Annotated in this window: 103 protein-coding genes, 1 pseudogene and 2 riboswitches (1 of these 106 running past the window's edge); of the genes and pseudogenes, 45 read left to right on the top strand and 59 right to left on the bottom strand. The window is 59.0% G+C overall.

Features of this window, described 5'->3' with window-relative positions; genetic code table 11:
• Both ACX80D_RS06320 and ACX80D_RS06315 read right to left on the bottom strand, forming a co-directional pair.
• Positions 1–271, bottom strand: the beginning of a protein-coding gene (locus ACX80D_RS06320) for a M23 family metallopeptidase (RefSeq protein WP_459321793.1). 539 nt of this gene lie to the left of the window's left edge; the window shows 271 of its 810 coding nt (coding positions 1–271); its start codon is at positions 269–271; the stop codon falls past the left edge of the window.
• Positions 272–281: 10 nt separating this feature from the next.
• Positions 282–530, bottom strand: a riboswitch (cyclic di-AMP (ydaO/yuaA leader).
• 113 nt (positions 531–643) lie between these two features.
• Positions 644–1339 (bottom strand): metal-dependent transcriptional regulator, encoded by a 696-nt coding sequence (locus ACX80D_RS06315; protein ID WP_459321792.1) that lies wholly within the window; start codon positions 1337–1339, stop codon positions 644–646.
• Positions 1340–1617: 278 nt separating this feature from the next.
• Between ACX80D_RS06315 and serC the strand changes: the two genes are divergently transcribed.
• Positions 1618–2745, top strand: coding sequence for a phosphoserine transaminase (gene serC / locus ACX80D_RS06310; RefSeq protein WP_459321791.1), 1128 nt, complete (start codon positions 1618–1620; stop codon positions 2743–2745).
• Positions 2746–2890: 145 nt separating this feature from the next.
• Here the strand turns inward: serC and ACX80D_RS06305 are convergent, their stop codons facing one another.
• Positions 2891–3475, bottom strand: a complete 585-nt coding sequence (locus tag ACX80D_RS06305; RefSeq protein ID WP_459321790.1) for a DUF3027 domain-containing protein — start codon at positions 3473–3475, stop codon at positions 2891–2893.
• 11 nt (positions 3476–3486) lie between these two features.
• Positions 3487–3867 carry a cold-shock protein gene (locus ACX80D_RS06300; protein ID WP_459321789.1) on the bottom strand — a complete coding sequence of 127 codons (381 nt, stop codon included), beginning with the start codon at positions 3865–3867 and terminating at the stop codon, positions 3487–3489.
• Positions 3868–4064: 197 nt separating this feature from the next.
• On the opposite strand from ACX80D_RS06300, the gene ACX80D_RS06295 reads away from it, so the two are divergent.
• From ACX80D_RS06295 to ACX80D_RS06280, 4 genes are all read left to right on the top strand, one after another.
• Positions 4065–4304, top strand: a complete 240-nt coding sequence (locus ACX80D_RS06295; RefSeq protein WP_459321788.1) for a hypothetical protein — start codon at positions 4065–4067, stop codon at positions 4302–4304.
• A gap of 34 nt (positions 4305–4338) precedes the next feature.
• The gene (locus ACX80D_RS06290) at positions 4339–6240 is read left to right on the top strand and encodes a helicase-associated domain-containing protein (RefSeq protein WP_459321787.1); all 1902 of its coding nucleotides are present in this window, start codon (positions 4339–4341) and stop codon (positions 6238–6240) included.
• The gene (locus ACX80D_RS06285; RefSeq protein ID WP_459321786.1) at positions 6233–7918 is read left to right on the top strand and encodes a DNA repair helicase XPB; all 1686 of its coding nucleotides are present in this window, start codon (positions 6233–6235) and stop codon (positions 7916–7918) included. Before ACX80D_RS06290 ends, ACX80D_RS06285 begins: the two co-directional genes overlap by 8 nt.
• Before the next feature lie 307 nt (positions 7919–8225).
• Positions 8226–9017, top strand: coding sequence for a class I SAM-dependent methyltransferase (locus ACX80D_RS06280; RefSeq protein WP_459321785.1), 792 nt, complete (start codon positions 8226–8228; stop codon positions 9015–9017).
• Between the two features lie 188 nt (positions 9018–9205).
• On the opposite strand, the gene ACX80D_RS06275 is transcribed toward ACX80D_RS06280, so the two are convergent.
• The gene (locus ACX80D_RS06275) at positions 9206–10168 is read right to left on the bottom strand and encodes a sugar phosphate isomerase/epimerase family protein (protein WP_459321784.1); all 963 of its coding nucleotides are present in this window, start codon (positions 10166–10168) and stop codon (positions 9206–9208) included.
• A gap of 221 nt (positions 10169–10389) precedes the next feature.
• Here ACX80D_RS06275 and ACX80D_RS06270 point away from each other — a divergent pair, with 221 nt between their 5' ends.
• The 4 genes from ACX80D_RS06270 (at position 10390) to ACX80D_RS06255 (ending at position 15014) form a co-directional block, all read left to right on the top strand.
• Positions 10390–11100, top strand: coding sequence for a response regulator transcription factor (locus tag ACX80D_RS06270; protein ID WP_062294031.1), 711 nt, complete (start codon positions 10390–10392; stop codon positions 11098–11100).
• A gap of 15 nt (positions 11101–11115) precedes the next feature.
• On the top strand, positions 11116–12648 hold the full coding sequence (locus tag ACX80D_RS06265; protein ID WP_459321783.1) for a sensor histidine kinase: 1533 nt from the start codon (positions 11116–11118) through the stop codon (positions 12646–12648).
• 150 nt (positions 12649–12798) lie between these two features.
• Positions 12799–13092, top strand: coding sequence for a WXG100 family type VII secretion target (locus ACX80D_RS06260; RefSeq protein ID WP_363837619.1), 294 nt, complete (start codon positions 12799–12801; stop codon positions 13090–13092).
• Between the two features lie 236 nt (positions 13093–13328).
• Complete coding sequence (locus ACX80D_RS06255) at positions 13329–15014, top strand: HNH endonuclease signature motif containing protein (protein ID WP_459321782.1); 1686 nt, start codon at positions 13329–13331, stop codon at positions 15012–15014.
• Between the two features lie 69 nt (positions 15015–15083).
• On the opposite strand, the gene ACX80D_RS06250 is transcribed toward ACX80D_RS06255, so the two are convergent.
• The 4 genes from ACX80D_RS06250 to ACX80D_RS06235 all read right to left on the bottom strand — a co-directional run bounded on the left by ACX80D_RS06250 (position 15084) and on the right by ACX80D_RS06235 (position 19065).
• Positions 15084–16103 (bottom strand): RNase H family protein, encoded by a 1020-nt coding sequence (locus ACX80D_RS06250; RefSeq protein ID WP_459321781.1) that lies wholly within the window; start codon positions 16101–16103, stop codon positions 15084–15086.
• A 128-nt stretch (positions 16104–16231) separates the two neighbouring features.
• A complete protein-coding gene (groL, locus tag ACX80D_RS06245; RefSeq protein WP_459321780.1) occupies positions 16232–17860 on the bottom strand; it encodes a chaperonin GroEL in 1629 nt (542 codons plus the stop codon).
• A 263-nt stretch (positions 17861–18123) separates the two neighbouring features.
• Positions 18124–18726 (bottom strand): LytR C-terminal domain-containing protein, encoded by a 603-nt coding sequence (locus tag ACX80D_RS06240; RefSeq protein WP_459321779.1) that lies wholly within the window; start codon positions 18724–18726, stop codon positions 18124–18126.
• Positions 18727–18795: 69 nt separating this feature from the next.
• Positions 18796–19065, bottom strand: coding sequence for a DUF3263 domain-containing protein (locus ACX80D_RS06235; RefSeq protein WP_459321850.1), 270 nt, complete (start codon positions 19063–19065; stop codon positions 18796–18798).
• 281 nt (positions 19066–19346) lie between these two features.
• Between ACX80D_RS06235 and ACX80D_RS06230 the strand changes: the two genes are divergently transcribed.
• Together ACX80D_RS06230 and ACX80D_RS06225 are read left to right on the top strand one after the other, a co-directional pair.
• Entirely contained in the window at positions 19347–20102 is a 756-nt protein-coding gene (locus ACX80D_RS06230) for a uracil-DNA glycosylase (RefSeq protein WP_459321778.1), read from the top strand.
• Positions 20103–20181: 79 nt separating this feature from the next.
• Complete coding sequence (locus ACX80D_RS06225) at positions 20182–21036, top strand: siderophore-interacting protein (protein ID WP_459321849.1); 855 nt, start codon at positions 20182–20184, stop codon at positions 21034–21036.
• Between the two features lie 192 nt (positions 21037–21228).
• On the opposite strand, the gene ACX80D_RS06220 is transcribed toward ACX80D_RS06225, so the two are convergent.
• The 7 genes from ACX80D_RS06220 to ACX80D_RS06190 all read right to left on the bottom strand — a co-directional run bounded on the left by ACX80D_RS06220 (position 21229) and on the right by ACX80D_RS06190 (position 30251).
• A complete protein-coding gene (locus ACX80D_RS06220) occupies positions 21229–22563 on the bottom strand; it encodes a threonine/serine exporter family protein (RefSeq protein WP_459321777.1) in 1335 nt (444 codons plus the stop codon).
• Positions 22564–22758: 195 nt separating this feature from the next.
• Entirely contained in the window at positions 22759–23832 is a 1074-nt protein-coding gene (locus ACX80D_RS06215) for a lipid II:glycine glycyltransferase FemX (RefSeq protein ID WP_459321776.1), read from the bottom strand.
• A 261-nt stretch (positions 23833–24093) separates the two neighbouring features.
• Positions 24094–25746, bottom strand: coding sequence for an MDR family MFS transporter (locus tag ACX80D_RS06210; RefSeq protein WP_459321775.1), 1653 nt, complete (start codon positions 25744–25746; stop codon positions 24094–24096).
• Entirely contained in the window at positions 25743–26402 is a 660-nt protein-coding gene (locus ACX80D_RS06205; RefSeq protein ID WP_459321774.1) for a TetR/AcrR family transcriptional regulator, read from the bottom strand. The genes ACX80D_RS06210 and ACX80D_RS06205 overlap by 4 nt, the downstream gene beginning before the upstream one ends.
• A gap of 226 nt (positions 26403–26628) precedes the next feature.
• The gene (locus ACX80D_RS06200; RefSeq protein WP_459321773.1) at positions 26629–27441 is read right to left on the bottom strand and encodes an enoyl-CoA hydratase/isomerase family protein; all 813 of its coding nucleotides are present in this window, start codon (positions 27439–27441) and stop codon (positions 26629–26631) included.
• Entirely contained in the window at positions 27434–28705 is a 1272-nt protein-coding gene (locus ACX80D_RS06195) for a CaiB/BaiF CoA transferase family protein (protein WP_459321772.1), read from the bottom strand. The genes ACX80D_RS06200 and ACX80D_RS06195 overlap by 8 nt, the downstream gene beginning before the upstream one ends.
• Complete coding sequence (locus tag ACX80D_RS06190) at positions 28689–30251, bottom strand: aldehyde dehydrogenase family protein (RefSeq protein WP_459321771.1); 1563 nt, start codon at positions 30249–30251, stop codon at positions 28689–28691. The genes ACX80D_RS06195 and ACX80D_RS06190 overlap by 17 nt, the downstream gene beginning before the upstream one ends.
• Positions 30252–30416: 165 nt before the next feature.
• Here ACX80D_RS06190 and ACX80D_RS06185 point away from each other — a divergent pair, with 165 nt between their 5' ends.
• Positions 30417–32102 (top strand): CAP domain-containing protein, encoded by a 1686-nt coding sequence (locus ACX80D_RS06185; RefSeq protein ID WP_459321770.1) that lies wholly within the window; start codon positions 30417–30419, stop codon positions 32100–32102.
• Positions 32103–32150: 48 nt separating this feature from the next.
• Here ACX80D_RS06185 and ACX80D_RS06180 read toward each other — a convergent pair whose 3' ends face one another.
• Together ACX80D_RS06180 and ACX80D_RS06175 are read right to left on the bottom strand one after the other, a co-directional pair.
• Positions 32151–32885 (bottom strand): SRPBCC family protein, encoded by a 735-nt coding sequence (locus ACX80D_RS06180; protein ID WP_459321769.1) that lies wholly within the window; start codon positions 32883–32885, stop codon positions 32151–32153.
• A gap of 51 nt (positions 32886–32936) precedes the next feature.
• Complete coding sequence (locus ACX80D_RS06175; RefSeq protein ID WP_459321768.1) at positions 32937–34664, bottom strand: FAD-dependent oxidoreductase; 1728 nt, start codon at positions 34662–34664, stop codon at positions 32937–32939.
• 310 nt (positions 34665–34974) lie between these two features.
• On the opposite strand from ACX80D_RS06175, the gene ACX80D_RS06170 reads away from it, so the two are divergent.
• Together ACX80D_RS06170 and ACX80D_RS06165 are read left to right on the top strand one after the other, a co-directional pair.
• A complete protein-coding gene (locus ACX80D_RS06170) occupies positions 34975–35235 on the top strand; it encodes a metal-sensitive transcriptional regulator (RefSeq protein ID WP_459321767.1) in 261 nt (86 codons plus the stop codon).
• Between the two features lie 79 nt (positions 35236–35314).
• Complete coding sequence (locus tag ACX80D_RS06165) at positions 35315–36169, top strand: HAD-IIB family hydrolase (RefSeq protein ID WP_459321766.1); 855 nt, start codon at positions 35315–35317, stop codon at positions 36167–36169.
• Positions 36170–36463: 294 nt separating this feature from the next.
• Here the strand turns inward: ACX80D_RS06165 and ACX80D_RS06160 are convergent, their stop codons facing one another.
• Positions 36464–38752: an MMPL family transporter gene (locus ACX80D_RS06160; protein ID WP_459321765.1), complete on the bottom strand. Its 2289-nt coding sequence runs from the start codon at positions 38750–38752 to the stop codon at positions 36464–36466.
• Between the two features lie 108 nt (positions 38753–38860).
• Here ACX80D_RS06160 and ACX80D_RS06155 point away from each other — a divergent pair, with 108 nt between their 5' ends.
• Entirely contained in the window at positions 38861–39445 is a 585-nt protein-coding gene (locus ACX80D_RS06155) for a MarR family winged helix-turn-helix transcriptional regulator (RefSeq protein WP_459321764.1), read from the top strand.
• Positions 39446–39537: 92 nt separating this feature from the next.
• Here the strand turns inward: ACX80D_RS06155 and ACX80D_RS06150 are convergent, their stop codons facing one another.
• A complete protein-coding gene (locus tag ACX80D_RS06150) occupies positions 39538–40575 on the bottom strand; it encodes a LacI family DNA-binding transcriptional regulator (protein ID WP_459321763.1) in 1038 nt (345 codons plus the stop codon).
• A gap of 182 nt (positions 40576–40757) precedes the next feature.
• On the opposite strand from ACX80D_RS06150, the gene ACX80D_RS06145 reads away from it, so the two are divergent.
• The 6 genes from ACX80D_RS06145 to ACX80D_RS06120 are packed head-to-tail and all read left to right on the top strand — an operon-like array spanning position 40758 to position 46975.
• Positions 40758–42083, top strand: coding sequence for an extracellular solute-binding protein (locus ACX80D_RS06145; RefSeq protein ID WP_459321762.1), 1326 nt, complete (start codon positions 40758–40760; stop codon positions 42081–42083).
• 53 nt (positions 42084–42136) lie between these two features.
• Entirely contained in the window at positions 42137–43027 is an 891-nt protein-coding gene (locus ACX80D_RS06140; RefSeq protein ID WP_459321848.1) for a carbohydrate ABC transporter permease, read from the top strand.
• A 1-nt stretch (position 43028) separates the two neighbouring features.
• Positions 43029–43925, top strand: a complete 897-nt coding sequence (locus ACX80D_RS06135) for a carbohydrate ABC transporter permease (RefSeq protein ID WP_459321761.1) — start codon at positions 43029–43031, stop codon at positions 43923–43925.
• A 49-nt stretch (positions 43926–43974) separates the two neighbouring features.
• A complete protein-coding gene (locus ACX80D_RS06130; protein ID WP_459321760.1) occupies positions 43975–45177 on the top strand; it encodes a Gfo/Idh/MocA family protein in 1203 nt (400 codons plus the stop codon).
• A complete protein-coding gene (locus tag ACX80D_RS06125) occupies positions 45174–45869 on the top strand; it encodes a ThuA domain-containing protein (protein ID WP_459321759.1) in 696 nt (231 codons plus the stop codon). The genes ACX80D_RS06130 and ACX80D_RS06125 overlap by 4 nt, the downstream gene beginning before the upstream one ends.
• The gene (locus tag ACX80D_RS06120; protein ID WP_459321758.1) at positions 45854–46975 is read left to right on the top strand and encodes a Gfo/Idh/MocA family protein; all 1122 of its coding nucleotides are present in this window, start codon (positions 45854–45856) and stop codon (positions 46973–46975) included. Before ACX80D_RS06125 ends, ACX80D_RS06120 begins: the two co-directional genes overlap by 16 nt.
• 562 nt (positions 46976–47537) lie before the next feature.
• Here ACX80D_RS06120 and ACX80D_RS06115 read toward each other — a convergent pair.
• Positions 47538–48854: a D-arabinono-1,4-lactone oxidase gene (locus ACX80D_RS06115; protein ID WP_459321757.1), complete on the bottom strand. Its 1317-nt coding sequence runs from the start codon at positions 48852–48854 to the stop codon at positions 47538–47540.
• A 237-nt stretch (positions 48855–49091) separates the two neighbouring features.
• Positions 49092–50540, bottom strand: coding sequence for an MFS transporter (locus ACX80D_RS06110; protein WP_459321756.1), 1449 nt, complete (start codon positions 50538–50540; stop codon positions 49092–49094).
• 116 nt (positions 50541–50656) lie between these two features.
• On the opposite strand from ACX80D_RS06110, the gene ACX80D_RS06105 reads away from it, so the two are divergent.
• Positions 50657–51118, top strand: a complete 462-nt coding sequence (locus ACX80D_RS06105; protein ID WP_459321755.1) for a MarR family winged helix-turn-helix transcriptional regulator — start codon at positions 50657–50659, stop codon at positions 51116–51118.
• 140 nt (positions 51119–51258) lie between these two features.
• Here ACX80D_RS06105 and ACX80D_RS06100 read toward each other — a convergent pair whose 3' ends face one another.
• The 5 genes from ACX80D_RS06100 to ACX80D_RS06080 form a co-directional block, all read right to left on the bottom strand.
• Positions 51259–52923, bottom strand: coding sequence for an alpha-amylase family glycosyl hydrolase (locus ACX80D_RS06100; RefSeq protein WP_459321754.1), 1665 nt, complete (start codon positions 52921–52923; stop codon positions 51259–51261).
• Positions 52920–53840, bottom strand: coding sequence for a carbohydrate ABC transporter permease (locus tag ACX80D_RS06095; protein ID WP_459321753.1), 921 nt, complete (start codon positions 53838–53840; stop codon positions 52920–52922). The genes ACX80D_RS06100 and ACX80D_RS06095 overlap by 4 nt, the downstream gene beginning before the upstream one ends.
• Positions 53837–54892 (bottom strand): carbohydrate ABC transporter permease, encoded by a 1056-nt coding sequence (locus tag ACX80D_RS06090; protein ID WP_459321752.1) that lies wholly within the window; start codon positions 54890–54892, stop codon positions 53837–53839. Before ACX80D_RS06090 ends, ACX80D_RS06095 begins: the two co-directional genes overlap by 4 nt.
• A 109-nt stretch (positions 54893–55001) precedes the next feature.
• On the bottom strand, positions 55002–56321 hold the full coding sequence (locus ACX80D_RS06085; RefSeq protein ID WP_459321751.1) for an ABC transporter substrate-binding protein: 1320 nt from the start codon (positions 56319–56321) through the stop codon (positions 55002–55004).
• Positions 56322–56463: 142 nt separating this feature from the next.
• Positions 56464–57477 (bottom strand): LacI family DNA-binding transcriptional regulator, encoded by a 1014-nt coding sequence (locus ACX80D_RS06080; protein ID WP_459321750.1) that lies wholly within the window; start codon positions 57475–57477, stop codon positions 56464–56466.
• A gap of 548 nt (positions 57478–58025) precedes the next feature.
• On the opposite strand from ACX80D_RS06080, the gene ACX80D_RS06075 reads away from it, so the two are divergent.
• The 3 genes from ACX80D_RS06075 to ACX80D_RS06065 all read left to right on the top strand — a co-directional run bounded on the left by ACX80D_RS06075 (position 58026) and on the right by ACX80D_RS06065 (position 59590).
• Entirely contained in the window at positions 58026–58616 is a 591-nt protein-coding gene (locus tag ACX80D_RS06075; RefSeq protein WP_459321749.1) for a helix-turn-helix domain-containing protein, read from the top strand.
• Positions 58613–59089, top strand: coding sequence for a hypothetical protein (locus ACX80D_RS06070; RefSeq protein ID WP_459321748.1), 477 nt, complete (start codon positions 58613–58615; stop codon positions 59087–59089). The genes ACX80D_RS06075 and ACX80D_RS06070 overlap by 4 nt, the downstream gene beginning before the upstream one ends.
• A gap of 87 nt (positions 59090–59176) precedes the next feature.
• The gene (locus ACX80D_RS06065) at positions 59177–59590 is read left to right on the top strand and encodes a VOC family protein (RefSeq protein ID WP_459321747.1); all 414 of its coding nucleotides are present in this window, start codon (positions 59177–59179) and stop codon (positions 59588–59590) included.
• A 48-nt stretch (positions 59591–59638) separates the two neighbouring features.
• On the opposite strand, the gene ACX80D_RS06060 is transcribed toward ACX80D_RS06065, so the two are convergent.
• Complete coding sequence (locus ACX80D_RS06060; protein ID WP_459321746.1) at positions 59639–60025, bottom strand: VOC family protein; 387 nt, start codon at positions 60023–60025, stop codon at positions 59639–59641.
• A gap of 287 nt (positions 60026–60312) precedes the next feature.
• Between ACX80D_RS06060 and ACX80D_RS06055 the strand changes: the two genes are divergently transcribed.
• The 4 genes from ACX80D_RS06055 (at position 60313) to ACX80D_RS06040 (ending at position 63883) form a co-directional block, all read left to right on the top strand.
• Positions 60313–61299: an App1 family protein gene (locus tag ACX80D_RS06055; RefSeq protein ID WP_459321847.1), complete on the top strand. Its 987-nt coding sequence runs from the start codon at positions 60313–60315 to the stop codon at positions 61297–61299.
• Between the two features lie 70 nt (positions 61300–61369).
• Positions 61370–62302, top strand: a complete 933-nt coding sequence (locus ACX80D_RS06050) for a diacylglycerol/lipid kinase family protein (protein WP_459321745.1) — start codon at positions 61370–61372, stop codon at positions 62300–62302.
• Between the two features lie 31 nt (positions 62303–62333).
• A complete protein-coding gene (locus ACX80D_RS06045) occupies positions 62334–63077 on the top strand; it encodes a phosphatase PAP2 family protein (protein WP_459321744.1) in 744 nt (247 codons plus the stop codon).
• The gene (locus ACX80D_RS06040) at positions 63074–63883 is read left to right on the top strand and encodes a DUF1206 domain-containing protein (protein ID WP_459321743.1); all 810 of its coding nucleotides are present in this window, start codon (positions 63074–63076) and stop codon (positions 63881–63883) included. The genes ACX80D_RS06045 and ACX80D_RS06040 overlap by 4 nt, the downstream gene beginning before the upstream one ends.
• A gap of 88 nt (positions 63884–63971) precedes the next feature.
• Here ACX80D_RS06040 and bioD read toward each other — a convergent pair whose 3' ends face one another.
• The 5 genes from bioD to bioB form a co-directional block, all read right to left on the bottom strand.
• Positions 63972–64694: a dethiobiotin synthase gene (gene bioD / locus ACX80D_RS06035; RefSeq protein WP_459321742.1), complete on the bottom strand. Its 723-nt coding sequence runs from the start codon at positions 64692–64694 to the stop codon at positions 63972–63974.
• Positions 64691–65815, bottom strand: coding sequence for a cytochrome P450 (locus ACX80D_RS06030; RefSeq protein ID WP_459321741.1), 1125 nt, complete (start codon positions 65813–65815; stop codon positions 64691–64693). The genes bioD and ACX80D_RS06030 overlap by 4 nt, the downstream gene beginning before the upstream one ends.
• The gene (locus ACX80D_RS06025) at positions 65796–67178 is read right to left on the bottom strand and encodes an 8-amino-7-oxononanoate synthase (RefSeq protein ID WP_459321740.1); all 1383 of its coding nucleotides are present in this window, start codon (positions 67176–67178) and stop codon (positions 65796–65798) included. Before ACX80D_RS06025 ends, ACX80D_RS06030 begins: the two co-directional genes overlap by 20 nt.
• On the bottom strand, positions 67178–68491 hold the full coding sequence (gene bioA, locus ACX80D_RS06020) for an adenosylmethionine--8-amino-7-oxononanoate transaminase (protein WP_459321846.1): 1314 nt from the start codon (positions 68489–68491) through the stop codon (positions 67178–67180). Before bioA ends, ACX80D_RS06025 begins: the two co-directional genes overlap by 1 nt.
• Positions 68492–68591: 100 nt before the next feature.
• Positions 68592–69719 carry a biotin synthase BioB gene (gene bioB, locus ACX80D_RS06015; protein ID WP_459321739.1) on the bottom strand — a complete coding sequence of 376 codons (1128 nt, stop codon included), beginning with the start codon at positions 69717–69719 and terminating at the stop codon, positions 68592–68594.
• A gap of 109 nt (positions 69720–69828) precedes the next feature.
• Here bioB and ACX80D_RS06010 point away from each other — a divergent pair, with 109 nt between their 5' ends.
• The 3 genes from ACX80D_RS06010 (at position 69829) to ACX80D_RS06000 (ending at position 72701) form a co-directional block, all read left to right on the top strand.
• On the top strand, positions 69829–70362 hold the full coding sequence (locus tag ACX80D_RS06010) for a TetR family transcriptional regulator (protein ID WP_459321738.1): 534 nt from the start codon (positions 69829–69831) through the stop codon (positions 70360–70362).
• 69 nt (positions 70363–70431) lie between these two features.
• Positions 70432–70525: riboswitch (TPP riboswitch) on the top strand.
• A 73-nt stretch (positions 70526–70598) separates the two neighbouring features.
• Positions 70599–71363: a 3-oxoacyl-ACP reductase gene (locus tag ACX80D_RS06005; protein ID WP_459321737.1), complete on the top strand. Its 765-nt coding sequence runs from the start codon at positions 70599–70601 to the stop codon at positions 71361–71363.
• A 27-nt stretch (positions 71364–71390) separates the two neighbouring features.
• On the top strand, positions 71391–72701 hold the full coding sequence (locus tag ACX80D_RS06000; RefSeq protein ID WP_459321736.1) for an LLM class flavin-dependent oxidoreductase: 1311 nt from the start codon (positions 71391–71393) through the stop codon (positions 72699–72701).
• An 89-nt stretch (positions 72702–72790) separates the two neighbouring features.
• On the opposite strand, the gene ACX80D_RS05995 is transcribed toward ACX80D_RS06000, so the two are convergent.
• Complete coding sequence (locus ACX80D_RS05995) at positions 72791–72958, bottom strand: hypothetical protein (protein WP_459321735.1); 168 nt, start codon at positions 72956–72958, stop codon at positions 72791–72793.
• A 445-nt stretch (positions 72959–73403) separates the two neighbouring features.
• Between ACX80D_RS05995 and ACX80D_RS05990 the strand changes: the two genes are divergently transcribed.
• The gene (locus ACX80D_RS05990; RefSeq protein ID WP_459321734.1) at positions 73404–74084 is read left to right on the top strand and encodes a hypothetical protein; all 681 of its coding nucleotides are present in this window, start codon (positions 73404–73406) and stop codon (positions 74082–74084) included.
• Positions 74085–74259: 175 nt separating this feature from the next.
• Here the strand turns inward: ACX80D_RS05990 and ACX80D_RS05985 are convergent, their stop codons facing one another.
• From ACX80D_RS05985 to ACX80D_RS05970, 4 genes are all read right to left on the bottom strand, one after another.
• Complete coding sequence (locus tag ACX80D_RS05985) at positions 74260–75027, bottom strand: amino acid ABC transporter ATP-binding protein (protein ID WP_459321733.1); 768 nt, start codon at positions 75025–75027, stop codon at positions 74260–74262.
• Positions 75024–76016, bottom strand: coding sequence for an amino acid ABC transporter permease (locus ACX80D_RS05980; RefSeq protein WP_459321732.1), 993 nt, complete (start codon positions 76014–76016; stop codon positions 75024–75026). The genes ACX80D_RS05985 and ACX80D_RS05980 overlap by 4 nt, the downstream gene beginning before the upstream one ends.
• A 9-nt stretch (positions 76017–76025) precedes the next feature.
• Positions 76026–77012, bottom strand: a complete 987-nt coding sequence (locus ACX80D_RS05975) for an ABC transporter substrate-binding protein (protein WP_459321731.1) — start codon at positions 77010–77012, stop codon at positions 76026–76028.
• 140 nt (positions 77013–77152) lie between these two features.
• On the bottom strand, positions 77153–78772 hold the full coding sequence (locus ACX80D_RS05970) for an amidohydrolase (RefSeq protein ID WP_459321730.1): 1620 nt from the start codon (positions 78770–78772) through the stop codon (positions 77153–77155).
• Positions 78773–78929: 157 nt separating this feature from the next.
• Between ACX80D_RS05970 and ACX80D_RS05965 the strand changes: the two genes are divergently transcribed.
• On the top strand, positions 78930–79838 hold the full coding sequence (locus ACX80D_RS05965) for a LysR family transcriptional regulator (protein WP_459321729.1): 909 nt from the start codon (positions 78930–78932) through the stop codon (positions 79836–79838).
• Between the two features lie 149 nt (positions 79839–79987).
• Here the strand turns inward: ACX80D_RS05965 and ACX80D_RS05960 are convergent, their stop codons facing one another.
• The 6 genes from ACX80D_RS05960 to ACX80D_RS05935 form a co-directional block, all read right to left on the bottom strand.
• The gene (locus tag ACX80D_RS05960; protein ID WP_459321728.1) at positions 79988–80764 is read right to left on the bottom strand and encodes a type 1 glutamine amidotransferase domain-containing protein; all 777 of its coding nucleotides are present in this window, start codon (positions 80762–80764) and stop codon (positions 79988–79990) included.
• A 1050-nt stretch (positions 80765–81814) separates the two neighbouring features.
• Entirely contained in the window at positions 81815–82027 is a 213-nt protein-coding gene (locus ACX80D_RS05955; protein ID WP_459321727.1) for a helix-turn-helix domain-containing protein, read from the bottom strand.
• A gap of 110 nt (positions 82028–82137) precedes the next feature.
• Positions 82138–82611 (bottom strand): hypothetical protein, encoded by a 474-nt coding sequence (locus ACX80D_RS05950; RefSeq protein WP_459321726.1) that lies wholly within the window; start codon positions 82609–82611, stop codon positions 82138–82140.
• On the bottom strand, positions 82604–83140 hold the full coding sequence (locus tag ACX80D_RS05945; protein WP_459321725.1) for a hypothetical protein: 537 nt from the start codon (positions 83138–83140) through the stop codon (positions 82604–82606). Before ACX80D_RS05945 ends, ACX80D_RS05950 begins: the two co-directional genes overlap by 8 nt.
• A 104-nt stretch (positions 83141–83244) precedes the next feature.
• Complete coding sequence (locus ACX80D_RS05940) at positions 83245–83547, bottom strand: hypothetical protein (protein WP_459321724.1); 303 nt, start codon at positions 83545–83547, stop codon at positions 83245–83247.
• Complete coding sequence (locus ACX80D_RS05935) at positions 83544–83825, bottom strand: hypothetical protein (protein ID WP_459321723.1); 282 nt, start codon at positions 83823–83825, stop codon at positions 83544–83546. Before ACX80D_RS05935 ends, ACX80D_RS05940 begins: the two co-directional genes overlap by 4 nt.
• A 181-nt stretch (positions 83826–84006) precedes the next feature.
• Between ACX80D_RS05935 and ACX80D_RS05930 the strand changes: the two genes are divergently transcribed.
• The gene (locus ACX80D_RS05930) at positions 84007–84516 is read left to right on the top strand and encodes a hypothetical protein (RefSeq protein WP_459321722.1); all 510 of its coding nucleotides are present in this window, start codon (positions 84007–84009) and stop codon (positions 84514–84516) included.
• Positions 84517–84524: 8 nt separating this feature from the next.
• On the opposite strand, the gene ACX80D_RS05925 is transcribed toward ACX80D_RS05930, so the two are convergent.
• The 3 genes from ACX80D_RS05925 to ACX80D_RS05915 all read right to left on the bottom strand — a co-directional run bounded on the left by ACX80D_RS05925 (position 84525) and on the right by ACX80D_RS05915 (position 89674).
• Positions 84525–84842 carry a hypothetical protein gene (locus ACX80D_RS05925; RefSeq protein ID WP_459321721.1) on the bottom strand — a complete coding sequence of 106 codons (318 nt, stop codon included), beginning with the start codon at positions 84840–84842 and terminating at the stop codon, positions 84525–84527.
• Between the two features lie 268 nt (positions 84843–85110).
• Positions 85111–86214 carry a LacI family DNA-binding transcriptional regulator gene (locus ACX80D_RS05920; protein ID WP_459321720.1) on the bottom strand — a complete coding sequence of 368 codons (1104 nt, stop codon included), beginning with the start codon at positions 86212–86214 and terminating at the stop codon, positions 85111–85113.
• A gap of 112 nt (positions 86215–86326) precedes the next feature.
• The gene (locus ACX80D_RS05915) at positions 86327–89674 is read right to left on the bottom strand and encodes a glycoside hydrolase family 9 protein (RefSeq protein WP_459321719.1); all 3348 of its coding nucleotides are present in this window, start codon (positions 89672–89674) and stop codon (positions 86327–86329) included.
• A gap of 471 nt (positions 89675–90145) precedes the next feature.
• On the opposite strand from ACX80D_RS05915, the gene ACX80D_RS05910 reads away from it, so the two are divergent.
• The 7 genes from ACX80D_RS05910 (at position 90146) to ppgK (ending at position 98279) form a co-directional block, all read left to right on the top strand.
• Positions 90146–91126: a glycoside hydrolase family 6 protein gene (locus ACX80D_RS05910; RefSeq protein WP_459321718.1), complete on the top strand. Its 981-nt coding sequence runs from the start codon at positions 90146–90148 to the stop codon at positions 91124–91126.
• A gap of 310 nt (positions 91127–91436) precedes the next feature.
• A complete protein-coding gene (locus ACX80D_RS05905; RefSeq protein WP_459321717.1) occupies positions 91437–92741 on the top strand; it encodes an ABC transporter substrate-binding protein in 1305 nt (434 codons plus the stop codon).
• A 118-nt stretch (positions 92742–92859) separates the two neighbouring features.
• Complete coding sequence (locus ACX80D_RS05900; RefSeq protein WP_459321716.1) at positions 92860–93882, top strand: carbohydrate ABC transporter permease; 1023 nt, start codon at positions 92860–92862, stop codon at positions 93880–93882.
• Positions 93879–94790: a carbohydrate ABC transporter permease gene (locus ACX80D_RS05895; RefSeq protein ID WP_459321715.1), complete on the top strand. Its 912-nt coding sequence runs from the start codon at positions 93879–93881 to the stop codon at positions 94788–94790. The genes ACX80D_RS05900 and ACX80D_RS05895 overlap by 4 nt, the downstream gene beginning before the upstream one ends.
• Complete coding sequence (locus ACX80D_RS05890; protein ID WP_459321714.1) at positions 94787–96289, top strand: GH1 family beta-glucosidase; 1503 nt, start codon at positions 94787–94789, stop codon at positions 96287–96289. The genes ACX80D_RS05895 and ACX80D_RS05890 overlap by 4 nt, the downstream gene beginning before the upstream one ends.
• Positions 96290–96293: 4 nt before the next feature.
• The gene (locus ACX80D_RS05885) at positions 96294–97349 is read left to right on the top strand and encodes a LacI family DNA-binding transcriptional regulator (protein WP_459321713.1); all 1056 of its coding nucleotides are present in this window, start codon (positions 96294–96296) and stop codon (positions 97347–97349) included.
• Between the two features lie 72 nt (positions 97350–97421).
• Positions 97422–98279, top strand: a complete 858-nt coding sequence (gene ppgK, locus ACX80D_RS05880; protein ID WP_459321712.1) for a polyphosphate--glucose phosphotransferase — start codon at positions 97422–97424, stop codon at positions 98277–98279.
• Between the two features lie 36 nt (positions 98280–98315).
• On the opposite strand, the pseudogene ACX80D_RS05875 reads toward ppgK, so the two are convergent.
• The 3 genes and pseudogenes from ACX80D_RS05875 to ACX80D_RS05865 all read right to left on the bottom strand — a co-directional run.
• Positions 98316–98519: pseudogene (locus tag ACX80D_RS05875) on the bottom strand (hypothetical protein); the annotation flags it as partial.
• Positions 98520–98537: 18 nt separating this feature from the next.
• Complete coding sequence (locus ACX80D_RS05870) at positions 98538–98888, bottom strand: IS3 family transposase (RefSeq protein WP_459321711.1); 351 nt, start codon at positions 98886–98888, stop codon at positions 98538–98540.
• Positions 98889–99472: 584 nt separating this feature from the next.
• Positions 99473–99886: a winged helix-turn-helix transcriptional regulator gene (locus ACX80D_RS05865; RefSeq protein WP_459321710.1), complete on the bottom strand. Its 414-nt coding sequence runs from the start codon at positions 99884–99886 to the stop codon at positions 99473–99475.
• 128 nt (positions 99887–100014) lie between these two features.
• On the opposite strand from ACX80D_RS05865, the gene ACX80D_RS05860 reads away from it, so the two are divergent.
• Positions 100015–100632, top strand: coding sequence for an NADP-dependent oxidoreductase (locus ACX80D_RS05860; protein WP_459321709.1), 618 nt, complete (start codon positions 100015–100017; stop codon positions 100630–100632).
• A gap of 114 nt (positions 100633–100746) precedes the next feature.
• Here ACX80D_RS05860 and ACX80D_RS05855 read toward each other — a convergent pair whose 3' ends face one another.
• From ACX80D_RS05855 to ACX80D_RS05815, 9 genes are all read right to left on the bottom strand, one after another.
• The gene (locus tag ACX80D_RS05855) at positions 100747–101835 is read right to left on the bottom strand and encodes an IS110 family RNA-guided transposase (RefSeq protein WP_459321708.1); all 1089 of its coding nucleotides are present in this window, start codon (positions 101833–101835) and stop codon (positions 100747–100749) included.
• A gap of 226 nt (positions 101836–102061) precedes the next feature.
• On the bottom strand, positions 102062–102478 hold the full coding sequence (locus ACX80D_RS05850) for a PfkB family carbohydrate kinase (RefSeq protein WP_459321707.1): 417 nt from the start codon (positions 102476–102478) through the stop codon (positions 102062–102064).
• A 59-nt stretch (positions 102479–102537) separates the two neighbouring features.
• Positions 102538–104097 carry a glycoside hydrolase family 32 protein gene (locus ACX80D_RS05845; protein WP_459321706.1) on the bottom strand — a complete coding sequence of 520 codons (1560 nt, stop codon included), beginning with the start codon at positions 104095–104097 and terminating at the stop codon, positions 102538–102540.
• Between the two features lie 82 nt (positions 104098–104179).
• Positions 104180–105649 carry a glycoside hydrolase family 32 protein gene (locus ACX80D_RS05840; RefSeq protein ID WP_459321705.1) on the bottom strand — a complete coding sequence of 490 codons (1470 nt, stop codon included), beginning with the start codon at positions 105647–105649 and terminating at the stop codon, positions 104180–104182.
• Between the two features lie 10 nt (positions 105650–105659).
• Positions 105660–106679: a LacI family DNA-binding transcriptional regulator gene (locus tag ACX80D_RS05835; protein ID WP_459321704.1), complete on the bottom strand. Its 1020-nt coding sequence runs from the start codon at positions 106677–106679 to the stop codon at positions 105660–105662.
• Entirely contained in the window at positions 106676–107584 is a 909-nt protein-coding gene (locus tag ACX80D_RS05830; RefSeq protein ID WP_459321703.1) for a carbohydrate ABC transporter permease, read from the bottom strand. The genes ACX80D_RS05835 and ACX80D_RS05830 overlap by 4 nt, the downstream gene beginning before the upstream one ends.
• Positions 107581–108462 carry a carbohydrate ABC transporter permease gene (locus ACX80D_RS05825; protein ID WP_459321845.1) on the bottom strand — a complete coding sequence of 294 codons (882 nt, stop codon included), beginning with the start codon at positions 108460–108462 and terminating at the stop codon, positions 107581–107583. Before ACX80D_RS05825 ends, ACX80D_RS05830 begins: the two co-directional genes overlap by 4 nt.
• Positions 108463–108547: 85 nt before the next feature.
• Positions 108548–109900, bottom strand: a complete 1353-nt coding sequence (locus ACX80D_RS05820; protein WP_459321702.1) for an ABC transporter substrate-binding protein — start codon at positions 109898–109900, stop codon at positions 108548–108550.
• A gap of 46 nt (positions 109901–109946) precedes the next feature.
• Entirely contained in the window at positions 109947–111416 is a 1470-nt protein-coding gene (locus ACX80D_RS05815; protein WP_459321701.1) for a family 43 glycosylhydrolase, read from the bottom strand.
• 997 nt (positions 111417–112413) lie between these two features.
• Here ACX80D_RS05815 and ACX80D_RS05810 point away from each other — a divergent pair.
• Both ACX80D_RS05810 and ACX80D_RS05805 read left to right on the top strand, forming a co-directional pair.
• Positions 112414–114261 (top strand): DUF262 domain-containing protein, encoded by a 1848-nt coding sequence (locus ACX80D_RS05810; RefSeq protein ID WP_459321700.1) that lies wholly within the window; start codon positions 112414–112416, stop codon positions 114259–114261.
• Positions 114262–114400: 139 nt separating this feature from the next.
• Positions 114401–115024 (top strand): hypothetical protein, encoded by a 624-nt coding sequence (locus tag ACX80D_RS05805; RefSeq protein WP_459321699.1) that lies wholly within the window; start codon positions 114401–114403, stop codon positions 115022–115024.
• The last annotated feature ends 319 nt before the right edge of the window (positions 115025–115343 follow it).

The following is a 115343-nucleotide window of genomic DNA, read 5'->3' as shown; positions in this document are numbered from 1 at the left end:
CTACTGCAGTATCCATGTGGAGGTCTTCAGAAACCTGCGTGGAAGGAAGCGTAACAGCCAGGACTAGACCCGTGGCTGCCATGGCTACGCCCATTTTTTGTCCGGCGCCGCTGGCGGCTCCGGCACGCAGCATCTGGGCTACTGCACTGCTGGTGGGGGCAGTTGCCCGTTCTGCAGCAATTGCTTCCCGGCGACTACCGGGCACTGACAACAGCTCATGTGTTGCCAACGACGACGCACGACGGCGTCCCCGCACTTTGACCTCTGACACTAAAAACCTCTCTATATAAAGCACCTGCGAAGTTAGCTGTCGGATTCGGATCAGAGAGTGTAACTTTTGATCCGGCCCACGCTCTTTGGACACAGGCATAGCCAAGGCGCAGTCAGCGTTAGGGCTGCGTCATAGGTAGTGCCAGTGTTGCGTTTCGAGTGTGAGCTTCACCCCAAGACGGACCATTGGCCCGTCGAAAGTGGTTCCCCCGCCCTTGCCTAAATGATTACTGTCCATGCTGCGAAGGCAAGGTTCGGTGTCGCAGTACGGTAACGCTTTGATTACGGCGTCAGATATTTACTATACGGCACAAGCGGTAAACGTAATAATTCCGTTACCTTATTCATCAATAGTGGAGTGTCAAAAAGACGGTCAGCTCATGGACACGAAAACGTGCGATGCGACCTCGGGCGGGAGTTCCAAGGCACCCTCAATTCCAGGCACCCGCACGGAGATGTACTCCCCCACTTGTTCCAAGGAAATCCGGGCCCCTGGGCGTAATCCACCCTCGTCCAATTGGAGCAGAAGTTCGGGCTCCACTTGTATCCTTTCGGACAGTCTGTGAATAATGACTTCCTGGCCCGCCGAGTAGCTAGTCATAGCCTCTACTAATGTGACCAAGCCCGCAGCAAAAACGGGAGCTACCTCACCTCCCAGCTCTTCCAAGCCCGGGATGGGGTTTCCGTACGGTGATTCATTAGGGCGTCCCAGCAGATCAAAAAGACGCTGCTCCACCCTCTCGCTCATGACATGTTCCCAACGGCAGGCTTCTTCGTGCACAAAAGCCCAGTCCAGCCCAATCACATCTGAGAGCAACCGCTCCGCGAGGCGATGCTTGCGCATGACCCGCGTTGCTTTGTCGCGGCCTTCAGCTGTCAGTTCAAGGTGCCGATCACCGGAGACGATGACTAGGCCATCGCGTTCCATGCGTCCAATGGTCTGCGAAACGGTAGGGCCCGAGTGGTGCAGACGCTCGGCAATACGCGCCCGCAAGGCAACAATGTTCTCTTCTTCCAACTCCAGGATGGTACGCAAGTACATTTCAGTTGTGTCGATCAGATCTGCCACGGCAACGACCTCCTGTTATTGGGCAAGGATTAAGACATAAAGCATCCTCTCTACGTTAGCCTGCTTGCGCCCCTGCGGGGAAACTGTCCCGGCGGCACCAAACATGAACAGCGGGCCGAAACGGACGGTGGGATCGGGGCAGAGATAGTGCAGTTGTATTAAAACCCATATTGCGGAACTGTTGGCTCTATTTTTCTTCTGCGCGCACTTCTACGGCAGAATTGGCAACAGCCCTTGGCTCAAAACACCACTTCCATCGCTTAATTTTGGAGCAACTCGTGAGCGAATCCACGCCCCTCACCATCCCTGCACACCTGCGCCCGGCCGATGGCCGCTTCGGCGCCGGGCCCTCCAAGGTTCGCCCCGAGCAGGTAGCGGCACTCTCCGTGGCCGGCGCATCCTTGCTTGGCACCTCCCATCGCCAAGCCCCGGTCAAGAATCTCGTAGGCGATGTCCGCAGCGGTTTGAAGCAGTTCTTCAACGCACCCGACGGTTACGAAGTAATCCTCGGCGTTGGCGGCTCGACAGCTTTCTGGGACGTGGCAACCTTTGGCCTCGTAGAGAACAAGGCCCAGCACCTTTCCTTCGGCGAGTTCGGCTCCAAGTTTGCCGCGGCCACCGATAAGGCTCCGTTCCTGGCTGCTTCCTCCATCATCAAGGCTGAGCCCGGGACCCGCCCGGTGGCCGTAGCTGAAGCCGGGGTGGACGCCTACGCCTGGCCCCAGAATGAAACCTCCACCGGAGTTGCAGCCCCTGTAAAGCGTGTTGCTGGGGCCGACGAGGGCTCGCTGGTCCTCATCGATGCGACGTCCGCAGCAGGAGGCTTGGCCGTGGATGTGAGCGAAAGCGATGTCTACTACTTTGCACCGCAAAAGAACTTCGCGTCCGACGGCGGCATTTGGCTCGGCCTGTTCTCCCCCGCAGCGCTCGAGCGTGCCGCACGCATTGCCGCTTCCGACCGCTGGGTTCCGGACTTCTTGAACCTCAAGACCGCCATTGACAATTCACTGCTGAACCAGACGTACAACACCCCTGCACTCTCCACTCTTGTCACTCTAAACAACCAGGTTCAGTGGCTCAACAGCAACGGTGGGATTGATTTCGCTTCGGCACGCACCGCTGATTCCGCAGGCCGCTTGTACACCTGGGCCGAAGAATCCGCCGTGGCCACCCCGTACGTGGTGAACCCGGCAGACCGCTCCAACGTCATCGTCACCATTGACTTCGACGAGTCTGTGGACGCGGCCGCCGTGGCCAAGGTGCTGCGCGCCAACGGCATCGTGGACACCGAGCCCTACCGCAAGCTGGGCCGCAACCAGCTGCGCATCGCCACCTTCGTGGCCATTGATCCCGATGACATCACCGCACTGACCAAGTGCATTGACTACGTCATTGAGAACATCTAGTTCCAAAGAACCACAAGATAAGGCCGCTACCCATCTCGGGAAGCGGCCTTATCTTTTACCTACAATTTTTGACTACCGTTTCCTGACCACTGTCTTCGGGCTACCGTCTTCAGGCACCCCGAGCACACTCACGCCAAGACGTGTTTTAGTGAGTCTCGGCTTCGTCGTGACTCTCGTCCGCGTCGTCCGCGTCCTCACCGTCAGCATCAGCACCGTCGGCGTCAGCCTCAAAGCCTTCGTCGCTATCAGTAGCCCCGGCATCGTCTCCGTGGTCATCGGTGGCGGCGTCAGCTTCGGCGTCGTCCGCTTCTGAATGAGTCTCAACAGCGGCGGGCTCATCATCTTGCTGGTCCTCTGGCCGGACACGCTCTGCCCACGGCACCCAGGCGGGCGCCAGCACGGAGTCCTCGGTAGGCAACATGCCCACCTCGTTCACCGTGGATTCCTTGCTGCGCGATACCCGGCTCAGCGAGGCGAACCAGACCCAACCGGAATAGCCGGGCTGACGGGACTCAAAGAGGTGAGTCACGCACCGAACGCCTTCGCTGCGTGCGCCGAGGTGCTTACCGATAGCCCAGTCACTGGCGATGCTCGCCACCGCTGCACGCGCCGTGTCCACGTCAGCGGCCAAGAAAGCGTCAGGTTTGCCCACCCGCCACACCGGAACACCGGGAAGTGCTGTGGGATCGGTTGGCGCTTGCTCGTCTGAGGTACTGGAAATTTCGGTCATGGTGGGCACCGTTACGCGTCGAAGTTGTCGGCAACCTTGCGCAGCGCAGCAGCAATCTTGCTTGCGTCACCGTCAGGATATTTGCCGTTGTTGAGGGAGCCAATGGAGTGCTCAAGCAGCGAGACCAGGTCCTGAACAATTGGGGCCAGGTCACGGGCGGGCATGCGCTTAGCCTTGGCCACGGAGGCGCTGCGGTCAAGAATCTTCGCGGCCATGGCCTGGGCGCCCTTGCGTCCGTCGGCCACACCAAATTCCATGCGCATGCCGGGCTTGATGTCGCCGGCGTCGGCGGGCAGGGCGTTGGCTCGCAGGAAAACTTCACGACCGTCGTCGGCCGCGATGATGCCAAAACCCTTTTCGTTGTCGTACCACTTCACTTTGCCGATAGGCACTTGCTTACCCCTTATAAGTTGAATGTCGCGAACTGCTTGCCATGCTGTGCGGTTGCTCTACGCCGTTCCCGATCCCGGGAATCTGGCGGGCGGTGCCTGCAACAGCAGGTTACGCAGTTCTACTGGGTACTAGGTTACCGTGTCGGGGAAACACGCGTGGCTTTGTGCCTCACCTGTCCGCTGTTAGCGTTATGTTCATGAGCCCCCATTTTTCCGCCCCACAACGCCTTAATCGCGGTTGGCAGCTGTTCAATTACACCGCTATGGCGTTGGCCCTTGCCGCCCTGATTGCCCTGATCGTGGTTTTGGTCAGCAAATGGGTGGGCGGCGCCCCCTGGCCAGGCTTCAATTGGATCGCCATGATCGCCCTCCCCGCAGCATTTTTGATGATGGGCACCAGCGTCCTGTACGCCGTGGCCGCCCGCCGCCGACTCTGAGCCGCCCGCCCCTTCCATGGGCACTTTAGAATCCATGGGCTCTTTGCAGGACTTTGCGGCGAGCTTGGCTGACCGCAGCGACTCTGAACTGCTCCGCCTCTTTTCCCTGCGCCCGGACGCGATCACTCCCCCGGTGGCCAACTTCGCCGACCTCGCCAGCAGACTCTCCACCACCGCCAGCATCAACCTCGCGCTCGATCAGCTCAATCTCGCGCAGCTGCGCGCCCTGAGCAATGTTGTTCGCGGCGGTGACAGTTCTCACGGTGCTCACGGTGCCGAGCTGTATTCGCTCCATGAGTTAGCTTTGGTCCTCCGGACTGATTCTCTTCTTCCTTCCCTGTTTCCTTCCCTGAAGCACGACGCCGGCACGCTCCTTGTTGCGCCCCTCGCCGCCGTGGCACTCGCGTTGGCCAGCGAGGACTCGCTTCTTGGGAGCACGCTGCCTGATTTTGCTCAGGCACCTCAACCACGGCTGACCCCTGTCTCTCCCTCGATGCGCGACAACGCTGTAGGCAGCGCAGCCGAAACGCTCTTACGCACCATGAACGAACTGTTGGAGCTGGTGGGTGGTGCTGGTGCCGGGGGCTCAGGACTTGGCGTTCTGCGAGATGGCACCCTCGGTGTCCGCCCGGTGCGTGAACTCTCGAAAGCCCTGGGCCTAGACACCCAAAGCGTGAACTTTCATCTGGAGCTGGCCGGCGCCGCACACCTCTTAACCTTTGATGAATCCGCGCGCTGCTGGCGCGCCAATGCCCCGCACAGCCACGCCGCGAAGTGGAGCACTCTGGAAAGAACCGAACAATGGCTGGTTCTCGCTCGGGCATGGCTAAACAGTGCCCGACCGCCCTCGGCTCTCCTCAAACCACTGGCCCCTTACCACCCTCCCCGTCACGCGCGCCGATGGCGCCGCCAGCTAGTTTCGGTCACGGCGTCTCTCTCGGCTGGCGCCTCGGCAACGAATTCGGCGGCACCAGTTTCGGCCGCACCCGATCTGGACTCGGTGCTCGCTGCCATGGCTTGGCAGCATCCGCGGCAGACCGCTGCCCTGAGCCATCAACTCCCAGCTCTGTTGCACGAGTTGGAATGGTTGGGGATCACAGGTGCTGGCGCACTCAGCTCCCCGGGCCAAGCAGCCGCACGCGGCGACGCTGCTCTCGCAACCGCCGCCATGCACGCCTTGCTGCCCGCCCCAGTGGAGAACTTTGTGCTGCAGGGCGATCTCACCGCTATCGCACCGGGCTTCCTGGACCCTGCTATTGCCTCAACGCTCAAGCTTATGGCGGTACCCGAGGGGCGCGGAGCTGCCGGAATCTTCCGATTCAGTCAACGCTCATTAGAGTTTGCCGCCGCGTCTGGCATGAGCCGTACCGACGTGCTCGATTTCCTTCAGCAACATTCAAGCACTGCTGTGCCACAATCCTTGGAGTTTCTCATTGTCGAGGTATTCCGGAACCATCCTCAGGCAATTTCGACACCCCCGCCAACAACCCCGCCGTCCCCACCAGCAGCCCGGCGACAGGTGGCGCAACAGCCTGAGCCGGGCAACGGCGTCGTCCATGAGGAAGCACAGGCTTTGGCACTGGCACAGCTCAAAGGACTGCGCAGTCAACCCATCTGGGCGAACGACGGTGTGGGCGAATCCGGTCCGGCACTGGTTATGGAAGAGTTGCGGCGGGCGCTGGGACGCGCGGATCTCCTCAGGGTACGTGTGGTGGATGGCGCTGGAGAGATTGAGGAGTTACTCCTGTGGCCGGTGTCGTTGGTGGCGGGGACGCTGCGGGCGAGCCTGCCGGACACAACCCGGGAGCGGCGCCTGAGCATTCACCGAATCATCTCGGCCGCGCCGGAACGGCTGGAAGCTGACCGCGCAAGCGCAGCTTCAACCAGCGCAACTACAACCAACACATCTACAACCAGAAAGGAGCGTCATGGCTGACGGGCCGTTGATCGTCCAGAGCGATAAAACCATCCTGCTGGAAGTGGCGCATCCGGAGGCCGAGGATGCGCGGCATGCCATTGCGTCGTTCGCCGATTTGGAACGTGCGCCGGAGCATATGCACAGCTACCGGATTACGCCTTTAGGGCTGTGGAATGCGCGGGCCGCGGGGCACGACGCCGAACATGTCGTGGATACGCTGTTGCGTTACTCGCGTTACCCCGTGCCGCATCCCTTGCTGCTGGACATTGTGGAAATCATGGCGCGGTATGGCCGGCTGCGGCTGGAAAAGGATCCCATTCACGGACTGGTTCTGCGCAGCGACGACGAACTGATTCTGAGCGAAGTGGCGCACGGGAAGAAAGTGGCGGCGCTGCTCGGCGCCCGCATCGATCCGCTGACGGCAGTGGTCCATGGCTCGGCACGCGGTGAGCTCAAGGCTTTGCTATTGCAGGCGGGGTGGCCTGCGGAGGATCTTGCCGGTTACGTCGACGGCACCGCGCACCTCATTGCGCTGACGGATGACGGCGGTGTCAACATCCCCAAAGCTGACGCGGCCGTAGACTCCCCAGCCCCGTGGACGTTGCGGCCCTATCAGCGCCAGGCTGTGGAGAATTTTTGGGCGGGCGGATCCGGCGTCGTGGTGCTGCCCTGCGGTGCTGGCAAAACCATTGTGGGCGCTGCCGCCATGGCAGCCTCGGGGACTACCGTCCTGATTCTGGTCACCAATACCGTGTCCGCCCGGCAGTGGAAGGCTGAATTACTCAAACGGACTACCTTGTCTGAGCACGAGATTGGCGAGTATTCCGGTGCTGTTAAGGAGCTGCGACCGGTCACCATCGCCACTTATCAGGTGCTCACCACCCGCCGCAACGGCATGTACACGCACCTGGATCTGCTCAACGATCACGATTGGGGCCTGCTTATTTACGACGAAGTCCATATACTCCCAGCCCCCATTTTCCGCATGACCGCCGATCTTCAGGCCCGCAGGCGGCTGGGACTGACGGCCACCTTGGTGCGTGAAGACGGCCGCGAAGGCGAAGTCTTTGCCCTCATTGGGCCTAAACGCTACGACGCGCCCTGGAAAGATATCGAGGCGCAAGGCCATATCGCACCGGCCGATTGCGTTGAGGTTCGCGTGGATCTAAGCCGTGCCGAGCGCCTGGCTTATGCCACCACGGACGACGCCGGACGGTACCGCATGTGCGCCACCTCCCCCGCTAAGTCTGTGGTTGCAAAAGCGCTGGTGGCATCTCATCCGGATGAACAGATCTTGGTGATTGGGCAGTATTTAGATCAGCTGGATGAGTTGGCTGCGGCGCTCCAGGCTCCGCTGATCACTGGCAGCACCAGCGTCAAGGAACGGCTTCGGCTCTTTGAAGAATTCCGGCAGGGCCAGATTTCAGTTCTGGTGGTCTCCAAAGTGGCGAACTTTTCATTGGACTTACCGGAGGCGTCTGTGGCGATTCAAGTTTCCGGTGCTTTCGGTTCCCGGCAGGAAGAGGCACAGCGGCTGGGCCGGCTCATGCGTCCCAAGGCCGACGGCCGCACAGCACGTTTTTACACCGTTGTAGCTCGCGATACCGTGGACGCCGACTTCGCCGCCAAGCGTCAGCGCTTCCTCGCCGAGCAAGGCTACGCCTACCGGATCGTAGACGGCAAAGACATCCTATAGCCCCGTGGCCGGCAGACGGACAGACAGGCAGGCCAGCCGTCGAACAGACGGACGGACGGACAGCCTAGCCGTCAGACAGACAGGCAGACAGGCAGGCTAGCCGTCGGACAGACGGACGCTAGCGCACCAATGGTGCGCTTAGCGGCATCGCTATCCCACATGGACCCAATCAATTCACTCCCCTCTGCGCAGAGGATTCGCGCCCGCCAAATCTAGCTGCATGAACTCTGCCCGCGGCACCTGCGCAGGAGTAGGATCAAAAAATGCGGGGAATCTCCGCAGCTCGCGTGCACCGTTTGGAGACGCCATGAACACCGAGGAGACAGTTGCCGCCCACTACGGACGCAGCAACGTGGAAGACCAATTATTGGGGATCATCAAGGCTGCCGGAGGAAACCCGGAGAGCTTCGCCCCAGCTGATCTACAGGGCGCGGACCAACTCCACATTGGCGGTGCAGCCGCAACAACCCGCGTTGCCAACCGCGCTGGCATCAATGGTGGCAGCCGTGTGGTGGATTTGGGTTCAGGCACGGGCGGAGTGGCCCGCCATGTGGCGCACGATTTCGGTGCCACGGTCCACGGCGTGGACCTGACACTAGGATTCGTGGACGCCGCCCGCTCACTCACTCAACGCACTGGACTATCCAGCCAAGTCGAGTTCAGCCAAGGAAGCATTTTGTCCCTACCCTTTGACGCGGGCTCGTTCGATATCGCATTGATGATCCACGTGGGCATGAACATCCGAGATAAGGACAAAGTCTTTGCTGAGGCTGCCCGAGTCCTCCGTCCCGGCGGCATTTTCGCCGTGTACGACATCATGCTCCTCGGCGGTGACATGGAGCCCTACCCTCTGCCATGGGCGCTCACGCCGGACACATCGTTTGTGCAACCGCCCTTGGCCTACAGCGACGCGCTGGCTCAAGCCGGTTTTGAGGTTGATCAAGAAGCCAAGACGCTGACTGAAGGAATAGCATTCCTGGAGAAAGCTCTGGCTTCCGGAGGTCCGGTTGGAGTTGAGGCCGGAGCTATGGCCAACCTCCTCACGGCTTTCAAATCCGGGCTGCTGGCTCCGGTGGAGATTTACTCCCATCTCTCCTGATAATCCACCAGTTCCTGCCTGAACCAGCTGCGTTAGCTCACGTTCGACGGCGGATCCCTCACCCCTCGCTGTGGAAAGGCCCGGCCCTGTCGGCATCACGAAGCACACGTTACGAAGCAGGCTCAGGCTGAACATCTATTCTTGGGAACCTAACAAGTTGCCAGAGTCACCCTGAGCGGCTCCGCCCGTTATTCCAGAACTCTTTTCAGCGACGCCAACGCCTCCGCCACTGGCGGCAGTTCCGGGTGCCAGGCCCGTTCCCATTCAAGGGAAATCCACGGATCGCGGGTCCCATGAGCCGCCGAAATCTCAGCCACCAGATCCCGCATTTCCACTAGTGGCAACTCACCCTCGCCCGGCAGCGTGAGCGATACAGTGTTGGTGCCCGGATTTCGCACACCGTCCTTATATTGCGCGTATGCCAACCGGTCCGCCAGCAATTCAGCGGTACGGACGGGCGCCTCGTCATAGCGCCAGGGATGCATCAGATCCCAAATAACCTTGACCGGCGCATCGTCATCGACATGGGCCAAAATACGCATGATGTCGGAGGCCCGCGGGTGCGAATCGTGCGTTTCTAGCAGCATTCTCACCCCTAGTTCCCGGGCTCTGGCAGCCGCAGCATTGAGCCTGCTCGCGCCCAACCGGTCAGCCGCCGCCATCTCCGCAGAAGGCGCGGTCCCTTCTGAACACGGCTCTAACCCGGCACCGGGAAACACTCGCAACTGCGCGCAGACAAGGGGAGTACCGATGATAGGAGAGCCAGTCTTCGCGTTTCGTGCCGATAAATCTGCGGCAAGTTCGACGGCGGCCAGCAAGTCCGCGAGGACCGGATCGTTCGCGCTGGGCGCACCTTGGGAATCGTCGGCACCCATGGTGAGGGGCCCGCCGTCGTACTTCCCTAGGCCCTCCCCACCAGCATTGTGCGGCTTGCACACTTTGACGTAACTGGCCAAAGTGAGCACCGTCAGCCCAGCATCACCGAGCTGCCGGGCAATGTCGGCACGCGCGTCGGCGTCCATGCCGGGGTAGGCGAACTCGCCGTCGGCCACCCGGATCTCCACACCGGTAGCCCCCACCGCACGGGCAATGTCGATGACCTGGGTCAGGGAATCGCCCGGACAGCCCAGGGTGGAAAATGCTAAGGGCATGGAGGTTCTCATTTCTCTCGCGACGATGAACTCTCCCCCAGCGTAGCGATACGGCCCCAGATGTGCATTGAGCGCGGTCGTGACGGACGCCGCCCTCCGAAACGTAAAAGGAGATTTCTCGCACTACCCACTAGCAGCTGGGAACTCTCTGGGCGTAAGCTGACAGTACTTACCCACGGAATATCCAGCATATTCCCAGCGAATAGTCGGAGACTGAAATGGTGAAAAAGACTGGACCTGAAGCCAAGCTGCTTGTTGTAGACGACGAGCCCAATATTCGTGAGCTCCTTTCAACTTCCCTGCGTTTTGCCGGGTTTGAGGTCATCGCCGCCGCCAATGGCCGCGACGCATTGGCCGCCGCCGAGGAGCACAACCCCGATCTTGCTGTCCTGGATGTAATGCTCCCGGACATGGACGGATTCACCGTGACCCGCCGCCTGCGCGCGGCCGGACGGCACTTCCCTGTGCTGTTCCTGACGGCACGCGATGACACCGAAGACAAGGTCACGGGCCTGACCGTGGGCGGGGACGACTACGTCACCAAGCCGTTCAGCCTTGATGAGGTGGTGGCCCGCATCCGCGCCGTGCTGCGCCGCACTCAGCCCACCGAGGACGACGACGCCGTACTGCGCGTTGCCGATCTAGAGCTCGACGACGACGCCCACGAGGTGCGCCGCGCCGGCAAGACGGTGGAACTCTCCCCCACCGAATTCAAGCTGCTGCGGTACTTGATGCTCAACCCCAACCGCGTGCTCTCCAAGGCCCAAATCCTTGACCATGTGTGGGAATACGATTTCAACGGCGACGCTTCGATCGTGGAATCCTACATTTCCTACCTGCGCCGCAAGGTGGACATTGATGCGTCCCTGCCTGCCCTGATCCAGACCAAGCGCGGCGTGGGCTACGTGCTGCGGACGGCTGATAAGCGCTAGCGCTGCACCAATACATTGATTACGTTGTGGAAAAACGCCTCCCTGCGCTCCCAGCTGGTGGCCATCATCAGCGCCCTGTTGAGCGTGTCCTTGCTGGCCCTGGGAGCCACAACGTTCCTTTTGCTGCACTCCTTTCTGGAAGATCAGATGGACACACAGCTCACCACGTTCCAGCGCTCCATTGTGGGCATCGGGACGGTAGATTCGCAGAACACCGGGCAAACGCCCTTTGCCTTTGACTACTACGTGGGGTTTCATTTTTCCAATGGTTCGCTAGCTGATCAGAACCGTTCGGGCCAAGACAAACCCGTCTATTCCAACTACTCCGCGGATGAAGCACAGGCACTGAGTGGCAAGACGTTCACCGTCCCTAGTAGCGACGGCGGCGCCCCCTGGAGGGTGACGATCGTCGCCCCACAGAAGTTCAGCTTTGGAACGGGCGGACTGAACCCGGGTAGCACTTCCTATGTTGGCTATGTTGTGGTGGGGCTGCCGTATGAAAACCTCAACATGACCATGGAGCGTTTAGCTGTGGTCATTGCCGGGGTCGCTATTTTGGCGGTCACCTTGGGCACCATGATTGCCTACTGGACCGTCACCCGCTCCTTCAGACCCTTGGGCCGCGTGGAGAAAACAGCAGCAGCCATTGCTGCCGGTGATCTCTCCCGCCGCGTAGATATTGAGAACCCTGCCACGGAAGTGGGCCGTTTGTCCGGCTCACTCAACGCCATGCTGGCCCACATTGAGCATGCCTTCGCCGCCAGAACAGCTTCCGAAAAGAAGATGCGGCGCTTTGTTGCCGATGCCTCTCACGAACTGCGCACCCCGCTGGTGACCATCCGCGGCTTCTCAGAGCTCTACCGTCATGGAGCCCTTCAAACGCCCGAAGACGTGGGCACGGCCATGGGGCGGATCGAGAGCGAAGCCAAACGGATGGGCGAACTGGTCGAGGACTTGCTGGTGCTGGCCCGCATCGACGAGCAGCGCCCGTTGCAGCTCAAGCCCGTAGACCTGCTGATCTTGGGCCACGATGCGGTTCTCGACGCCAGGGCCACCGCCCGGGATAGGACCTTCACCGTTATAGGGCTCGACGGCGGACCCGGCACCCCAGCGCCGACCGTCGGAGACGAGGCGAAGCTGCGTCAGGTCGTGGCAAACCTTATGGGCAACGCACTGCGCTACACACCTGAGGGCTCCCCCATAGAAATCATGGTCGGCACCCGCGCAGACGGGGCCGACGGTGGCGACGGGGCCGACGGGGCCACACACTATTCCGTCATCAAGATTCGTGACCATGGGCCAGGCATCTCAGCCGAGGAAGCACCACGCGTCTTCGAGCGCTTCTACCGGGCGGACTCCTCCCGTGATAGGAACACTGGTGGCAGCGGACTGGGGCTGGCTATCGTATCGGCCATTGTGGCCTCCCACGAAGGAACTGTCAGGCTGGAAGACACGCCCGACGGCGGCGCAACCATGGTCATAGAGCTGCCCTACAAGGCTGAGGACCATGAGATTGACCAACGCGGAGGCGAGGAAGACGTGGTGTAGGGCCGCGGGTTCGATTCCTCCACAGACGCAGTGGTGAGCACTACTTCCCACGCTTCCACGAACTAGGGTTTCACTGCCTGCGGGCGACTTCTATGCTGGGCCTACCAGTGACATTCACTGGGCCCCAGCAACGAAGGCAAGGTAATTCCCATGGCACAGTTCAACGTCAACAGTGACGATCTCGCCCTGAAAAGCACGGCCGTTAAGGGATCAGTAGAAAGAATCCGGGCCGAAGTAGACGCCATGAAGCGGAACCTGTTGGACCTGCAATCGTCCTGGACAGGAACCGCGGCGACTAACTTTCAATCACTCATGGTGGAGTGGCATTCCACCGAACTCAAAGTCGAAGCGTCCCTAGAGAGCATCAACTCTGCCTTGTCCATGGCCGCAACCCAATACGCACAGGCTGAGGCCGCCAACACCCGCATGTTTACGGCCCGCTGACCGCCCCCATTTTCTGGATTCTCGGATTTTCGGCTTCTCGGATTCTGGATTCTCGGCTTCTCGGCTTCTTGGCCGGTCTGACTTCCCGTGTTCCCGACTTCCCGGCTGGTACTCACCTCGAGTTGTGGCCCCGGCCGGGAAGCCGAGCCCCATCAATAAGCACTCAACTTGCATCAATTCAAATATTTGTTCGAGTAAACTCTAGTGTATCGAACTCTACTAGGATAAAATGAACTATGGGCAAGGCGAATTGGCCCGGATCTTCAGAGGAATCCAACCTTTCCGGACCGTCAGTTTCAGGATCGAATCCCGAGCAACCACTCGAGAGTCAATCGGCTGCGAACTTCGAGACACCTCAGGAATCTCCTTCCACCGCTCGCCCGCAAATGCCGAACAAACTAAGTGCAGATCCTGAGTGGATTCACCGAAATGTCTTGCGTTTTGCCGAACCCCTGACCATGCCCCGTCCCATCATGGAACCTGTTTACGGTGGGCCCAAACGAGTCCAACGGCTTTTGCCTCCCATGACGGCCGAGGAACAAGCAAACTACATTGAATGGACGCCACAACGCGGAGCGGCTGCTCTTGCTGAGTTGGATCCCAACGACCTCGACGATGAGGAACTGCTCAACTACATTCAGGCCTCTGAACGGCAGGCATCTTGGGCTATGGCCCGGCAAGCTGCCGCAATTGATGTGTTCGCCACACGGCGTCCACCGGTTCTTGGCGAAGAACCCCCTGCAAAACATCCTGACCGCTCCCGCTATGCTGCCGCAGAACTCATGGCCCTATTTGCCATTGGCAGCGGGGCTGCAGAGCATCTCATCTCCGATGCAGAGCTCTTAGTCCAGCATCTGCCCGATACATTCGCCCTATTCGACGACGGTTGCCTGGATGTTCGCCGTGTGCGGGCGGTAATTCGTGGATGTGAGAACACTCCCCCACAAATTCTGCATCAGCTCGAGCCCAAGTTCCTCGATTTCGCGATGAGTTGCAATCCGAACGCGCTGACCCGGAAAGTTCGCGGAATCGCCGAACGGCACAATCCCGAGCCCATTGAGCAGCGCCACCGCAGAGCCCGGACTAGCCGCGACGTTTGGATCACTCCCCTACCGGATGGCATGGCGTACTTAGGCGCCCGCCTACCAGCCACCGACGCCGCGCTACTCTTCAATTCGTTGGAGGACTGGGCAAAGGCAGCCAAGAGCAATGGTGAGGACAGCCACGGCATCACGCCGACAGGGCGGCCGTCACGGTCACTGGGCGAATACCGAGCCGATGTGCTGATCGATTTGATGCACCAAATGCTGTTGCACAACTCTTCCGGCTCTGCCCACGAGGAATCCAACCCAGCACACAACAATTCCACTCAGCAATGCGGTCCCTACTTCAAGAACCGCATTCCGGCAGTTCTGAATATCACCGTTTCAGCCGACAGGCTCCTAGGTAAGTCCTCCGACCCAGCCACACTCGAAGGTTTTGGGGCTATTCCCATAGATGACGAACAGGAATTGGCCGCTACCGCAAAATTCTGGCGAAGATTCCTGACCGACCCCGATTCTGGTCGCATTGTGAGCGTTGGAAGAAAGACCCGAAAACCTCCCAAGGCAATGGCTCGTGAAGTACGCTTTCGAGACCCTGTCTGTACCGGTATTGGTTGTGATCGTCCCGCTCGATCTTGCGAACTCGACCACACCACGCCTTACAACAGATTTACTTACACCGATGATGGCGTAATCCTGCCACTGGGCGAAACTAGCATCGAGAACCTACGCCCCAGATGCCCGTATTGCCACCACCTCAAGGATGATCCGCATACCGGCTGGACTGTGGAAAATGTCAGCCCGGGTGTCACTCGAACCGTCACACCCACCGGTCGTGTCTATATCCAAACGCAAGGTGACGTTGCACCACCGTTCTGAAAACGACGCAACACTTCTGCAAGATCGGTTACTGGAGCTGGTCGCCGGCGTTGGTTAGAGCTCTAGGAGCTACGCTTCGAGAGTTCCTTGATGGAAGCGCAGGCGCCACTGGCCGTTGTCGAGGTTCCACAGTGAACTTCGCAGAACAGTTCGACCAGGTGAACTACTCCGGTATGTCAACAGTGCCGTGCAGGCATCAAGCTGAGCAAGCCCCATGAGCTCCATCTCGACGGTAACTGACTCTTCGTCGCTCAGCATTTGAAGAATTTCGGCCCGCGTCCAACTGCGACCGCTGCTGCCGATCTCCTCAAAATCCGGGTGCAGTAATTCTGCAACACGGAAAGGATCCGCGCGCACGGCAGGGTCCAGCAGTTCCCGCTCCAGTTCGATAACTGCGTCGATGCCCGTGACTCGGCCCGGAGCGAAGGAAGGATCCGGCTCATCGTCCATGACGGAGAAGAGGTCCGGCTGGTCTTGATCACCAAAGAGCGCAGATTCACCTAAGGCTGCAGGTGTCAGTTCACTAAAGGCTGCAGGTGCCAGGCCCAGGACCGGGGTAGCTGCGCTTAGAGGCTGACTGGACGGCCCGGCGTCGTTCTCCTTCGAGTCGGTCGAAGATTGGGCGCCGGGGAAACCAGGCCCTGCATTTGGCTGGCGCTTGGCCTGATAAGCAGTGGCGGCGTCGCGAGCACGGACATCGGCAGCTTCGTTGAGATCGTGGCCAGCGTGCCCCTTGACCCATTCAAAGGTGTATTTGCGACCCACGAGCGCCGCGTCAATTTCCTTCAGCAGTTCAAGGTTGAGTACCGGCTTTCCGTCCGATTTGCGCCAGCCCTTTCGCTTCCAACCCGGCATCCACTTGGTGACGCTGTTGATGACGTACTGACTGTCGCACAAGATGTGAAGCGGCTCTTGCGGCAGGTGTGCAGTCGAATTGAAAAGATCCAAGACCGCCATAAGCTCGCCCATGTTGTTGGTGCCGTGAGGCCAGCCCCCTGCCCGCCAGCAGCTGTCGTCGACGTACCAGGCCCAGCCAGCAGGACCAGGATTTCCCAAAGCCGAACCATCGGCGGCAGCAATAATTGTCATAAGTTACATACTTTCAGACTCCACCGACACTGCGACACAAAGGGGCGCCAGCAGCCCACCACCGGAGCAAGAAAAACACCCCTGCCCGAGGGCAGAGGTGTTTTTCTTGCTAGAGAAAAGCGGAGGGGTTAGAAACCGCCCATGCCGCCCATGTCGTCTCCGCCGCCGCCAGCCGGAGCAGCCTTTTCAGGCTTATCAGCAATAACGGCTTCGGTGGTGAGGAACAATGCAGCAATGGAAGCCGCGTTCTGCAGTGCAGAGCGGGTCACCTTTACCGGGTCGTTGACGCCGGCTGCCAGCAGGTCTTCGTACTCGCCGGTTGCAGCGTTCAAGCCGTGGCCGGTGGGCAGTGAGCGGACCTTGTCCACAACAACGCCGGGCTCGAGCCCTGCATTGATGGCAATCTGCTTCAACGGAGCGTCAATGGCAACACGCACAATGTTGGCGCCTGTTGCTTCGTCGCCGGTCAGGTTCAGGGAATCGAATGCTGTGACGCCAGCCTGGATCAGAGCAACGCCACCGCCGGGGACGATGCCTTCTTCAACAGCAGCCTTGGCGTTACGCACGGCATCTTCAATGCGGTGCTTGCGTTCCTTGAGCTCAACTTCGGTTGCGGCACCGGCCTTGATAACTGCAACGCCGCCGGCCAGCTTGGCCAGACGTTCCTGCAGCTTCTCGCGGTCGTAGTCGGAATCGGAGTTTTCGATCTCGGCACGGATCTGTGCAACGCGACCTGCGATGGCATCGGCGTCGCCGGCTCCATCAACAATGGTGGTCTCGTCCTTGGTGACAACAACCTTGCGAGCCTTGCCCAGCAGGTCAAGCGTGGTGTTTTCCAGCTTGAGGCCTACTTCTTCAGCGATGACCTGGCCACCGGTGAGGATGGCGATGTCGGAGAGCTGAGCCTTGCGACGGTCGCCGAAGCCCGGAGCCTTGACGGCGACGGACTTGAACAGGCCACGGATCTTGTTCACGATCAGTGTTGCCAGTGCTTCGCCTTCAATGTCTTCGGCGATGATCAGCAGCGGCTTGTTGGAAGCCATTACCTTTTCCAGAACTGCAACAAGGTCCTTGACGCTGGAGATCTTGGAGTTCACGATCAGGATGTACGGGTCCTCGAGGACCGTTTCCTGACGCTCGGTGTCGGTGACGAAGTAAGCGGAGATGTAACCCTTGTCGAAGCGCATGCCTTCGGTGAGTTCAAGCTCCAAGCCGAAGGTGTTGGACTCCTCGACGGTGATGACGCCTTCCTTGCCGACCTTATCCAAGGCTTCAGCAATGAGAGCACCAATCTCGGGATCGCCAGCGGAGATGGACGCGGTAGCGGCGATCTCTTCCTTGGTCTCGATCTCCTTGGCGGAGGCCAGCAACTGCTCGATGACGGCTGCAACAGCCTTCTCGATGCCTCGCTTGAGGGACAGCGGATCAGCTCCGGCAGCTACGTTGCGCAGGCCTTCCTTGACCAGAGCCTGAGCCAGGACGGTGGCTGTGGTGGTGCCGTCGCCTGCGATGTCGTCAGTCTTCTTGGCGACTTCCTTGACCAGCTCGGCGCCGATCTTCTCATAGGGATCGTCAAGTTCAATTTCCTTGGCGATGGATACACCATCGTTGGTGATCGTGGGGGCGCCCCACTTCTTTTCGAGAACAACGTTGCGACCGCGCGGGCCCAAGGTTACCTTGACAGCGTCGGCGAGGATGTTCAACCCACGCTCAAGACCGCGGCGTGCCTCTTCATCAAATGCAATGAGCTTGGCCATGGAGGCTTCAGTCCTTTCGGGACAGTCATTTTACGATTTTTTGTTTCCTCGCAAGGCGCCCGCGACGGACGGATAAGCCACTGCTGATCTAGTTACAACAGCGGCGAACCCTCGCCAAGTGAGGAAAGGTCAATACTCCGACGGCGGCAAAACGACTAGAAACTAGCAGTCGCCACCTCAGAGTGCTAACTCAATAATTAGCACTCGACTCCACAGAGTGCAAGCGGGGGCGTCACTATGAGCTTGCGGCGAACGCCAGCTGTCTAGGCTCCCGGGCCCAAAATGACCATTAGGGGTATACCAAACTCGTTAGACTCAGCAATTGCCGGGATGCCTAGCAACGCACTCAGCTCCTCTGCGTTCGCCTTCTGCTCGATACCGCTATAGATGATGCTCGAAGAAACCTGCGGCTGACCATTCCAGTTGGCGGACTCCGAGACCGTCCATCCCTCGGCCTGAACACGGCCTGCGTAACTTCCGGCCAGGCCAGGTAGGCCGGTGGCGTTGTAGACAGCCACGGGGAAGCTCTTATCAACTACCGATTCGGGGGTCGGCTCCGCAGAAGGAGTCGGCGTGGGGGTTTCCACAGGAGCGGTAGAGGGTGCTGGAGTAGTGGGAGGAGCCGACGTGGCGCTCGATGGCGCCGTGGTGGTCTCACTTACCGCGACAGGCGGGGGGGTGGTGGTGTTATTGAGCATCTTCGGCATGACGAAAAAGGCCAGCAGCCCCACAACCAGTACAACGATGCCCACAACCATCAAGGGAATCAGGGAGCGCCGCTGGGGAGCAATCGAGGCGCGGTGGACGCCGTGGCGTGCCGAGTTCTCCTCGATAGCGTCGAATTCATCCCGCGGGTAATTACTCATTGTGCAGTGTCATCCTTGTGGGTACAGCCCGGTGGGAGCGGCGGTGATTATGTGCGGTGGCGCCGTGCATCAATTCCCGAGCCGGCGCGCGGATCGGGCTTGTTGCCGCGACGTACGTAGTCTACGCAACCGTTTGACCAGCATGGGGTCATAGGCCAGCGCGGCTTCCGTGTCGATCAACGCATTCAAAACTTGGTAATAGTGGGTCGCTGAGAGATCGAATAGCTCCCGGATGGCTTGTTCCTTGGCGCCGGCATACTTCCACCATTGGCGTTCCAAGTCCAGCATCTTCTGCTCACGCGCGCTCAATCCCGCCACTTCATCCGGCGTTGCCTGCACATGTGAAGTTGCTGAAGTCGCTGAAGTTTCTGATGCTTCCGGGGTTGCGGCATGGTCCACGGAACTGTGCTCGTGTTGAATTGCTCCGGCCACAACATTCCTCCATTTCTCATCCTCAACAGGGCCGCAATTCTCGGCCCGCACTGTCAATGATATGGGTGAATCACATCCCTGTCATTTGGGATCAGCTGGATAACTCGAGCGCGGCCTCTGCCTGTGGAGGAATCAACCGCGCGCCACCCCGCTCTCACCTTGGCTCAAAATGGCCCACAATGGACACTATGGACAGCGCACCCAGTCTCTTCGACCTGCCAGCCCCGCCTCCTTGGGACGCAATTCAATTGCAGGCCCTTGCTTCCCTGAAATCCGATCCACTCTCGCAGATGGCCCCCGATTGGGCTGCGGCACTAACCCCGCAAGAACCCGCCCTGCGTGAGCTAGGTTCCATGCTTGAAGACGAGTACGACGCCGGCACCCGCTTCCTGCCCCAACCCACCCAGGTGTTGCGAGCCTTGAGCACCCCACTATCAGAGGTCAAAGTTTTGATTGTGGGCCAAGACCCTTATCCCACGCCCGGGCATTCGGTGGGTCTGGCGTTTTCCGTGGACAAATCAACGCGCCCGCTCCCCCGCAGCCTGAACAACATTTACAAAGAACTCGCCACTGATATGGGCATCCCACCCTCCATTCATGGGGACCTCAGCGCCTGGTCCCGGCAGGGTGTCCTCCTGCTGAACCGGGTGCTCACGGTAGCGCCGGGTGCGGCAGGATCGCACCGGCGTCGTGGGTGGGAAGAGGTCACCGAAGCAGTCATCCGCAGCCTGGTCGCACGCAAGAAGCCGTTGGTGAGCGTGCTGTGGGGCAAGGATGCCCAGAAGTTAACCCCGTTGCTGGAAGGGACGGCCGTGATTGAATCGGTGCATCCCAGTCCGTTGTCGGCCTCGCGCGGGTTTTTTGGCTCCAAACCCTTCAGCCGTGTCAATGATCAGCTGCTAGCGCAAGGCGTCTCCCCCATCGATTGGGCACTGCCGCAATGACCTAGACTTATTAGGACAAGCTAACTTTGCGTTATTATTTCGCTCAACACGCGGGCCAGCGCCCGGCACCTAGGAGCTCATCGTGACAACGAATACCGCCGCTTCCCGCCCTGCTGAACGAGACCGAAAGCCCCGCGTCCAGCACACTTTGCAAGTGCTGCGCCGGGAAATGCTCAGCCCGCACATGGTGCGGATCGTGGCTGGCGGGCCCGGGATGGCCGCTTTTGAGCCCAAAACCGCCACGGACATGTACGTGAAGATCCTCTTCCTGCACCCCGGCATTGACTACACCCATCCGGTGGATGTGGCGGCATTGCGCGAGACGCTGCCGCGCGAGCAGTGGCCCGTGACGCGCACCTACACCGTCCGCTGGGTGGATATGGCCGCGCAGGAGCTTGCCATTGACTTTGTGTTGCACGGCGATTCCGGTCTGGCCGGTCCGTGGGCAGCCGCAGCCGCCCCTGGCGACACCATTATTTTCTCCGGCCCAGGAGGCGCCTACACCCCCAACCTCGACGCCGAGTGGCACCTGTTCGCCGGCGACGAAGCCGCCCTGCCAGCCATCGCTGCGGCCATTGAATCATTGCCCGCAGACGCCAAGGGCCACGCCTACGTTGAGGTCGATACGGCCGCTGATATCCAGCCCATCAACAAGCCCGACGGCGTTGAGCTCACGTGGGTCTTCCGCGAAGGAGCCAGCCCCGCGGAGACCACGGTCTTACACGACGCAGTAGCCAACGGCCCCTGGCCCGAAGGCACCGTTCACGCTTTTGTTCACGGAGAACGCGAATACATGAAGAGGTTGCGAGACCTGCTGTTTAAGCAGCGCGGCCTGGATCGCTCACAAGTTTCGCTTTCGGGCTACTGGGCCTACGGACGCACCGAAGATAACTTCCAAGCCGAAAAGCGCGAGCCGATCGGCCAGATCCTGTAACTAATAAAGGTCGGTTGGGGGTCGCCAGAGGTACACCCGGAGGTTCAGCCGGGCGTCCCGGAGCGAGGATGGATTTTGCTCGCGAGGGACGAGCGGGAAAATCTTACTGCTCGCGAGGGATGCCCGGCTGGACCGCAGGGCGCTGGGCCGCCGATCCACAGGGCCGCCGAGCCACTGCCAGTTACCTGCCAGTTACCGGCGACGGTTGCGGCGTCGGTCTTTCTGACCATTGCTGCGTGTGAAGGGTCGGGCGGCGTTATCGCCCAGCACCACACCCGCGGCAACCGCCAAAATGACGATCAAGGCGTTGAAGATCCCTACGGCGCCAGTGACTGAATCTTCCGGGGTGAGCGTCATGACGAACATGGCGCGGAAGATGGACAGTCCCACGAGCAAGAAGATGATCGAGGGAACGGCCACAACCAGTTGCGGGGCCCCGAGGCGCAGCGAGATGATGCGGGCCAGCATGCCGATCACCACGGCGGCGACTGCTGGGGCGAACCGACCACCCAGACCCAACTCCATGCCGAAGTGGTAGACCACGTAACCAACCAAGGCCACCACCACGGTAGGTAGCAGCAGGCGCACGGCAGTCTGCTCGGCAATACAAATGGCCACCGTAGCCAGCGCCACCAAGGCCAACACCCAGAACAGGGGCAGGGTACCGGTGATAGTTTCGGCCACATTGAGCCGTTCAGCCCCAAACACGGCACCTGTCACCAACGCCACGGAAATACCAGCCACAATGGCACCAAAGGATAGGAAGGCTGAGAGGAAACGTCCGGCAGCCGTGACCGGGAAGCCATTGATAGCATCCTGGACCGCCGAGACCAATCGTCCTGAGGGCAGCATCAACAGGATTCCGCCAGCCACCACCACCGATGGACTCAGCGGCACCTGCGCTATGAAACACAGCAAAGCAACGATGGTGATGAGGAAGGAGCTGATGGCCGTGACAAAGAAGTCCGGGACTCGCCATTTGCTCAACACACGCGAGGTCTGACTGGCAGCCAAAATGGTGAGAAAGGCAACGCCCATGCCAAATCCAGTGCCACCGATCACGCCCACCACTGCGGCCGCAAATACGGCTTCGGCAAAAGAAACCATCCACCGCGGGAACGGCTTGGGCTTCTTGATGATGACATCCAGACGCCGGTAGGCCTCATCGCGGCTGACTCCTCCGCCAGCAATGTCTGTGACCAGTTCGTGAACTTCCACCAGACCGGCGTAGTTGTTAGTCCAGGACCGAACAACGCGCAACAGTGTAATCGGCACCGCATCGCGCGGGGCATAGTTGATGATGACCGACTGGTTGGTGATGTCTACTTCGATGTTCCGCAGACCCAGTGCCGCGGTGACGGCGATGATGCTGGTCTCCACTTCAAGGGCACCGGCTCCATAACGGAACATGGTTTCGGCCAGTCGCAGGGCGAAATCAATGGTCTTCCGGGCCGATTCTTCAGCCTTGCCCACCTGAATGGTGAAGTTGGCATAAGGACTCCCTGCCAGCCGATCAACAATCTGCATGGGCGCAGTGGGCGGAGTTTCCCCCTGCACCAGTCTGCGCAGCATGCGTTTAGCTGAGGCGTTCGCCCTTGCCTGCGCCGGGGTCACAGCCTCGTTTTTTGGCACGTCCCTCGAGACCGGATTCCTGCGCTCAACTCCCACAAGTCACCTTTCTAACATGTTGATTCTTGCTACTGCTGTTGCGGCTCATGATGTCTAGTAAAACTTTTGACCAGTTCGGCGTACATATAGCTGCCGAGCTACCCGCTCACCCACCGTAGTCCAGATCTTGTACTTCAAGGGCGACAAAGGCAGATCCCAGCAGCCGATGAAATCCGTCACCGTCTTAGTGAAGCTGGTCTTAAACAGTCCCAACCCATGGTGCGGGTGGGTGGGGTCTTTGAGCCGGTCCGACGGCGGCGTGCCACAGAAATCGTATTCCACCGCACCCAGCTCCTTCATGTCCAAAATGGCTTCCCACTGGATCAGGTGCGAGTCGCCGTACTGCGATCGCTTCTGCAGTGAACCACCATCCTTGTACGTGGCTTTGGCGCCGTAGTTGATGACAAAGGCCCCAACCGACGGCACATCGTTCTCATACACAAAGAAGAACTGTCCCTGACCTCGGTTGCAGAACTCGCTCCAGAACTGCTGGAAGTAGCCAAACTCACGTGCCTTACCGGCATTTTTCGCCTCGAAGGTCCCTTCCATGAGCCCGTACAGGGTCCTCATGGTTTCGTCAGTGGGTTCAGCTCGCCTTACTTCCACACCTTCGCGGATGGCGCGGCGTACTGCGTTCCGGCCGCGGGAATGGAGTTTGCGCAGGAGTTCGTTGGATTCGGGGGTGATGTCCAAAATGGCGGTGTGATCGTTGGGCTGCAGGTCATCAACCTTGAGCAGGCCAGCGGCGTTGAACACGGCACGGACTTCTTCGGAGTCAATGATGTCCGGCTCAATTTTTGCTGCGAACACATTGAGCTTGGCCCGTTTCACAAAGGCTCGGAGAGCCTCCAACATGTCTGGAACGTGGGCTGCATCAACTGTATCTGGACCCTTCATCAGATACCACAGGCGGCCCAGCACCGGGAAGGATTTCTCCAACACCAGGTTGTAGCTGGTGTAACCGGCACCTTCGAAGGCCAAAAATTGGGTGTCCCAGCCGTAGTTTCTCTTCACCGCGGCAAAGGCAGCAGACTGCAGGAGATTGCCGCCATTGGGGTTGGCGGTGACGTTCGCATCCCAGTCGGCGATCTCGGCGGCGGTGGCAAATCGGGCAGTAAATTCTGGCAAGAGACCCTCAATTACGTCGGCATTTATTCACTAATTTCAGTCTAGCGGGGATGATTCTCACAACCCACTTACAACCCACCCTGAGCACAGGCTCGGCCTGTACCTGACCAACGGCTGAGCGGCATGAAGAGACCACAGCTGTGGCGGCTGTCCGATGGTCATCATCAGGCAAACGCCACAGTCAAGAGCGTTCCGGGGACAGTGACACTGGCACTGGAACGGGCACTTTCAAACGGCGCCCTACGAAACTGAGTCCGTTTCTTATTTGGGCGAGGCGGAACGTGCCGATGTCAGATGAGCGTCGTGTCCGGCGTCGTTCTTCAGCTCAGTAGCGATGACATCCGCCTCAAAGTCAGCCATCTCAGAAGTGGAGATGTCAACAGGGGATTCGCGGTCAATGGTGGTGGCCAGCGGGACTTCCTTCACGAAGCACAGCACAATCGCGGCCAAGACAGCCAGCGGGACCATGAACAGGAACAGCGGGATCAGGGCCTCGTTGTAAGACTCGATCACGAGGAGCTTGATGGGCTCGGGCAAACCATTGACCAGGTGCGGGGTGAAGGAGCTGGCACCGCCGGAGCCCGTTCCACCGGGGATTTTCTCGGCTACAAGATCCTGCAAGCGACTGGCGAACATGGCACCCACCACGGCCGAACCAAGGGTGGCACCGACCTGACGGAAGTAGTTTTGCCCGGCGGTGGCCGTGCCCACGAACTTCAGCGGGAAGGAGTTTTGCGCAACGAGTGTCATGATTTGCATGCTGGCGCCGAGGCCAAGACCCATGATGCCCAAGTAGATGCAGACCAGGTAGATGGGGCTGTCGGGGTGGATCGTAGCCAGCAGCAGCAGTGCAACGCCGAGGATCACCGAACCGACAATGGGCGCCATCTTGTAGCGGCCTGAGATGGAGACGTGGCGGCCCACGAACACGGAGGTAATCAGCATGCAGCCCATCATCGGGATCATCAACAGACCCGCGACGGTTGCGGAGTAGCCCGTGGCCATCTGCAGGTAGGTGGGGATGTAACCGATGGCGCCGAACATGGCGATGCCTGTCAGCAATCCGGCCAACGTGGTGAGGTTGAAGTTGCGGCTCTTGAAGAGCATCAGCGGCATAACCGGCTCGGTGGCGCGGCTTTCCACGAACACGAACAGTGCACCGGTAACCACGGCAATGATGGCCAAGCCAATGATTTCTGGGGAGTTCCAGTCGTACTGCGAACCACCCCAGGTGCCTACCAACACCAGAGCGGTGGTGGCGATGGCGATGAGCATCATGCCCAAGTAATCAATCTTGGGGCGTGAAGTGTGGACCACTTTGGGTACGTGCAGCAAGAAGATGGTGGCGATGATGGCCAGCGCTGCCAACGGAATGTTCATCCAAAAGGTCCAGCGCCAGCCGGGCCCCTCGGTCAAACCGCCGCCAATCAGCGGTCCGGCCACAGAAGAAAAGGCGAAGACGCCGCCCATGATACCCATGTACTTGCCGCGTTCACGAGCAGGAATGACGTCGGCAATAGTCGCCTGGGAGAGGATCATCAGGCCACCGCCGCCGAGACCCTGGATGACGCGAGCCACGATCAATGTGTTCATATCCGGTGCCAGCGCGCCGATGACTGAGCCCACGCCGAAGATGGAGATCGCAAAGAGCAACATGGGTTTGCGACCCAACAAGTCACCGAGTTTGCCGTAGACCGGCATCATGATGGTTGAGGCCAGAATGAAGGCCGTAATGGCCCACGCCATATGTTCGACGCCGTTGAGCTCACCCACCATGGTGGGCAAGGCGCTCGAGAGCACCGTCTGGTTCAGGGATGCCAAGAGCATCGTGACCATGAGGCCGACGAAGAGGAGGAGAATCTTACGTTTTTCGCCTGGATCGACAGGCGTTTCAACTAATTGTGGGGTGCTCATAAGGTTGCTTTGATCGCCTCTCGGAAAATTTCAATTGATTCATCCACAGTCTTCGATTCGTTTGGAGAGACGGCTGCGGGGTCACGGCTAAAAACAAAACGCACGGCGGTTCCGGCCAGCATCAGCAACGCCTTTGCTCCCTCTTGACCACCTGGAATGCTGGCACGATCCATAGCAACATCGGCGTCGTTGTAGCGGTCCTCCAAGATCGATTCGACCAAGAGTTCAGAGGCATTGACGTGTTGCAGGACGGTGCGGCTGAGTTCGGGATACTTACTCTTGAGCTCCTGGCGGCGAGCCTGCTGAGAAGCTTCCGGGAACATGGTGCGGATCACCGTGATCATCAGACGAACGGTGCGGCCAAAAAGGTCACCATCAGCACCGTCACCGTCAGCACCTGCAGTTGCACCTGCGCGGAAGGTAGCCACAGCCTCATCGGAGAGTGTGGGTGGCTGGGTCCCCATGATGGCGTCTTCCTTCGTTGCGAAGTAGTTGAAGAACGTCCGCTTGGAAATGCCAGCTGCATCGGCAATGGCTTCCACCGTGGTTTTAGTCAGGCCCTCTTCAAGCGCCAAGGCCGAGGCTTTGTCGTGAATCAGCGCCCACGTATCGAGGCGATTCCGCTCACGCAGGGGCACTGTGGTGGTTTTTTGCATGACTACATTTTATGCACTCCCGCAAACTTTGCACAAGTGCAAAGTTTGCATTGAGGCATGTTTCGCGTCACTGCACCAGTTTTTTTGGGCAAACTGGGGACACTGCGGCCAACAAAAAGCTGCGCCCCGGAACCTCAAGGAGATTGGTTCCGGGGCGCAGCCGTTGTTTTGGCCGGCGAGTGCGGATCAGGATTTGCTGGCAAGAGTGGCGCCGCAGCTATTCTCCTCAGTCTTCTCGCGGACGCAACCACGTGAATTCGGGGGTTTCCTTGGCGAGGAATGCACCCACCCCGATCGCGGCGTCATCGCTAATAGCCATCTGCCCTTGCCAATAAGCGCTGAGCTGTTCCACCTCCGCGTCGCTGGCTCCTGAGCTCATCGCATTGATGAGTGCCTTGTGTCCTTGCGCGGAGAACTGCGAGCGCGCGGCTAGGTGAAGTGCGTAGGTATGCACTTCATCCCATAACGAGTCCACGGCCAAGACCTTGGTGGCCATCCCCAACCGCAACGCTTCCGCGGAGTCCACCAAGTCGCCGCTGAGCAGCAGGTACTTGGCTGCGGCGGGGCCTGCCAGTTCCACGAGCCGCTTTATCCCGGAGAGTGGATACACAATTCCGATCTTGGCCGGGGTGATCCCGTATACAGCGCGGCTGGAAGCGAGCCGGATATCGCACGCACCGGCGATCTGCCAGGCTCCCCCCACGCAGTAGCCGTCAATCGCGGCAATGGTGGGTTTGCGAAACGCTGCAAGAGCGTTCTCGGCGGCGCTGACATCCCCGCCGTCGTGGTGTCCGGTGGCCGGGTTATGCAGGATCTTTTGTACGGAGGCAATGTCTGCGCCGGCTGAAAAGTGTTCGCCGGCCCCGCGCACCACCACTATCTTGACGGAATCGTCGACTTCCAGTTCTGCCAGCAGCGGCGGAAATTGTTGCCACATTTCCTGCGTAATGGCGTTTCGCATGGACGGGTTGTCCATAATGAGCCACGCCACCGGACCAAGCTGTTCAACCCTGAGCGTTCCGTTCCCCCGCTCAGCCACGGCGCACCTGGACGACGGGCGCGGAGGTGGGTGCGCCGTCGTACACCACACCAGCGTCCAGCAAGCCGGCGATTTGTTCCGCCGACAACCCCAGTCCCTCCAACACGGCGAGGGTGTCCTGCCCGAGTGCCGGCGGCGCCTTGGCCACCATGGGCGCGCGGCCATTGACCGAGACCGGCCCCCGCAGCAGCGGCAGGGCGGATCCGTCACTGCGATGAACCGTCTGCACCATCTTTAGATGCTGCACCTGGGGGTCAGCGAACGCTTGCTCGTAGTTGTAAATGGGGCCAGCGGGGATGCCCTCGGCCCGCAATTCGGACAGCCATTGCGCGGCGCTCTGGCGTGCCAGCAGCCCATCGATCAGCTCACGCAGAGCCTCGCGATGCACGGTGCGCAGCCGGCTCGTGGCGTAATCGGGGTGCTCCGCCAGCTCCGCCGCACCCAGCAACGTGCACAGTTGCACCCACTGTTTCTCACTGCCCACGGCGATGATCAGCTCAATATCGGCGCTCTTGAACACCCCGTACGGCGAAAGCACCGGGTGGTTGTTCCCGCGCGGCACCGGCACCTCCCCCGTACTCAGATACTGCTGACCCTGAAAGGCGGATAGCGAGAGCCCCGTTTCCAACAACGACGCCGAGACAGCACTCCCAGCCCCGCCCTCCCTGCGCCCGGCTAGGGCTGAGGCGACTCCAAAGGCTGTGTAGACGCCGGTGACCAGATCCACAATGGGCACGCCCACCCTGTACATGTGCTCGGCGTCCAGACCTGTGACTGACATCAGACCGCTCATCCCCTGCGCCACCTGATCCAGACCGGCCGTTTGACTCAAAGGGCCGGTGGGTCCGAACCCCGTGACCGAGGCAATGATCAGCGACGGGTTGGCTGCGCGCAAAAGCTCCGGATCCAGACCGGTGGAGCTCAGGACGCCGGGGCGGAAATTCTCAATGAGGACATCGCTGGCAACGGCCAGATCCCAGAGGACTTTCTTCCCTGCCGGTGTATAAAAGTCCACGGCAATGGAGCTCTTACCGCGGTTGGCGGAGTCAAAGTAGAGGGAGTGATCACCGTCGAACGGCGCCCAACTGCGGGCCGAATCCCCGCCCTTGATGCTCTCCACTTTGATGATGGTGGCACCCATATCGGATAACAATGACGCCGCATAAGGGCCTGCGAGCGCGCGGGACAGATCCATGACCTTGATTCCAGCCAGTGGCAGCTCCCCCACCGGCCCGTCCCCCTGAGCCTCAGGCACCTGTGCCACGCAGTTTCACATTGATCTGCTTGGTTTGGGTGAAACCAGCCAGCATCCCTTCGAGGGAGACTTCCCGGCCAATGCCGCTTTGCTTATAGCCACCGTACGACTGTCCCGGCACTTGCCCACCACCCTGATTGACCTGTACCCAGCCCGCTTCGAGGCGGTGGGCGGTATTGAGGGCATCATCGAGGTTGTGGCTCCAGATGTAGGCGGCCAGTCCGTAGTTGGTGTCGTTCGCCATGTCCACCACCTCATCAACGGTGCGCCACGGAATGGCAACCAGGACGGGGCCAAATATTTCCTCTCGGGCAATCCTGAAATCGTTGCGGGCTCCAGTAAACAGGGTGGGCAGGTGATAGTAGCCTTCGGTCAGTGGCCCTTCGGATGGTTCGGAGCCACCGATCACCGCTTTCATGCCCGGCGTCCTGCGACCCTCATCGAGGAAGGTACTGATGGCGCTATGTTGTTTGGCGTTGATGACGGCTCCCATATCGGTGGCCTCATCCAGCGGATCGCCCACCGTCAGGGCGGCGAGCCGGGAACTGAGCGTTCCAACCACCTCATCAAAGATGTTTTCATGCACATATAGGCGCGAACCGGCCGTGCAGCTTTGCCCCTGGCGAGTGAAGCGCGAGGCGAGCAGCAGTCCTGAGTAAAGTTCGTCGTCGTCCGCGTCGTCCGAAGTGGCGGCCGAAGTGGCTGCGGACGAAGAAGAAGAAGATGACAGCGCGTCCGGGAACACGATGGAGGGGTTCTTGCCACCTAGTTCCAGGGACTGGTGCGCCAGCCTGGCGCCTGCCTGGCCGCCCACGCGCCGGCCCACAGCGGTCGATCCGGTGAAGGAGACTTTGTCCACGCCGGGGTGCAGGGCTAGAGCCTCGCCGATGATCGAGCCGCTGCCAGTCAAGGCGTTGAGAACGCCGGCGGGCAGGTGCTTGTTGCAGACTTCGGCCAACAACAAAATAGTGAGCGGGGCGTCCTCGGCGGCCTTGAGGATCACGGTATTGCCGGCGGCGAGCGCGGCGGGGACCTTGAACGCGGCGATCATGAGCGGGGAGTTCCACGGCAGGATGGCCGCGACCACGCCGAGAGGTTCCAGCCGGGTGTACTGCAATTGGTTCTCGCCTGCGGGGAGGGTGTTGCCCTTGACTTCCCCGGCGACTCCGGCGAAGTAGCGAAACATTGCTACGAGATTGCTCGCTTCTGGCCGGGCTTGGGTGCGCAAGGCGTTGCCGGTGTCCAGTGCGGTGAGCTGGGCAAATTCCTCGATGCGTGATTCGAGTTCGTCGGCGATGGCCAGCAAGGCTTGAGCGCGGGCCGTGAAATGCAGCGCACGCCAGGCTGGGAAGGCTTTGCGGGCGGCAACGACTGCCCGATCCACATCCTCGAGCGTGCCTGCTGGCACCCGGGCAATCACAGATTCGCGGCGTGCCGGGTTGTGGACCTGATGCCATTGCTCCCCCAACGAGGTGACGGGTTCGCCGCCTACCCACATGGGATGATCTACCACGGCGTGCTCAGGTGAGGACGTGGTGGGTGTGTGCGTTGTCATGACGAAAGCCCCTTTGCTTTATCAAGTGCCGCGGCCATGGGTGTGGGCCGCCAAGTCCACGCTCACACACGCACCGCCTGCATGCAACTTACTGCGCGACTCTGACGGTCCAGATCACGTACGCCACGCCGCTATTGACAGCGCGGCTATCATGAAAAAGCATCATTGTCTCAAAGATGCCTCGATCCATCGCCGTCCCTGGGGGGATACACCATCCGAAATATTGCTTCCCTGTTGTGCGCCATTGCGGCATCGGCCGTCCTCGCGACCTCGGGCCTCTCACCTGCCTTGGCGCAATCCCCGCCGGCACCCACAAGTCCATCATCTGCCGCTTCCGCCGCACCCTTTGCTGTCCCAAGTACGACGTCGTATCCCTCACCGGCCGCCTCTGCCGCCACCACCGGCGCCAAACCGAGCCCGGCCGGGGTGAATCCTACTGATGGAACGCCTCAGCCCGATGGAACGCCTCAGCCTGGCGAAACAGCGGCGGCCGTTGCCTCCTCCTCACCCATCATGACGGCAGACCCTGCCTCAACCACACCCTCCAAAACCCCTGTCGCTCGGGCACTGGCAGGCATCTATGTCCCGAATGCCAAAGACGTTTTTGTCGCGAAGGTTCTGGCTAGGGCCAACACGTTTCGGGCGCAAAACGGTGCAGCCCCGCTGATCCTGAATACGTCCATTAGCGCTGGGTCGCAGGAGTGGGTTCTGAAGCTCAATGGCCAGATCAACGCTGACAAGCTGGATATGGCCAAGTTGCATCGTCCGGATTACGGCACCTCCATCCTCCCTGCCGGCTTTGACACGTATTCGGAAATTATCGGTATCAACAACACGGCAGAACAGATCGTCGACTGGTGGATGAACTCCCCCGGCCACCGTGCTGCGCTGATGGATAAGCGATTCACTGACTTTGGACTGGGGTACGTCAAGACCAGCAAGGCCGGCTGGAGCGGCATGACAGTGGTCGCCGGAAACTTGGCGAGATACCCGGCGAGTACGCCGACGCCGACGCCTGGTCCAAGTAAACCGGCCTCTCCCGCACCGACCCCCGCTCCCAAACCCACACCGGCGCCGACCAAACCAGCCCCGGCCACGCCGGCGCCAAGTGCTGGCCCGGCCTTTGCAGCAGGGGATATCGCTGCTGTGAACTCCGTCGGCAACTTGTATGCCTACCCCTCTGCCAAGGGCGGTGACTTGTGGAAGAGCAAGTTCATCTCCGCAGGCTGGGCCGGAGTTCAGCAACTAACGGTGGTGGACTACAACAACGACTCCCGCCAGGACGTAGTAGCAGTATGGGCCGACGGCCGACTCACCGTCAGCTTCGGCCAAAGCAACGGTACTTTGAAAGCTGCACAAAAGATCGGCTCAGGGTGGGCCTCCTTCGACGTTGTCATCACGAAGTGGAAATCGGGTTCGGTGTTCCCCTCCATCGTGGCGAAAAACCGCACCTCGGGAGCGCTCTTTCTCTACCCTAATCTGGATGGCACTCGGTTCGGAGCACGCCAGCAGATTGGTATCGGGTGGGGATCTTTGACCATCCTTGCCGCCGACTTTGACGGTGATCGGAAACAGGATCTGCTGGCCCGCACCAAGGCCGGAAAGTTGCTGCTCTACCGCGGCAATGGCGCCGGCGGATTCATCAGTGAAACCCGCCGGGTGGTGGGGACCGGATGGGGCTCCATGGCCCATCTCTCCGGCATCGCCGGACACACAAGCGCCGGCAGCTACGGCGTGTTAGCTCGATCCAACACCGGCAACCTCTTGTACTACCCGATTCTGCGCAACTCTTGGGGTTCTAAGGCTCAGATTGGAACAGGCGGCTGGTCGGCCCTGAAGCTGGGCAGCTAGTGCTCTTCGGCGTCATCGAAAGCGATGTTGGGCGCCGGCACCAAAGTCCTAGCTGTATAGCCCGTTCAACCATGCACCCCAGGCAGAGCCAGCCGCTTCAGCGTCCGCGCCCGCTGCACTCTCTGCACCGTCACCAAAGAGGTGGATCGTCATGCCCACCACGGAACCAAAGGCGTTGCGCCCAAAGAACCTGATCATGGCGTCCTCGGTACGCAAACCCACGAAGTTCTCATCGAGGTAATCCACCACGGCATCAACGGTCCCCACCCCCGCAATGGCGAGCGAAAGATGTCCCCCAGCTCCGGCGTCGTGAATCCCCAGCGCACCCTTAACGGCGTCAAAAGCGTCAGAGGCAGAGGACGCCGCGGGGCCTTGCACATCCGCAAACGCCGCTTGGCGACCAGCAAAATACTGCACATACTGGCCCAGGGTGTGCAGGTAGAAGGCGGTGTGCTTCGCGGCGGCAGCGTATTGAGTGTCCCAATTCTCGAAGAAAACGCCGCGGTGGACATACCGCAGCCAAGCGCGGCCATCCGGCATCTCGGAGATATTAAACTCGAGCTGATTGAAGAAACCGTCCTCGCCATCCATGCGGTTGGCGTAGTGGTGCGGCGGGTCCCACACAGTGACGGTGCTTCCGAACGGCCCTGCGCCACCGAGCTTAGGCTCAATTTCCATGGGCCACATCCACCCGGACGTGCCACCATGAGCGGCCTCAAATACCTGCTCCGGCGTTCCCTCAATCTCAGTCTCGTGCACAATCGTGAACTCTTTGCTCGTCATGACTCAAGTCTCACACGGAGAATTTGCTTTGCCCAGATCAGCTTTTCGGCGCTAGCCAGCCACGTCGACGCTAGCGGTTTCCCGAGGGGTGCCCGTTTCGAAGGCCATGGTGCCCATCGAAATCTGGGCCCGCATGCCCCGGTGCCAGGTGAGGAATCCGCCGTCGAGGTTGCTGACGGTGAAGCCCACATGCGCAAGAATCCGGGCCGCTGTGTTGCCGCGCTGACCCACAGCACAGTGGACCACCAAAGGCCCGGTCGGCAATTCGCCGTAGCGTTCACGCAGCTCCTCCACCGGCATATTCACTGCTCCCGCGATGGCCCCTGCGGCAAATTCACTGGCTGTGCGCACGTCCACAATATGGGCCCCGGCAGCCACGGCGTCAGCGAGTTCATGCCATTGCACCGTGCTCACAACGCCCGCAGCCAGATTATCGGCGATCATCCCGAGCATGTTCACAGGATCCTTTGCCGAGCCAAATTGCGGCGCGTAGGCCAACTCCAGATCAGCGAGTTCGCTGGCGCTCAGGCCTGCGCGCATGGCTGTTGCAATGACGTCGATGCGCTTATCTACGCCGTCTCCACCCACGCCCTGCACGCCAAGAATGGCATCGGTGACCGGATCAACCAGCAGTTTCAGGGACATTTGTGTGGCGCCCGGGTAGTAGCCGGCATGGTTGGCAGGGTGCGTATGAATCGCGCGGTACGCCCGCCCGGCAGCTCGCAGACGCTTCTCATTCCAACCGCTCATGGCTGCCGTCAGACCAAAGACACCGACGACGGCGGTGCCTAGGACCGCGGCCGATTGCACAGGCCTGCCCGTAATGACGTCCGCGACGAGACGCCCGTGCCGGTTCGCTGTTTGTGCCAGAGGCACCAGCGTAGGTTCACCGGAAACGGCGTCGCGCTTTTGGGCCGCATCACCTACCGCATAAATGGACGGGTCGCTGGTGCGCTGGGAATCATCCACCACCACTCCCCCCTGAGCACCCACCACCAAACCAGCTTGTTTCGCCAGCCAACTTTCCGGACGCACGCCCACAGCGGTCACCACCAAATCCGCTGCGATCCGCGTTCCATCGCTGAGGAGGATGTCGTACTTCTCCACGGTGGCGGTGTGCGCATTGGTGAGAACCTTCACGCCATTGGCCGCCAAGCGATCCATCACGGGTATGACCATTTCAGGATCCAACGGGGACAGAATCTGCGGGCCGGACTGCAGCACGGTCACTTCCACACCGCGAACGGCAAGATTTTCGGCCAGTTCCAGACCGATGAAACCGCCGCCCAAAATCGCGGCATGCAGGGGCACACTGGACCCGGTTTCCATGGCCGTCAGTTCAGCCATGATGGCGTCTACATCGGCCACGTCGCGCAAACTATGGGCACGCTCAATACCGGGAATTTCTGGCCGGCTGGGCTTCGCTCCGGTAGATAACACGAGGGCATCGTAGGCCTGCTCGAAGTTCTCACCCGTGGCAAGGTCGCGGACCGTGACGGTCTTCTGGGCTGCGTTAACGGCAGTAACCTCATGGCGCGTGTGCACATCAATGTTGAAACGCGATTTCAGTGACAGTGGGCTTTGCAGCAGCAGAGACTCGCGCTCGGCAATGACTCCCCCTACGTGATAGGGCAGTCCGCAGTTGGCGAAGGAAACATGCTCGCCGCGTTCAAAGACAGTGATGATGGCGTGTTCATCGTTTCGTCGCAGGCGTGTGGCGGCAGACATTCCACCGGCAACACCACCGACGATGACGACGCACAATTGATTCGAGGTCACAGTGTTTTACTTTCCGCCGAAGATCTTGGAGAACCAACCGGCATTTTGTTTCGCTTCCTTAGGGGCCTTCGGCGCATTCAGGTCGCAGGAGCAGCGTTCCGCCTTAGGAATGTGGCGCATAACGTCATCCACATGATTACCACAGCCCGCCCAAGTGGTCTTGTTACAGGAACGGCATTTCACGGCACGGCACATCGTTTGTCTCCTCTTCGAGGATACCCCCATGGGTATCTGATGTTTCCAGAGTACATACCCCTAGGGGTATGCTGTCAAGACGACATCAGCTGCCACTAGAGCCACGAGGAGCATCATGCAATTATCTGAGGAAGCTTCAAAACCGATCATCAACCGGCTTCGTCGAGCCAACGGACAATTGGCCGGCATCATTCGCATGCTTGAGGAGGGCCGCGATTGCGAGGACATCGTCATGCAGATGGCCGCGGTCGGCAAGGCTCTTGACCGTGCTGGCTTTGGTTTAGTGGCAGGCACCTTGAAGGAGTGCCTGGCATCAGGCCAAAGCGAGGAACTGGATAGTGGAAAGCTGGAGAAACTGTTCCTATCTCTGGCGTAGGGGTTCAAGGCCCCTGGCCCGGCGCTCAGCGCAACACCCCGTCACCCTCAGACCATCTGGCCCTGTAGACTCCGTGACCATGAACGCCAAACCTCTCGCTACTGCACACACCACACGCGCTATTTTCCTTGACGTTGATGGCACCTACGCCGATTTTGGCGTTGTCCCCGATGGTCACGTGAAGGCTGTCCAGCAGGCTCGAGCCGCAGGTCACAAGGTCTTCATCTGCACCGGACGCCCGCTTCCCATGCTGCCCGAGAGTATCTTGGGCGCCGGTTTTGACGGCGTGGTGGCGAGTGCCGGCGCATACGTCCAAGTAGGCGACGAGGTGCTCATCAACGCCACCTTCCCGGAAGATTTAGCCACCCGCGCCTTGGATGTTCTTGACACCCACGACGCCGTGTACATTCTCGAGGCTCAAGAATCCATTCAGGTGCCTGCAGCAGCCGAAGCCCGGCTTCGCGCCCATATTGCGGCGCACTTCGCGAGCGCCCCGGTAGATCAACCCACGGCATCCTCATCCATCATCGGCTCACTCACCAGCTTCACGGATCGCAGCAATCTGAACTTTGCGAAAATCTCCGTGTTCGAGTCTCCCGTCCTTATGGCTGATTTGATCGCCGAGATCGGCCCGGAAATCGACGTAGTAGCCAACTCCATCGCCACTGAAGGCCCGCACGCTGGCGAACTTTTCCAGCGCGGCATCTCCAAGGCCGACGGCGTTGCTGCCGTCATTGCCCACTTCGACATCCCCAAATCAGCCTCAATTGCCTTTGGTGATGGTCAAAACGACCTAGAAATGCTGGCGTTCGCTGGCATCGGTGTGGCCATTGAAGGCTCCGCCCCTGAACTACTCACCGTCGCCGACCGCACAGCCCCGCGGCCCAGCGAACTGGGCATCGCCACCGCATTTGCAGAGCTCGGTCTGATCTAAACACGCACAACCGCACCCGAGCGCCGTCGGACGCTATGGAGACTTTATTTATACGCAAACCCAGGGGACGGCGGCTGCGGCACAGTCACAGCACCGCAACCACGCCGGGTGTGGTTGCGTATAAACAAAGTCGAGTCTGACAAAACTTTGCTTATACGCGTCCCTAAGGCACCGCAGCTGCGACACAGTCACGAAACCACATAAAAGATGGACAGCCCCCGGCGATCAATCCAGGGGCTGTCCATCTTTTGTACTTCGGTCACTATCCAACCAGGCAGCAACTAACCAGCGAGGCTACTTCCCAAGCTGCAACGCCGCGTCTTGCTCCGCAGCCTTGGCAGCAGCCCGGTCTTCGGCGAGGTTCGAAGCAGCCTCGGCCTTGGCTACCTCTTCATCGCTCATGCGCCCCAGCTTGGAGGGCCACCAGATCTTCTTGCCAATATCGTAGGTGAGTGCAGGCACTAGGAGCGAACGGACCACGAAGGTATCCAGAACCACACCGAAGGCCACAATAAAGGCGATCTGGGCCAGGAACAGGATGGGGATCACGGCTAGTGCCGAGAACGTGGCCGCAAGTACCAAGCCGGCGGAGGTAATAACGCCACCAGTAATAACCAGCCCACGAATGATCCCGTCACGGGTGCCGTGTTTGAGGGATTCCTCCCGGACACGAGTCATCAAGAAGATGTTGTAGTCAATACCCAGAGCCACTAGGAAGATAAATCCAAAGAGTGGCACCGCGGGATCAGCACCTGGGAACTTGAAGATGCCATTGAAGACCAGCGCAGCAACGCCCAGCGCCGTACCAAAGGACAATACCGTGGTCAGAATCAAGATGACTGGAGCGAGCACGGAACGAAGCAGCAGCATCAGGATGAGCAAGATGACCGCCAGGACAACGGGGATGATCAAGTTGCGATCATGAATGGAGGCAACGTTGGTGTCAATGGCTGTGGCAGTAACGCCACCCACCAGAGCATCCGGTACAGCCGTATCGAGGGCCTCCCGCAAATTCAGAACTACATCTGCCGCAGCATCGGAATCGGCAGCTGCGGTCAGTGTTCCTTGCAGCATGATCTTGCCGTCAACCACAGTGGGCACAGGGGCAGGTGTACCGGGAGGGCCAAAGGCAGTGATGCCGCTAGCAGTGACCGTAGCTGAACCACTGGGAGAGTCGGCAGCAATAACGGTGACACCGTCAACTCCGTCCAGACCCAGCAGCACATCAGCGGTCTTCTGCAGTTCGGCTTGCGGAACAACTACCTGTGCAGGGCTACCGGTACCGCCAGGGAAATGCTGACCCAAAACAGCTTGACCATCGCGAGCCTCGGAGGCACCGAGCACCAGGTCAGACTGCGGGACACCGCTGGCGTTGAGCTGTGTGGCGCCCATGGCTCCCACGAGCAGGATCAGTGTGGTGACAACCCAGATGATCCGGGGGCGGCGCTTGATAACGCGGGCCAGTTTAACCCACAGACCCTTGGAGGGTTGGCCGTGCTCGGCAGCAACAACTTCCGGCTCGTACTTGGGACGGCGAGGCCAGAAGGCGGAGCGGCCAAAGGCAAAGAGCAATGCCGGCAAGAGGGTTAGCGCCGAGAGCATGGCGAAGACAATGCCAATAGCGGCAACGGGCCCTAGGGTGCTGTTGGACTTCAGGTCACTGAGCAGCAAGCACAGAAGCCCGGCAATCACCGTGCCGCCGGAAGCGGCAATGGGTTCAATGGAGCGCTTGACGGCAGCCACGGTGGCAACCCATTTATCGCGAGTGGTGCGCAGTTCTTCACGGTAGCGGGCAACGTAGAGCAGCGAATAGTCCGTTGCCGCACCAATCACCAAAATAAACAGAATCCCCTGAGTTTGCCCGCTCAAGGTGAACACTTCGGCCTTAGCGAGCCACCAGACACTCAATAGCGCCACGCACAACGCGAACAGACTGGTGGCCAACACTGCCACCGGCAGGAGCACAGATCGGTAAACAAGAATCAGGATCACCAGCACGGCCAGCAGTGCCACACCGAGCAGAATGCCATCGATACCGGCAAAACCGTTGGACAGATCCGCGGTGAATCCGGCAGGTCCGGTGACGTGAACGCTGACGCCGTCGGGCGCAGTGGCCCGCAATGTGTCACCAACCTCAGAGACCACATCAGCTATCTCGGAGTCACCTTCGATGGGCACGAACGCCTGCAGCGCAATGCCGTCAGCCGAGGGAATTGCCGGGGAAATATCCGCGGAAACCCCTTCAATCTCTACCAGGGACTCAACGTCCGCCGAAATGCCCTGAATTTGGTCCTCAGTGAGCTTTTCCGTCCCAGAAAAGACCACAATCGCAGGAATCTCGTCCGAATCGCGGAAGTCCGTGAGGATTTTCTGGACCTGGGTGGCATCCGAGGAGGTGGGCAAAAATGCTGTGGGGTCATTGGAGGAGACTTCACCAATGCGGCCAAAGTACGGCCCGCCCACGGCAGCTCCTGCGAGCCAAACAATGATCAGCAGCGAAGGCAGAAGAATCCGTAGCCATCTAGCTACGGACCGTGGCGGCTTGTGCGCGCCTCTTGTTGCTGTCTTGTGTCCTGAACTCATGTCCGTATTCTCCATGATCGTGCCATAATTTCATCTAGCCTAGCTAGCAAATATCCTAACATGTAAAAAGCCGAGCCGGATATATCCGTAGCAGGATAGAATCTTTCTATGGAAAGTACCGAGGCAGCAAAAAAACTGTTGCCACCGAGCATCTACGACGTCGACTCCAGCGACCCTGCAAGCAGGCTCGTGGACCGCTCCACCATGGACCCCGCAGAGGTACGTCACGTAGGAGCTGTCATGGCAGCACTGGGACGGTTACGTGAAGCCGAACAACAACTTTCCGATGCATCGTTGAAGTACATGAAGTTGAATCAGACGGACATGCGAGCCCTGCACTACCTCATTGTTTCAAGCAACACCGGGACCATAGCAACCCCCGGAGCCATTGCCGCACACTTGAAAATTTCCACGGCGTCCACCACCAAATTGTTGGACCGCTTGGAACGCGCGGGGCACATCACCCGGGCACCGCACCCCAGTGACCGCCGAGCCTTGGCCATTGCTATTACCACCAAAACGCACGAAGCCGCCATGGACACCGTAGGCCGTCAGCAGTCAAAACGCTTTTACTCGGCCGCGCGACTCACCTCCGAAGAGCGCGAGGTAGTGATCCGTTTCCTTGATGACATGACGGAGCAGATTTCCATCACGGACCAAGCTTGGGCACAGCCGGGCGCCACCGCGGACTAGCAAGTGCGTGCCGCCTAGGCCTAATCGAACTCAGATCGAGTGCACCCTAGCTCCAGCTCAAGCACCATCACCAGCTCCAGCGAAGAACAGATTTAGGCCTTCGGCGCTGCGGTGGAATCGCGCACCACCAGTTGAGTGGCAAGTTCCACGTGCGCGGAATCAAGGGTTTCGCCATTGGCCAGCCGCAGCACCGAACGTAGAGCTGCCCGTCCCATCTCCTTCAGTGGCTGCGCCACCGAGGTAAGTCGGGGCAAGGTCTGTTCAGTAAGGCTGGTGCCGTCAAAGCCCACCAAACTGAGGTCTTCGGGAACCCTAAGCCCCTGCCTACGCGCCTCCTCGAGGACTCCCAGTGCCGTGGAATCACTGCCGGCAAAGATGGCCGTGGGCGGCTCGGGCAACGCCAGCAACTCCCGTGTGCCAATCACTCCGAAGTCGAGTGAGAACCCGCCACTGGTCATATATTCTGCCCGGGCGGGGATCCCCTTACCCATCAGCGCTGCCAAGTATCCGTGTTGGCGGGCAATGCTGCACTCAGCCGTTGCCGGTCCGCCGATGTAGGCGATGCGCTTGTGCCCCAGCTCCAGGAGGTGTTCGGTCGCGGCTTTTCCACCAGCCCAATTAGTCGCCCCAACGCTGACAATGCCCGTACGCGGCGGATTCAAAGGGTCAATGACAACAACAGGAATATTGCGGCGGCTAAAGGATTCCAGATATTTGGCCGTGATCTCGGAGGTCACCAATATCAGGCCCTTTCGGCCAGACTCCACCATGCGCTGCGCCCACTCTTCGTGATTGGCGCTGTGCAGTCTGGCTGGGGTGACGTGGCCCAGCACAATTTCCACGCCTTCGCCGGCGGCATAGTCAAGGATTCCACTGAGAACTTCCAGCGGGTAGTACGTGGTGATGCCGTCAATGACAAGGTCCACCATGGCCGGTCCGGTCGACCGCGCTCGGCGTTGCATGGGAGATTCATAACCCAATTTATCCAACACAGCTTGAACCCGGGCGCGCGTTTCTGCAGCAACGTCATCGCGGCCGTTAATCACCTTGGAGACGGTGGGCGCGGAGACTCCGGCCATTGCGGCCACAGTGGCCAACACGGGCTTACTCTTCTGCGTATTCGCAGCCATGAACGCACCTTATTTCCGAAATATTTTTCTCCTCGAAGTGTGCATCAACAAAAGGTTTCCGTCAAATTATTACCGCCACCTCTTGACGTGTGAGGTGAAGCACAGCTAGATTCGTCACGCATACAGAATTAGTTGCGAAATGTTTCGAACCGGCCAAAGTGGCCCTTTTCAATGGAGACAAGATGAAACACCAGCCCACATCCCGTCGCTCGTTCCTTTCTCTAGCCGCCTTGGTCCCCTTGGCCGCCGTCGGCATCAGTGCTTGCGGTACTTCCGGCCCCGCCGGATCCAGTGGAGGCGGGGCATCCATGTGGTCCGTCAGCGGCGATCCCAACGAGACCATCCGCCAAACCTCAATCGATGTTTTTGGCAAGGCCAATCCCGACAACACCATCAAGGTGACGTTCTTCCAGAACGACGCTTACAAGACCAAGATCAAGACCGCTATCGGCGCTGGCCAGGCCCCCACACTCATTTACGGATGGGGCGGCGGAATCTTGAAGTCCTACGCTGAAGCCTCCCAGGTGGAAGATTTGACTAGCTGGTTTGAAGAGAACCCGGACGTCAAGGAGCGCCTGTTTGCAGCCGCCTTTGGTGCTGCCACCGTTGACGGAAAGATTTACGGCATTCCCGCCACCACCGTCCAGCCCATCATCTTCTACTACAACAAGGAACTGTTCGAAAAGGCCGGCGCTCAGCCGCCCAAGACTTGGTCAGATCTCATGTCCTTGGTCAAGACGTTCAATGACATGGGCGTCGCTCCCCTATCACTGGGTGGACAGTCCCGCTGGACCTCCATGATGTGGCTCGAGTACATGTTTGATCGCGTGGGCGGCCCGGAAGTCTTCACCGATATCTTCAACAACAAGGCTGACGCTTGGTCACACCCGGCGGCCATTGAAGCCCTGACCAAGATCCAAGAACTCGTCGCAGCAGATGGTTTCATCAAGGGCTTCTCCTCCATCACAGCCGACAGCAACGCCGATCAAGCACTCTTGTTCACCGGAAAAGCTGCCATGATGCTCCATGGTGGCTGGACCTACGGTGGCATGAAGAACGACGGCGCCGGGTTCGTTCAGGACGGCAAATTGGGTTGGGTGGATTTCCCCACTGTTGAAGGCGGCAAGGGCGATCCTAAAAATGCCGTGGGAAACCCGGCCAATTACCTCTCCATCTCTGCTAAGGCAAGTGATGAAGAGAAGGAAACCGCCAAAAAGTTCTTCACTGAGGGGCTGCTGGCTGACGCTGAAATCGACGCCTACATTGCCTCGGGTAGCGTTCCCGTGGTGAACGGCATTGAAGACCGATTCTCCAGCAGCGAGGACAAGGACTTCCTGACGTACGTATACAACCTCAGCAAGGACGCCCCTAGCTTCCAGCAGTCATGGGATCAGGCGTTGAGCCCGGTGGCCTCCGAAGCACTGCTGAATAATATTGATCAGTTGTTCGTGAAGTCCATTACTCCGGAGAAGTTCGCTAGCAACATGAACGCGACTATCGGCAAATGAGCGCCGGACAGCTAACGGCCAAGGCTGCGTCCTCTCCGTTACCCAAGAAAAAAATGAGCCAAGAAGTATCTAAAGGGAAAACTGGCTCGCTCAACTGGCTTGCCGTTCCGGCGCTGATCTTCTTCATCGCCTTCGCCATCATCCCGCTTGCAGGTGTCCTGATCCTCAGCTTCACCAACTGGGACGGCATCGGCGCCATCACCCTGGCCGGGATGGGTAACTGGCTGACAGTCTTTGCAGACCCTGGGATGTATCACGCCCTGTGGTTGACGTTTGTGGTCATGATTGTTTCGTGGCTCATTCAGACCCCACTGAGCCTGTTGTTGGGCGTATTCACGGCAGGCAGTCAGAAGTACCGGGCGTTCCTCGCTGTGCTGTACTTCTTGCCGCTGCTCTTGTCCTCGGCAGCCATTGCCATCGCCTACAAGGCCCTCCTGGACCCCAACTTTGGTCTAGCTGCCGGACTCAAGCTGCCCTTCCTCGCGCAGGACTGGCTAGGCGATCCGAAGCTGGCCCTGGGTGTTGTCATCTTCGTTATCGCCTGGCAGTTTGTTCCCTTCCACACGTTGATCTATCAAGGTGGCGTCCGCCAGATTCCGCGCTCAATTTATGAGGCAGCGGAGATTGACGGTGCCGGGAAGGTGAAGCAGTTCTTCTTCATCACCATTCCGCAGTTGAAATACACCATCATCACTTCCTCCACGCTGATGACAGTGGGTGCGTTGACGTACTTCGACTTGATCTTTGTACTGACCGCTGGAGGCCCCGGCAACGCCACCCGCATCCTTCCCTTGGACATGTACCTGACGGGTTTCCGCGCCAACCTCATGGGCCCGGCCAGCGTTGTGGCAGTGATTCTTGTAGTGATTGGACTGCTCATGGCACTGTTCCTGCAGCGTTTGGGCGGCAAGGACCGCGGCGGTAGCCAATTGGAAGGTATGTAACATGACGACAACACTGAAGCCCTTAGGGGCCCGGAAAAATGGCGTTGCGGAGCCTGCCCGCTCCAGTAAGTTCAAGCGCAGCTTCAGCAAACTGAATCTACCGGGCGGCACCGCCGGCTGGCTGTGGCTTGCCGTCACCATCATCCCCATCTATTACATTGTCATCACCAGCCTGAAGACTCAGGCGGGGTATTTCAGTGAGAACCCGTTGGCCCCGCCCGCGGCACCCACACTGGAGAACTACAGGATGGTGATTGAGGCAGATTTCACCCGGTACTTCTTCAACAGCGTCATCATCACCGTTGGTGCGGTCATCCCCACGCTGGCTGTGGCGTTCATGGCCTCCTTCGCCATTGTTCGAGGCAACGGCAAGTTCCTCAAGGGTGTCAACGCCTTGTTCCTGATGGGTCTGGCCATTCCGTTGCAGGCCACCATCATCCCGGTGTACTTGATGATCATCAAGATGAACCTCTACGACAGCTTGCTCGCGATCATCCTGCCCTCCATTGCTTTCGCTATCCCCCTGAGCGTGTTGATCATGTGCAACTTCATCCGCGACGTGCCGAACGAACTGTTCGAGTCCATGCGGCTAGATGGCTGCAGCGAATGGCAGACCATGTGGCGTCTGGCCCTACCGCTGACAAAGCCGGCCATTGTCACGGTCGGCATCTACAACGGGCTCGGTGTCTGGAACGGTTTCCTCTTGCCACTGATCCTGACTCAAAGTCCGGAACTGCGGGTGCTGCCGCTGGGGCTATGGACGTTCCAGGGTGAATTCAGCGTCAACATCCCGGCGGTTCTGGCCTCCGTGGTCCTGAGCACGCTGCCTGTTTTGGTGCTGTACATCATCGGCCGCCGCCAGCTCCTGAGCGGGCTCACTGCCGGCTTCAGCAAGTAAATCAGCCACACCCCACTCACATCACCAACTAGCAGTAAGGATTTCTTCCATGGCTCAGCTCTCTGCCCCCGCACTGCGGGTAGGCATGGCCGGCTACGCGTTCATGGGTGCCGCTCATTCACACGCTTGGCGCTCTGCACACCGCTTCTTCGATCTGCCCCTCATCCCGGAGCTGACGGCCATCGCCGGACGCAACCTCTCCGCCGTCGAACATGCCGCTCAGCGCATGGGGTGGGGTTCGGTGGAAACGGATTGGCGGGCGCTCATTGAGCGTGACGACATTGACCTGATCGATATTTGCACCCCCGGCAACACCCACGCCGAAATTGCCATTGCTGCGTTGCGGGCCGGCAAGCATGTGTTGTGTGAGAAGCCGTTGGCCAACAGCGTCGAAGAGGCGCAGGAGATGACGGCCGTCGCGGAGGAGGCTGCCGCTAAAGGCGTCTTTTCCATGTGCGGGTATTCGTACCGGCGCACGCCAGCGCTGGCTCAGATGAAGCGCATGGTCCAGGACGGCCGGATCGGTACCGTCCGCCACGTTCGCGCCCAGTATTTGCAGGACTGGCTCAGCGATCCCAACGCGCCGCTGACCTGGCGTATGGACAAGGAAAAGTCCGGCTCCGGCGCGCTTGGTGACATTGGCGCGCACAGCATTGATGCCGCCCAGTTTGTGACGGGGAACAACATCAGCGGCGTCTCAGCCATCATGGAAACATTCACCAAGGAACGTCCCATGGGCGGAGAATTGGTGGGCCTAGGTGGACATGGCGACGTCACTGAAGCCACTCCCCGCGGGCCCGTCACCGTTGATGACGCCGCACTTTTCACGGCAAGGTTCGACGGCGGTGCGGTGGGTGTGTTTGAAGCGACCCGTGCCGCTCTGGGCAGGAAGAACGCCAACCGTCTAGAAGTGAACGGCACGCTCGGTTCGCTGGCGTTCGACTTTGAGGACATGAACTTCCTGCAGTTCTACGACGGCACCGATGCCCAAGACGCCCGCGGCTTCCACCGCATCATGGTCACCGAACCCGTCCACCCCTATGTGGGGAATTGGTGGCCCACCGGGCACGGCCTCGGTTACGAGCATGGCTTCACCCACCAAGTGGTGGATCTGGTGACCGCACTGGGCAACAAGACGGCACCCACGCCGTCGTTCCGCGACGCCTTGGGCGTCCAAAAAGTCTTGGCCGCCGTTGAAGACAGCGCCGCCAATAACAGCCAATGGACCACAATCAAAGGAAACAAAGCATGAGCTCCAAAAATGCACTCGTCGTGCGCGGCGGTTGGGACGGGCATCAGCCCGTGGAAACCACCGAGCTCTTCATTCCCTACCTGAAAGATAACGGCTATGACGTCCGTGTGGAGGAAAGCCCGGCTGTGTACGCCGACGCAGACTACATGGCCACCGTGGATCTCATTGTCCAGTGCAACACCATGACCACCATTGAAAAGGCCGAATTTGAGGGCCTCCGCGCCGCCATTGAGGCAGGGACCGGAATGGCCGGTTGGCACGGCGGAATTGCCGATTCCTACCGGAACAACTCCGACTACTTGCACCTCATTGGTGGCCAGTTCGCCTGCCATCCCGGCAAGCATCCCGATGAGTGTGAGGGTGAACAGTCTGATAATTACGTCCCATACACCGTCAATATGACCCCGGCCGCCGCCGCGCACCCCATCACCGAGGGCATCGCTGACTTTGATTTAGTCACCGAACAGTACTGGGTTCTCGCCGACAGCTACATTGACGTCTTGGCCACCACCACCCAAAAGGTGCGTGAATGGGATCCGTGGCACCGCGAGGTCACCTCCCCCGCCATCTGGACCCGGCTCTGGGGCAAGGGCCGCATTTTTGTCGCCACCCCAGGCCACCACGTCGACATTCTTGAAGATCCCAACGTCAAAACCATCGTAGAAAGAGGCATGCTGTGGGCCAGCCGCTAACCACTCCCCTGAACATTGGAATTGTCGGCTGCGGCAATATCATCACCCAATACCTCAAGACCTTCCCCACGCTGGACGCCGTCCGGCTCGTGGCCGTGGCTGACCTGGATGTGGCCCGTGCCGAGGCTGTGGCCGCCGAAAATCCGGGTGTCCGCGCCCTGTCCGTTGCCCAGTTAATGGACGACGCCGAGGTGGACTTGGTCTTGAACCTGACCATTCCTGCCGCGCATGCGCAGATTGCGCTGCAAGCCATTGCTGCTGGCAAGCATGTGTATGGCGAGAAACCCCTGGCTGCCACCACCGCTGAGGGCGCAACTGTTCTTGAAGCTGCTGCTGCCGCAGGAGTGCTGGTGGGTTCCGCTCCGGACACCGTGTTGGGCACGGGGACACAGACGGCCCGCAAAGCTATTGACGATGGCCTGATTGGGCGCCCCATCTCGGCCACAGCCACCATGATGTGCCCGGGCCATGAGCGCTGGCACCCGAACCCGGATTTCTACTATGTTCCCGGCGGAGGGCCGCTGTTGGATATGGGCCCGTACTACGTTTCAGCTCTCGTGACGCTGTTGGGGCCGGTGACCTCAGTGGTCGGCGCCGCCAGCCACACCCGTGCCGAGCGCACTATTGGCAGCGGTCCGCGCGCCGGCGAAACGGTGCCCGTGAGTACTGACACCCACGTCACCGGTATCCTGATCCACGAATCCGGGGCACTATCCACGCTCGTGATGAGCTTTGATGCTGTGGCAACGCGTGCCACCAACATTGAGATTCACGGTGAAACCGGTTCCCTCATGGTGCCGGATCCCAATCACTTTGACGGTGACGTGAAATTGTATGCACTGGGCGGTGACGGGTGGCAAACACTGCCCGTCTCCGGCGGATATGTGGATTCTAGCCGCGGCATTGGCCTGCAGGATCTGGCGCTGACCCCCGCTGGCCACGAGCCACGGGCGGGCGGCAAGTTGGCGTTCCACACATTGGAGGTCATGGAGTCCCTGCTGAAGTCGGCCCACACGGGCCAGGCTGTCACCATCACCAGTAGCTGCGAGCGCCCACCGGCGGTACCCCTGACACAAGCTGCCGTTGAAACTGTTGAGGCGAAGTAGTCCGTCCTGACTCCACAGCCGTCATCTACGCGCACCAATAAAAAGAACTGCTGTACCGGAAACGATCCGGCACAGCAGTTCTTTTTATGTGCTTTAGCGCGTATCCGGTTAGCTCAGTTTGTGTCATCGGATTCAGGAGGTAGACCCCAGCAGACCTGACCGGCGATAGCATGCCGGGTACGCGGGTACGCGGGTACGCAGGAATCGGTTCGTCCCCGGATTCACATCGGGCAGCTTCCTGACGAGGACTTTCAGGGCTGGATTCCCCGCCTGAGAGCCCCGAAGTCGAGTCCCGGACCGCAATTGTCTATGTGACCAGCCTCGAGTGTGCAGTTGATGTACGTTGTAGGGCCCAAAACGTCCAAAAGCGTACCTTAAGTGAACACTCGAGGCGCGCGGAAGTCTCGGCGGCGTCACTGAACCGCAGCTCGGCTGCTGAACCGCCTGAAGCAAGTCCAGCGCACGGATACTTCTAGCCCGCATTTACACATAAACACTCAGCTAACCGGAGCTAAGGGGATACGCACTTGTGCTTTTATGGCGGTGACACCGGTGACAGCAACTACTGGGCGAAGACCACCCGCTGCAAGAACTCGTTCCGGAACTTGCCCTCAGGATCCAGCTGGTGCGCCAGTTTCTTGAAGTCAGCAAAGCGCGGGTAGAGCGGCGCTAGCAAGGAGGCATCGGCGTCGAACACCTTGCCCCAATGCGGGCGGGCAGCAAAGGGGGCCAACGCTTCTTCCACGAGTTTCACCACAGCCTCAACGGCGGCCTGATCACGGAACCAGGTGAAGTGGAATGCCACACTGTCCCGCCCCTGGGCGGTGCTGAGCCAGAGGTCATCGGCAGCAACGGAGCGGATCTCCCCCACCTGCAACAGCGGAGTGATCACGGAGCTGAGGGCGCGGAGGGCTTTGATGGCGGGAACAGCGTGGATGCGATCGATCAGATATTCGGACTGGATCTCCTCGCCCGCACTGGGCATGAAGTCCATTCGGAAATGTGAGAGGCGGTCCTGCCACGGCCCGGCTACACCCAGCTGCTGCGTGCAGTTCACGGCTGAGACTCCCGGCAGCGGATGCACACCGTCAGTAGCTGCGCTCCCGCCCAGCAACTCTGCAGGGTAGTCAGTGCTGCGGCCGTCACCAATCTTTTGCTTGAACCACGCCTGCCCCACCGTCTCCCCGCTCCAGTCCGTGAACAGGCTGACCGAGTACGCCCGGGAGGTGACGGCGTCGTAATCGGCCAGCACCTCATCCCACGCGAGGCCCAGATAGATGTGCTGCGCCACGGTGTACGCGGGCACGATGCTCAGCGTCACTTCGGTTACGATGCCCAGCGCGCCCAGACCCACCACGTACCCGGCAAAATCGTCCGTCTCTGCCCGGCTCACGGTGCGAATCTCCCCGGTGCCGTCCACCAAGCGCAGAGCTACGACATCGGCTGCCAGGTTTGCATTCTCATCTCCGGAACCATGGGTGGCCGTGGCGATGGCACCGGCTACGGAGATATGCGGCAAGGACGCTAGATTCGCCAGCCCGAATCCATGGGCCGCCAGTTCCACAGCCAGAGCACCATAATTACTTCCGCCACCCACGGTGACCGTCATGGCCTCTTCATCGATGCGGATAGGAACAGACAGCTTGTCGAGGCAGATCTGGATCCCGTCACAATCGGCAATGGCGTTGAAGGAATGCCTAGAACCCAGCGCTTGAACCGAGCTGGTCCCTCGCACCAAGGTCTGCACTTGCGCTTCGGACTCCGGATGGTGGATCACCGTGGCACGGTAGTGGTAATTGCCTGCCCAATTGCTTTCTTGGGCGCTGCTTGCCGGGACGGTGTCCTCCGGGACGCTGCGTTGTGTCTGCTGAATAGTCATGCCATGGGTCCTCACTCGAACAAATCCAATTTGCTGTGACTAGCAACATATCAAAATTCAGGGGCCACGCCTACACCAGTTCACCTTTTTGTTGCGCGCGCCCAACGCCTCACCGCGGCAGAAGACGCCGCCAAATTGGGGCGCGAAAAAGGGCCGGCCCACCCAAGGTGAGCCGGCCCGCCGTCGAACATTCACAAGGGCATGAGAACGCTTCGGGAAATCCCGGGTGAAGCAGTATTACGCCCCAGCTGTCACGAGTTCCTTCTCTAGCGCCGGCACAGGCTCGGCGGCTTTCGCCTTGGCGGCCGGGATGAACGCCGCAATAAGAGCGGCAACAACTGAGACGCCGGCACCAATAATAAGAGCGGTACGGAATCCTGCTTCGGAGGGGACCTCAACCCCACCCAGCGGTATGGTCATTTGGGCCAGCACCAAGCCAATCACCGCGGCACCAACAGTGGTACCCAGTGAACGCATCAAGGTGTTGAAGCCGTTGGCGGACGCGGTTTCACTCAGCGGCACCGCACTCATGATGATGGAGGGCATTGCGCCGTACGCCAGCGCAACACCGCTGTTGATGACCAAACCTGTCGCCAAAATTCCCCAAGTGGTACCCATCCCCAACACACCCACGCCGTAACCGAGCGCGAGAATCGAGACGCCCAGCACCAGCGTGAACTTCGGGCCGCGCTTGTTACTCAACCGCCCACCCACCGGAGAAAGGAACATCATCATCAGTCCCGGAGGAGCCAGCCACAAGCCTGCGGCGAGGATCGATTGGCCCAGTCCGTAACCGGTAGAACCGGGCAGCTGCAGGATCTGTGGCATAACGAGCATGCTCGCGTACATGCCAAAGCCCACGAAAATTGAGGCGATATTGGTCAGCAAAACACGCGGCCGTACCGTGGTGCGCAGGTCTACCAGAGGGTCCTTGGTCCGCGTTTCCCAAAAGCCCCACAAGATAAAGGAAACCACCGCCAGAGCGAACAAGCCCAACGTAGTCATGGAGGCCCAACCCCATTCGGAGCCCTTCGATACCGCGAGGATGAGCGAGATCAGACCGATAGCCAGGCCCAGCGCACCCAAACCGTCAAAGCGTTGACCAGCGGCGCCAGAGGCAGTGACCGGAATGAATTTCCAGATAGCCACTGCCACCAGCAATGTGACAACCGCGCTGGCGAAGAACAGCACGCGCCAATCGGCAAACTCAATCACGGCAGCGGAGACGGGCAGGCCAACAGCGCCACCAACACCCAGCGTGGCGCTTACCGTAGCGATCGCCGCGGACAGCTTTTCCTTGGGAACCAGATCCCGCAACATGGCGATACCTAGCGGGACGATCCCCGAGCCAAGCCCCTGCAGGGCTCGTCCGGCAATCATGATCTCCACCGATGGCGCCACGGCACAAACAATGCCACCAAGAATCAGAGGAAGCGTCAGCAGGAGCATCATCTTCTTTTTTCCGAACAAGTCGCCCATGCGGCCTGCAATGGGCACTGATACCGCACCGGCCAGCAGTGTTGCCGTGATGATCCACGCAGTGTTGGCAGCGGAGGTTTCAAAGATGACGGGCAGCTGTGAAATAAGGGGCGCCACCATGGTCTGGGTGAACGCCGAGGCAATACCTGCGGTGGCCAGAACCCCAATCAAAAAGCCGGGGCGGCGGGGCGAAACTGAGCTAGACAAAAGAACCCTTCACGTCTTGATGTGCACTATGCACAGAATGTGTACTATACACAGAGAGGCCCAAATGTGCTTAATACACATTTGGGCTAGAGTGGCGGTAACAAAGGAGGTGTCGCATGCAACGCCGCATCGAAGATATCGAATACGCCCAGTTGATGTTGAACCGCTACACGGTTGCCCAGCATCGCCACTATGACGGAATCGACCGCAGCGTTTATCTGCTCCTGAGCCGGATCGACAAACATGGCCCCATGACTATCGGAGACCTGAGCGAGGCCTTCCGCTTGGACGCCTCCACCTTGCAACGCCAGACCAGCGCAGCATTGCGTGCCGGATTTTTGGAAAGAATACTAGATAGCGACGGCGGCGTGGCCCGGAAATTTGCCCTCACCGAGCTAGGTCAAGAGCAACTTATCGCCGCGCGCGACCATTCAACCACCGCGCTAAAAAAGATACTTGTTGACTGGACCGATGCCGACGTCAATCACTTGGCGGACGGCCTCCAGCGCTTCAATACGTCGCTCGAGGACTACAGCAGCACAAAACCTCTCGGTGGGGACCGGCAGCCGCCTGCCTAGTCTTCCTATGAAGTACGACGGCGGGAGCCCACCCCTTCGCGCTGAAGGAGTGGGCTCCCGCCACAGAATCAGCCCCAGTGTCACCATGACCGTATCCAGTCCGCCACTCCCCAGAGACGGAGGTGCGGCGGGCCATGCTGCTATTTCCGCAGCAACCAGACCGCGTTATTCGGCTGCAACCAGCCGGGCTCTTCAAGCGGCGCAGCGCTCAGAACTACTGAACCGGCTGGCAGTTGCACGGGCTCCTCGCCCATAGCGATCGCAACCAGGAACTCAGGGCTCCGTTCGCAGATCAAAAGGTTCCCTGATTCAACCCGCCAGCTGCCGCCGTCGTTCGCAGTGAAAATGCCTTCCTGCCACATGGTCCGGCGCAGCCCCAGCGCCGTGGCAACAAGTGTCAGTGACGATCCAGCATCCTGCTGTTGCTTTTCAATGGCGAGCGCTCCCCATCCCGGAGGAGTTGGCAACCATGGCTCAGCCGCCACACCACTTTCGGGTATCGCGAATCCATAATTTTGCGCGGCATTCTCTGTCCAGGGCAGGGGAACACGGGCGCCGTCCCTGCAGACACCGCCGCGATCCCACATCGGATCGACGCGGGCTTCCCCCGGGACGTCAACCTCAGCCAAACCGAGCTCTTGCCCCTGGTACAGGTAGGCCGGTCCTGGGAGACCGAGCAATGCCACGAGAGCCGCACGGGCACGGGTGCTGCCCAGTTCCCCGCCGCCAAACCGGGTTACAGAGCGGACAATATCGTGGTTTTCCAGCGCCCATGTGGGTGTGGCCCCATGCTGCTGGCGGGCAGCCTCTAGGTCATTGCCTACTGTTGCCCACTCCTGGGGTTTCCATCCGAGCTTCACGAACGCATAGGCAAACGCCTGTTGCAGCTCATCGGCCCGCGTGTAGCGCGCGGCCCGAGCCGGTTCGAGGTTGACCTCCCCCACGAGCAAACGGTGCGGTTCATACTGATCTGCCAGAGTCCGCCAGCGTCGGTAGACCTCGTGAACTTCTTCTTGGTCCGAGACTTCCGGGTTGGACCGCAGGCCGTCTACTACGTCGCCCGCGGAGGCCGAGTCGGGTAGGCCTTCAGTTTTGAACAGCGCATGAGCCACATCGATGCGCAGTCCATCAACGCCCTTGTCGAACCAGAACCGCAGAACGGATTCGAAGTAGTCTCCCACTGCGGGATTGCGCCAATTCCAGTCGGGTTGGCCCGCCGAGAAGAGGTGAAGGTACCAATCATGATCCGTGCTGGAATCAGCATTGGCGCGGCTCCAAGCCCGGCCACCGAAAACGCTCTGCCAGTTATTGGGGGGTGCGTCTCCCCCACCAGTCGGGTCATCGGCTGCCGATGCGTCATCATGCCCGGCTACAAAGTGGAACATGTCCCGTTCCGGTGATCCCGGACTTGCTTGGAGCGCTTGCTGAAAAAGAAGGTGCTCGGAGGAGCAGTGGTTGGGGACAACATCGAGCAGGATCCGCAGACCCAACGAGTGGGCAAGTTCCAGTAGCTCGTCAAACTGTTCCATGGTCCCAAAAAGCGGGTCCACGCCGCAGTAGTCACTCACATCATAGCCTTGGTCTACCTGCGGAGAAGGCTGGAATGGGGTGATCCAAATGCCGTCCACACCAAGATCAGCAATGTAGGGCAGCCGGGTGATGAGTCCGGCCAGGTCGCCCACACCATCGCCGTCGCCGTCCGCGAAGGAGCGGGGGTAGACCTGGTAAATGACGGCGGATTCCCACCACTCCCCCGTTGTATTGCTACCGCTATTTCCTGCAACGGTGAGAGTTTGTTCGCTCATTTGGTGGCTCCCGCGGTCAGTCCTTCAACGATTCGGCGCTGGAAGATCAGCACCATTACTACTAGCGGCACGGTGACAATTACGCCTGCCGCCATTTGCTCACCGAAGGGAGCTTGGAATTCCGTGGCTCCGGTGAATTTGGAGATGGCCACGGTTGCCGTCTGGATCCGCGGATCATTGATCATCGACAAGGCAATGATGAATTCGTTCCAGCTGTGGATGAACGTCAGGATCGCGGTCGTGAAAACACCGGGAGCCGCGAGCGGGAGCAGAACGCGCCTAAACGCCTGCCACTTGGTACAGCCGTCAATCATGGCGGCTTCTTCAAGATCGAAGGGCAAAGCCTTCATGAACGTGGTCAGGTTCCAGACCGCCAACGGGATTGCGAAGGAGAGGTTGGGGACAATCATGGCTTGGTAACTGTTGATCCAGCCCATGTCGGTGAAGAGCCGCAGCAACGGGACCACCACGGAGATGCCCGGAAACATTGAGGTCGCAATGATGACACCGAGGATTACCGACTTGAATGGGAAGCTCAGCCGGGAAATTGCATAAGCGGCGAAAACTCCCAAGATCAGCGCCAACACTGTGGTTGTGGTGGCCACGATGAGCGAGTTCAGCAGTGCCTGTCCAAACATGGTGGAGCCGTCAAAGACTTTGGTGTAATTCTCTATCGAGAAGGGTGCAGGCAGCAGGGAGTTGTCAAAGATGTCAGCGGTACGGCGCAGGCTGGACACCAACATCCAATAGAACGGCGCTAGGCAGTAGATGAAGATCAGGGCCAGGCCAACATAAATGCTGTACGAACGCCAGGTGCGCTTCTCTTTGGGCTTCTGGCGGCCGGCACCGGCGCCGCTTGCGGATTTGCTGACGACGCCGGATGAGGCTGCGGCGTCACGAAGATCGGTGATGGTCATCGGATAGCCTCGGACTTCTTCTGCTCAGAATTCTTTTGGATTTGCTTTGCTTTCGCGCGGCTCTTTTTGGACAACATCTTCAGTTCTCTAGCGCCGGTAACATCGGCACCGAGGACCTTTACAAAGACGATCGCCACAACGGCGACGTAAAGGAAAAGGACGACGGCGAACGCCGACGCCGAGCCGTGACGTAACTGATTGGATTCATCCCAAGCCAACATGGACAGGGTCTCCACAGATTCCTTGCCCGGGCCGATCAAGACGAACGGCAAATCAAACATCCGCAAAGCATCCAGCATACGAAAGAGCACAGCTACCAGCAGTGTTGGCTTTACCAGCGGGAGCGTGATGGACACCAATTGCCGCCACCAGCCGGCCCCGTCAATCTTGGCTGCCTCGTAAACCTCTCCTGGTATTACCTGCATCCCGGCCAGCACCAGCAGGCCAATGAACGGAGCTGTCTTCCACACTTCAGCGATGATGATGGCGAGCTTGGAAGCGTTCCCTTCAGCAACCCAGAGGACTTCGCTGCCGATCAGGTGGTTGGCGATGCCATCCGACTGAAAAATCCAGCGCCAGAGCAGACCCGAAACTGCCGTAGGAACAGCCCACGGGACCAAAATGCTGGCACGCAGAAACGAACGGCCGCGAAAGGCCCGGTTCATGGCGATCGCCAAGGTGAGTCCCAATACTGTTTCTAGGAAGACCGTAGTGAGAGTGAAGAATGTTGTGTTGCCCAACGCGTTGAGGAATCTGCGGCCTGACTCGCCGACGAACATATCCACATAGTTGGCAAGTCCAACGAACGAGTTGACGTCGGAGACGAAACCGTCCGCGTCGAGTCCCGACTCTGCACGGAACAACGACTGATGCACGGCGGAAAGTAGGGGGTAAACAATGACAAGCGCAAGCACCAAAATAGTGGGAGAGAGTAGCATCGCCGCCATCCGGCCTTCACCTGGTGAGCGTTGTCCTCTCATTACCCGCTTGCGGGGCGGATCTGCGCGGGGTGTGCCGTTCTGCACGCCGGTGGGCGGGGCGGTGGTAGTCATGTCTGAAACCTCACTGGGATTACGTTGCTTGGGCGGCTGGTCGGGACGGCCGCCCAAGCAACACTGTTTGTTCGTCTACTGAATGAACTGCTGGATTACTGCGTCCGAACTATTTGGACAACTCGGCGAGCTTGGCCTGCATTTCCTTCAGCGCAGTGTCTGTGTCCTTTTTGCCGGTGATAGCTGCATAGGATTCTTCTTGAATGGCCTTGGTCGTGGCACCATACTGAACCACCTTGGGGCGCGGCTGCGCGTTGTTCAGCGAGGTAAGCAACGTCGGGTAGAACGGTCGTTTGGCTACCACCTTGGGATCTTCAAACAAAGATGCGTAAACGGGTGCCCGGGATGAAAGTTCCAGACGTTTCTCGGACTGCTCCTCGCTCGTGAAGAACTTCAAGAATTCCAAGGCCGTGGCCTTGTTAGTGGCAAAGGGAGAGATCGCCAAGCTGCGACCACCAAGCGTAGAGACGCCGGGGCCGTCAACGCCGGGGATGGAGGTGATATCAAACTTGCCATTTACCTTGCTGGATCCGTCCGTGGCACTGAGGGATGCGTGCAAGAAGGGCCAGTTGCGCAAGAAGACTAGCTCGCCATCTTGGAACGCACGGCGTCCCTGCTCTTCCAAGTACGTGATGGCGTCTGACGGGAACATCCCGTCCTTGAAGCCGTCTACCAGCAAGTTCAGGCCGACCTTGGCCTCCGGCGTGTCCACGGTGGGCTTGCCTGCAGCGTCTACCACCGTGCCGCCAGCTGAGGCCACAGCCTCGACGAAGTTAACGGTGAGCGCTTCGTTCTTGTCGAACTGGCCAGCGTAGCAGGACATCTTTTTCGCTTCAGGCAAGGCCAATATCTGCTTGCACGCCGCCTTCATCTCAGCCCAAGTAGTTGGCGGACTAGCGATTCCCGCAGTCTTGAGCAGATCGGAGCGGAAGTACAGCAGGGCGCCGTCGGTGTAGTTCGGGGCGCCAAACAGGGTATCGCGGTAGGTCGCGGCATCGACAGTTGCCGGAATCATCTTCTCGGCGTCGATGCTGTCCTTGGGTAGAGGCATGATCCATTTGTTTGCCGCGAACTCGGCCGTCCACACCACATCAAGGTTCAGGATACTGAATGTGTCTGACTTGATCTGGGCGTTCTGGACGAGCTGCTGACGCTGTTGATCGGCGTTGTCCGGCAGCTCGATAAAGGTTACCTTTTCCTCAGGGTGAGCCGCATTCCACTCCTCGATACTCTTCCCTGCTGCGCCGGAGGCGTCACGGTTGGAGGCATAGTTGATCGGCCCCCTGCCCTCAAATGAGCTGCTGGAGACTTCCTGAGTACCCTTCGATGCCGTGGTGGTGTCCCCGCAACCTGTGAGGGCGAGGGCAACTAGGGTCAGAGATGCGCTGGCGACGAGAAGAGTTTGCCAATTGTGGCGGCGTTGCCTCATGTGATGCTCCTTGTTTTCGTAGTGAATAGGACTGTTTTTTGCGTACAGAATATGAAGCGACGTCGTTGGGCGCCCTGAAGCGTCAGAAATCGCTGGGGAGTTGAAATGGAATCTAGTGCGTTGGCTACTGCATCAAGGACGATTACACCGGACGGTCTGGAGGCAGTGATTCCCTGGCTTTTGCGTTGACTATCGCTGTGGAGCCCCGCTCGATCAGCCGGTGTGCCATGATCTTGGGCCCGAGGTCACGGGAGCGGAGCAGCTTTTTCACGGCCATTCGCCCCATTTCTTCGAGTGGTTGCCCCACGGTGCTCAGTGCCGGGTTCACGTGCACTGCGGTTGAGGTGTTGTCGAAGCCCAGAACGGATACATCCTCAGGAACCCGGATTCCACGCCGATGCAGGTCGTTGACAACAGCAGCCCCCATCTCATCGCTCATCGCGAAAATGGCGGTGAGCCCTGGATCCTGTTGGAGGAGCTGCTCCACACCAGCAGCACCACTTTCGTAGAAGGAGTTGCCAGTAGCTGTTACGGGGGTGCAACCCGCATCGTTCATCGCACGGAGGTAGCCGCGCTGCCGAGGCCGTGCAACATAGAGCGAAGTCAGATCGCCGTTAAGTAGACCGATCCGGCGGTGACCCAACTTCAGCAAATAACGGGTCGCGTCATAAGCTGCCACTTCGTCGTCAATGGCGACGCTGGGAGATCCAGATTTGTCGCTTATGGCGACAGAGATCAACGGAATCTTGGGGCCTAGTAGCAGCCTCGTCTCCGGTGTAATCACTGCAGAGATGAGAATAACTCCAGCCGCCCGATACGTCCGCAGAGTCCTCAAATAGCCGGCAATATAGGCAGACTGAGCTCCCGTACGGCCCAACATCACAGCGTAGCCGCGTTCTCGCGCCTCTTCCTCTACTCCAAACATGACCTGAGAAGCCAAAGCATCAGAGATCAAAGGCGCCAGCAAGCCAATCACATCGGTCTGCCGAGTCTTTAGACCCCGAGCCAAGGAATCAGGCTCATAGCCAAGAATCTTGACAGCTTCTTCAACTCGTTCACGGGTCTCGCCAGAATAACCGACAAGGCCATTGACTACCCTCGAAACGGTGGCCGGAGACACGCCAGCATGCTTGGCGACATCACGGATAGTGGCCACGGTTCGCCCTCCTTTGGGGTGTGGATACTCCACCGCTCGCCGTACCACACACCTGTGTGCAAGGAATCACGCAAACGGTTTACGTAAACGGTTTCGTAAACTGCAAGCACAACACTAATTGAAGAGTTTCAGATCACCATACGTTTCGTAAACGGGCACCCCGAACCATTCCTGCGCAACAAGTTCGGGGCTAAACTGACACTTTCGTCGTTGCAGCTCGACACATCGGACAAGTAAGCGCTGGGATCGCCCGAAGGTCGTCCTCGCCGACTACTTGGCCAGCCACAGCCAACACAGCAGCAACACCTCGGAGATCATGGCCGTCGCGGCAGTCCTCCATTCCGTGTTCGTCGCCGTGCTGCGCGATGCGGCACGTCACGACGGCGGCAGTGCGGATCTCCTTCTCCACCTCGACGAACCCCTGCTCCGTTTAACCCCACCCGCGGCCGCAATGATCGGCTGACCTTGGCCAGCCAGCCATGGGAGTGCCTTCTTGAGAAAACCCACCAATCATCGATTTACATACAGTGAAGATGCATTCTCTTTATATGAAGACTCCACATTCTGCCCTCGCTCCCTTGCTTCGGTCGAATGCTCAGGGTGCATTACTGGCCTTGTTGCTGCTCCATCCGGAGAAGGAATATACGCTTGCGGAGCTCGGGCGTAAGGTGGGCGCGCTACCAGCTACAGTCCACCGCGAGATCAGCCGCCTGGTGGACTCCGAGTTACTCAAAGACCGACGCCAAGGAAAATCGCGATTGGTGAGCGCCAATACCGAGGCCCGCTTGTACGGTCCAACACGGGCCCTTATCGAGGCCTCCTACGGCCCGCGAGTAGTCCTCGAGTCCCTGCTTCGAACGGTTCCAGGAATACAGCACGCACTCATCTTTGGGTCTTGGGCAGCCCGCTATGACGGTCACCCCGGGGCTGCGCCAAACGACATCGACGTCCTGTTAGTTGGCGAGGTTACTCGGCGCGACGCCTCGAAGGCAGCTCTTCAGGCCAGTCAATTAACCGGGCAAGAAGTCAATATTGAGCGTGTCGGCTCCGAAGCTTGGGAACTAAAGGCCGCCCCTTTTCTGGTGACCATTCTGAATAAGCCAATGGTTGAACTGAACATTGACGGTGAAAGACGATGATCGCTCGCTGGGAACAGGACCGCACCGCCATAGACGCCATGCTGCTGGATGGTGATCTTTCCACGGTCGTACCAAACAGAGAATGGGCTGTGACACTCATCGATTTGGCGGAGGAACACATCAGGGCAGCCGATGCGATCCTGAATCTATCGGGCTTAACAGCCTTCCAGACGTACTACGATGCGGTGCACAAAATATTCGATGCAATCTTGGTCAACCAAGGTTTGTGGGGCACAGGGAAAGGTGGCCACATCGCCTTGCAGCGAGCAGCGACGGCACAGCTGGTCCCACCACTGGGTGACTTGATAGATGACTTCCATTGGATGAGACAGCTACGAAACGCCGGCGACTATCCCGTCCCCGAGAAGAAATTGGCGGACTTGTCTGATGCCTTGGAAGCGCTAGCAGTCGCCAAAGGACTGGTGCTAAAAGCTTGGGCTCTGATTGAGCAAATGCCATCCTGTGGACGTTAGATCGTTCCGCGACGAATCCCAGCGAACATTTGGGAGATTCAGGACTCTTCGACCAGCAGACTCCGGCCAAAGGCCCATAATGAAACCATGGAGAACTCACCAATAATCATAAGCTTTCCCATCGCGGATCGCCGCACATCATTCGACTTCTACACAACAGGACTCGGCTTGAGCCCTGTTGGCGAATCCGCCGACGACGACGGCATCCCGGAACCATTGCAGTTCCAGATCAATGACGGAGTGCGGCTCATGCTCATTCCCACTGGCGGGTTTGGCTGGGTGGTGGGAAACCGTGACATTGCATCCAGCACCCAGAGCGAGACTTTTATCAGCATCACAGCAGACGGCGAATCCGGCGTCGACGATCTTCTCAATAAGGCCCAGCTAGCCGGAGCAACGCTAGTCACTGCGCCTGCGCAACAGCCTTGGGGTTATGTTGGTGCTTTTGCCGATCCCGATGGGCACGTCTGGCAAGTGGCCGCTGCTGCGCCGGCGAACTAAGAGGCTGAACTAAGAGGCCAGCCAAGGAACTAGCCAGCCCGCGCCGCCCTACTCAGGCAAGCGTGCCGAGCCGGAAATCTGCTGCAGCGCCCAGGAGTTGCCGTCCGGATCACTGAAGTAGGCATACCGCACGCCGCCGCCCATATCGCTAATGTCGGAGACATCCACACCCTTGCCTCGCAGTGCCTGCCGGACAGCGTCAAGGTCATCCACCACAAGATGAAGCCCATGGATGGGCGCAGCGGTGGGGTCGCTGATGCCCACCCCAATAACAATGGAACAGGCGGACCCGGGCGGAGTCAGCTGAACAACCCGCATACCGTTGCCCGGCTCCACATCGTGATCGAGATTGAATCCCACTTGGTCAACGTAGAAGGCTTTGCTCCGATCAACATCAGTGGTGGGTAGCGGGACCAATTCCAAGCGCATATCCATGACGGCTCCTATTCTCGGCTCGAATTACTGCAATGCAGCAAACCTGCTGCGTTGCCGATGAAACATGCTACTGAGGAGCATGCCAGCCGCGGCGGCCGTACACCAGCCCTCCCCCGCGCCTACTCGCACCACCAACCACATTTGTGGGACAGTGAACCATGCCTACGTCTTCGCGAAAACCAGTTCTTGGCACCACGGCTGCACAGCCATCCGCCACCACACGTGCCTCCAGTACCCCAAGTACCCCCGCGCGCCCCGCACGAGCAGGGGCACTCCTGGGTCCAGTCATGCGCGTGGCCGACGCAATCCACACCCTTCGCACACGCATTGCCACCTCCTCCGGCGCCGTCCCAACTGTCGTGGCTTACGCCGGTTACGGCAGCACCAGCTGGGTACGTGTCCTGGCCCGCGTTGTGTTGATGCGGACGTCCGGAACCACCACCACCGGAACGGTGCGTGGTTGGCGAGCTTTTATGAGCGTTCCGGTGCGCAATAGCCAGATTGAAGTAGAGATCGACGGCGTGACTCATGCCGTGCAGTCCGACGCCGGCGGGCTTGTGGATGTAGTCCTAGAAAGCTCATTGCCGCCGGGCTGGCACACCATCACCCTGCGCAGCGCCGGCGCCGAACCCGCGCAGGCCCAGATGCAGATTGTGAATCCGGAGGCAACGTTCGGCATCGTGTCCGATATTGATGACACCGTCATGGTCACCGCCCTGCCAAGGCCACTGTTGGCGTTGTGGAACACTCTGGTACTGAGCGAGCGTGCCCGGACACCCACGCCGGGGATGGCCGTCATGCTGGATCGAATCATGGCACACAGCCCTAGTGCGCCCATGCTGTACCTATCCACCGGGGCGTGGAATGTGGCTCCCGCGCTGGCCCGATTCCTCACGCGCAACCTCTATCCAGCCGGAGTCCTCCTCCTCACTGACTGGGGCCCCACCCGCCAACACTGGTTCCGCAGCGGACAACTTCATAAACTCAACAACTTGGCCAGACTGGCCACGGAATTCCCGGACATCAAGTGGCTCCTGATTGGCGATGACGGCCAGCACGATCCCGCAATCTACGCCGAGTTCGCCCGCAACCATCCGGAGCAGGTGGCGGCCGTTGCGATCCGCCAGCTCTCCCCCAGCGAAGCGTTGCTGGCCGGTGGCCACGCAAGCGCCCAGGAGGACGCCACCGCGTTCAATCATGGCGATGTTCCTTGGGTATCGGCCCCAGATGGTGCCGGTCTGGCGGAACAACTCGCCGATCTCGGATTGCTCTAGTAGCTCCTCGCGCGCCGTTCCACAGGCTACTATTCTGTCCAGTTCCACATCCGCTCACTCAGGAGACGTCATGACCGAGAACAACTCGCAGCAGAACAAACGCGCCGCCGTAGTCATCAACCCGGTCAAGGCTCCGGACGACGAGTTCAAAACGAATTTCTTCCAGCTGTGCACTGATGCTGGATGGGCCGAGCCGCTGTGGTTGGAGACCACTGAGGAGGATCCCGGCGAGGGGCAGGCGAAGCAGGCGCTGGAGGCAAAGGTCGACGTCGTTATTGCAGCAGGTGGCGACGGCACCGTCCGCACCGTGGCCGCTGTTTTGGTCGGCACGGACATGGCCATGGGCCTCATGCCGCTGGGTACCGGTAATTTGCTGGCCCGGAACCTCGGGATGGATGTCGCCGATCCGCTCGGTGCGGCCCGCAGTGTGCTCTCCGGCTCCGAGACGAAGATCGATGTGGTCAAGGCCGTGCTCGATCACGGCAAGCAAGAACAGATCTTCCTGGTCGCCGCCGGGGTTGGCTACGACGCCGCCATCATGGGAGACACCAACGATGAGCTGAAGGACCGGGTGGGCTGGTTGGCCTATGTTGAAGCCGGCATCCGCAAGCTCCCGGGCAAGCCGGTGGGCGCCACCATCACCATCGAGGGACAGCATCCCATCCACAGAAAGATGCGCAGTGTGATGGTGGGCAACTGCGGAAAACTCATGGGAGATGTTCAAATCTTCCCCGACGCACTGTTCACCGACGGCATCTTGGACCTGCTGGTCCTCGCCCCGCGGGGCCGCCTTGGCTGGCTGAGCGTCGTCGCCGGTGTCTTTAACAAGGGCAACAAGAACACTAAGTCGGTACAGAGTTTCTCGGGCAAGAGCGCAGTGATTGAATTGGATAGTCCGCAGGAATTCGAGCTCGACGGCGATCATCTCGGCGAGGTGAGCCACCTCAAAGTCAGCGTGGAACCAAGCGCGCTGACCATCAGGATGAGTGCCCCGGAAAAGTAAGCCCAGCAAGCCAAGGGATGGAAGGAAAACAATGAGTTGGCGGCAAAAGTTCATTGTGGAGGAGCGATTCGTTGATGCTTCCACTAGGCGCAGCCTCTACCGCACCGCACTAGTGCTCATGGTGGTGGGGCTGGCGCTGTTTACGATGCTGGTTATCAGCGTTATGACCCAAACCGGGATGCAGCGACTAGATCAGCCCGTGCAAACGTGGTTTGTCTCGCTGCGCAACGACGGGCTCACCCCCGTCATGGCCCTGTTGGCTACGGTGTTCGGGCCCATTGCGCTGCCCATCATCGTCCTCGTGGTCATTGTGGCGTGGACCGTGTTGGCCAAGCACGCCTGGCGTCCCATTCTGTTGGCTGGCGGAATGATCACTGGCGTGATCTTGGCCAAGGCCATCGCACCGCTTGTCCAGCATCCGCGGCCTCCCGTGGATCAGATGCTCATGGGCGTCGACAGCACATTTTCTTTCCCGTCCGGCCACGTTCTCGGCACGGCGGATTTCATGCTCATTCTCGCTTTTCTCATTGCGAGCCGGCGTCAGAATCAAAGCCTCACGGTGCTGCTGTTCAGCATTTCCGCCGTGGTCATTGTGGTGCAAGTGATCAGCCGGCTGTACCTTGGCTACCACTGGATCACCGATACGGCGGCATCCATCTCTCTATCCCTTGTCATCTTAGGAGCCATCATGGCCATCGATACACACCGGACAGTTCGCGTCCACGGGGAAAATATCCACGGCAACAAATCTCAGCTGCAGGTGGATGGAACATGAATCCGGCCAGCGATGCTCATCAGGCTGTCCGCAAGGCCGGAAATAGCCGAGCCCTAACCGCCTTCGCAAGGATTGGCTTCGCGGCCAATGGGCTCATGCATTTGCTCATGGGTTATATCGCCATCCGGGTGGCTAATCATCAGGGCGGGGAATCGGACCAATCCGGGGCCTTCGCCCAAATGGCGAAGCTGCCCGGTGGCATGATTCTGTTGTGGGTGACCGTGGTGGGATTGGTGGCACTCGCTTTGTGGCTCCTTGCCGAGGCCGCATTGGGAATCGGCTCTTCGTCTAAAAAGCGGTGGGTGCGCAGCTTGGTTTCGCTCGGTAAGGGTGTCACCTATGCCGCGTTGGCCTCGACGGCTCTCTCGCTGGCGCTGCGAAACCCCTCGGACTCCTCCGAAAGTTCGCAACAAGCTAGCGGAACGATTCTTTCGCTGCCCGGCGGGCAGGCGCTGCTTTTCGCCGTCGGGCTGGTCATTGCTGGCATTGGCGGGTACTTCATTTACAAGGGCGCCACGAAGAAGTTTCACGAGGACATTGTGCTGCCGTCCGGTCATGCCAAGCGCGCCGTTGATGCGCTGGGAATGACCGGTTACATCGCCAAGGGCATTGCCATTGTGACGCTCGGCGTGCTGTTCGTGGTCGCCGCAGTGCAGCTGGACCCCAAGGATGCTTCAGGCCTGGACGGCGCGCTGAAGTCCCTGACCGCGCTACCGTTCGGCGAGGTCATTTTGATCGTGATTGGCGTGGGGCTTATTGCCTACGGGCTCTACAGTTTTGCGCGTGCCAGGCTGGCGCGGCTCTAGAGGGATCCGCACCTTTTCACGTACGACGCCGGGAGCTCACCTTTCGCTGGAAGGTGAGCTCCCGGCGTCGTACTTTTTGGACAAAGCATTAGTGCTTGGGGAGCTGGAGATAGCTCGGGATGCGCTGTTGGAAATCGCTAGACGTCAGAGCCGCCGCGCCCGCTGGCAAAGCACCCAGCAATGGCGCGGGGAGAGAACCGAGGTAGCTGCGGTTTCCCAGCTCAAGGTCGGTGGGCACATCCGGCCAAGAACCAATGACCAAACCGGCCGCAGGAAGTCCGCGGCGCGTCAGGGCTTCAAGCGTCAATTGCGTGTGGTTTAAGGTCCCCAAACCGCTCCGGCAGACGAGCACTATGAGGACTCGGGCCACATCTTTCACGCTGGCCGCCAGATCCGCGAGCGTGTGAGCTTGGTGGTCTAGTTCCACCAGCAACCCGCCCGCACCCTCCACGAGAACAACGTCATGGGAGCCTGCCAACGCGCTGATGGTGTTCACATACTCGGCCAAGGACGGCAGATTCCGGTTTTCCAGTTCTGCCGCGGCAACTGGCGCCATGGGGGCCAGCAGCCGGATGCCCTCCGCCACGATGGAGATACCACTCAGCCTGCGCACCTCATCCATGTCGCCAGCCTCGGCACCAGAGACTCCTGTTTGGGTAGGTTTGTACGCGGCCACGGTGGCGCCGGCTGCTGCAAAGGACGTGGCCAGGGCCGCGGTGGTGATTGTTTTTCCAACGTCGGTATCTGTGCCGGTGATGAAAATGATGCTGGGCCGGGTAGTGGTGGGCTGATCAGTTGTGGGCTGGTTCATGGCTTCCTTCTGGCTACGTTGACGGTGAGCGGTGCTTGAAAGGACAGCAAGCGCAGCCATTGCGGTTCGGATCCCACAAGTTCCAGCTCCGGTAGTGCACGGGCGGTTTCCTCCACCACCAGCGCCGCCTCCAGTTCGGCCAATTTGGCGCCAAGGCAGCGGTGTAGGCCGTGCCCAAAGGCCAGCGAATACGCGGTGGGGCTGGCATTAACAGGGTGGTGGCCGCTGAGCTCGAGTAAGATCTCGGCACCGGCTGGCAGTTCAAAACCGCCGAGCGTGGTGTCCTGCGCAACAGCTCGCCGCCACGTATGCACGGACGATTCGGTGGCCAGCACGTTGCGGACGTGCGCTGCCGCAGCGGTGGGTTCAGCCAATTCCGCCCACGCCGGGGCATCTGAGTCTTGCGTCTTTTGGATCCCGCGATACAGTGCCGTGCTGATTAGCAGCGAGGTGGTCTCCTGGCCGGCAATGACCAGGAAATAGCCCAGCGAACAGATCTCGGCCTGACTCAGACCGGCGGCGTGCAAAACCCCGAAGAGGGAATCCGTGCCCCGTGCAGCCGCGGCCTCGCCGCGAAGCCAGCCGTAGAATTCTGCGGCGCTGTGCGCCAGGTGCTGTTGCCGCTCTGGATCGGGCCAGCCCCAAAACAGTTCCAGGGAATCCTGGCTCCAGCGTTTCAGCAGCGAAAGCTCGGGCATCGGCTGAGCCGTCAGTTCTGCCATGATGACCGGCGGGATGTGCATGGCAATCGATTCAGCCAGATCCACCACACGATGGCCCGGGGCACCGCAGTTCTTCGTGCCGAACTTCAGGGCTGCAGGGTCCAGTGCCGCGGCCGTCAGGGTCAGCCGCTCCGCGCTCAGTTCACGGACTCGCGCGCTGATGCCCATGACCTTGGCGGGTGTGAAAAATTTGCCCACCATGGTCCGGACAGCGCGATGCTTCTCCCCCGTAGCGGAGGCCAGTACCGGCGGCAGCGCGAAGCGCGCCTTGGCCAGAATGCGCAGTGTGCCCGGGGACAAATCCACCACCGAGGTTAGAGCGTTGCTGGGGATGAAATCCTCCGTGCGCCGCATGACTTCCTTGACCAGCTCCGGGTCACTAATGCTTGTCAGGGTCAAAGCCGTGCTCCTCGTGGTGCTGGACGTCAGTTTCTCCAACGTTTGTTAACTGCTTGGACGCGGAATCAAGCCGGGAAGTGGGCACCAGCAGGGCCAACTGTTCCGAGGCACGCTGGAGTTGTTCCGGTGTGAGGCAGGCCCGGGCGGTAAGCCTGAGCCGGGACACGCCGTCGGGCACGCTGGGCGGGCGGAAACAGCCCACCTGAATCCCCGCCGCACGCAATTGCTCTGCCACTCGTACAGCCTGGGCGGCACTTTCCATCGGAACAGATTGCACGGCACCAGCAGCTACAGGCACTCCACAGCTACGGGCCAAGGTGGCTGCGTTGGCCCGGACGCGGGCGCTCAGCTCCGGCTCAGCCAGCATAATCCGCGCTGCTTCGGCTGCCCCGGCAGCCGCCGCCGGCGCCAACGCAGTGTCGAAAATAAAGGTCCGGGCCGAGTTCACTAGGTGTTCGCGAAGGGCGGGCGAACCCAGCACAGCACCGCCCTGAGATCCCAGCGACTTGGACAGCGTAGCGGTGACTGCCACATGCGGCACGCCAGCCAGGCCTGCCGCATGAACGGCACCTCTTCCACCGCCAAGCACGCCTAAGCTGTGGGCCTCATCCACGAGCAAGAGGGCGTCGGCCTCCGCACATATCTGTGCCAGAACCGGCAGATCGGCCGCGTCACCCAATACCGAATAGATGGATTCAACCACCACGATGGCGCGCGGCTGCGTTCGATTCTTCAGAGCGGCCCGGATGGCGTTGAGATCATTGTGGGGCACGGCGATGGCCTGCGAGCGCGAGAGCCGAACGGCATCAATGAGGGACGCGTGGACGTGGGCATCGTGGATGATGAGTGTGCCCGGCCCTCCAAGTGCGGTCACCACACCCAAGTTTGCTGTGTAGCCACTGGAGAATGTGAGCGCAGCTTGCTGCCCGGTGAGGGCGCAGAGTTGTTCTTCGAGTTTCACGTGAGCAGGGGTGGTGCCGCAGACAACGCGGGATGCTTTTGCTCCGGCACCGAATTCTTCAAGTGCTGCCACCGCGGCGGCTATGACCCTTGGGTCTGCGGATAGGCCCAGATAATCGTTGGAGGCTAGGTCAATGATTTCCCCAGCCGTCGTGCCGTTGGGGATGTCGGGATTTACAGGAATCACAGGATTTACCGGGCTCCCTGACGGCTCAGGGTTTCCTGACTCCTCAGGACTTCCTGACTTCTCCGGCCAGAGACGCATCGAGGCCGTGCGCACCATGCCGCGTTGCCGACGAACCTCGGCCCGTGACGCAAGCCAAGCCTCCATGGCCGTGGCTGCGCTAGTGGTTGCGCTAGGGGTTTCAGTGGGGACAACAGCACGTTCAGGAGTACTGGCCATCAGCCGTGCACCTGAGCAATAGCCGCGGTGATGCCCGCCCCAATCGTGGCCACATCCTCCGGGCTACTGATGTAGGGCGGCATCGTGTAGACCAAGTTGCGGAAGGGCCGCACCCAGACACCATGTTCCAAGGCAACGCGGGTCACCGCGGGAACATTCACTGCTTCGCCAAGCTCTACGACACCGATGGCACCAAGGACGCGCACATCCCGCACTGACTCGAGGTTGTTAGCTGGTGCCAGAGCAATGGCAAGGTTCTGTTCAATCCTCTGCACCTGGCTCTGCCACTCCGATGACAGCAACAGATCCATGGAGGCACAAGCCACGGCGCACGCCAGCGGATTGGCCATGAAGGTGGGCCCATGGAGGAGGGCACGAAGCGGGGAATCGGTAATAGTACGCGCGACGTGGGCCGAGCACAGCATGGCTGCCAGCGTCAGGTAGCCGCCGCTGAGTGCCTTGCCCACGCACATAATATCCGGAGCCACCCCGGCCCACTCCGACGCAAAGAGCTTTCCGGTCCTGCCAAAACCTGTCGCAATTTCATCCACGATCAGCAGCAGGCCGTGTTCGTCGGCCACTCGGCGGGCGGCGGCAAGGCACTCGGATGCGTAAAAGTGCATGCCGCCGGCGCCCTGCACAACTGGTTCAACAATGACGGCAGCCAACTCGTCACGGTGGCGCTCCACAGTCTCCTCCAGTGCATTGATCCACCCAGCCACTTCGGCCGGGTCGGACAGCAGTTCTCCGCCTATGAGCCGGGCGGCAGGTGGCTGCGGCAGGAAATGGTGTTTGGCCACCAGCGATGGGAACGCTGCGTGCATGCCGTCAACGGGATCACACACGCTCATGGCCGCGAACGTGTCACCGTGGTAACCACCGCGCAGAGCCAAAAACCGTGTACGTTGAGGCCGGCCCCGGCCCAATTGGTACTGGATGGCAAGCTTGAGCGCCACTTCCACGGATACCGAACCGGAATCGGCAAAGAAAACATGGTCAAGACCATCCGGGGTCATGGCGGTGAGCCGTTCTGCCAGGTCCACGGCGGGCTGGTGGGTGAGCCCGCCAAACATGACATGGCTGAGCTTCCCGGCTTGCTCCTGCAGTGCCTGGTCCAAGACCGGGTTGCGGTAGCCGTGGATCATGGACCACCACGAACTCATGGCATCGATGGCCTCAAATTCGCTGCCATCCGCGGCGCCGAGTGTCAGGCGTACCCCGTTGGCGGCATGGACGGCGTAGGGTGCGTCCCCATCCAGCGGCGCATACGGGTGCCAGAGCAGTCCCCTGTCCCGGGCAATCAGCGAGCGCATCCCGAGATCAGCCCCAGGCCTAGGACTAGGCGCAACACTGGCCCCACCGCTCACGGCGGTTCCTGCGGTGCTACTAGTTCCCACCTCGCTGGCCGCAGCCTCAAGCATTGGGGGCCACGGCCGTCCCGGCCCCACGCCGGCGGATGGTGACGGGACTGATCAGGGCGGTTCCGGCGTCGAACGCTTCTTGGCGGTCCAGCTCAGGACTGTCCGCTTCAGAGTGGTCCGCGCCGGGGAGAGCTGTGGTCTGGGCGCCCAGTACCACGAAACCGTTATCGGCGATCATGGCGAGATCATCGGCCCCGGATTGGCCCTCACTGGTGAGGTAGTCACCGAGGAAGAGCGAGTTGGCCAGGTGGAGGGCCAGGGGTTGGAGGGTGCGCAGGTGCATTTCGCGCCCGCCGGCCATGCGCAGTTCGGTGTCGGGGCAGGCGAAGCGGACCATGGCGAGGATGCGCAGGCAGTGGGCGGGGGTGAGGAGCCAGGTGCCTTCCAGCGGGGTGCCGTCGAAGGGCATGAGGAAGTTGACGGGGATGGATTCGCTGCCCAGGGCTCGGAGGGCGAAGACCGCGTCGATGAGGTCGTTGCTGCTCTCCCCCATGCCCACGATCAGTCCCGAGCACGGTGAGAGGCCGGCGTCCTTGGCATGTTCCACGGTTTGCACGCGTTCGGCGAAGGAGTGGGTGGAGCAGATGTCGGCGTAGTTTTCTTCGCTGGTGTTGAGGTTGTGGTTGTAGGCGTCGGCCCCGGAGGCCTTGAGTCGCTGGGCTTGGCCGTCTTTCAAAATGCCGAGGCAGGCGCACACCTCCACGGACGGGTACTGCACCTTGAGGTTGCCCACCATGCCCGCCACGCGGTCTATATCGCGGTCGCTGGGTCCCTTGCCGCTCGCGACGAGGCAGACCCGGGAGGCTCCGGCGCGGATGCCGGTAGCTGCCTGGGCCACGGCGTCTTCGGGTTTGAGCCAGGTGTATTTCAGGATTTGGGCGGCTGATCCCAGTCGCTGTGAGCAGTAGGTGCAATCTTCGGGGCAGAGCCCGGATTTGAGGTTGACCAGATAGTTCACTTTGACCGTATTGGCGAAGTGGGCGCGTCGCAGCCGGGCGGCTGCCGCAACCAGATCCAGCAGCTGATCATCGGTGGATTCCAGGATTGCGAGGGCTTCTTGGCGGGTCAAGGTGGCGCCGTCGAGTTGGCGATCGGCGAGGTCTGCAAAGTAATTGAACACTGTTCAATAGTGGGGTGAGCTGTGGACATTGTCAATCGAGGGCCCTGCTGATGGGGGAAGATGGAGGGGTGCCGCGGTGGCATGAGAATCTGGAAAGGGTGGGGCCACAATGGCGTTGACGCGTGAGGCAATCGTGGAGACAGCCATGGAAATCCTGCGTGAGTACGGCCTGGCCGACTTGTCCATGCGCCGCTTGGCCCGTGATCTTGGTGTGCAACCGGGGGCGCTGTACTGGCATGTGAAAAACAAGCAAGAACTGCTTACCGTGCTCGCCGGACTGATCCTGGAACCCGTTTCAGCTCAGTCTCCGCAGAGCATTCGAGAGCTGGCGGTGGGTCTGCGCGCCACACTGCTGACGGTGCGGGACAGTGCCGAGGTGGTGGCGCTGGCGCACGCCCTGAACCCACGCGCCACGGCCCCACTGCAGCAATTTGGTGCATTGCTGGTAGGCGAAAATCTAGCCACGGATCAAGCCGAGTGGGCGGCAGAGGCGCTGCTTTCCTACGTTTTGGGTTCGGTGACCGATGAACAGACCCGTGCCGGGCTGACGCGCGCCGGGCTGTTGGAGCCCACGGAACGGGACGCTAGCAAGATCTTCACGTTCGGACTCGATCTCATGCTGAGCGGGCTGACCTCTAGCTGAACCGCGCTGCGGCTACGCCGTAGGCCGCTCCGCGACTGGACTGTGGGCAGGCATGGTAGCTTTGCTCTTGGACACTGCACGGGGTGCCGCATTGCGGCTGAGAGCTAGACCCGTCGAACCTGATCTCGATAATCCGAGCGAAGGGATGCCGGTCCGGAATCAAATACGAGAACACCGTCTTTTGGCGTACATCTCGTAATTTTGTGCATCCTTTCGCGCTTCTGAAAGGTGCACACGTGCTCATCAAAGACCAGACTGTTCTCATCACCGGCGCCGGTCGCGGGCTCGGTGTGGAGATTGCCCGCTCCTTTGCCCGTGAAGGCGCCCGGGTGGTGTTGAACTACCGCAACAGTGAACACGCCGCCCGGCAACTGGCCACCGAACTCGGCCCGGACCAAGCCATTGCGCTGCAGGCCGATGTTACCAAGAGCGATGAAGTGGCAGCAATGGTCGGCGCCGCCGCGGAGTATTTTGACGCACCCATCACCACCCTGATCAACAACGCCCTCCCGGACTTTTCCTTCAACGGAGACGCCCGGCCCAAGGCCAAGGAGATTGGTTTTGCAGATTTCCAGGCCCAGTTCTCCGGAGTGGTGGGTGGGGCGCTGAACACCATCCAAGCCGTGCTGCCTGGGCTCAAGGAAGCCGGCTTCGGTGCCATTGTGAACATCGGCACCAACCTCTTTCAGAATCCGGTGGTCCCCTACCACGACTACACGGCGGCCAAGGCGGCTTTGCTGGCATTGACCAGGACGTTCGCGGCCGATCTGGGACCGACAAATATCCGCGTCAACATGGTCTCCGGCGGGCTGTTGCGCCGCACAGATGCTTCCTCGGCTACCCCCGAGCAGGTCTTTGACTTGATTGCCAGCGGGACACCGCTGCGCAAGGTCACCACCCCAGCAGAATTTGCTGATGCGGCCCTGTTCTTCGCTTCGCCTTGGGCCCGGGCTGTCACCGGACAAAATCTGGTGGTCGACGGCGGACTAGTGATGAATTAGGGGCCGGTTAACGTGGGAACGAGCAGTATGGAAAAGACACGAGAATTACACATCAACGCCTTCTTGTTCGGCACCGGACATCACACCATGGGCTGGCGGCATCCAGATTCCAGTGCCGATAGAGTCGGCGAGATTACCTATTTCGAGGAACTGGCCAAGCTGGCCGAAAGTGGCTTTCTGGACGCCGTGTTCTTTGCCGACGGGCACAGCGTGAACCGCAAGTATTCAGCAGGCGTTCCGGGACTTCTTGAACCGATGACGGCATTGAGCGCCATGGCGAGGGCCACCCGCCACATTGGCCTGATCACCACCGTTTCATCCAGTTTCTATACCCCGTTCCACGCTGCCCGGATGCTGGCCTCGCTGGATCACATCAGTGGTGGCCGGGCGGGGGCCAACATTGTCACATCCATGTTTGATGCCGAGGCCCAGAATCACAGCATGGCCGCCTTGCCACCCCATGCCGAGCGGTATGATCGCGCCGACGAGTTTGTCCAAGTGATCAAGCAACTGTGGGATTCGTGGTCTGATACGGCACTCTCCCGAGACCGAGAAACAGGGACGTTCATCGATCCCGGGCATATTCGCCCCATCAATTATCGAGGCAAGCACTTCTCGGTGGCGGGTCCGCTGAATGTTCCACGCCCTCCCCAAGGCCATCCAGTGCTGTTTCAGGCAGGTTCTTCGGAAGCTGGGCGGGACTTCGCGACCCGTTCTGCCGAGGCCATCTATTCGGTGGCATGGGACAAGGAATCAGCGCTCGAGTTCGCTGCGGATATGAAAGTGCGGCTGACTAAGGCAGGTCGCGGCGGCACACAAGTTCCTATTCTGCCCGGTTTAGTCACCTATATCGGGGCAACGCAGGCGCAGGCGCTGGAGAAGAAACGGGCCCTTGATACCTACCTGGATATTGACGCCGCCCTTGCCCAACTCGGCGTTTTCACGGGCCAGGACTACCACAACCATGGACTTGATGAGCGTGTGGCGCCGCTACCGCCTGCTGAATTGTTTACCGGTCCGCAGGGGCGGTATCTGACAGTCCAGCGCATCATCGAGACGAAGCAGCCCACGCTGCGGGAACTACTTGGCTTCCTGGCCGCAGGCGGTGGCCATGCCACCATGATAGGCACTCCCACCGAGGTTGCGGATGAGATTCAGGAGTGGTTTGAGTCCGGCGCCTGCGACGGTTTCAACCTTATGTGCCCCGTCTATCCTCAATCGTTGACGGATTTCGTGGATCTGGTGGTGCCTATCTTGCAGGAGCGCGGCCTCTTCCGAACGGTATATCCCGGCAGCACTCTGCGTGAAACCTTGGGACTGGCACGCCCATCAGTCTGAGGTACCTCCCCTTTCTGACGTTCGACGCCGGGAGCCCACCTTTCACTGGAAGGTGGGCTCCCGGCGTCGAACCGTAGGCGAAAGAAGAGTCAGTGGGTAGCCGAGTCCAATGCGGTGGTCTCTTTGCGGGGACGTGACTTGGCGGTGTTGGTCAGCAGGGGCGCGAGGGCCACCATGACCAAAGCCAGGATCATGGCGCCGCGCAGGCTGTCGGCCGCGACGGATAATGCCTCGGGGAAGCCCAAAGAGGCGCCCACGCCGCAGTGTTGCTATGGGGCGTGGGAGATTAGTGTGCTGGCCCGCAGGACGGTAGCGTTGCCGAAGCGCTTCAGCAGCGGGGCGCCGAGGAACCGACCAAGGGTCATGGCGGATCCTTCTGCGAGCGCCAAGTGTACGGTTCTCTAGCATCTGACGGCGCTACAAACGTCCCTATCCCAATAGATAGAGATTCTCTTTCCTCCATCAGTAATCCCGTCGATGGTAATCCCGTCTGCAGTGATGGTGGCTTGCTTCGAAGTTCCGAGGTGGGGAATCTGAGGCACCACCTTCGGCGCTTCTGATGCGGCAGCAGTGGAATCAAAGCCGCTATCCGTCCTTGGCAGCCAACCCCGCCCACTGCGTTGAGTATCACTGGATTCCATACCGCTAATCGCCCCGAACACTGAGAAGATTTAAGGGCAGCTTTAACCAATGGAGACCCCCGTGAATACCCTGTTCCAAAAATTCCTCGCCCTCTTTTCCGCTCCCAAGCCCGAGCAGGCCGAGCCCACCGATGCGCACCTACTCTCAGGTGGCATGCCGCTGGCTAGCCCGGAATACTTGCGTAAGTTTGCTCATCGGATCGGGCTCGAAGTGGACGATCTCTCCCCTGCCGAGCAGCGGGAGCTGAAGGTGCGTTTGGATCAGTCCATGGACTTCAGGGAGGAAAACTATGCCTCCCTGTATCACGAGGTTTACCAGCTTGGACATGGCTATTCCCTGGACGACGCCAGCCGTGTCAGCACCCAGATCAACGACATTTCAGCTGAGTCAACGGCTCGAGCGTTCCTGGATTACCGCGAGAATGCTGTGGCCGCAGAGGCCTTGATGGCCGCCGGCTCACTCCTCAAAGAGGCGGGCGAAACTGCCGCGGCAGAGCGCCTGTTCATCTTGGCTGAAGCCCGCCGTCATCGCAGCTCACTCTTGGAAACCAACAGTGCGCAAGCCACTGCTACCGAATCTCTCGACAATGAGATTCACGCGCCAAAGACCGAAGCCCTCGTCATTGTCGAGAACGCGAACGCCGACGCTGCGCAGGTCTCCGCCCCGGGCAACCCCGGGATTGAGACGCTTATGGATGCCCCCGACGCTGTGAACACCACCAAAAAGAAGCCCACCAAATAGTCCTTCGCGAGGCCAACGCTGGAAGGTGACGTGTCCGGCGTCGTGCACTTCTTGTGAATGCATTACTTGTGAATTTACGGCGCCGGACACTCACCTGCCGCCACCTCAGTCAACACGAGCCCGGAAACCTCCCCCAATAAAGTGACTTCCGGGACTGACGGAAAGAAATCCCCGCTCACAGCACCTTGGCGAGAAACGCTTGGGTGCGATGATGCTGAGGATTGCCCAGAACAGCAGCTGGGGTTCCCGATTCCACGATGACGCCGGCGTCGAAGAAATGCACGGTGTCTGCCACTTCGCGGGCAAAGCCCATCTCATGCGTCACCACCACCATCGTCATGCCCTGACGCGCTAGTTCCTTCATTGCCTCCAGCACTTCGTCGACGAGTTCTGGGTCAAGGGCTGAGGTTGGCTCGTCAAAGAGCATGATCTCCGGATCCATTGCTAAGGCCCTTGCGATCGCCACGCGTTGCTGCTGCCCACCGGAAAGCTGGTGCGGTCGCTTGTGCGCGTGTTGAGCCAGTCCCACCCGCGCTAGCTCCTCTCTGGCCCTGGACTTGGCTGCCGCCTTGCTAAGACCACGTACTTGGACCAGCGCGCAGGCCACGTTCTCCTCTGCGCTCAGGTGCCCGAACAGGTTGAAGCGTTGAAACACCATCCCAATTCTTGATCGGAACTGGGCAAACTGCTTCGTGTTCCACTCGTAATAGCGTCCCTCCCGGTATTCGTACCCAACGTGCCGATCCTCGACTAGGAGGGTCCCGTCGTCGTAAGTTTCCAGCGCGTTCAAGCAACGCAGGAACGTGGACTTACCCGAACCCGAAGGCCCGACGATGCAGCTCACCTCGCCGGTTCCCACTGTGAAGTCAACACCGGCCAGAACCAGATGGGTGCCGTAGGACTTGGTCACCCCATGGGCTTCTACATGTAGTTTCTTGCTCATGAGAGTTCCTTCCCGGCCTTGATGGAATCATCCACGCTCAGCGTGATGGCGGCGGCGCCCGCGAGGGGCCGCGACGTGCGTTTGAGGAATACCCGCTGGAAAAGTCCAGGCCGGCGCACCAAACGCACGGCCTCAGCACCGTAGCGCGTCTCAAGTTTGGACTGGAAGAACGTGGCGATGGCCGTCATGAGCATGTACCACAGCGAAGCCACAATCAGCAGCTCCATGATCAGGTTGTTTTGCTTGTAGATCTGGCTGGCATTGGTCATCAGGTCATTACCGGCCACCACATAAACCAGCGACGTGGTTTTCAACATGGAAATGAATTCATTGCCCGTGGGCGGAATAATGATGCGCAACGCCTGGGGCAGGACAATGACGCGCATGCGTTTCACCGGCGTCATGCCCAGCGCATATGCGGCTTCGGTTTGGCCTTTGTCCACGGCTTGAATTCCGGCGCGGACCGTCTCCGCAAAGTATGCGGCGAGGTTCAACCCGAGGCCCAGGAGCGCGGCATTGAACCCCGTCATTACATCGTTGGTGTTCCACCAGATACCAATATTGGTGAACGGGATTTGGAGGACCAGTTTGGGAAACAGGAACGCCAAGTTGTACCAAAAGATGAGCTGGACCAGCACCGGTGTGCCCCGGAAGAACCATATGTAAAGTGTAGACAGCCAGTTCAGGACCGGATTGTGCGAGAGCTTCATGATGGCCAGCACAACGCCCAGCACCAGGCCTAGGACTGTGGCTAGGATGGATATGGTGATCGTGACCCAAATTCCGTCAATGATCTTGGGGAAAAAGAGATACTCGGCCACCCTGTTCCAGCGGATGTTGGGGTTAGTGGCGAGCGTGGACAGAAGCCAGATAAACACGGCCAGCGCCAAGGCTCCAACAATCCAGCGGTCTCGATGTTTAAGTGCGACGACGGGCACTAGGCTACCGTCGGGTCCGCTCAGTTCCTTGGGCCTACTGGGTTTCTTCACGGCAGTTCCCTATTTACCGTCATTGACGGTGGCCGTGCCGACCGTCATCTTCGAGACGTTCCAGGCGTCCAAGATCTTGGCGTAGCTGCCATCGTCGATCAATGCCTGCAACGTTTTCTGGACGACGCCAATGAGTTCCTTGTTTTCTGGCTTCATGGCAATGCCCCATGGGCTTTCACCACCCTCAATAGCCACTGCCTCCAGCTCGCCGCTGGAGGTCTGGGCCCGGTACGCGGCCACTGGATAGTCGTTGATTCCGGCGTCGGCGCGGCCGTTCCTGACTTGGAGGATCGCTTCCTGATCGCCTGCGAACTTCAACACGGTCACGGGTTTACTGCCGGCGGCCTTGCAATCGGCGTCGATGGATTCGGCGAGGGCCAGCGAAGATCCATTATCTACGACGGCGAGTGTCTTACCGCAGGCGGTGGTTGGCTCACCCAGAGCCGCAGGATTGCCCGCTTTGACGATCCAGCCGTTACCTGCACGGACATAATCCACGAACGTCACTGTCTTGCGTCGCTCAGCGTTGTCAGTCATGGATGACATGATCCAGTCATAACGGCCCGTGGTAATGCCGGGGATTTGCGCGTTGAAGTCTTCGTTGTTGATGGACAGCGGCACACCCATTTTGTTGGCCAGGGCCCGTGCAATAGAGGGGTCTACACCAACGAGCGTCTTCCCGTCAGCGGCGAACATCTCCATGGGCGGGTATCCCTCGGAGGTCGTCATCTTGATGCCTTCGGATTGGAGCGCTGCCGGCAGGGCGGCCGTCAGCGAAGGATCGACTTTGATGCCGTCAATGACGCTCTTGGCAAGGTCCTCGGTTGGTGCGGGCGTGGCGGTAAAGGTAGAGCCAACATTCTGCGGTGCCGGCTCACCCCCGGAGATGCTCTGGCCGCCGCAACCGGTCAGGGCCAGAGCAGTCAGCAGTACGGTTGAGGCCAGCGCGACGGTGCGCAGAGCCTTGACGGTGGTACCGGAGATGAACTTGTTCATGATTGTTCTCCTAATAATGGTGCGGGAATTGGGTCGGGAAACTTTATGGGGAAACTTGGAGGGAAACTTTGTGATGGCCTGCGTATAGGTGTGGCTGGTTACGGGTGGCTAGTTACTCGTTACCGGTTACGGGTTACGGGTTACGGGTTACGGCGGTAACGCACCACGCCGCCCACCGTGGTGGATTGGACGGGAATATCGCGTAACTCAGAGGCTGGACTGGTGAACGGATCGGCTGCCAGAGCAGTGAAATCGGCCAGCATCCCTGGCCGCAGCCTCCCCTTATGTGCCTCTTCTCCGGAAGCGTAGGCCGCCCCAACGGTGAATCCTTCTATGGCTTCAGTGACGGTGACACGTTCGCCTGGCTGCCATCCGCCTTCGGGCTCGTCATGAAGGTTCTGGCGTGTAACGGCCGCATGGATGCCAAACATGGGGTCGGGGTGCTCCACGGGCGCGTCGGAACCAAACGCGGGAACGGCACCGGCATCGAGCAACGAACGCCACGCATAGGAGGCCAAGTTCCTCCCTGCCAAGAGGGTCGAGGCCAGCGGAATATCAGTGGTGCAGTGGGTGGGTTGCATGGAGGGAATGACTCCGAGCCGGGACATGCGGGCAATATCTTCAGGGCGCAGGTGTTGGGCGTGCTCAATCCGGTGGCGGAGCCTCGAGGCACGTTGGCCGTTCCCAACAGGGGGGCCCAGCGGGTTTCGGGCTAGGTCAGCATAAGCGTCCAGCACCAGCTCGTTGGCACGGTCCCCAATCGCGTGGGTAGCAACGACGATTCCGGCTCCTGCCGCGAGACGGACCAGTTCAAGCAGACGTTCGTAGGGGATGACCTCAATACCGGTATTGCCGTTCTCATCCGGAAACGGGGCGTTCATGTGGCAACTGTGCGAACCGAGCGCGCCGTCTGAGAAGAGCTTGACGGGGCCGGTGCGCAGCCACACATCACCGTCCCCTGTGGCCCTGCCCTCGCCAATGGCCTGCTCCAAGGCGGTCATCGGAATAGCCTTGTGGACACGGATGCTCAGCTTTCCAGACTCGCGCATGCCAGCATAGGCGGCCAACGCATCCTCGCCATCGAAATCATGGACCCCTGTGAGTCCTACGGCCAGCAGTCGCTGCTGCGCCTCGAGTAGCTGCACGCCAAGGTCGCCGGCCTCAGCGCTGTGCATGATGTCCACAAGTTTGTCTCCGGCGGCTTCGCGCAGGACGCCCGTGGGTTCACCAGCAGAATCCCGAACGATCTCCCCACCCACAGGGCTGGGAGTAGAGGCATTAATTCCGACAGCGGCCAGTGCGGCTGAGTTGGCCCAGAGGGTGTGTCCGTCAATGCTGGGAAGCGCGGCGGGACGGCCACCCGTGACGGCGTCGAGCTCGTAGCGGCTCGGTTGCACAGGGACGGCCCAGGCGTTGAAGTCCCAGCGTCCGCCAAACACCCAGGAATCACGCGGGAGCCCTTGGGCATAAACTCGCACCCGTTCCAGCGCTTCTGCGATGCTGCGCGTGCCGCGAAGGTCCAATGCGGCGATTTCACGGGCAAAGTTCGCCGTGTGAATGTGTGAATCGGTCAGCCCGGGGATGACAGTTGCGCCGTCAAGATCAACAATTTCCACCGGGCCTGTGGCGTGTGCTCGGAGGTCCTCCCCCTGCCCCAGAGCCACGATGCGCTCTCCGCGGGTCAGCACGGCTTGCACTTGGGGCTCGGAAGCCACGAGTGTGTGGAACCGGGCGTTGATAAAGAGCCGTTGCTCAAGCATTCCTAATCCTTTGTATGAAAGTGCTGGGTCACATATGACGCTGTGGCTGGCCGGATGCGGCATTGGTTGCAGCTGGCTAAACAACCATAAAAGAAAAATTGGCACATATGATGTGAACCACATGGACAGTTCACGCACCTGACTTCAAGGAATGCTTATGCTCAATTTGATTCATCTGCGCACGCTGGTGGAAGTTGTCAGGCTCGGCTCTTTCACAGCTGCTGGAAACCGGCTTGGTTATACGGCTTCCGCGGTGTCGCAGCAAATGGCTGCGTTGGAGAAGGCCAGCAATGTGCGGTTGTTTGTGCGCAGCGCGCGCAGCGTGCACCCCACTCAGGCAGCACACGCCATGGGCCGGCAGGCGTTAAAGCTGCTCCGGGATGCGGAGAATCTCCTCGCCGCGGGAGTGGCAGCTGGAGGCAGCGCTGTTCGCGAACTGCGCGTGGGGGCTTTTCCTTCAGTCGCTGCCTCCGTCATCTCGCACATTATTGAATTGCCTGCGTGGCAAGTTCCCGCCGTCCAGGTCAATATCGCCATTGGTGAGCCAAGCGCCGTCGTCCCTGGTCTTCGGGTTGGTGGCGAGCTCGACATTGGAATTGTTTATCAGGTTGGCGAGTCAGGGCTGGCGCTGCCACAAGGTGTGAGCCGACACTGGCTGGGCGAGGATCCGTACAAGGTGGTGGTGCCCGCGAGTTGGGGCATCACGCCCGGTTCGCGCATGAGCGTGGACGCTTTGAGTCAAGCCCCCTGGATTCTTCACCTGCGCGGATCAAGCGACGCCAGCGTGTTCGATTTTGTCTTGGCCAATGCGGGTCTGCATCCGCGCGTGGTGGCCTCCAGCGACGATTTCAACGTGACGCTGAGGTTGGTTGCTGCCGGGCACGGCGTGGCCATGGTCCCCCAACTGGCCATGACCGAACAGCTCTTCGGAGTAGCAGTGGTAGAAGTCCCAGAGATAGCCTTGACCAGAAAACTTATGGCACTGTGTGCCGAAGACGCCCCCACGGACCTGGCAGAAAACTTTGTCGAAGCTCTCAGAAACACCGAGGCTTTTCGTCGAATGTAGAGGCGTCGGCTGGCGTTACGGACCGCTGGGCTATGCGTCTGCATGCGTCTAGACAAAATGAAGCTGGCTGCTGCACCGTCTTCGATGCAGCAGCCAGCTTCAATTTGAGTCGCCGAATCTGTGGGTCGCTGGGTCAGTGACCAGTCGAGTCAGTGACCGGTATCGCTTGCGGCCTTCTTGGCCGCTTTCTCAGCGTCCTTCTGGGCACGGACTGCTTTTGCCTCGTCCTGCTCCTCAGCCTTCTCCTGGTGAATGACCTCCGCCAGCAGCTTCTCCATTTCCTTGGCGACGCCGGCAGCCGAGGCGGGGTTCTGGCCTGTCACCAAACGGTCAGCTACCTCAACCTTCTCCTCAAAGACGTCCGCGAAGACGTGCGTGGCGCCCAGTTCCTCAAGCTTGTCAGCCAGGAAGAACGGGATAACCTTGTCCTTTCCTGCGGCGACTTCTTCATCATTGGTGAAAGCCGCAACCTTACGGCCATTGACGAGGTGAATGCCGTTGTCCAATGTGACGTTCAACAATCCGGCAGGCCCGTGGCAGACAGCGCCCACCACTCCGCCAGCAGTGTAGACGCTGGACACTAGGTTCTGCAGACCTTCGCTGTCGGGGAAGTCCCACATGGTGCCGTGGCCTCCCACAAGGTAAACGGCGTCGTACTGTTCGGGATCAACCACATCAACGGATGCCGTGTTGTAGAGGCCGGCACGCGTGGTCTCGTCTTCTGTGAAAGCAACCTGGATGGGATCTGTCGAGTCAACCTCGTCGCGCGGAGGTTGACCGCCCTTGATGGACGCGAAGTCGACGAAGTGCCCGGAATCCTTGAAGACTTTCCAAGGATGCGCGGCCTCGGCCACGTTGTAGCCGGTCTTCTCGCCTGTATCGCCGATCTCGGAAACGCTGGTCAATACCATGAGGATTTTCTTCATGAAATGCTCCTTTCGTCCACTTTCCAGCCTAGTTGAGTCAGGGCAAGCTGTCCTGTTTGGACAAAAAACCTCTGGAGCGCGAGTGCGCAAAATCGTTGCTATGACAGCCAACGGGCACCCAAAAGGCCTTTGTGGTGGAATCCATTGCATATCATCGCGATTCTCGCAACCTTGAGGTTTCTGGCGAGTGCGGACGTTCGCGCAGCACACGTTGGCGATGCAGTTCCGTGGTTCGACCCTCCGCAACGGTGAGCCCGATCAGTTACCCCACGAGTTTGCCGCGACCACGAGTGACAGGGCGGACTCCCCTACTGGATTGGCGGCTCACCTTCCGACCACATGCGCTCCACAGGAGGCTGGCACATAGGGAAAGTAGCCCACCATCCCAGCAGTATTTGGCTTTAAAGAGAAGCCGCACGGTTGGAACCACGAGTAGATGGGTCCATCCGTTGACGTTGACACAACGAAAACTACCGGTAGGAACTTTTCTTCACACTGGAACCAAACTTCTAAAGGACACGGAGTTTTGTAGAGAGATAACGCAAGGATGGCCCCTGTCGGGGCTATTTCGCACCGGTCTCGTCCAGCGTCATTCCGAGCTTTCTGGCCCCTGTCGGATTCGAACCGATGACCCCCGCTTTAGGCTGAGAGGGCTACTTCGACTTGTCAAGACCCCGCATTACCTTTTGTTCTAGAGGGTCATTTGCAACAATGAAGGGTACTAAACAGTCGGCAATTGTCGCTGATTCTGGCGCGTTTATGGCGAGTCGGTCGAAAATGCCGCACCGACCTGTTGGGAGATCTTGGCGTAGCCAGTCAGCCCCGATCCCATAGTGAGTGCTGATGCGTTATCGACGTCGAACTCGCGAGTCTGTTGATCTTAGAACTTAGGATTAGCAATTGCCGCTTCCGGCCATTGCTGACCATTGCTCATTGATACCTAGATTCCGGGGCAGAACGGGTGAATGAGCTGTGCCCGCTACCCGTCACTAACGGTCATTATTGACGGTTTCCGGTGGGTAAACGGTGGGCGGTACGATGCGAGTATCGCTACTGCCGGGGCCTCGTGCGTTGGTAATGATCAATCGCTGCGGGCGGGATCCGGCACGGCGAGGTCTTGCCGCCGGTTTTGTAGGCACCCTTCAATACTTGGGTTCTACAGTGACGGTTGATAGCCTCCACCTTCTCCTGCAACATCTCAGCAACCTGCTCCGGCGTGTAAGCGCGAACGACAAGGGTTGGTGCATTCTTCCCAGTGTTCATGACTCAAGCTATCGCGTCGCCATGACGCTTGCACGGCTTCCCGCCCTTCAACGGGGCGGAGCGGCAAGGGTTCCCGTCGCGCTTCTTCGCGCCGCAAGTGGATCCCATGACTATTCCCAAACGGTTACGGCCCGAGAAATACTTGCGTCTCCCTCGGTACCAAGTTCGAAAGGATCACCCTTGCTAACAGCGCTTTCAGATGATCCCAGCGGCTTCGGACCATTGGGGTCGAGCCTTAGGGTCTCAACTCGTTCGACAACCCTAGGGGCAGCCATTTGTCCAATAATAGAGTCATAGACGGCGAATGTGCCCTTTCCTCCAATATTGACTTTCTGTGTGCGAAAGGTTTGAGCCAGCGTTATATTTTCGGCGACCTCCACGGCAACTACCGTAATTTTTACGCGTTTAATGCCGCCAAGATCCTCGCCTGTCTCCGGATCTTTGATACCAATCGTTTTTGGATCGAGAATGTTGAAATACATTCCTTTTCTGACGCCGTGGTTCTTGCCTCGGTTCAGGATCAATTCTCGATCGCTAACAACTTCTGCCACTTTGCCGCTGATGCGGTCGTTACTCTCACTCATTTGTGTTTCCTTCATTCGCCTCAAGCTGCCTTAATCGTCGTGATCCAGCACTTCTATCGAAAACAACTCGATCCACGACTCCGGGTGCAACGGTGTTCCAGTTTTCAATGGTTCGTGCATAGTGTATTTCTTGTTGAAGCAGTAGATCCTGCGCAGCCACAAGACGGATTGTTAGCGACGGTACTTGCAACTCTGATGCAACCTCGGTTATCGCAGTTTGTGCGCGATCGCTATTTGTTTTCATATCCAGCAGGCTCAGCACTGAGGCGCTAGCTGTCTGGACGTGGTTTACAGGCTTGGGTGTTGGTGCGAAAAGTATTCCGACAACGCCCCCGATGAAAATGAGTATCCCGTTTGCAGTCCCCGCTTGCCATTTTTCCAGGGGCACAACGTTTACGAAGATTGCGAGGGCCACTACGAGGATGCCTACAACTATGCCGCACCACCACTTCCGCCCGAAGTACAGGACAGAGTTTTTAAAGTAGATGCCGGTTCGTTGTATTAAAGACGGCCTAGTTTCTGTGGACACAGCAACATCTTCTCATGCCTCTGGGACCTTCCGGTCTAACTACGGCTTGGTTCCAATGTTTCTCTATCTGTCGCCAGCGATTGGTTACCGCCATACGCCACTATTCAATGCGGTCTGCGGTGTCCAGGCTGATTCCGTTCGTACGGTTCGGATCCTTGGGTGACGCCGCCTTGGTAGCCGGGTGTGCCGCGTTCGCCTAGGTCTTTGATGTCGCCCCATCCGAAGGCGAGGATGCGGTAGTTGACCATGGCGTGGCTGATTTGGTTGATGTCCTCAGCGGTCATGCCGAATTGGGCGGGGGACGCGCAGGCGTCGATGAATGCTGGTGCTTGTCCTGGGGTGAGGGCTGCGTGGAGCTTGTTCGTGGCCTCATCGGTTTCGATTTTGCGTGTCAGCCAGCTCTTCACAGTTTTCTCCGTCGTTTCTGTTTGGCGATGTTGCCGGTTGGGTAGAGCGGTGGGGGCATGACGTACTTGGGGACTTCCACTTGTCGGGCGGCTGCACCCATGGCTAGGAGCGCGGCTTCCATGTCCGCAAAGGTTTCACCGGCAATAGCGGCGGCTTCGGCGATGACCCGGTTCCTGGCTTCTCGTCCTTCCACACGGGCGGCGGCAGCAATGCCGAAGCCAATGCCGTCCGTGGACACGTACCGGCTGATGTTGATGCCGCGCTGCAGGTCGCGCATGGTGGGTGCTGCGGGGTCGAAGCTGCCAGTAGCAGGAAGTAGACGCCGGGCTCAATGCTGATAGTCACGGTGCACACGTTTCCGTGCCCGAGTACCCGCCCGTCCAAGTAGTCGCGGAAGAGCTGGTTCATCATGAGTCGAACTTGATAGTCGAATAGGTCCGTGGGGTAGGCCCCGGAGCATGAAATTTGGAAGTGTTGCCGCAGTTGCCGGTGTTGTGTTTTGGGTGCTCTTCTCGTCTGCAGCCCTGCTGATTTCGATCAGAAACTCTAGGGATACGCGGGCGTACAAGGATCCTGTGTTTGTACTCGAGTGTGAGGCGATCGTGCTGGACAAGGCAGTGGACGGATCTGCGGAGCAGGCGCAGGTTTGTATGAAGCTGGTCAACAGTGGCGAATCGTTTGCTACTGACGTTTCGATCGTGGCGGAGTTTGACCCATACGGGCTTCATGTGCGCCCGGCTGAGTGGGCTTTTGTGCCGAAGGACGGCGGTTCTGTTCCTTGGTACACGTCCGTTGGTGTCAGCGATCATGGCGGGGCGGGTGTCCTCCAAGCACTGGACACGTCCAAGGGTGAGAACTTGTGCACTGTGAAGTTCCGTAGCCAGGCTGGTCACAAGCGCGAGGTGCGAATTCCCCTGCCCGATGTCTTCGCTTTTGTCACTTTCAAGGACAGCAACCAGATCTACTGATTCGGCGTTCACGTCGACACCTTCCCGGCCGGCAGCTGGGCGACACGCACCCAGGCGTCGGGATCTAGCTCTACTTCGTCGCCGTGGTCGTGGTCCCAGTCGATCCAAAGTGTGGTTTTGGTGCCGCCGTACGTGACAGCACCAAGTGCGGCCGCAGGTGACCGCTGGTGTTTCCCTGTGTTGAGGCCGCGTCCAACCTCCCATTCGATGAGTTTCCCGAAGCCGGCACCGGACAGGTGCCGGGCCTGCATCACTGTTACTGGGGAGGGCAGCGTTCCGCAATGGCGAGATGCCTCCGCTAACAGTTCGTTCTCAGGCCTGTTCATGGCTCCCCCTCACGCCTATTGGTGAGCGCGGCCCAAGCGCCAAACAGGGAAGGTCAATCCACCATTTACCCACCGGAATGGCCAAATATCCGCCAGCATACTTTCACCCCAATCTATCAACCAACCCTTGGGCAGACCCGCGTTCACCGCACGGGTCACCGTCGCGCTTCTTTGCGCCGCGTGGAAGGCTACCCTCTGCGGTACTCAAAGCGTTTTTCTCAGGACAGCACGACGTTCTTCTGCTCCCTCAGAGGGACCAGACCAGTTCTTATGGTGTGATCGCGTTGGAATTTGTTTGGCTGGCGGGCGCAGATTCGCGCACCACCAAGTGTGTAGGCAGAATCATGGGGCTCGGGCTCTCGCCGTCGATCAGGCGCATGAGCATCATGGCCATTTCTTGGCCGAGTGCCTTAATCGGCTGACTTACGGTAGTCAAAGTCGGTTCAGTCTCCTGCGCAATGCCTAGATCGTCGAACCCCACAACCATTACATCCTCCGGGACGTTACGTCCGCGGGACTTCAATACCCGAACCGCAGACGCCGCCATGTTGTCTGAGCCGACAAAAACAGCGTCCAGATCCGGATGATCGTCCAAAAGCTTCGTCATGGCTTGGACACCGCCTTCACGGGTAAAGTCCGCTTCTGCCAACCAATCGGAGGCAAGACCAACGACGGCCATGGCGTCAGCGAAACCCCTGTACCTTGCGGCGGAGGCTTCCAAGTCCATAGGACCGATGATGGTAGCAATTCGCTTGCGCCCAGCGCCCAATAGATGCTCGGTAGCAAGACGCGCACCCCCTCGGTTGTCTGCGTCAACGTACCAACGATGCTCCCTGCCCAAAGTGCGACCGCAGAACACAACGGGGAGGTCAGTCGTCGCGAGAATCTGATTCAGCGGGTCATCCTTGCGCATGGCCAATACCATCACCCCATCCGCCCGGCGTGACCTCAATAGTCGTTGCAGACGCTCCGGGCCACTACTCGGGGATGCAAGCATCAACGTCAAATCAAGTTCAGATTTCTCCAGGGCGGTGGCAATCCCGACGATGATCTGAGAAAAGAACGGATCTGCGAAAAAAGCGGGGTCCTCATTTGAAACGACCAGAACCACCGAACCGACTTTGTTTGTAGCGAGTGCGCGCGCTGTCGCGTTGGGAAAGTAGCCGAGATCCTGAGCTGCTTTCATGACAGCGTCACGCTTGACCGAACTGACGTGTGGTGCATTATTTATGGCTCGCGATGCCGCAGAACGTGACACGCCCGCACGCAGTGCTACCTCGTCAAGCGTCGGTCGGCTCTGTGGATCATGCGACGCACGGAAGAGTGGGACCTTGGGTGCCGACGCTAGGTGATCAGGAATGGATTTGGGCATGATTTGAAGTCTACTGCCATGATTCTTTCCGCGCGCACGAAACACCCCACCTCTGGGATCTTTGAGGTCTCAGAGGTGGGGTGTTTCGGGTCAGGTCGGGAGACTAGGGACGCTACGAGCCCTCCCCAGTTGCCCTCCGTCCTAGAAGGACGACCCCAGTGCCAATGAGGACCAAAACGAGGACGGCAAAGACCGTCCACTGCATTCCAAAACCCGTGGCTGCTAATTTGGATTTCTCTGTGTCCCTCGCCGGATCACCTTGGGACGAATCATCCTCCGGTTCCGACGTCGGGACCACTGTGGGTTCGATGCTCGGGTCCGGCGTCGGATCAGACTCAGACGCGTCCGGAACATTCCTCACAACAAGGGTGGCGACGTCAGAGTAAACGCCTCCGAATTCATTGAAGAAATATGCTCGGTAAGATCGTCCGTGATCCGCGATCGTCGTTGACAGCGTCAACGTCGAGACCACGGCGCCCGAGACGTCCTCCCACTCACCGTTCTTGAACTGTTGCCATTGTACGGACGGTGCGGGCTTTCCCGTTGCCGAGGCTGTGAAATGCGCAGTCTCTCCGCTTAAGACTGAGAGGTCGGCGGGTTGCTGGTCGACGTGCACCATGCCTCCAGCCCCGGATTCATTGCCGGCCGCTTGGTCCGCAACAAATGACGCTACCCAAGACATCGCGGAATTCCAGTTCACAGTGATTTCGTTGGTAGACCATGACTGGATGTCATCCACATAGCACAGCTGTGGTGCGCAGTTGTCGGTTTCGTTGTAGAACATTTTGATGACAGGATCCCAGGTTTCTGTCATGGAATTCGGACCACCGGATACCGACCCGCGGGGCGGGTTGGGCAGGCTCGGATCGAGTGAATGTGAGAACCACCGGCTGTGCTGATTCTTCGAATATTGGTGGCCGTAACCAGTGATGTAGGAATGATTGAGGGCATTGCGGCCCAGTAAATAATCCATCGCTTCTATTACACCATCAGCAAACCGTTGGTCACTGGTGAGGTCAAAGGCAGTGCCCAAAACGATTTGGTTGTTGAGAATAGAGCTGTTCGAACCCCAGTCGTACTGTCCATCGACGCCAGGGTATGCCGTGCCAAACGGTTGTCCCTGCTGCCACAGAAGGTATTTTTCAGCCGCTGCAATCACCGAGCTGCGGATTTCTGTACGTCCGGGGATGTCCGACTCAACCGTTGCAAGGTTCATGCGCCCCAATGCGGCCGTTTCGAACCAGTTGAGTCCCCCTGCAGTCCAAATATCGGCGGTGTTGTAATCGCTTGCGAGCACGTAGTCCTTGAAGCCCAGCTCACTGGTGGTCAAGAACATTTCTGCCGCCGCCCAGTAAAACTCGTCTAAAACGTTGTCATCATCGTAGGGGCCACTGCCGGGGCTGGGGTCTGTATTCGGCGCTGGCGCGTACAGGTCCGGAGTCTCGAGGGCGGCAGCCCAAGCGATCTTTCCGGCTGCAAGAAGATCCGCGGCAAACTCTTGATCGTACTGTTCCCACAAGCGTGCACCCTGTGCAGCCACGGCAGCAAAATTCAAGGTGGCAGCGCTCGAGGGACGATGCAGGTAACGCTCCTGCGGACCATCCGAAGGTAGCAGCGGAAGCCCGGTCCAGTCGACGTCGGCAACTTTATGATGAACCATACCGGCGTACAAGTCTGCATCGCTCGGAACCTGCATTTTCATCATCCATTCAAGTTCCCAGCGGGCCTCGTCCAGCGGGTCCGGAACACCATTACTGCTCTCATCCAAGGGAATATTCAGTGAGCCATCGCCCAGGTCGGCACTAGCGCCGGTGGGACTGGACAGCGTGCGCTCGTACGTACCGAGGATCTGCGCCACGGCTAGACCACCATTGACAACATACTTTCCATGGTCACCGGCGTCGTACCAACCGCCCACGACGTCGGAAGTGTAGTTGCAAGACCAGTCGCCGTACATCCAATACTCACCCTCGGTCGCCGGGGTAAGGCAGGCCACGTCATAATCTCCCTGATTGGCGCTGCCTTCCTCCAGAGAACTGCTGGGATTCTCAACGTGCCCGGCGGGCCGTGTGTACTTTTCGGAATCAGGCTGGCCCACCATGACTGAACCGTCGATCGCGATACCACTACGCACAGGGTAAAAATAATTCATGGCGTCATACCGCAGTTGTTGATAAATGCTCTCATCGATGACAAATGAGTAGCTTTCCTCCCCGTCCGCGACCAAGGTGTATGTCCCGGGCTTGTTGTATGTGCTGAAGTCCAACTCATGAACGTTTAGACCTGCGGTTACATCGATTCCTGCAGGCACAGTCTGTCCCACAACCATCACCACGCCGCCGGCGCCCAGGAGCTTCCATTCAACACCATCACTTGCGTCGGTCACGAGCGTGGCCTGCTTCGGCCCATCAGGAAGGTAACCCACCTGATTCACTCGAACGCGAGGCCCCGTTTCTGGAGTGAATTTCTGTGCCACAGTGCCGCTCAGAAGAGAGACATTGTCCAAACTAAATGTCCAAGGCTCTGGCGATCCACCTAACTGGAAGGAAACTTCACCAAGGCCTGGCGTTTCGGCATCTGTGGATGGAAATCCTGCCGAAGCGGTAAAGGTGTATTCATAATGGGAAATGCCTGGTGTGAGCGTGGGCGTTTGTTCAAAAAGCACATCGTGCGGCGGCTCGTCGTCGCCGAGAACAACCCGGACTGGACGGCCGCTTGACGAGCCTGCGTCAAAGGAAAGCGTGTACGTGACGCCCGGTTCAATGATCACCCCGTTAAAGCCAACAAGTTGATCCCACTTATCGACCGTGCCACCTTGGAGGTCTACTTCCAGGACTCCAGCAACGACCTTGCTGCTCACCCCGAGTCCGGCCGCGTAGAAGGGAGAAAGTTCCCCATCCTCAAAGTCACCCCCCACGATTTGTTCCACGGACCTGTTCACCACGGAAAAGTTGTCAAAGCACACGGTGTATGGCTGATCCTGGTTGCCCAGCTGGAAGGAGATGTTGCCCGTCGCTGTGTTCCAAGAATCCTCCACCGGTGATTCTGGGGTCTCCGCGGCTGTGGGCCATTCCTCAGGAGAAAAAGTAAACTCGATATGTTGTGGCGTGTCAGTCCCGTCCAAGGCCACAGAGTGGGCGAACGCAGCAGGGTAGCCAACACCTCCCTGCATCGGGATGCTCAGGGCCGCGGATGCATGTGCGTCGAATGAAACCTCATAGGTGGACCCACGCTCAAAAACAACTTCGTCGAGTTGAGCTGCGATATCCCAAGGGTTGTCGCCTCCTTCCACCACAGCGCAAAATTCGCCGGTGTCAACCGACGACGAGACCGCACCGGCATTGGCATAGGCATGCCATCCTGAGGTGTTGCCATCGGTGAAGTCATGCGCGGCAACGCCAGGGCCGGCGATCGCCAATGGCGCCGCCACCATACTCAGCATCAAGGCGGATGTTGTCAAAACGGATATTCGAGCAGCACGCCCACGGGGCGTCCGGTCAAGAGCAACCACAGAATCTCCAAACTATTTAGGAGCGCTTCCACACAAGTTGTGTGCGGCGCGTCACTTCAAGGGATGGCTAGAAGCTACCACCGAAACTAGCGCCCGACAAGCCGGGACCGCTTCCAAAAACATGCGTGTAGGTCATCGCGAGTCTGGTGTCATTGATTCCCAGATGCTATTGACAGCAGGTCGAATGGCGGGACATGCTGACTTAGCCACTCTGGAAATCATCCGGGATCGCTCCCAAATAGTTGGGCGTCTTTTCGCTTCCTAGTCGCAACCAATCTGCAAGATACCGCCAAAAACCGCCCCCAGTTCCCGTACGATCATTCGCGAACTAGAGCAGGGACAGCGCGGACCGGAAATAGTGATTCTCCACTGGAAACCGGCTGATATCAGCCACCCAATCCCAATAGATCGGAGCAACAAATGCGCTTGTCATCAGGACCTCGCATTCGCATCGCCGCAACTGCCCTGGCCGTGGCACTGGCCTCGCTCGGCACAGCACCCATCGCTTCTGCCGCAAGTCCACCTGAACTCACGAACGAGTTCTATGTCGACCCGGACTCAACCGCCCTCCAGTGGGCTGACGCCAACCCCCAAGACGGCAGGTCGAACGCCATTCGCACGTCAATCGGGCAGCAGCCAATGGCGCGATGGTTCGGCAGTTGGAGCGGAACCATCGGTACCGCCACCGGCGCATACGTCGGCGCAGCCGCTTATCACGACAAACTTCCCATCATGGTCGCCTACAACATTGCAGGTCGCGACGCATGCGGAGGGCACTCCGGTGGCGGTGCAGGCTCTTTGGACGCCTACAACACGTGGATCGCAAGCTTTGCAGGTGGTATCGCCGATAGGCCGGCACTCGTCATCTTGGAACCCGATGCACTCGGTGACTTCGACTGCATGAGTTCATCGCAAGTGGGCGACCGGCAAAACATGCTGATCAATGCCATTGCCCAGCTCAACGCACAGGCACCTAACGCCTGGACATATTTGGACGCCGGTAACCCCGGATGGATTGACGCCGCAACGATGGCCCAGCGGCTCAATGCGGCAGGACTACAGGGCGCCCATGGCTTCTCTCTGAATATTTCCAACTATCACAGCAACGCCGAGAACACCGCCTACGGGAATGCCGTCAACGCTGAACTCCATGCGCGCTTTAGTTACACGAAGCCGTATGTGATCGACTCCAGTCGCAACGCCACTGGAAACTCAACTACCCCGTGGTGCAACCCGGGCGGCCAAAGAATCGGTGCCGCGAGCCAGCACGGAGCGGGGGCCGAAATGCTTCTCTGGATCAAGACCCCCGGCGAATCCGATGGTGATTGCGGAGTGGGAATGGGCTCCACGGCAGGTGAGTTTCTGCCTCAGGTTGCCTACGACATGATTTATGGCTTCTAGCCCAGGAAGCACACCTGGCAAGCGCTCCGCGAGCCGGACAAAAATAACAATTCAGTAACGTACGCCTGCTAAATTCTGCAGCCCTGCGCGGAACCGGGAGCGCTTCCAGATATATTTCAATGAGTACCCTTGACAGCGCTTCCACGGTCATAGCATTATTGGGTCAGCTTCATGGAAGCGCTCCCGTTTATGAATTAAAGTATTAGTTACGTCACGCCTCAAGATCCCCGACGCGAGTCCATGCTCGGCTGGGGTGTGAACGATTTTCTCACGACCGATAACAAGATCGGTCTTGGACAAAGGAGTCAATATGCGTTTACCCATCGGCAAGAAATGGGCGGCGATCGCTTCGCTGGCCGCCATCACCCTGCTCGCTTCAGGATGTTCGAGCAGTACGCCGTCTTCAGACAGTGACGGCTCAGATGTCACCCTCACCGTTGCCACGTTCAATAACTTTGGGTTTACCGCTGAACTCCTCAAGGAGTACACCGACGCCAACCCGCACGTCACAGTCAAGCACCAGCAGGCTGCAACCGCACCTGATGCCCGCACCAACCTCACCACCCGGCTGGCAGCCGGCGGCGAAGGTCTCGCCGACATTGAAGCTATTGAAATTGACTGGATGCCCGAACTCTCCCAGCTCCCGAATGCCTTCATGGACTTGGCGTCCGCTGATGTTGAAGGGCGATGGCTGCCTTGGAAGGAATCGCAAGGGCGTACACCTGACGGCACCCTGATTGGTTACGGAACCGATATCGGGCCCCAGGCCGTCTGCTACCGCGAAGATCTCGTCAAGGCTGCCGGGCTACCGTCTGACCCAGCAGCATTCGCCGAGTTCCTCGGTGGCAAAAACGCTACCTGGGAAGACTATTTCGAAGCCGGGCACAAATTTGTAGCAAAATCCGACACAGCCTGGTTCGACTCGGCTAACGCCACATTCCACAGTATGGTTGGCCAACTCGAGGCCGCGTACGAGGACCCCACAAGTGGTGAACCCACCAAACTTGCCGACAACAAAACCATCAAGGACATGTTCACCAAGGTCCTGAAGGAATCGACTGACCTTTCCGCCGGACTTACCCAGTGGGAAAGCGACTGGGATTCCGCGTTCCAGAACAACGGATTCGCGACCATGCTCTGCCCCGCGTGGATGACTGGTCCCATTGAAGAGCGCGCCGGCGGAGTCGAAGGATGGAACATCGCTGACGTATACCCCGGCGGCGGCGGCAACTGGGGTGGATCCTTCCTCACTGTCCCTGCTTCGGGCAAGCACACCGAAGAAGCAAGGAAACTCGCCGCTTGGCTGACCGCACCCGAACAGCAAACCAAGGCTTTCGAGACCGCTGGAACCTTCCCGAGCCAGATCGAAGCTCAGAGCTCGCAGGTGCTTCTGGATTCCAAGAATGACTTCTTCAACGATGCTCCGACCGGCCAGATCTTTTCCTCACGAGCGGTCGCACTCAATGATGCGCCCCCAGTATTCCAAGGCCCGAACTTCTTCACGATCCACTCCGCCGTGCAAAACGGAATCACTCGTGTGGACGTAGACAAGTCCCAGGATGCCGCGGCGTCGTGGAATGGCGTGCTGACCGAATTCTCAGAACTCGGCTTCTGAGCTAAGCGTTCCTGAGCTCGCTGAGGCGAGACTCGCTGATCCTGTCGGGCGCCGTTGGGGTATCCACGGCGCCCGACACAGCTCACTGACGCTCACAAATCTTCCGAAGGAATCTTTCATGTCAGTACAAACTGCTCCTAAGCCTGTGCTTGAGAAGGAGAAGTCTCCGCGCCGCGTCGCATTCAGTCAGAAACGCGGCAAGTGGGACGTCAAGCTTTCCCCCTACCTCTACATTTCACCGTTCTTTATACTTTTCGCCATCACGGGGCTTTTCCCTCTTGTTTATACGGCTTACGTCTCGGTTCATGAATGGCACCTGCTGCTCGGACAGGGAAAATTCGTTGGATTCCAGAACTATGTCGATGTTTTCAACCAGCCCACCTTCTGGAAGGCGCTGCGCAATAGTTTCTCGATCTTCCTGCTCTCTTCGGTCCCGCAGGTCACCGTCGCGCTTTTGCTCGCAGCGGTACTCAATGCCAATATTCGCGCCAAGACGTTTTGGCGTATGGGCGTTCTCTTGCCATACGTTGTTGCTCCCGTTGCCGTTGGCCTGATCTTCTCCCGCCTTTTTGGCGACCAGTACGGTCTCATCAACGCAGTTGTGGAAACTTTCGGAATGGACCCGATCGCCTGGCATTCAGATGTCATCCCCAGCCATATCGCGATCGCAAGTATGGTGAACTTCCGCTGGACCGGCTACAACACCCTAATTTTTCTTGCCGCAATGCAGACCATTCCCAAGGAACTCTACGAAGCTGCGATTATCGATGGCGCCGGGCGATACCGGCAGTTCATTTCCATCACTGTTCCTCAGCTGCGCGCCACTCTCATCTTCATTATCGTGACCGCCACCATCGGAGGCCTGCAAATCTTCGACGAAGCACGTGTTTTCGACGCCGCCGGAACCGGCGGTGCCAGCAAACAGTGGATCACCGTGACAATGTACATCTACGATCTCGGCTGGGGCAACCAGAAGAACTTCGGCCGCGCCTCCGCGGTAGCGCTGATCCTGCTCTTCATCATCGTTGCGATCGGTGTCATCAACTTCGCGATCACCCGCCGCATCTCGGATTCGGGTAGCTCAAAGCCTGACAAGAATAAGTCCAAGACCACCATTTCCACAGCAACGAGGAAAAAATGACTTCGCTTCCCGTCATTGCCCAAACCTCCGGTAAAGGCGCTGCCCGCTCGGAGGGCCGCAAACGTCGCCGACTAGCCGGTGGTGCAGACCGCCGTCCGCGCTGGGTCACCTACGCAATCCTCGTCGTCGTTCTTCTCATCTCGATCTATCCGCTCTACTACACCTTCTTGCTTGCTTCCTCGGATCAGCTCACGATCTCCAAGACGGCGATTCCCAGCCTGATTCCTGGTGGGGAGCTGATCGCGAACTTCCAACGCATCCTGGACTCTGATATTCCTCTTCTAAAGGGTCTGCTGAACTCCACGATCGTTGCCGTACTGCAGTCGTTCTCGGTGGTTATCTTCTCGACGCTAGCCGGATATTCTTTTGCAAAACTGCGGTTCAAGGGCCGCGGACCTCTCTTGGTATTCGTTATTGCCACCATGGCGGTACCCACCCAGCTTGGCGTGATTCCGCTGTTCGTGGTGATGTCCAACATCGGCTGGTCCGGTAAGCTCGTCTCCGTCATCGTGCCCGGCATGGTGACAGCATTCGGTGTTTTCTGGATGACCCAGTACCTCGAGAATGCCCTCCCCTACGAACTCATCGAAGCCGCCAGGATGGACGGCGCTTCCATGATCCAGACGTTCTGGCACATCGCCATGCCGGCAGCACGCCCCGCCGCCGCAATGCTTGCGCTCTTCACGTTTATTGGCAGCTGGACCAACTTCTTCTGGCCCTCGATTATCCTCACCAACAAAAATCCGACCCTGCCTCTGGTGATACGCCAATTACAGGCGGGCTATTTCCAGGACTACTCGCTCATCATGGCCGGCGTAATCCTGTCGACGATCCCCCTGATCGTCGTATTTATCTTCGCGGGCAAACAGCTCGTTACCGGCATCATGTCAGGAGCAGTAAAAGGATGACCAACAACTTGAACCTCAACAGCAATGCACGGATTCAGTTCCCCGATGGGTTCCTCTGGGGAGCTGCCACGGCAGCGTTCCAAGTCGAGGGTGCCAGCCAACATGACGGACGCAAGGACTCCGTGTGGGACACGTTCGCACGAGTTCCGGGGGCCGTCTTGGGAGGCGACAATGGGGACGTTGCGTGCGATCAATACAACCGTTACAAAGACGATGTTGAGCTGATGAAATCCCTGAACCTTGACGCGTACCGTTTCTCAATCTCCTGGGCCCGAGTTCGCCCAGACGCAGTCTCTGGCCCAGCAGGCGTCAACCAACTCGGCGTCGACTACTACTCGCGCCTCGTGGACGAACTACTTGCCAAGGACATCCTGCCGTGGGTGACGTTGTTCCATTGGGATCACCCGGCAGCACTGGAAAACAACGGCGGCTGGGCCAATCGCGACTCGGCCTACCGCTTCACCGAGTATGCCCTGACCATGCACGAAGCCCTTGCCGACCGTGTCAATATTTGGACCACTCTGAATGAACCGTGGTGCTCATCCTTCCTTAGCTACGGTGCCGGTGTGCATGCACCCGGCAAAACCTCCTACCCCGATGCACTCGCTGCAGCACATCACCAGATGCTCGGGCATGGTCTTGTCACTCAGGAGATCCGGAGCCGTCAACCGGAAGCGAATCTTGGGATCACCCTGAACTTCACGGTCGCTGACCCGGTGGATCCCAACGATCCCAAGGACGTTGATGCGGCCCGGCGCATTGATTGCCAGATGAACCGAGTCTTTACTGATCCCATTCTGCGGGGTGAATATCCTCAAGACCTGTTCCCCGATTTGGCAGAAGCCGGGCTCGGCGGAGTTCTAGAATCGCACATCCAGGACGGCGATCTGGAGATCATTTCCACCCCGATCGATACTCTGGGCGTGAACTATTACCACGGTGAGGAAGTTTCCTATCGCGAGTATCCGGACGCAGTTGACGGCAGCGCTCCCGTCTCACGAATCACACAGTCCCCGTACCCGGCGGCTGAAGGCGTCAAGGTCCGCAACCGTGGCCTGCCGATGACGGACCAGAACTGGGAAATCCAGCCCGAAGGGCTGACCCGGCTGCTGACTCGGTTGCAGACAGATTACACAGGTCCTCGCGGAGTGGCCTTGTACGTGACGGAGAACGGCTGCGCGTTCGACGACATTCCCGATAGTTCCGGCTATGTCAACGATCAGAACCGACTCAACTTCTACGACCTCCACCTGCGAGCCATCAAGGATGCCATCGATGTCGGCGTTGACGTCCGCGGTTATTTCGCGTGGTCACTCCTAGATAACTACGAATGGGCTTGGGGGTACAGCAAGCGTTTCGGAATCGTGGGAGTTGACTTCGAAACTCAGCACCGCACGGTTAAAGCCAGTGGTCATTGGTATGGACAGGTCGCGAAAGAAAACGCTGTTCCGGCCGTGCTGGCAAGAGCACTCGAGACTTCATCAGCCATGGGAAGTTAGCTTTGTGACCTCCCCATACCAGAATTCACTAATAGCGGCCTCGCCACCAACCTTGGACGAGGTTGCGGCAGCTGCCGGAGTCTCCCGTTCGACCGCCTCTCGCGTGATCAACGGGGGGCTCCGCGTGTCACCGGCCTCCCGAACAGCAGTCAACGCTGCGGCTACGTTGCTCGGGTACAGTCCTAATCGTGCGGCGCGTTCTCTGGTCACCCGTCGCACCGACTCCATCGCGTTGGTAATTCCCGAGCCCGACGAACGTGTGCTTTCCGATCCCTTCATCGGTGCCACCCTTCGTGGTATCAGTGCTGCCCTCGCCTCTTCCGACAAACAGTTGGTACTCCTGATTGCCAGGCCGGACGAGTCCGGGGGAAGGATCGCTACGTATCTGCGTGGTGGATACGTGGATGGGGCCGTCATCGTCTCACACCACCGCAAAGACGGACTTGAAGACGCCGTGATGGGCTCTCGCATACCAGGGGTCTTCGTCGGACGGCCCTTCCACGACAAGGACCTTCTGCACTACGTCGACGTCGACAGTATTGCCGGTGGGTACTTAGCCACCCAGCATCTGATCAATCTCGGACGCCGCCGTATTGCCCACATAGCAGGACCACACAACATGACTGCAGGCATGGACCGCACCACAGGGTGGAAAAATGCTCTCGCCGATGCAAATCTACGTTCTGATCTACTCGCACTAGGTGACTTCACGACCGCGTCTGCCTACGAAGCCATGAACAAAATCTTGCAGCAAGAACCGGAGGTTGACGCGGTGTTCGCAGCGTCAGACCTTATGGCACTCGGAGCGTTAAGTGCACTCCGTGACCATGGCAGATCAGTCCCCCATGACGTCGCAGTGATCGGTTTTGACGATCTGGGCGCTGCAGCGAACGCCAGTCCCCCTCTGAGCACGGTGCGTAACCCTGTTGTTGAAATGGCTGCCTCTGCTGTCGAACGGCTCCTGCAAGGGATTGCCATGGGGACGGCGTTCCATGAATCTCCGAGCCCCATCGTGTTCTCCCCCGAACTCGTCATCCGGGACAGTACCCGTGGTTACTGATACCGCACTAGTTCCGAACAACAGACAGCATCCGTAGTGAATGTAGAGCATCAATTACAAGGAAAAAGATAAATGACCACCCCGGTAAGGTTCCTGAATCACCCAGCAATAATCCAGGAGCCGGCAGCCATCAACCGCCCCCTGTACTCTATTGGATTCGACATCGGCGGGACATCGATAAAAAGTGGGATAGTTAGCGCACAAAATGGCCAACTGGCCGGACCCCTGTTGACTATTCCGACACCAAAAGTGGCAACACCAGCGGCAGTGGCAACGGCAATCTGTGAAATGGTCAAGGAGCTCGAGCTTTCTCCATTAGCACCGCTACCCAACGCACCCGTTGGAATAGCCGTGCCTGCCATTCTGCATAACGGCGTCGCACAATCTGCCGCCAACATTACTGACACATGGATCGGGCTGGATGTAAACAAGTTCATGGCGGAACAGCTGGGTCGTGAAGTCAGAACAATAAATGACGCTGATGCCGCAGGCCTTGCCGAAGTCAAATTTGGTGCAGGACAAAACCGTAAAGGACTCGTTGTGGTCATCACTTTGGGGACAGGCGTAGGTTCCGCGCTCGTATGGGACGGAACCCTCATACCCAATACCGAGTTCGGGCATCTTCAAGTCAACGGACAGGACGCCGAGATCACCACCTCTGCAGTCGCCCGTGAACGCAATGAAATGAGCTGGCCGGCATATGCCGAACACCTCAACCGCTACCTCTCGCATCTCGAATTCCTAATGGCGCCTGGCCTTATCATTATTGGCGGCGGAATCTCAGCGAGTCCCGAAAAATTCCTTCCCATGCTTACATTGAAGACAAAAGTCATTCCAGCGCAGTTGCGCAATACCGCAGGAGCAGTAGGAGCGGCCACACACGTGTTGGCCGCTCAATACAAATCCACGATCCAGCACACTTCTTTGTAAGTGCACCACGGAGAATGGAACCGGAGAGGTGCATTCCGAGCCGGCATCGGAATGGCGGACGGTGCCGAGCACAGGCCTCACATGACGGTGCCGTTCAGTGCAGCGCTGCCAGAGCGCAAGTTGGAGAGCATCCTCCACAAACGCAGTGTCATGCGAGGTCGACGAGGCCCGCAACAAGATTTTGCGGGAGAACAAATCGATCACGAACGACACGTAAGCGAACCCGTCACGAATGGGAACATACGTTAATTCCGTGACTTAAACCTTGTTCGGGGCATTAGTGAAGAAGTTCCTGTTCAACAGGTCCTTGGCCCGAATTTTGTCCTTGGAACGGATTGTCGTAGTCGTCCTGCGTCCCCGCACCCGGCCCTTCATCCCAGCTACACGCATCAGCCGGTCAACGGTGTACTTGGAGATATCACCCATCCCGTTACGCTGCAACCAGTCCCGCATTTTTCGTCGCCCGTAGAGCGCTTCAGGCTTCAGCTTCAGCGTCTCCTGGCCAAGCATTTGTAGGTCGTAGAGCTTGTTGAGGATCAACACGTCGGTAACGACGCGCGGCGCTGCCTCATCTGCTTTCCAGCTGCGATACGTGCGAGCAGAGACCATCAGGCCCTGAATACTCAGGGCCTGGCCGATCTGATGGACTGCATACCCACGTTCACGTTGCCGGTCGATGAACTCAGTATTTAGTGACGGCGAGGGTCCAGCTCCCTCGCGAAGAAAATCGCTGACGCTTTCAAAATGTCGTTAGCTTCCTCAGAATCCTTGACCCTAGCCTTCAACGCTTTGATCTCTGCGAGTTCTTCACTGCTTGGCCCAGTGCGGACACCGGCATCAACCTGTGCCTAGTGTTAGCTGCAACTTTAAGCTGACCATAGACGGCATTTTAGCTTGACCGTTCCTTGAATTTTAGCGGTCAGTTCCAACTTGCAGTTGACACACCGGCGGCTGCTAACTATTGGCCCTCCGACCGTCCTATTCCCGGTATTGAGCCCAGCCAGCCAGTGAATTCCCTTAGGGCTGCGAGCAGTCCAATACGGCATCGTCGGTCATCCGCCCACACAATCCGACAAATTTGGCCTGAGTAACTGCCTCGAGAAGTACGATGGCGTACCCATCCCAGCCCGGCTGTTCTCACTTCTGTTAGGCCGACGGAAGTCAGACTCCGGTCGTGGCCGTCTCCGACTATGTCAGTTGCCAAGATGCCGCAGGCGCAGTTCCCCGATTTTGGACTCCAACCTGCCCGTGTTGGACGGGTGCACGAATTCGGGCGCGTTCTGGGCTGTTGCGGGATCCAGTAGAACCCCGAGCCTGGCTAATTCCACCATGAGCGGGATTGTCTGAAGGCCCAACTCGGTCAGCGAGTATTTGCCTTGCTTTCCCGGCGAGGCATCGGCTTTTGTCAGGAACCCGGCCTCTGTCAGGTCGGCGAGGCGCCTCGATAGCACCGGAGCGCTGATCCTTTCTGCATTGGAGGTACACAATTCACGAAAGCTTCGCCGATCGTATGCTGCGATGTCCCGCAGGATCACGAGGCTCCATTGGTCACCGATCATCTCAAGAGCCCGGTTGATTGGGCAGCCGGAGCGTGGCGATGTGATCATCTGGACCTCTCCTTAGTGGTTGCATTCTGTTACTAGATTGTATACGGTAAAACCGGTAACACAATGCAACCGGATGGTGCGGTCTGCAAACCGAAATTATCCGCATCCGCGGAATTACAGGAGCAGGAATGAAGGCCTTTGTCCTCCAAAAATATGGCGATCCCCTCACCCAGGTGAACATGCCTGTACCGATCCTTGCGGACCACGAGGTCTTGGTTCGAATGAGCGCAGCAGGAATCAACCACGGCGATGAACGGCTCCGGACAGGTGAATTCAAGCAGATCTTTCCTTTCAAGCTGCCCATGGTCATGGGCAGCGAGTTCTCCGGTGAGGTCGTGGCCACTGGCCAGCAAGTTTCGAAGTTCAAGCCAGGGATGCAGGTGTATGCCTACCCGGATCAATCCCGAATGGGGGCATTTGCTGAACTTATCGCCGTCCATCAGGATCACCTCGCTTTGATCCCGGAAACCGTTGACGTGCTGGAAGCGGCCTCACTGCCGGTGGTCGGTCTGACCGCCTGGCAGGGCCTTGTGGAGATGGGCAAGCTGCACGCTGGGCAAACCGTTCTCATCCATGGAGGATCCGGCGGCGTGGGATCGGTCGCGATCCAGTTGGCGAAGCATCTAGGAGCCACAGTTGCCACCACCGTGAGCAGCGTCAATGCAGGGTTCGTGCGCGCACTCGGGGCGGACATCGTTATCGATTATCGCACTGTCAAGCCCCGGGTTTGGTGGAGGGTTTATTAGACCCGTTCCATCGTTTTGATGGCGGGCAGGTTTGAGTAGTAGTTGGTTTCTGCTTCCACGGGTGGGATGTATCCGATTTCGCCGTGGAGGCGCCGGTGGACTCTTCTATGTCTGTCAAGCCGCTTCCTGAATCTTTGTCGCCTGAGCCGCGGCAGTCAGAATTCTGAACACACGACGGGCCAGATAGCGTTTGATGCAGCGCCGGATCTCCTTGTCTGTTTTGCCCTCGGCGCGGCGTTTCTCGACGTAGTCGCGGGTTACAGGTTCATAGGTCATCCTGGTGATCGCGGCCATGTGTAGAGCACTGTTGAGTCTTCTGTCGCCTCCACGGTTCAGCCGATGCCGAACGGTGTTTCCCGATGATGCAGGGATGGGATTTACGCCGGCTAGAGAGGCGAAGGCAGCCTCGCTACGTACCCGTCCCTCGTGTGACCATGCCACCAGACATTTCGCCGCGGCGACCGCCTGGAAGCCCTTCTCCTCAAGCAGGGGCGCGGCTTCGCTGACCTTGACCAGCTCGTCCAGCTTTTGCTCGTTGGACTTTAGCTGGTCGCCGAGATCCAGTATGTTTTTGGCGAGGCGTACCGCCTCGGAACGGGCGATACTCAAAGCCAGTTCTTCCTCGCGTTCACGCCAGCGTGAGATCTCCTCGATCTGGACTGGGGTGAGCTTCCTGTGGGCATCAATTCCGAGGTCGTTACTGCGCACCAAAGCGTTCAATGCATTGATCGAACGGGTACGGGCCTTGGTCATGGACTCGCGTGCGGTGACCAGGATCCGCAAGCCTTGGCGGATCCCTTCGTTCAAGCGGGGGCGGCGCAATTTCTCAACCGGCAACGACAGCACGGCCATGCCCATTCGGTGGGCGTCCAAGGCATCGGTTTTGCCGACGCCGCGGTTCTTTTTGGCGTCCATCCGTGGTGCTTCTGTGACGGGGAATCCGTGGGCGGCTACGGTCCCGGCGAGGATCGCTCCGTAGGACGCGGCTCCCTCGATCACCCAGAGAGTATCGGCGTCGGCGTTGGTGCGGCGTGCTACCCATTTGATGGCGCGGTTGATGCCGGCTGCGGTAGTCGGGAATGACTGCGTATCCAGCAGTGCGCCATTGGTGGCGTCAAGGATGGCGTAAACGTGGTTGCGTGCGTGAGTATCGACACCGACGACAAATGGGTGGCAATGAGAGACGATAGACAGAGCGGTCACCGTGCTTTCCTCTTGTGATGGACTTGGTTGGTGGCCGTTAGCGGCCGGTGCCAGTCCGGGTAGGAATCACGACGGAACAGAACTGTGAGGGGTCACGCCCCGAGGGGTGGACAATCTTCTAATCAAGCTACCGTGGTGGGCCGGACGGGTACCGGCCGCACCATCACCGTAGACGGACAAGTCCACAAAAGGACACCATGAGGGTCAGTTGTACCAAGGGTCACACCTACAGTGTGGAGCGGCCGGTAACTATCCTGCCAGCCAGTCCCAGACCAGCTAAAACAAGTCTCACAGCCTCCTCTATGGCCAGACTCCAGTCGATGTCGAACTCATAGTCGGCCGCACCGTCTGCATCGAGGGTCGCAGTTGCGGTTGACGTGCGTGCTGTCCGTTGCGCATGGACCGTAACACCGGAAGCTTGCAGCCAGGCCGTGGCGTCACGGCCGTGTTGGTCATCGCCCAGGTTGGTCAGCAGTTGGGGGCGTCGGTCGAGACGGCCGAGGGTCAGCGCCACGTTGGCACAGCTGCCCCCCGGCCTCTCTTGGATGGTTCCATCCCGCTGGTGCAGAATGTCGATGAGTGTCTCGCCGACGACGAGAACCTTGGGTTCACCGGCGATGTCTTGCTGCTGGGATGTGGCCATTCGGTAGGCCTTTCATGGTGGTATCGGGATGGTCGGCCTGTGCTGGGCAGGGTGGGCGGTTAGTTGGAAGCGTCGAGTTCCCGGATGGTGACGCCGCTGAATGTTGCGGCTCCACCGTCGGAGTAGAACGATATACCTGTGTCGCCATCCGCAAAGTGAACTTGCTGGGAGAGCACTGTGTGACCGGCATTGACGAATACTTCGACGCTTTGGGTGTCTACGAAGATTCTCAGGTGCATTGAGCGGGCGTTCGCATCAATCGGCGCGCCCGCCCGGGAATACGGTGCGAGTTTGTATCCTTCGAGGTCGGAGGGGGCCCGGTCAACATAGATCTCGTTGCCGTATTTCCCAATGTTGGTGTGGCGGGTGCCATCGGCGGACCTCCCCACCGAGACGCCAACATTGCTAGCGGTGTCCCAGCTGATGTCCAGTTCGAGTTCGTACGCGCGTCCGTTGTATGGCAGGACGAAGCTCCCGTTGACGTTTTGCACAGGAATCGATGTTGTTGTCGTTGTGTAGTTAGTCAGGGACGACAGGGGGCTGCTGAGCAGGCTGTACAGTCCGTCGGGCTGGCGTTCCAGACGAAGCTCTCGTGTGATGGAATTCTGGCCGTTGTATCCATCGCTTGCATCCGTGGGTACGTCGCGGGCTGCGTACTTCCAGTTGTTCATCCAAGCTATGGCGAGGCGCCGTGTCTCAGGCGCGTCCTTGGATGGCCAGGTGACGGCGGCGTACCAGTCCCAGCCCCAGTCTAGCCACTGTGGGGTGAGGTCCTGGGCTGTAAACTGCTGACCGTCCCACGTTCCCATCCAGTAGGCGTAGGTCATGGGCAATCCTATGCTGTAGGCGTCCATACTGGCTCCAAGTATCCAGTGGCGGGTGCCGTCGCTGGCAGTCATTTCGAACAGGTCGGGGCATTCGATGCCGCCGAGCGCGTGGTTGGGGTAGTCGAAGTTGAGTTTGAGGGTCCACTCGTGCAAGTTGTTTGAGGTGTAGAAGCTTGCGTAGCGTGCCCGCCCAATCACGCACACCCATTCCTCGCGTGCGGCATCCCAGTGAATTTTGGGGTCGCGGAACCACTCAGCGTTTTCAATCTCCGCGGGAGTTGTTGCCGTTCGTCCGTCGGTGTTAACGATGACGGGGTCGGGCAGGGCTGTGAAGGTGAATCCGCCGTCCGTGGACCAGTAGAGGTATTGCTCCTGGTACTTGCGGATACCGTCTGTTGGTTTCGTGGCCAGGGCGATGACTGCACCGGCCCCGTAGCCGGCAGTGTTGGCGGTGTCGACCACTGCGCAACCGGACCAAACCGGGAAGTCCGGTTCCAGCGGCATGACGGTGCCGTGGTGGGCAAAGGACACGCCGTCGAGGGTGGTGGCATGGTCCCAGCCTCCCGGGCCGTTGTTCTGGCCAGAATGCAGGTAATAAAGTTGGTAGGCGCCATTGGTGGTGACTGGTCGTTGCGGGTCACAGAGCAAGCCTGAGGGTGGGGTCATGTGGTACTTGGCCCGGAGGGAGGTTTGGGCCTGCGCGGCAGTGGGCAGACCTGCGCTCATCAACAGTGCGAGGGCACCGGTTCCTACACCTTGCAAGACAGTTCGGCGGGAGATTTCGGGGATCATAGTTGCTTCCTTTCAAAATCTGGCGGGCGCGTGGGAGTGCCCGCCAGGGTCATTTGGCAGTTGCAGTACAGGTGGGTGTGGATCAGAGAAGAGCTGTGGCCCGTGCAGGCTGGATCGAGGGTGCCGGTGCCTGTGTTTCGGGCAGGTCGCAACTTCGCAACGAAATTCTGCCGGGCTGGCTGCTCTCAAGGCGAGCAGTTACTGGGCCTGTTCCGAGGACAACCAGGTTGGAGGCGGTTATTTCGCCGTCATTGACGAAGAGTTCAAGCAGCGGCCCGTCAAGGCTTAGCAGGAGTTGGGCTGGCCCTGAGGAGTCGAGGGCAACGGTGCAGGTGGCTGGGAAGTGGGGATGCACCGCGGCCACGGCGTCGCCCTCTCGGGTGATGCTCAATATGCTAGTTTCGGGAGAGTGTTCAATGACGACTTTGGCTTCGGCTTCGCCGTTAAGGGTGACTCGAAATGTTCCGGTGGTGCTTGGATCCCAGTGAAGGTCCACAAGCGAATGACCACTTAGGACTGCCTCAAAGGGTTGCGCAAGGAGCCACTCACTTGTTGGAGCGGCGGATAAGAGCCATTCCTGGACGAATTGTGGCGGTTGTTGAATGAGACGCGGTGAGCCGGCACTGCTGCGCAGTGACAACCGCCGGGGCAACGACATTGCTCCCCGCCACGGAGCTGTGGGGATGGCACCGGCATAACTCCAGTTACTCATCCACCCGAGCATGATCTTTTCTCCGGCAGGAGCGTTGTCAAAGGTCACTCCTGCATAGAAGTCCCGCCCATGGTCAAGCCTGGCCAGTTCGGTTGAGTCTGCGGTGAATGTTGTTCCGTCGAAGTCTCCGATCACATAGCTCATTGATGATCCCCTCGGATCGGGGTTGTCGCCGACGGGGTTGGTGCTGATCAGTAACACCCAGCGGATGTTTCCAGTGTCCCCGTCCACGGGAAGCGGGATGAGATCCGGGCATTCCCAGACCATCCCGTCTGCTCCGAGCGGACCAAACGTACTCTCGTGCTCCCACGTGCGCAGATCAGTGGATGAGTAGAAGAGCACCTGCCTGTCGTCTGCTTCAACAGTGAGCATGATCCAGCAATAGCCGCCGTCACCATCTGCATATCGGATTACTTTGGGGTCACGAAATGCGCTAGTGTTCCGGTCCAGAACAGGGTTTTTCGGGTCCAGCTCCCAAGTGAAACCGCCATCAACGCTTGTCGCCCTGGATTGCGCTTGGTGCTCGCCTTCGTAGGCGCTCGTGTAATAGGCAGTCAGGAGGGGCCCGCCGTCGGACTGGCTGGCAACGATGGAGCCTGAAAAAATCTGTTCCCCATCTCGGTATGGCAGCGCTACGGGGTGCTCGGTCCAAAACCGCAAATCTGTGCTGGTGGCGTGCCCCCAGCTCATGTTCCCCCAGTCAGATCCCTCGGGGTTGTACTGGTAGTAGAGATGCCAGAGGCCACGGTCGTAGACAAGCCCGTTGGGGTCATTCATCCAGTTGCGTTGCGGGGTGAAGTGGAATAGAGGCCTCGGCATCAGCCGGTCTGAATGGTTCATTGATGTTTCCTTAGATGGAGTGCCGCAGAATCGGCGGACAGGCGATGCGCGTGGGCACGGCGCCAGAGGAAGCTTCGAGGCCAAGGAGCATCCTGACCCCTGCCGCACCCAGTTCGTAGTGGGGAAGGGCAACTGTCGACAACGGCGGGCGAAGATGGGCCGCAATGACATCCTGATTGTCAAAGCCCATGACAGCCATGTCTTCCGGGATCCGCAGTCCTTTTTCACGCAGTCCGTCGTAGAGACCCATGGCCACGCGGTCATTGTGGCAGAACACAGCGCTCGCGCCGGAAGCGATGATATCCGCGGTGGAGACGTAACCGCCTTCCTGCTCCGGCGTTGCGAGAAAAACCAGCGATTCGTCGAAGTCAATGCCGGCGGCATCCAGTGCAGCCCGATACCCAGCTAGTCGCCCTGATTGGGCAGGTGACGGTGTGGTTGTGTTGATGAAAGCGATCCGGCGATGGCCGGCAGCCAGCAATCCCTCCGTCGCACTTCGTCCACCTTGTTCCTCGTCTGGAACGACGGAGGCAAGCCCGCCTCCAGATGCAAAGCAATCCACGAGAACCGCATCCGTTTGTTGGAGCATGGGCGGAACAGTAATCTCGCGGTGATACCAGGTCGAATACAGGATTCCCTGCACCTGGTGTTCAAGCATCATGGCAATTGCTTCGTCCTCGGCAGCCTGATTGCCATCCGTATTGGCAACGAGCAACACATAACCGTTCTTCCAGGCCTCATCCTGCGCACCGTGGATAATCTGGCCTGCAAAGGGAGTTGTTGCAATCGCATCTGCGACGAGTCCAATGAACCGAGACGTGCCTTGTGAGAGGGTTTTTGCCAGCATATTTGGTCGATACGCAAGCTCGGCGACAGCGTTGTGCACCCTCTGCCGGGCGTCCTCGCCGATGCGGGCACCGGGCTTGTCATTGATCACGTTCGACACTGTTGCCACAGACACCCCGGCGGCCTTGGCCACATCACGCATCGTCACCGCGTGGGTGCCCCTACTTGGCTCTACAGTGCTCATCCCTTGGTCCCTCCACTCTCCAGGCCGCTGATCATGGCCTTGTTTAACACGAGGAATACCAGCAGCAACGGAGTCACTGTCACGCAAACGGCAGCAAACGTGGCCGTCCAATCGGTGTTTCCCATCGCGCCAATGTAATTTTGCAAGCCTAGTGGGATTGTTTTGAGCCCATCGGAGAGCACAAAGGTGTTGGCAAAAATAAAGTCATTCCAGATGAAGATGCTGTTCACAAGAACCACAGTAATGATGGTGTTTACCGACAGTGGGAAGGTAATCTTGGAGAAAATTCGGAACGGGCCAGCCCCATCTAATGAGGCTGCCTCATACATTTCCCGTGGAATGTATTCGTAAAAAGAGCTGAACAAGTATACGGCCATGGGCAATGCGAAAGCGGCCAGCGGGATGATCATGGACAAGTGTGTGTCCAACAGTCCGATTTTGGAGTAGTCGATAAACAACGGAACCAAGGCGATCTGCACAGGAACAATGATTCCCAGCAAGAACAGTGCCCGCACCACCCCGCTAAAGCGGAAGCCGAGGACCTGCAGCGCAAATGCTGCCATCATCCCGGCCACAACAATCAGCAGACTCGAGCCTAGAGTCACGATGAGGCTGTTGAGGATGTTCAGCCCCAGGTTTCCCATGGAGAAGGCCCTCGAGTAGTTTTCCAGCGTGAACTGTGTGGGAATGGCGAAGGGGTTTCCGGCGGCAAAGTCAGTGGCTGTGCGAAAACTGGTCAGGACGAGCCAGAGCATGGGATAGACCTGCACGACGACGACCAGCACCACTGTTGCACTCAGGAGCCAACGCTGGACTCGAAGCCGCGTGGGCTTCTTCCTCCGTGCCGGTTCGCGTGGTGTCGCAGGAGCTGTATTGGTGGGCGGGGTGAGAACTGAGGCGCTCATGATTTGTCCCTTCGGCGAAGGAGTAGGAAGATCAGGCCCACGGCAACCAAGCACTCAACGACGATGAAGACGGAGATTGCGCTGGCGTAGCCGTAGTCGGTGTGGACGAATGCTGTCTTGTACATGTACGTGGTCAGCAGTTCTGAGGACTGCCCGGGCCCGCCATTGGTGAGCAGGTAGGGAATGTCGAAGCCGCGCAGGGCGAACGTGGTTGCCATGATGGTGGTGGTGATCCAGACCGGGCGGATGTGGGGGAAGCGGATGCGCCAGAATACTTGCCACCAGGATGCTCCATCCAGGCGAGCCGCCTCTTCCAATTCTTTAGGTACGGAGAGCAGTGCCGCGTAGATGATCAGCATGTAGAGGCCCGTGAAACGCCAGCCTTCTGGAATGGAAACAGCTGCCAGTACCGTGTTTACGTTGGAGAGCCATGCGGTTTGCAGTTGTTCCAACCCTACCCAGGCCAGGACTTGGTTGAACAAGCCAACCGGCTCCAGCGAGTAGATCCGTTGGAAGAGCAAAGCGATGGCGACGGTGGAGATTACAGCAGGAAGCAGGTAGAGGGTTTTGACCAGTTCGCGTGCCCGGGTGATTCCCGTCAGGAGCCCGGCAACGGCGAGCGCGCCGCCAAGTTGGAGCACCAGGCAGATGGCCAGGTAGCCCAGGGCGTTGCCGAATGCGGTCCAGAAGACGTCGTCGCGGGTGAACATCTTGGCGTAGTTGTCCAGACCAATGAACTTCATGGCCGTGATGCCGTCCCAGCGGAAGAAGCTCAGGAACAGTGATTGAACAATGGGGAAGAGGACGGCCAGACCATAGAGGAGCAGCGGCGGGATCAGGAATACTGCTACCGAGAGTCCGGACCGGCCAGGAAGCATGGTCCCGTAATCTGACTTTCGTTTCTTGGCGGGTTTGCCCCGCCCGGCCCGGGGGGCGAGTTGCACCCTGGGGCTTTGCGTTGTACTAGCCATTGTTGTTCTCCGCCAGGCTTGCGTCCATGGTCTTGATGAATTCATCGGGCTTGATGTTGCCCTGAACCAGCAGGGTCAGTTCCTGCTGCAGACGGGTGTTGGTGGCGGGGTCCAGCTGCGTGTCCCATGGCATGGCGATGGCGTCGCCTACTTCGTCTGCTGCCTTGACTGCGCGCTCATATAGGGGGGTTGCGTTATCAGGAATGGTGGTTTCAACGTTGTTTGTCGGTGAGAGCGCACCGGTGGCTGCATAGACCTCAGGGTATTTTGCGAGGGCGAAAGCCAGGAAGTCGCGTACCAGCGGATCGTAGGTTTTGGCGTTGACTGCCATGCCAATGCCCGACGGCGTGACGTATTCGTTGTTTTTGGTCACGGCTCCGTCAATGGTGGGCAGGGTGAAGTAGTCCACTGAGTCACGGACAGCCGGATTGAGGCTATCAGTGGCCAAGTTGCCCAGTTCCCAGGTGCCGATGTTGTACACGGCAGCCTTGCCTGAGGTGAACAGTGCCTGGGCGTCTGCATAACCGGTTGAGGAGAAGCCTTCCTGGAAGCAGCCGGACTGTCCCAGCTTGTACAACCATTCAGCTGCTGCCTTGCCGGCGGGATCCCCAAAGGATGCCTTGCCGTTCTTCAGGTTCTGCACGTACTCGGGTCCTGCCATGCGGAAGGGGTAGTAAGCCATGTAGCGTTCCAGCGGCCACTGATCCTGTCCGTCCAAGGCAATGGGCGTGATGCCCTTATCGCGCAGGGAGGTGCACATCTGGGGGAAGTCATCGAGAGTCTTGGGAATCTCAACTCCGGCGCTCTTCAAAAGCGAGGAGTTGTACCAGAAGGTCTCCAACTGGAACTCGAACGGCACCATGTACAAGGAGCCATCATCGAAACGCTGGTAGTTCAGTGCTGCGGGCCGGTATTTATCAGTGAGGTTCAAATCCTTGAGCAGGTCTTCCACATTGACCATGCGCCCCTGTGTGGCAAGCTTCTGCGCAAACGGGGTGGCATCCGTGTCGAAGAGTTCTGGCAACTTGTTAGCTGCCGCCAGTGTCTCGTACTTCTGGATGTAGGAAGGACGGTCAGGGGTGGTGATGAGGTTGAGCTTGAAGCCGGGGTGATCAGCCGTATATTCCTTGGCAATTTGTTCCATGGCCTTGATGACGCCGCCATCAGCCGGGCGGGACAGTAACCAGGAAATCTCGCGGGGAACAACATCCCCTGCCGGGTTGATGTCAACAGCCTCGGCGGGACCCGTTGATCCTGAACAGCTGGTCAAGGCCAGTGCTGCGGCAACAACTGCGGCGAAAAATGCGCTCTTTTGCTTGGTGATGTGCATTGAAAGAATCTCCATTGATTGTTCTGCGGATAGTGGTACTTATGGCTGGTGCAACTGTGGGTTAGGAAATAGTGGCGAGGAGTCCGACGTCGGCCGTGTCCCCTATGGGTTCTCCATGTGTGGCGACCGAGAACTCCGTGACTGTGGTGGTTCCCTCCCCGACAAACACACCCAACAAGCCTGTCGGGTGGTCATAAATGCGGGTACTGAGCACGGCCGCGTTATCAACGGTGGCGATGCAAATATCACCATCCACGATAACTTCCAGCTCGTGGTCTCCCGGCTCAAGAGACACTGCCCGTTCCAGTTCGACGGCATAGGGCACGTCCCCTGAAATCTGCCACTGTTCGGTGCCTGTGGAAGTGCGGGGCCAGCGGTCAAAGACCAAACGTCCGCGCTGCGGCTCCAATCGCAGCGTGTAGCCGGTATCCCCGTCCTTGCTGGCGCGCAGCACCACACCGCATTCGCGGGTATCTTTGGTGATGTCGAAACGGGCCACGGCCCGGAAGGTGGAACCAGGGTCCTCGCGAAGGAGGGCATCGGCGTAGCCATCGGAGGCGTTGAGAAATGTTCCGGTGAGGTCTTCAGACAGCGGGTTGGTGAAGGTTTCGCGGAATTCTTCGGTGGGATGGAAGGCGAGTGTGCCGTCCTGGCGCTGTTCGGCCTCGAGCACGGACATGGTGCCCGCCCACTGCCATGCTCCGGCGTCGTTGGAGTTTTCCCGGGACGCTATCCAGCCGAAGAAGAAGCGGCGATTATCGCGAGCTGCGGACTTTGCCGCGTAGAAAGCGCGGCCGTCGAGTGAGTCATGTTCCGGGACAATCCAGGGACCAGAAAGGCTGCGTGCCATACGGTACCTAGTGGTGAATGAATCGCTGAATTCCGAGTACACCATGTACCACCACTGGCCCCATTTGAAGACTTCGGGGCATTCATGGGCGATGTAGCGCCGTGGGTTCCAAAACGGCGGGGCCGCTTCCCACATGGAGAGATCCTGCGAGGTGCACTGGGCAATGACGCCGCGCCGACGTTCCGGGCCGTGACCGTGGCGAGCGGTGATCAGCATGCGCCACAGCTTGGCGTCCTCGTCCCAGAAGACGAATGGGTCACGCCAATCCCCGGTTTCGTAGCCCTCAGTGGCCCCGAAGGTGTCTGCTTCAAGGCGCTGCCAGGATTCCATGCCGTCATGGCTTGTAGCGTGCATAACCAGTTGCAGGGCTTGGCCATCAACGCCGGTATTGGCGGGATTTTGACCGGTGTAGAAGAGGTGGTGGACTCCGTTGGGATCCAGCACGATGCTGCCGGTGTAAATATTGAAGTCCGGTGCGCCCGGCCCCCCCGAGGCAACTTCCTCCCCAGTTTCTTGGAAGTGCACTAGATCCTTCGTCACTACACGGTGCCAGGGCATCCCTTCTTTGGGGGTCTTCCTGGACTCGTACAAGTAGAAGAGGTGGAACTCTCCGTCCTGTTCCCAGGGGATGATGTCACCCACCCATGCACGGTCCGGCTGGTACAGGCCTCGCTGATTCATTAGTTACCTCAAGATGTTTGGTTAAGCGGTTATTCAAGACCATAATCGGACTTGCAAGTCATGGTCAAGCGGTTAATCAAATATCTCTTGAAAATAATCTCACCTGTCTTGTGTCTCCCGAACAGCTCGAACGGCCGCACTTGGACAGGATAGATCCACAACGAAAACTGCTCATGGAGGATACCTGGAGGACCAAGGAACAGCGGAAGTCTTGGCTGGTGCGCACAAACCCGCCCATGAGAAGCGCTTGTGCACGATGCAGCGTTCCTATTGGCACAAAGGCCACGGCTGGGTCACGAGCGACCAGTACCAATGACAATCCTCAGGCCCACCCTGCCGGAGACGAATTGAACGAGCCGCGCCGAGCTGGCGCCCTACGGCGCCAGCAAGGATACATGTACCCAAGCCGAGGCAGCATTCGATGGGCGGGCCTCCCTCATGGGACATTCGAACCGAAACAGCCTGCGCTGAACGATCTAAGCTAGGGCCGAAGGTAAATACCAACGAAAACTGTCCCCGCAGGTCAGAGCTTTTTCAGCGCTAGAAACCCATCGTCAATTATCAACGCTTATGAACCCCGCTTTACAAGTATCGGGTTGCCACTCCTTGTCATTGCTCCGTACTGGCCGATGATTTCGCGGGTATAGCTGAACAATGGCAGGCACAAAACACTCTCCAGTTTGCATTGATTCTGGAGAGTTTGCGGCGAGTCGGTTGTAATTCACCCAAGCCACCCAGCCCGAAGAAGGTCAATAGGTTGGCGACGCAGCCAGACACAACCAGACGGGAACGCCTATGTATCAAACGAACCAAAACGCCATTGGACGCCGCCGCGCCGGTGCCGCCATCACCGGATGGCCCCGGGGGGGGTGAGTTTGACGCCGTTATGGCATTCTGTAGTCGCGCTTTGTAGAACTCCCGCCCATGTTTCGTCTTCAATGGCTTGACTTTTGGATGGTTGTGAATTGTTCCTCGGGAGGTTCGTTAGTCTTGGGGGGTGAAAGCAGAATCGCAGTCTCTCAAAAGAATATTCCAGGGTTCAATTCGGTACGAGGTTCCTCTCTACCAACGCCCCTACGTCTGGCAACATAAAGAAGATGATCCGGAAAATGACCGGCTCGGCCCCTTCTGGGATGACGTAAAGCAGACTGTGGACCGCCTCGTCGATCATCGCCAACTTGAGCAGCATGCTGGCGATCCATCGAAAGTGGCCCCCATGACTCCACACTTTTTCGGGGCTGTAGTGATTGGAGAACCATCCACCGGCATGGGCGGAGTCGTGGCGCAAGAAGTCATCGATGGCCAGCAACGGCTAACAACCTCCCAACTTCTCCTCTCCGCGGCCACCGCAGTCTGCACCAGTTGGGACAAGCCGAAGCACGCATCCCGGCTGCGCAAACTATGGACACAGGATGACGACGTCGAAGTCGAAGATGACGACCTATTTAAGCTCAGGCCAACGCGATACGACCGTGATGTATTTTCCGAAACCATGAAGTCCACTGACCATCAAATACATTCTCATGGACTGGTATGGGAGGCCCGGGAGTTCTTCGAGCAGAGTCTCGACAGCTGGGCTTCCGAACTCCCCTCACATTTGATCGACAAGTACTTCGACGCACTAAGGGACACCCTGTATGAGCAACTGTTGTTCGTCGTTATAGAACTCCAGCCGGGTGATAACCCGCAAGGAATTTTCGAGTCTCTTAACGCACAGGGGGAACGGCTCCTTGCCATAGATTTGGTCAAAAACAACGTATTCCGGCGTGCAAAGACGTACGGCCTCGACCTGGATAAACTCGATGTTGACGTTTGGCAGGCAACATTTGGGCAACCGTGGTGGCGTGAAAGCACTAAACAGGGACGCTACTTGAGACCCCGCGCCGAATTGTTTCTCATGCATTGGTTGACGGAAAAGACCAACTCGGAAATCTCTGCAACAGGGCTTTTTGTTGAATTCAGCAGGCTCTTCAGCAGCCATGCGACCACATCCGAAAGCGCCAAGAGCTTCATCGACGACCTAGTCTCAGACGCCAGAATCTACCGCAGCTTCCATACTTTGGAAGAAGGCACCAGAGAACACCTCTTCTTCTCCCGGCGAGAAGTCCTGGACATTGGAGTCATCTACCCTGTAGCTCTTCGATTGTGGCGCGGCGTACAGCGTGGAGAAATTTCGCAAGATCGGCTCCATGAAGGCCTGAGGGCGCTGGAGTCATGGCTAGTTCGTCGGATGACGTTGAGACTCACCAGCAAGAACTACAACAGAATCATGCTGGAGCTCCTGAAGGCTATGGATGGCTCCGCCGATCCTGTCGGTTCCATAATTGGGCATCTAAAGTCCTTCGACGAAGACACCGTAAGTGGCTGGTGGCCAACGGATGAAGCATTTCAAGACCACCTGCTCACCCATGGCTTGTACGGGTGGCTACCTCAAGCCCGGGTCAGAATGCTCCTCAAAACAGTCGAATCAGGCCTTTTCTCCGCTAAGACAGAGAAGCTGACACTCCCATCCAAACTCACCATCGAGCACATCATTCCGCAAAGTTGGAAAAATACCTGGCCCCTTCCAACATCCGCCAGCCCCGAAGCCGAGGACAGTCGAAAAACCCATCTTCACCGCCTTGGAAACTTGACTCTGGTCACTTCGAGCCTGAATCCGGCTCTGGGCAACGACCCATGGGAGTCCAAACGAAAGGAACTTGCAAAGCACAGCGCTCTCCGTCTCAATGCCCACCTTGTAAGTGAATACCCCAGTGCATTCGATGAATCAACCATTGATGAACGAAGTACTTTCATGGCCTCACTACTCCTCAAGGAATGGCCTGGACCACACGCAAGCGAATAGCATCGGAATGCCTTCCTCATGCTTGGCTTCAGTCGACATGATAAAACTCGTCAGCGCATTTCTCGACGACGCCCCAGATCGCTAAGAACGCAAAGGAGACACCCGCGTGCAAAATCGAAACCTAACCCATAATCGATACTTGGCTGTACCCATCGACACCACACCCGCCTCCTACGTCTTGCCGTTTCATGCAGGGCAGGCACTGGCGCTTCGACAGTCCCCAGGAAGAGTCCTACCAATTGATGCACTCACCATAGTTGGTCAGAAAAAATGGGTGAATGATTTCATTCAGGCGACCCCGCACGACGTTTTTCCATGGGTGGTTGCCAAAGTTAGCTACGCGGAAGGCGAAACACGAGCCCAAGTGATGGAAATCATGGAAAACTCATGGTTAAGCAACAGGTTTAGTCTCAATTGGCATCATCTGAGAAACTTCCTCCAGACAATAGAAGAAATCGAAAACAGCGCTAGCACTGCGGCTTTTGAAAGCTATGGAGATGCTATGGAGCAACTCTTCTACACCGACGAGTGGAATGAAAATATTTGGCTGGCCCAAGAAGTAATGAAAACCACCGGCCGCGAACATCAATGGGGGAACGTTTATGAAAATCTGATGGGCACCGAGTTGCATGCACTGGCTGCTCGTCATCTAATCCAAGAAGACACTGCCTGGAATCAAGCAGCCTACGACGTGATCACTACCCCCTACCGCAGGTTTTACGGCCCAGTACACCCGGATGACCCACATGTCTCAATGGATTGAGAGAATTCTGCGTTTCAGCGGGTCGCGACATCACTATCACCCAGCCACCAAAACCCCAGACGTGCGCTGCCACCCGAGGCTATGTGCCACTTTGGCCATTGGGACCGGAAAGACTAGCAAAACCCCGCCTATATGGCTCTAAGTCGTTCAATGTGACGGCGTTGTTCTTTGTCATCCTGCTTCACATCGATACTGACTAAGACCTGGCCAGGGCGGCTGCAAAGTCTTTTGCGAGGGGATGGCGTCTTAATATGTGAGACGAACGGGGTTGTGGCTGTTTAAAGGTGAGAACTCCTGTTAAGCCAGATGGTGTCTAAGC

This window comes from Arthrobacter sp. Sr24, assembly GCF_054511175.1.
Note: the sequence above shows the minus strand (reverse complement) of the source record. Positions and strands in the feature narration are given on the sequence as shown.

Coding starts and splice junctions, on each gene's coding strand:
- ACX80D_RS06305 (WP_459321790.1), bottom strand. CDS start 3,475: ATGACCGAAATTTCCAGTACCTCAGACGAGCAAGCGCCAACCGATCCC.
- ACX80D_RS06295 (WP_459321788.1), top strand. CDS start 4,065: ATGAGCCCCCATTTTTCCGCCCCACAACGCCTTAATCGCGGTTGGCAG.
- ACX80D_RS06290 (WP_459321787.1), top strand. CDS start 4,339: ATGGGCTCTTTGCAGGACTTTGCGGCGAGCTTGGCTGACCGCAGCGAC.
- ACX80D_RS06285 (WP_459321786.1), top strand. CDS start 6,233: ATGGCTGACGGGCCGTTGATCGTCCAGAGCGATAAAACCATCCTGCTG.
- ACX80D_RS06280 (WP_459321785.1), top strand. CDS start 8,226: ATGAACACCGAGGAGACAGTTGCCGCCCACTACGGACGCAGCAACGTG.
- ACX80D_RS06275 (WP_459321784.1), bottom strand. CDS start 10,168: ATGCCCTTAGCATTTTCCACCCTGGGCTGTCCGGGCGATTCCCTGACC.
- ACX80D_RS06260 (WP_363837619.1), top strand. CDS start 12,799: ATGGCACAGTTCAACGTCAACAGTGACGATCTCGCCCTGAAAAGCACG.
- ACX80D_RS06255 (WP_459321782.1), top strand. CDS start 13,329: ATGGGCAAGGCGAATTGGCCCGGATCTTCAGAGGAATCCAACCTTTCC.
- ACX80D_RS06250 (WP_459321781.1), bottom strand. CDS start 16,103: ATGACAATTATTGCTGCCGCCGATGGTTCGGCTTTGGGAAATCCTGGT.
- groL (WP_459321780.1), bottom strand. CDS start 17,860: ATGGCCAAGCTCATTGCATTTGATGAAGAGGCACGCCGCGGTCTTGAG.
- ACX80D_RS06240 (WP_459321779.1), bottom strand. CDS start 18,726: ATGAGTAATTACCCGCGGGATGAATTCGACGCTATCGAGGAGAACTCG.
- ACX80D_RS06230 (WP_459321778.1), top strand. CDS start 19,347: ATGGACAGCGCACCCAGTCTCTTCGACCTGCCAGCCCCGCCTCCTTGG.
- ACX80D_RS06220 (WP_459321777.1), bottom strand. CDS start 22,563: ATGCAGATTGTTGATCGGCTGGCAGGGAGTCCTTATGCCAACTTCACC.
- ACX80D_RS06210 (WP_459321775.1), bottom strand. CDS start 25,746: ATGAGCACCCCACAATTAGTTGAAACGCCTGTCGATCCAGGCGAAAAA.
- ACX80D_RS06205 (WP_459321774.1), bottom strand. CDS start 26,402: ATGCAAAAAACCACCACAGTGCCCCTGCGTGAGCGGAATCGCCTCGAT.
- ACX80D_RS06190 (WP_459321771.1), bottom strand. CDS start 30,251: ATGACAACGCACACACCCACCACGTCCTCACCTGAGCACGCCGTGGTA.
- ACX80D_RS06180 (WP_459321769.1), bottom strand. CDS start 32,885: ATGACGAGCAAAGAGTTCACGATTGTGCACGAGACTGAGATTGAGGGA.
- ACX80D_RS06170 (WP_459321767.1), top strand. CDS start 34,975: ATGCAATTATCTGAGGAAGCTTCAAAACCGATCATCAACCGGCTTCGT.
- ACX80D_RS06165 (WP_459321766.1), top strand. CDS start 35,315: ATGAACGCCAAACCTCTCGCTACTGCACACACCACACGCGCTATTTTC.
- ACX80D_RS06160 (WP_459321765.1), bottom strand. CDS start 38,752: ATGAGTTCAGGACACAAGACAGCAACAAGAGGCGCGCACAAGCCGCCA.
- ACX80D_RS06155 (WP_459321764.1), top strand. CDS start 38,861: ATGGAAAGTACCGAGGCAGCAAAAAAACTGTTGCCACCGAGCATCTAC.
- ACX80D_RS06150 (WP_459321763.1), bottom strand. CDS start 40,575: ATGGCTGCGAATACGCAGAAGAGTAAGCCCGTGTTGGCCACTGTGGCC.
- ACX80D_RS06145 (WP_459321762.1), top strand. CDS start 40,758: ATGAAACACCAGCCCACATCCCGTCGCTCGTTCCTTTCTCTAGCCGCC.
- ACX80D_RS06140 (WP_459321848.1), top strand. CDS start 42,137: ATGAGCCAAGAAGTATCTAAAGGGAAAACTGGCTCGCTCAACTGGCTT.
- ACX80D_RS06135 (WP_459321761.1), top strand. CDS start 43,029: ATGACGACAACACTGAAGCCCTTAGGGGCCCGGAAAAATGGCGTTGCG.
- ACX80D_RS06130 (WP_459321760.1), top strand. CDS start 43,975: ATGGCTCAGCTCTCTGCCCCCGCACTGCGGGTAGGCATGGCCGGCTAC.
- ACX80D_RS06125 (WP_459321759.1), top strand. CDS start 45,174: ATGAGCTCCAAAAATGCACTCGTCGTGCGCGGCGGTTGGGACGGGCAT.
- ACX80D_RS06115 (WP_459321757.1), bottom strand. CDS start 48,854: ATGACTATTCAGCAGACACAACGCAGCGTCCCGGAGGACACCGTCCCG.
- ACX80D_RS06105 (WP_459321755.1), top strand. CDS start 50,657: ATGCAACGCCGCATCGAAGATATCGAATACGCCCAGTTGATGTTGAAC.
- ACX80D_RS06100 (WP_459321754.1), bottom strand. CDS start 52,923: ATGAGCGAACAAACTCTCACCGTTGCAGGAAATAGCGGTAGCAATACA.
- ACX80D_RS06095 (WP_459321753.1), bottom strand. CDS start 53,840: ATGACCATCACCGATCTTCGTGACGCCGCAGCCTCATCCGGCGTCGTC.
- ACX80D_RS06090 (WP_459321752.1), bottom strand. CDS start 54,892: ATGACTACCACCGCCCCGCCCACCGGCGTGCAGAACGGCACACCCCGC.
- ACX80D_RS06085 (WP_459321751.1), bottom strand. CDS start 56,321: ATGAGGCAACGCCGCCACAATTGGCAAACTCTTCTCGTCGCCAGCGCA.
- ACX80D_RS06075 (WP_459321749.1), top strand. CDS start 58,026: ATGAAGACTCCACATTCTGCCCTCGCTCCCTTGCTTCGGTCGAATGCT.
- ACX80D_RS06070 (WP_459321748.1), top strand. CDS start 58,613: ATGATCGCTCGCTGGGAACAGGACCGCACCGCCATAGACGCCATGCTG.
- ACX80D_RS06065 (WP_459321747.1), top strand. CDS start 59,177: ATGGAGAACTCACCAATAATCATAAGCTTTCCCATCGCGGATCGCCGC.
- ACX80D_RS06060 (WP_459321746.1), bottom strand. CDS start 60,025: ATGGATATGCGCTTGGAATTGGTCCCGCTACCCACCACTGATGTTGAT.
- ACX80D_RS06055 (WP_459321847.1), top strand. CDS start 60,313: ATGCGCGTGGCCGACGCAATCCACACCCTTCGCACACGCATTGCCACC.
- ACX80D_RS06050 (WP_459321745.1), top strand. CDS start 61,370: ATGACCGAGAACAACTCGCAGCAGAACAAACGCGCCGCCGTAGTCATC.
- ACX80D_RS06045 (WP_459321744.1), top strand. CDS start 62,334: ATGAGTTGGCGGCAAAAGTTCATTGTGGAGGAGCGATTCGTTGATGCT.
- ACX80D_RS06040 (WP_459321743.1), top strand. CDS start 63,074: ATGAATCCGGCCAGCGATGCTCATCAGGCTGTCCGCAAGGCCGGAAAT.
- bioD (WP_459321742.1), bottom strand. CDS start 64,694: ATGAACCAGCCCACAACTGATCAGCCCACCACTACCCGGCCCAGCATC.
- ACX80D_RS06025 (WP_459321740.1), bottom strand. CDS start 67,178: ATGGCCAGTACTCCTGAACGTGCTGTTGTCCCCACTGAAACCCCTAGC.
- bioA (WP_459321846.1), bottom strand. CDS start 68,491: ATGCGCTCGCTGATTGCCCGGGACAGGGGACTGCTCTGGCACCCGTAT.
- ACX80D_RS06010 (WP_459321738.1), top strand. CDS start 69,829: ATGGCGTTGACGCGTGAGGCAATCGTGGAGACAGCCATGGAAATCCTG.
- ACX80D_RS06000 (WP_459321736.1), top strand. CDS start 71,391: ATGGAAAAGACACGAGAATTACACATCAACGCCTTCTTGTTCGGCACC.
- ACX80D_RS05985 (WP_459321733.1), bottom strand. CDS start 75,027: ATGAGCAAGAAACTACATGTAGAAGCCCATGGGGTGACCAAGTCCTAC.
- ACX80D_RS05975 (WP_459321731.1), bottom strand. CDS start 77,012: ATGAACAAGTTCATCTCCGGTACCACCGTCAAGGCTCTGCGCACCGTC.
- ACX80D_RS05970 (WP_459321730.1), bottom strand. CDS start 78,772: ATGCTTGAGCAACGGCTCTTTATCAACGCCCGGTTCCACACACTCGTG.
- ACX80D_RS05965 (WP_459321729.1), top strand. CDS start 78,930: ATGCTCAATTTGATTCATCTGCGCACGCTGGTGGAAGTTGTCAGGCTC.
- ACX80D_RS05960 (WP_459321728.1), bottom strand. CDS start 80,764: ATGAAGAAAATCCTCATGGTATTGACCAGCGTTTCCGAGATCGGCGAT.
- ACX80D_RS05955 (WP_459321727.1), bottom strand. CDS start 82,027: ATGAACACTGGGAAGAATGCACCAACCCTTGTCGTTCGCGCTTACACG.
- ACX80D_RS05950 (WP_459321726.1), bottom strand. CDS start 82,611: ATGAGTGAGAGTAACGACCGCATCAGCGGCAAAGTGGCAGAAGTTGTT.
- ACX80D_RS05935 (WP_459321723.1), bottom strand. CDS start 83,825: ATGCGCGACCTGCAGCGCGGCATCAACATCAGCCGGTACGTGTCCACG.
- ACX80D_RS05930 (WP_459321722.1), top strand. CDS start 84,007: ATGAAATTTGGAAGTGTTGCCGCAGTTGCCGGTGTTGTGTTTTGGGTG.
- ACX80D_RS05925 (WP_459321721.1), bottom strand. CDS start 84,842: ATGAACAGGCCTGAGAACGAACTGTTAGCGGAGGCATCTCGCCATTGC.
- ACX80D_RS05920 (WP_459321720.1), bottom strand. CDS start 86,214: ATGCCCAAATCCATTCCTGATCACCTAGCGTCGGCACCCAAGGTCCCA.
- ACX80D_RS05910 (WP_459321718.1), top strand. CDS start 90,146: ATGCGCTTGTCATCAGGACCTCGCATTCGCATCGCCGCAACTGCCCTG.
- ACX80D_RS05905 (WP_459321717.1), top strand. CDS start 91,437: ATGCGTTTACCCATCGGCAAGAAATGGGCGGCGATCGCTTCGCTGGCC.
- ACX80D_RS05900 (WP_459321716.1), top strand. CDS start 92,860: ATGTCAGTACAAACTGCTCCTAAGCCTGTGCTTGAGAAGGAGAAGTCT.
- ACX80D_RS05895 (WP_459321715.1), top strand. CDS start 93,879: ATGACTTCGCTTCCCGTCATTGCCCAAACCTCCGGTAAAGGCGCTGCC.
- ACX80D_RS05890 (WP_459321714.1), top strand. CDS start 94,787: ATGACCAACAACTTGAACCTCAACAGCAATGCACGGATTCAGTTCCCC.
- ppgK (WP_459321712.1), top strand. CDS start 97,422: ATGACCACCCCGGTAAGGTTCCTGAATCACCCAGCAATAATCCAGGAG.
- ACX80D_RS05870 (WP_459321711.1), bottom strand. CDS start 98,888: ATGGTCTCTGCTCGCACGTATCGCAGCTGGAAAGCAGATGAGGCAGCG.
- ACX80D_RS05865 (WP_459321710.1), bottom strand. CDS start 99,886: ATGATCACATCGCCACGCTCCGGCTGCCCAATCAACCGGGCTCTTGAG.
- ACX80D_RS05860 (WP_459321709.1), top strand. CDS start 100,015: ATGAAGGCCTTTGTCCTCCAAAAATATGGCGATCCCCTCACCCAGGTG.
- ACX80D_RS05850 (WP_459321707.1), bottom strand. CDS start 102,478: ATGGCCACATCCCAGCAGCAAGACATCGCCGGTGAACCCAAGGTTCTC.
- ACX80D_RS05845 (WP_459321706.1), bottom strand. CDS start 104,097: ATGATCCCCGAAATCTCCCGCCGAACTGTCTTGCAAGGTGTAGGAACC.
- ACX80D_RS05840 (WP_459321705.1), bottom strand. CDS start 105,649: ATGAACCATTCAGACCGGCTGATGCCGAGGCCTCTATTCCACTTCACC.
- ACX80D_RS05835 (WP_459321704.1), bottom strand. CDS start 106,679: ATGAGCACTGTAGAGCCAAGTAGGGGCACCCACGCGGTGACGATGCGT.
- ACX80D_RS05830 (WP_459321703.1), bottom strand. CDS start 107,584: ATGAGCGCCTCAGTTCTCACCCCGCCCACCAATACAGCTCCTGCGACA.
- ACX80D_RS05825 (WP_459321845.1), bottom strand. CDS start 108,462: ATGCTTCCTGGCCGGTCCGGACTCTCGGTAGCAGTATTCCTGATCCCG.
- ACX80D_RS05820 (WP_459321702.1), bottom strand. CDS start 109,900: ATGGAGATTCTTTCAATGCACATCACCAAGCAAAAGAGCGCATTTTTC.
- ACX80D_RS05815 (WP_459321701.1), bottom strand. CDS start 111,416: ATGAATCAGCGAGGCCTGTACCAGCCGGACCGTGCATGGGTGGGTGAC.